Raw genomic sequence first — 115,343 nt, 5'->3', positions numbered from 1 at the left:
CTGCGGGCACGCGCCCTGAAGGGGTGCGTTATTTCTACTTTGCTGGCAACGGCCATCAAACCGTCACCCGCATCAATGTCAATCACACCTCCGGCCAGCCTGTTAATCATGCCAAGTCGATCATTACCAAAACCGATGATGCCGGCGACGGCACAGTGCCGCTGTACAGCGCGTTACCTACGACTGGCCAGCGCCAGATCGTGATCAACGAGCACGCCACCGTATTCAAAGGCGAAACGTTCCGCCGTGCGTTCTTCCGCTTGCTGGGCGGGAACGTTGGGCCTGCCATCGAGACAGTCGGCGAAGCCACATTGGCGGGCTCTCTTGATCGTCCGGTCTACGAGCAGGGCGAGCCAATCGAAGTGACCTTGGAAGTGCTGAACCTAAATGCACTCGATGGCAAAGGGCGCACCGCGAGCATCGAAGGGGAACTGGTCATTACCGACGCTCGCGCAGATGCACAATTGCCAGCGCATACATACCCAGTGAACTATTCAGGGCCACTTCTCGACCGCCTCAGCCTGGTCATCAAGTCCAATAATCTCGCGCCAGGCCTTTATGAATTGCGCTTCCAGGGCCAACCGACACTCAGTGAACCGTTGCACTTAGCAATCACCACAGTGTGAACATGGACGTCGCAAAGCGACTGCGCACTCGCCTGTGCAGCCAGGTAAACGTGAATGGCCGCGAAAGCCTTGGGGCGGATCCACTGACCGAGCAGGCACGTGAGCATTCGCTCGCGCGCCTGGCAGCGCAGGTCGATGAAAACGACCCTGCGGCCAGGCACCTGCTGGCCAGTGCTCGCGCAGGCCTTGATTACCTGCGCAGCGAGAGTGGTATCCTCACACAGGCCATGCGCGTCGGCATCGAGGCCATCATCCTCACCGACGGCTCGCGGCCGGCGCTACTGGTCAGTAACGACAGCATCGATTTTCAAGACCCACACATTGGGGGCTGGCTCAGCCGCCTGACCAAGAGCAAACCCCTGCTCAGGGAAACGTTAGGCAAAATTGCCCGCATTGCCCAGCAGCAGCCCAACGGCGACAGTAAAACGTTGGGCACGGGCTTTTTGGTCGACACGGGCCTGCTCGCGACAAATCGCCATGTGCTGCAGGAAATGGCCGCACTGGACGGCACGGGTACTTGGCGCTTCAAGGACGACCTGGTCATCGATTTCGGGGGTGAGCATCAGCGCAGCAACCCACCGGCTGCACTCGCTCGCCCCGTCGCCGTTGAGCGCTTTGGGCCCGAGCCGATCTTGCAACTCGGCGAACCACGGCGCCTGGACTTCGCCTTGATACAGATCCAGGCGCTGCCCAACAATCACCTGCCCACGCCACTGCAAGTGTGCGATGCAGACGATGCCCATGCCTTGAAGCCAGGCACGCCGCTGGTCACGATCGGCTTCCCGGCCGAGCCGTCGTTTGGCATGGAGAACGCCAAGGTTCTGTTCAAATTATTCAAGGGCGTTTTCGACGTCAAACGGCTCTCGCCGGGCCTGTTGGGAGATACGCTTGGTCAGGTGCCCGGCGATAGCCAGCCTCCGCGCTGCTTCAGCCACGACGCTTCGACCCTGGGCGGCAACTCGGGCAGTTGCCTGATCGGCCTGGATGATACCTGGCAAGTCATTGGCTTGCATTTTGGCGGGCGATCCGGGGAGTACAACTTGGCCCATGACATACGTGCGGTGATGGAGAGTGGTTCATGACGGCGGAGGATCTACGCCTAGCCAAGTGGGTGGTCGATGGTGAGTTGGCCTTTGCCGAACTTTTTCTCACCCTGCAACAAAGCGATGACACAAAGGTCCAGTACGATACCCTGAGCCAAGCCGGCGATACGCTCGAACAGCGCCTGGCCAGGGCCTTCGGCCACGCACGCTCGGGAGGCTGGCTGAGCGAGTTCTGCACCAACTGCGTGACCGCTCGGCTAGTGACTCGCGGCTTCATCGAGGAGGCGATCAAGCAGACCGCATCGCCCTGGATGGTCAAAGCCCAGGCCTTGATCGATGCCGATTCAGCATTCTTGAACAGTGCCTTGCATGCCAAGGGGCTACTGCACGTTGCCGACTATGTGTGCCGTATCGAGATCGATGGCCGGCATGCCGGCACAGGGTGGCTCGTGCCGCCTGACATGGTGGTCACTGCCGGCCATGTGCTGACCTCAGGCAGACCGAATGGCCCTTTGGTCGCTGTGGACAAATCCGAAGAAGCCGACCCTTTCAGAGTCGTCGTGTACTTTGACGACAAGCTCGACGTGTTCGGAGGCCGCCGGGTACGCCGCAAACCTCGTGAGTTCCTGCTTGCCGAACAGTGGTTGGTGGCACTGAATTCTCCGGAAATACAACCTGGCGGGATCGTCCAGCATGGTTTGGCCGGCCAAGACTACGCCATCATTCGCCTGGCCGAAGCCCCCTTGCCGATGGCCCGACCTATCGAGATGAGCGCTGCCCTGCCGTATCACCAGGATTACCTACTGGTGGTTCAACATCCCGAGGGGCAAGTGATGTGCCATCAGCAAGGCAAGGTTACTGGGCTGCATGTAAACCCAGGGCTGTTCCAGCATTCGGTCAATTCCGAGCCCGGCAGCTCGGGGGCGCCATGTTTCGACGTCAACTTCAAAGTAGTCGGCGTTCACACGGGCGAGTTGCTTGGGATGACACCGGCGAGCAACCTGGCAACGGCCATCGATCAAGTTGCTGCGGCCATTGCACAACAACCTGTAACGCTGCCATCAAACTGGCCCTACAGCTTCGATGATGCGGACGGGTTCTCGCGCCCCATCGTTGATCGCGAGCAGACCCTGGCATGGCTGCGTGAGGCCTGCACCAACGACAACCAGCGCGGGCTGATTATTCGCCCGAGCCTGCGCATGCCGGCTGGAATGACCTTTACCGCTGACTTGTTCAAAGCCCTGCTTCCGCCTGAGCAGCACCGTGTGGTGCGGATGTCGGCGCTGGATATCCATGCCCTTGGCGCAGAAGACTTCGCATTGCGGCTACTGACGGCCGCAGGCAAGAGCACCCCCTCGCCGTTCACCCCGCCGCAAGGTGAAAACACATCCGTAGCCTACCTGCGCAACACCTTGGTACCCGAGTTGCTGGCCAGGCTTGACCAAGCACGCATGGAACGCCATGTCTGGTTGCTGCTCGACGACCTGAAACGCCCGGACGCCTCCCATGTGCCGCTGGGCGACAGCAATAACCTTCGCGAATTGCTGGAGTTGCTCTACGAGGCACTGGCGGGCTACCACTGGCTACGCATCGTGTTGCTGGGCTATGAGGGCACGCCTCCCAGAGCCGCAGCCGCCTACTGGAGCGAGCAGATACTGCCCGACCTCACACCTGCAAGGTTCTCGCAGTACATGGATAAAGCCTTCTCTGGCGTGCCCGACATCAAGTACCGCACAGCATTGAGCAAGCGCTATAAAACTGTGGCTGCCGGCCAGCCCACAACTGCCAATCTGCACTGCATGGCCACGACGTGCGGGCTGTTCCTCGACAACATGAGATCCCTATGACGGCCTCAGACGACGAAGCACTGCGCAAGCGCCTCACCGCGCTGGAAGAAAGCCTGGCCGCCCAGCAAATACCGGCCACCGATACCTTTACCGAAAAGGCCCGCGAGTTGATTGCCAACGTCGCCTTGGCAGGTGCTTTCGACCTCGGCCAACTGGCCCGCAAAGCCCCCCCCAGCGAGCGCGAAGCCCTAGTTGCGCACCTCAGCGACATCTCCGAACTGGTGATCGACACCGGGGACCTGTACCGCCGCCTGTCCATCGGGATTCGACGCAAGGCGCTGACCGAATTGCTGGCCAATCCGGACTTCACGCGCAGGGTACTTGACCATTTCAAGCCAGCCCTCCAAGACCTCGAAGGCAAGTACACCGCACAGCTACTGCGTGGCTGGCAGCCGCAACTGCGACTGCTGAGCACGCCGCAGTTGCAATCCTTGGCGGTGGCCACCGGTTGGTTGCAAGGCTTGTCCGACACACGTAAAACCCTGAGCCTGCCAGATGCAGGGCAGGTGCAAAGCGAAATCGGTAAACGCACCCGTGATCAGGAGCTGCAGGCACTCGTGGGCGAAGGCCTGATCGGCCGCGAAGATGAACTGAGCGAGCTCCAGGTCTTCGCCACCGATGCGCAAAATAAAGGGCAAATTCGGGTCATCTCCGGCGAAGGTGGGATAGGCAAGTCGAGCCTGCTAGCGGCACTGACCCAATCATTGAATGCCCTCACGCCTCCCATGCCCATCGTGCATTTCGATTTTGACCGGCCCTCGCTAGACCCTGAAGGGCCTGGCCTGACCTTGGAGCTCACCCGCCAGTTGGCCCGCTACAACCCCAAGGCCAAAGACGATTTCAACGATATCAGAAAGAACTTCAAGCGCTCATTCTCCGATCGTTCGGCTAGCCGCTACGACATGAGCTCTAGCCGCGAGCAGACTTTGTCGTCCAGCATGGAAGGCAGCGCGTTCATCCGCTCAGTCATTCACCGGCACGGGCTGCACAAGCAACCCGTCTTGCTGGTGCTGGACACGTTCGAAATGCTCGCTGGCCGTGGCGATAGCGCCGTCGGCGCGTTGGCCGAGTGGCTGGACATAGTCTGGCAGGACTTCGACATGCACGGCATGCGCGTGCTGGTAGCAGGGCGTGCGGCGGAAAACATGGCGCTGCCGTTGGGCACCAGGATCGGTAAACCGTTCAAGCTGGCGCCACTGTCCCAATACCATGCCCGTGCCCTGCTGAGCCGCGAAGGCCTAAGCAGCCGCCATGCAAAAAAAGTGGCCGCCGCGCTGGACGGCAACCCGCTGGTACTGAGGCTTGTGGGCCGTTACTTGGCAAACCATCCCGACCATGTAGAAGAATTCCTGAAAGATGCTGCCGGGCTGGACAAGGCGCTCGGCCAGGGCGTGCTCTACACCCGCATTCTCAATCGCATCGGCATTGGCGAGAGCGACCCGCTGCGCAAGCTGGCGTATCCGGGGTTGGTACTGCGTGTGGTCACGCCAACACTGGTGCATGACGTGTTGGCCCCCCTGGTGCTGGGCGACGAGCTATCGCAGGACCAATCGCAGGCGCTGTTCGACCGCCTCAGGCAGCACGCCTGGTTAGTCGATGAGCACGCGCCGAATCAGGTACGCCACCGCAAGGACCTGCGTATCGTGACCTTAGGCCTGCTGCGCAAGGACCCGGTGGCCGGGCCGCTTGCGCAGCTGTTGCACCGAGAAGCCATTGAATATCATCGTGAGGAGTGCGACCCAGACCTGTCGAGCGAGCAGCACCTACTGGAAGTCGTCTATCACCGCCTGATGACGCTGCAAAGCCCGCAGCAGTTGGACCAGCAGGAGCAGACGCTGGTCAGGCAAGCCATGGCCGGTGACCTAAGTGAGCTCACCCCCTACCCGGCAGCGCTGGCACGCGCCTACTGCCAAATGCCGCCGTTGCGCGAAGACCTTGCATTGTTGCCGGGTGAGTTGCAGCGTGAGGCGACCGCTGAATACGCCTGGGCGCTGATCGATGCCGACCGGGCCGAAGAAGCCTTGGCACTTCCGATACCGGGCTTTCTGCCCGTGTGGTGGCTGACCGCGCAGCATGACTTGGCTATGTGGAATACCCCTGCCGTTGGTAATGAGCTTGACATGGGCTATGAGGCCTTTCGCGGTATCGCCTCCAGCAACCGCGAGCATCAACAGAACGCCCTCGCGATCAGCGCATTCCTCGACCTCTGGCGGCGCCGAACCCGCAATATCCCCAAACCTTCAGTGTTGCTGCGTTTGGTTGAAGCACGACGCACAAAACGCACGACCGGCTGGCTCAAGGCCATGGTAGCCTGGGGTATTGGCGCGCTGCAGCAACCTGCCAACGTCGATCAGGAATGGATGGTGATGTACTCGATCCTGACGCAGACCCTGGATGATTCACCGCTCGCCAGTTACGAGAAAGCACGCCTCTGGCTACTGTTGTGGGCGGCGGGCCACGTCAGTGAGGACGACCTCTTCGTGGTTCACGGTGATGCCTTGTCGCTGGACGACCGCTGCCTGACCAAGCTTCATAGGTTGTGTGATGTCGTGCCGGACAGTTACCAGCTTCGTGCTTGCCTAGCCAAGATCAGAAAGCAACGTGTCAAATTGGAGCAGGTCGGGCTCTACACCCGCCAGCTTGCCGAGGCCATCACCCAGTGCCAGGCCAATCGGATTGGCTTTTTCACGATCGCAGGATTCACCCCCAACGAAATGCTGCCTGGGATGGTCGTCGAGTTACGTGCTCCCACCCGACAACTGATCCGCTCTGCCCTCACCGATGCCACTCAGCGCCAAGCCGCCAATCGGTACTTCCTCGATCTGATTTCCAAGACACTAGGCACCCCGGCCGCACTCAAACAGGATGTATGGCTGAGCAAATTATGGAAAAGCAGTGGCAATAGGGTGTTGATACCCTTCGTTGAATGGCTCGCGCGCATGTGTTTGGGCAGTGAGGTGTGCCGCGAGTTCGAGCGGATCTGTACTGGCGACGCTTCGCGGCAGTTCCACCAACTGGCACAGGCCTGGCGCTTGGTCGAGGCGCTTGAGCCATCCTCACCAGCGCCCACGACTCGAAGGCCCGAAGGCCCCAGCCGCTGACAAATTGTCAAAGGTCCTAGCAGGCTCTGTCGCGTCTAGACTGAGCACAACAGATCAGATAACAGCAACCGGGGGCCACACATCGAGGTGTGCGATGAACCAGTTCAAGCGTCTGTTGGTAATGCTCAGCCCGCAAATGCGTCACACGCCAGCGCGGCGGGATATAGCGGGGCCTTGCTGGATATCCACGTATTTCGACGATGTCGCCACCTTCGCATTGATGAGCGATGGCAAGCGGCTGCTCGCCGACAATCGCCAGTGGCTGGCCGACGAGGCCGAGCAACTGGGCATAGACATCCGCCTGCCTCTGCCACGGCAGATCACCGCGGCAGTCGACCTCAACGCCCTCGGTGCCGGCAAGCACCTCGACGCCCCCTTTATCCACTGTGCCCTTGGAGCGCCGGCATTTCGTCGAGCATGCGGCTGATCGAATGATAAGCATCTTTGGCGTCGCGGGGCTGATTGAAGCGATCAGGACATGAGTCCAAGCGCTTTTGCGTCCGTATACGGCTCTCTGGGCCGCGGGTGGTGCCCGACTGGGGTAGATATCCACTCACACCTGCGAATTTAAAAGCTGCCCCAGCTTCTTTCGCTACTCGACGTACTTAGCTGCGTTTTCACACAGCCTGGGCCGAAAGCGGACGATCATGAGCGGCGGCTCTCGGCCAAGAGCGGACGTTCTATTTTACCTGCTAAAGAGCCGAAAAAGTTCTTTGAAAGTGCCTTTTATACAGAGTAAATCAGTTAACTAAATTTCGGCAATGAAAACGCACTAGGCAATCTTGACAGCGCTTCCTTTAGCACTTGCTTATTGTTTTTTAAAATTTTGTAGTCAATAATATTCTTATTTTCTCGAACACTTTCTAATTGCTGGCAGATGAACTTGCACACCTCTCTATCAGGGAACCCTTGCCCATGTATCCAGATTTTGAATTCGTCTGATAGGCCGAGTTTCAGCTGACTTTGAAGCAATCTGGCATGGTTAAGCAAGGTTTCATTCAAAGCCTTGCCTTCGACAATGTCACCGACAGCTCCAATTATTAACATTCCATCGTAAGAGAGAGCAGAGCAGAAATCTACAATGTGCTCTTGAGTAATAGAATAATAAGTGTTTTTTGCCCTGACTGAAAAGTTGTTTAGTTTTGCATAAGTCAGGATCTCTGCATAGCTTGTTTCATTGCACCATTGAGTGGCAATGTTTACCGATTGTTCCTGCGGATAGATATTAGAGGTAATCTTCTTTCTTGAAAATATCGTAATTAAGGGCCAACATACTTCAAGAAAATCCTGAGGAGAGTCACAAAATTCAAGTTCGAATAATTGAGATTCTATCCAGTCTTCGATGTAGATAAGCTGATCAAGTCCAAGCAAGGTTCGTCCATAATAGGAGAATTTTTCTACAGGTATCACGCTCAACCTTGAATGGATGGCAGAAAATATTGCCACCAACTGATCTTTAGCGACGTCGTTGGCAAGATGGTACGCAAGGGTTTCGTAAGCGAGATCTAGAAAGTATTCTGTCGACAATAAAGAGCTGTCATCCTTCAAAGTTGACATGAAATAGCTTTCAATGGAGTGCAGGACTTGCTCCTTTTTATCCAAATCTTGCATCAGTTCAGTAAAGCTTTCCTCAGGAATTTCGCTTTCCTCGCACCATTCACGCCACAATAGTCTCTCACTAAGAGGGTTTGAGATGAAGTTGAGAACGTCATTTTCACCTTTTATCAAAGGGAATGGCTGAACTATCTCCATCAAGCTACTCATGCACTCTTCAGCATTATTAAAATTTAAAAGCTTGAGAGTTCTTTCCCATTTGTCACGTCCTCTCCATTGAAAACGGTTGTCGTAAATTTTGGGGTCCGTGAAAATTATACTACCTTCAGTGTGATAACCTGCCCGTCCAGCGCGACCAATCAGGTTTTGGAACTCCCTAGTGGAAATCCTTTTACCACCCTGCATCAAGTTTGAGATCAGGAGGTATTTGATTGGAAGATTTACACCCTGGGCGAGAGTCGAGGTGCATATGACGAGGTGTCCGGCACCCTTGTCCATAGCCCATTCAACCGCGATCCTGAGACCATTTGGAATAGCTGAACTGTGAGGCAAGACCCCTAGCGGAATAGCTTCAGAAAAAATGTGTTGATCGGAAAAATGTAGATGTGATAGGAACGCTATTTTCTGAAGTTCATCGGTGTCTGAGACTGAGCTTGGCGCAGGAAGTGATAATCCTCGTTTGTACACATCTACAACGGTTGAACACAAGCTAATGACTGTTCTTTTATCCCCGCAAAATATAGCTGTTGGCCCCTGTTGGCACAGTCGAAGTCCCAAATAGCAGGAAATTGACTGAACTTCGGTCTTTATTGGAAACAACCTAGCCTTGCTTTCTCTTCCTCGCAGCGCAAGACTTGACTGTTGGATTATCTTGGGGACATATAAGCCACTGTCGCGTTTATTGTCTGGCCGGAGGTAACTCAGTTGGCCCATATCGTGAAACCAGCTCAGAAAAGCTACACTTTTGATAGATGGCAGCCAATTACTACCTTGGATGCTTAGGCCGGACTCTCCATTCAGCCAGTCGCCAATTGTTTCTGCATTAGACATAACCGCTGAAATCAACACCTTCTGTGCCTTCTCAGGTATTGTTTTTTTCAGCGAAGCAATCAAGAGCTCGTAGGTTACCCCCCTTTTTCCGCTATCAAATTGATGGCCTTCGTCAAATATCAGTAAGTCAATTTTTTTGGCAAGAGAAGGTTCATGCCTAAGCAGGTAAACTAACTTTTCCGGAGTTGAAACAATCACAGTATGATCGTGTTTGCCTTTGAAATCTTCACCAAGCAAAAATTTAAGAAATTCCTGCTCACCCTCATCCACATTTGTAACATCTCTAAGCTCGTTGATATTGACGGAGTCATGCTCAAACGATGCCATGAAGCCCTGAGTAATTTCCCGGCATAATGCACGAAAAGGGGCGACAATCACGGCTAGTTTTGCACGACCTGATAGAAATCCGCTTCGGATGATAAGCTCGATAGACTTAGTTTTACCCGCACTAGTGGGCATTTGCATAACTGCCGACTCACCCTTCAGCACGCCCAGGCTTCCCACTAAGCGCTGTGCAGGCCAAAACTCCTTCATAAACTTGTCGTTTGCGAGCGTATGGTGCCAGCGATTCTGTTCCAGACCGGTGTATTTAGGTAGGCAGATCAATGACGAATTATTGATTTTTCTTTTAATTAGAGCATTGATAGTGTCAGCCAGCAGCACCTCACGATCTGAGCCGCTCGCATAGATAGTAATTCTGAACTCATTTAGCTCGTCTTCTACGTCTGATAGATCTGCCTCCATATTCATAAAAGCGCGATAAGCCATTGCTGTTCCGCGAATTTGCTCGTTATAGCTCCCCGATGAAGCGAGAAAGAAGTTTTCATTCAGCTCGGATTTTAGCAACCACACTAATAAGCTTTCGAGCCTACTACCTGTTAACTCTGAGAGGGTTTTTGAAACCGCTTTGGCTAGAACCAATGAACTACCGGGCATGTCGGCAAGATAATAAGAGGCCGAGCTCAGAATCTTTAGATATTCATCTATTTCGGTTGTCAGGCGAGACAGACTTAATGATTCAAAAAATTGCCCAGCCAGTACTAATTGTTGCTTCAGTACTTGCTTATGCTCTTCGCGCTTATCTGATGGGCGGGATTCAAGTGCAGCCAACTCCCCGAGCACGCCAATCGTAAACACTAGCAATCGCTTAGGATCCTGAGGAAGCTCAACGTGAAATTCCTCTTCGATCCCAAACTCATACTGTTTTGCTTTAGAACGTGTGACATCAAGGATTTCACGACCCTTATTTTCAAGCTTCATCTGCCGATCTCCGATAAAGCTCGTGAATCAGTGACATCAGTTCAACCCCACTCACTATGAGCAGTTCCAAGCTGTCGGCATTAGGGTGATTGCCAGCATGTGACGTACATACCACGCTCTCGTGTAGCGATGACGATGTGTAAACCGCCGCCGCGCCATACTTGCGCTTGCAAGGATAATCAGGTTCGCGCTGGAAGCGCTCTATCAAGTCGACTCCATCAAAATCTTGTCGATCAAATAACCTCTGACGCATGGCGTTTAAAGACTCTGCAATCCGGATTTCATCTTTTATAGAATCATCAATTGCATTCTGAAGAACGTTAACTTTTGTCTTTTCAGTTGCTTTTGCTTTAACTTCGAATATTAACAATTCATCTTTTTCACTGATTACGTTCGGATTTTTTTTTGAACGCGATTACGTCTGATTCCTTGCTGGATTCATTCGCTATAATCTTCCGATCATAGCGCGTTCGAGGGACTGTGTAGTTTCTAATATATTGAAGGTAGTCAGCTATTAGAATCTCAGCAAAATCCCCGGCCCGAATGCTCGGGCCTGGCGCAATAGATTCGCTGGGGAATTTTTCGGTGATCAGGTATTCAGAGTTAGTCTTTGTGGGGTTTTTTAAGTATCGTAATTCTTGGTCGCTACAGTAGTGACTTCTAAAATGTCTCGCCCAATCGGACATTATAGAAATATCTAATGCGTTATGGTTGAATCGATAAACTGGGATTGAGCGCCCACACGCTGAGGTATAGGTGCCATTGTGCTCAAGCCAGGTGACATGGGCTGCCAGCAATGTCATTTCACGTCCTTTGTGTACGCCACCATGAGGCATTTCTCAACGACGCATGGAGTCATATTGCCATAACCCTTTCACCTTTACAGTGCTCGCTATCGCTTCTTGTACCTGCTAGCAATCAGCCTCCACTAGCGATCCCTTTCCCTAATCATGTACGGCAGCGGTCATAACGAATCCTGGGCTCATCTCTGCTGGTGAGCGTTGCTCCCTGCACTGACTATTTATTGGGGCATGAGCGGCAGCTAATGGCCGATTTCCGACGGTCAGGGTCAGCCAGCGCACTGGTCAAATCCGATGCAAACGACTGGTCAAGTCCATGCAATTACTCATGTGGACACCACTTCTAACCTTTTTAAGCTCGCGCCCATGCCACAAGAACGCTGTTCCTTTGCCGTAGGGACAACGCTAACAAATGAGACATCACTCGAACAGTTCCGACTCTTCGTGCATAACCACGAAGCCATCCTTTGGGACGTATTTAAGGTAGGTTCGAAAGTCGACTTGTGAGCCAGCGTCCCCTAGCTGGTCAATAAAGCCGCGATTCGCGAATCTCCTATAAAGCAGGCTTTTCCCTGTCTTTTCCAAGAATGTATCCAGAGCCTCTTTGCGTATAAACAACGCATTGTTGCGATAGGGACCGGAGGTGAAAGCGATGAGAGAACATGTCTCATCCAGCCACCCACGTTGCTGATCCCAAATGAGATCCAGTGTCTTAACAAGATCTTGGCACGGCACATCCAGGCTTGGTCGATCAGTCTCAGATGTAAACTCATACTCCCATTCGCCACCCCTACTCAATGTCACCATTGTGCGTACCATCTCGTCACAATGAGTATTGGTCGTGCCTTCCTCTACGAATTGATTGAAAGCAGCGCCGTCCGGGTACTCCCCTAAAAAGCTTCGGTAACAGCTCGCATGATCAGAAAAAGCACGGTCGATGCGATCGTAGGATCTCGTACCAAAACCCTCTTCATCAGCTAGTACTGACGTGTAGAAAACATCAAATGAAAGATACGGCGTTGTCCACGCATCATCCTCACCCAGATCATTGGCGGCTTCATTACGCTGCAGAGCAATCCACACGACACCATTGGCATCTGTGCAAGACAAGCGGGTTTCGTGCGTCGCGAAATCATCGGTCTTAACCCATGTTTTGACATCCCTTTCATGGGAAGGAAAAGCGTACTCGCGCCGACGTAGTATGCTGTCTGGATAGGATCTCTCAGAAATTACATCTCTCATATCGGTTAAATCACGCTTTCGTACATCCACTGACCAGTAATGCTCTGGCCCAGGCACAGTGCCTTGATATGACGTACACGGCGGAACGTGATCTGAAAGGACCCCGAGGAGTCGATGGAGTGAGATCCAGTAGTATTTTTTGCCAAGCCGTTCGGCGTAACCCGCTCGCGCCCGGCCGGAGCCAAACTCACTGTTCAAGGCTCGGTCGTAACTCAGTGCTCCTTTCTTGTAGCCAGGAAAACCGAGCTCCAAGGTCTCGACCATAATCCAGCTGGCAATGTTTTCCTTCGTTACGGAAGCAGCCTTCAGATCAAACCCTGAGACCTTGCCCTCCACCTGATACCGCCAAAAATCAGGCCCGATGTTTGAGCCCCATAGCTTCATATCCGAGGGAAGATGCTCCAGATCGAGAAGTGGCTTGGCATCCACGAGCGTCGGCCATGCTTGTATGACTGGACTTTTACTCGGAAAGCGCCCCAACCGATCTCTTAGTGACTCATCGATACCGTAATCTTTGAGTAACTCCGCGAGCATCCGAATCGAATCCCGAATGATCACATTGGCTCGGTCGTATCCGCGAGAGACCAGTACCCGAAGGGCTGGAATGAATGCGTGACGCTGCGCGCGTGCGATCAGACACGCGCTATATATGGCCTCCGCAACACTCTCAAGAATGTAATCATCATCGGACGCCAAGAAATTTCTTGCAAATCCAGCTGCGAGCTGAGAATCAGCCACCATCAAACGCACCAGTCCTTTCGATGTTTGATCGCGAACGCGACGGTCCGCACAAGACGTCAGCCACCCAAGAACAACGGTAGCTAATCGTCGGCTTTCACTTGGCCATCGCATAATGTCAGCGGTCAGAGAGGCATTCAGCAGGGACTTGACCGCGCCATTATTGTCGTATGACTTGAACGCTGCACGTGATAGGTAAACATCCCTATTTACCAAAGGCTGGCGAGTCAAGAAGTTGTCCAGCCATAGCTCTGCGTTAAGACGGTGGTTAGGCACCAAACTGACTTTTACAAAGACTTCGTATAAGTCCTCCCAAAGTCCCGGCACCTTCAGTGCAGCAAAGATTTCATCTTCTAGGCCGTTATTTTCGAAGCTCTTGCTAGAGCGCCAAGCTAATCCGTGGACGAACAGTCGGTTGGCAAGCTCCGTCTCTAATCCAATATTGGGATTTACGATTTCAACTCCCGTTTTCTCGGGAAGTACCGCCGCGAGTACTTCCAACAAACTTCTGTCCTCAGGCAGAAGCGAGGCCAAGCTCGCGCCTAATCTTTTCACATCGAGTTCACCAGACTCATGTGTGTGACCATCTACCAGTGCAATGGCTCGAAGGACGTCGCCATATCGCTCGTATCCAAGCCTAACCGTCCAAGTGTCATCGGTTCCTTCAGTGAGTATGACTAGACCTTCACGCTGAAGCTCTCGAATGAATACTTCAGGCGTGAGTTCCGGACCCACTACGTCACGAAGGCCTGCGGCGCAGGATTCCCAAAGCCGATCACTTGCTGATGCACTCGTGAGCCTTTGCGCCAGACTCAGCATCGATTGGCGGACCAAATTTTTCGGACTTGAATAGCCCAGTCGTTCTTTGACAGCGGCGTTGCTATATTTGAGGTGCCGCTCGAGTAAGGCAGAAAAACCTGGCAAGGATACATCGAGGGTTTTACTCCCCTCCTCCTGCAAAGTTTTGCATGCCAAATGAAGGAATAACGGATTACTCAACTCCTCCGAAAAAAGAGGAGTGATTTCTGAATCAAGCCCATAAAAATCAGCGAACGCTTGGAGTGCTTCGACTCCTTGTCCGTTAAAACCTCGGTGTTCAAATGCATAGCCTGGAAATCTGGAATCAGTAACCAAGTCTTTATAAGTATCACGAGCAGATACGCAAATTTTTACTCCGGGGTATGGTTTACACTGCTGGATCAGTTCGGGAAGCTTTGCCTTCCACCGGGCAGCAGCTCGACTTTCATTTAATGCATCAATGAATATTACGAACGGTAGGCCTGCGTGCTCGGCGGAAGTGCTCAAACACTGGAGCAGATCATCACGCCCAATTTGAGCACCAAAGCCAAGCTTGCTTCGAATGGTTTCCCAAGGCTCGCCACCATCAAAATCGTCTCCAAACACCACGAGAGATAGACCACCTTCTGCGAAACGCCGATAGGACGCACTGACTATTGCGTGGGTTTTTCCGACCCCCGCAGGTCCGACGAGAAGCAACGAGTTGCCCTCTGAAACGCTCATTTGGGGACAGGTCAGAATCTTTTCCATGGATTGATTAAGCTGGAAGAGCTCTCTCGCCGCGTCCATAGCTCCGGCGGGAAAAGCGCACATGTACTCGGCATTGAATTGCCGAAAACTCGGGGTATCACTTTCGAGACCATACTGCTGAGCAAACGCCGCCTCTTGACCCTCCTTTGCTGTGAGCAAAATGGGTTGTAGCTGAATAACAGTTTTCAACGCCTGGGTGACAGACTGCTGCGGTTTCTCGACCTGCTGAACCTCAGCTAGCTGTGACGACAATTGTCCAAGCAAGCGTTCTGCCTCTGCTTTTTTGTCCTTGTTGAACTGATCGAAAACATCGTTCGTGCGTCCCCGCAGTGATCGCAGCTCGCTTAGGATTGGGGAAAATGTCTGGCGTCGCCAGTTTGAAAAATCAGCAGTACCACCGAAGAAATCCAAGATGTCATGGGCATCGGTCACTACGTCTAATTGACCCATATACCGCGGACCAGCAAACTCACGAGCATGGTCAAGGCACTGCTGAACCTGAATCGGTGTAAGTACAGAATCGTCAAACCAGTAACGACGAACCCCTCCATGCGTATCCAAACGCTGGAGCTGTTCACGCATTACTGTAGCGCTACACAAAGTAATTTTGACGCGCTGACCTTCAGTTTCGGTAAGCTGTTCTAGCTCCTTTTTCCAACTCTCAAATCGCTCAACCTCACCCTGCCCGCGCGCGCCTCCCGCGACTCGCCCGGTTAGATCGAACGAGATATAGATCCAGTACTCAGAAAGAGCTGGATGGTTCAGGCGGGCCGCTGTGACCGATTTTGTTATTTGTCCCAGCTCTTTGGCGCCAAGCTGGAAAAAATACTTTGCCTGTACTCCCAACACCTCCCCATTTGGTGCACGGAAATACGCCTCAACACCACCGTCTCCGCCATCACCTCGAAGGCTGTAGAAGCTTGAACCCTCAGGAGCATCGCAACTGAAGCGAAAGAGCTGCACAGATAAGGCTTCAAAACTATCATTCTTGCTCTTTGGAGCGCTGCGAATATAGGTGAAGTCGATCGTTGGCATACGTGCTGCTCCATCTGATAATTTCGGATCCTAAAAATATTGTACTGGTATCTGACGAAATGGCTTCAGGCGATTGTGGCCAGATTCGTTGATGCGAGCCCTCGAAGGAGGCCTCGAAGAAAGGTCGCGTAGGCAGCAGCATTGTCAGTGAGCCAGTCCGCGTTGAAGGTCCAGTGCGGGTGCTGTATTTCAACGCAAATGTTCGATGATGATACTTGGGGTTTTGCCGTGGTCAGCGGCACGGGTAACGGAATAAATGCAGCTTGCAGCGCTGTGCTTTTCTGCGCTTGCAGGCGATTCAATTTGTGAACGAGAAGCGGGTAAAACCGGTACCTGATGATCTCGATAAACAGCTATCCATTTGCGAACCAGGTTGGCGTTGATGCCGTGCTGTAAGGCTACGCTGGCGATCGAGACGCCAAGTTGCAGGTATTCCTGAACGACCTGGATTTTAAAGATTTGGAATAAGAGCTTTGTCGGTGCATGGCGATCCTGATGATAAGGATGATGGTGTCCACGTTTTTTTAAAGTGGAGAACATCGCCCCTCATGGCTGGGATCAGGTAGGTGACTTCACCGGCTGGTTACAGCTCGAACTCTCATCCCGAATTAGGATTATTACTTCTCACAGACGAATAATATTACTGGGCTCCGCTCTTATCGTATCAGAATATTTATCAACTTAAATCTAGATAGGATGTCCAACATATTGATCTGATTGAAATTTGTATATTTTTCAAAATAAGTAGCATTACTTCTTGGTACTCCACTGATTCGAGGAGTTAGTATTTGACGTCTACTCTCTCGAGGTGGCTATCGATGAAACTGTTTCAGTGCAGGTTCTCTTCAGGTCAACTACTACCGCCCTTACCCCCCCGCTGTTGAATGCTAGCATCCGGCAATGTAAAAGGCCGCCCTAAAGGCGGCTATGTTGGAAAGCTGCATGTTCGTGCGGTGAGCCTATGTCGCTCCTGTTGCTACAACAAACCGCTTGGGCGCGGGACTTTTTTTGATGAGCCCGTCATCAACCATCGTGGTAACAAACTCCTCAGACAGCGTCCTCCGTTTTGGAGAGGTGTTTTTCCACCCCCAATACTTGGCTATCTCAGGGTAGATTGCAGCGGCCAACTCGGCCTTGGTGCCCGATGCGATTTCAGATTTCACGAGTTTTCGCAAGCACATTAGACTAAGGTGTTCGCGATCAAACAGTTTCGAGTCTAGATATTCGATCAGCTTGTTGGCCGTATGAGTGGATTGAGTCGCTGCATTCTTACAGCGCTTTATCATCTCTACCGCCAGTTCATCAATGCAGAATGAGCCGGACGACCGAATGGCGATTACTTTGCGAATGGCCGCGGGATTCAGCAAGTCTTCATGTGCTGGCAACTGTTTCGTCAGCAGTTCCGCAAATGTGATTGCCACTGCATAAAGATCAAAGCCTGGTCCAACGGACTGCATTTGAGGGGGGCGATAGGCCGGGGTATACCCACGCGGCACGCCGCCTTTATAAGTGCTCACCCCCAAATCTATAAGTTTTATCATGTCGACATAGGCCGGCATCGTAAACACAGAGTGCGGCCGCTGTTTTTTCTTATTAAAAAGAAACAGATTAGCTGGCTTGATATCCGCGTGAATTACACGAGTGCCCCGTTGGTAGGGTTTGCCATGCATGGAGCTCAGGCCATGTAGAATCGCGCGGAGCACTTCGAAGCACTCAAAATAAAACTGTATGTCTGATTTTTTATATCGACGCTTACTAATTAAACTTGAGAGCGTTGACCAAGGCGCCTCAAGGTGTTCCATGGTGTAAGCCTCCCAGCCATTTACACCCTTATAGAAATCAAATACCCGAGCGGTCTCCCCATCAATTTCACGGCAGAGTCGAACTTCATCCGAGAGATTATGTTCACTGAATTTAATGGCGACCGTCGAACCAATCCAGTTATCGTGCGCACGCCAAACAGCACCAAAGCCGCTAACTTCGCCGATTGCCTTGTCGCCTTCAAGCGTGTATCTGGCCTCAATACCAGGGAACTACGCTAATATATCTTCCTTGCAAAACTGTGCTGCGGCGTTCATGCGATTCCCTTCCTGATCATCCGAAAACTGAATAATAGCCTAGAGCCATCACTCTTGGGTATCCCTGACGCCCCCCCCCCCCGCGCGGCTTTGCGAGGCTGATCGGTTTTTCACTGAGCGGAAACATGTACTTTCACAAGTATTTTCCCCACCCCATAGGTATGCTCCGCGTTTATTGCCGATCACTGATACCGGGATGCCAGCCCAGTCTCTGCTGCCCACGCAGTGTATGGAGCCGTATCCTCTCAAGGACGTTTGAACACGATGAGTACCCCCGCGCTGGATATCAGCAGCCTGACGCCATTGCCTTACCACCAGCGTGTGGTCGATTACTTGAAAGCCCATGAACCTGCCGTGTGGGCATGGGCCTCGTCCTTGGGCGTTCAGCAGGAACACGCCCAGGATGTACGTGCGCAATTGCTGCGTGACACTTATCGCTTGAGTCCCGAGACCCATCCGCAGGCCTATCAGGCTTGTGATACCGCATTGCAGTGTTTGCAGATCAAGGCACCCGCCACCCTTTACCAGGCTGGCGACGGTGCGATGAACGCGAGCCTGTACTACCTGGCCGATGAAGTGCATGTGGTGTTTTATGGGCCGGTTCTTGAGCGCTTGGACGCTCAGGAACTGCTGGCATTGCTCGGGCATGAGCTGGCTCATTACCGGCTGTGGTCGGAGCACGGTGGCGACTTTCTCACCGCCGAGCGGATTCTCAATCACGCCATGGCCGACGTGAATACGCCGCCCAGCCTGGAACAGACTGCACGCTTATATAGCCTGTACACTGAAATCTATGCCGACCGCGGTGCGGCACTGGTGGCCAATGGGGCGGAGACGTCGATTACCTCACTGGTCAAGATTCACACCGGCATTGTGAGCGTCGATGCGGCCAGTTACTTGAAGCAGGCCCGCGAGCTGGATGGCAAGGATGCGCAGGTGTCCCAGGGTGTTTCCCATCCGGAGACGTTTTTGCGCTCCCAGGCGGTGGACAGCTGGTGGCAGCAATTCCCGGAGACGGATAGCTGGCTGGATCGCCGGTTGCGCGGGCCCTTGTCACTCAATCGCTTGGATGTGACTGACCAGGTCGAGTTGACCGCCCTCACCCGCGGCTTTATGGCCCATTTCATCGGCTCCCCGGTGTTGCAATCAGAGGTTGTGCTCAATCAGGTACGCGTTTTTTTCCCTGACTGGAAAGACAACGAAACGCCACTCGACTTGACGACGTTGAATGCCGAGCGCATCGACACCAGCATCCATGAATACCTGCACTTCATCATGCTCGACCTGAGCCTAGTGGACCGCGACTTGCGGGATGAGGCTCTGCTGCATGCTGCGCGCACCGCGAAGAAACTCGGCAGCGCCGATGACTTTATCAGCGTGCTCAAGCGCGATATCAAATTACCCAAACGTGAGCTCGACCCTCTCGTTCGCGCGCTCAAAGCGGAGGTCGACACATGGACCCAGTAACCCAACCCGTCACGTTCACTCAATTACTGCAGGGCCACGATGGCGCCGCCGTGCCCATCGACGATGTGTTGTTCCTGGCGCTGCCATTGCTACGTCAAGTGGCACAACTTCACGAAGTGGGACGTGTCGCCCAGCTCGGTTATCTCGATGTGCTGCAAGGGCCGGAACGCACGCTGCAACTGCGTAATCCTGAGGGTGTGCCGCCGCAGCTGGCGCTGGAAGCGATCAAGCAGGTGCAGCCCAATCCGGAATCGGCGCTGAACGTCGTCGGCAAAGTCCGCCTGACCCGGGATTCGGAAAGTGGCGTGGCCATTACCGACCTGCAGGTCCAGGAGGATCTGCATCAGGCTATCGACCACCCGGTGTTCCTTCCGGACCTGCATAGTTGGGAGCATCGCCTTGGGCACCACGATGAGATCACCGACATATTCCAGCTTGGTCAGTTGCTGGCGTGTCTGGCGTGCGGGTTGGATTTTGCCGATATCAATGACCTCAAGACGTTTGCACGGCACCGCCGCAACCTGTTCCAGCTCAACGGCCGGCTCAACCCGGTGCTGGCCAACCTGATCGTCGAGATGACGGAGCTCAACCGCCACGAACGTGCCACGGATGTGGGCTCGCTGGCGCGGCGCCTGGAGTCCTGGCGCGAACAGCCGGCCAGCCTGGATGTCGAGCGTGTGTTGGCCGAGGCTGAAGGCCCGGCGTCGCGGCGTACGGTGGTGCTGGAACATCTGCGCAACCGCTTGTTTGACCTTTCGCGGCGCAATCGCCTGCTGTATTTCCGGCCGACCCAGGCCAACGTCAACTTGACCGTGGCTAGCGTGCCGTTGGTGATGCGCATTGAAAGCATCCGGCCCGAAGCGCTGTGCACCTGGCAGCCGACCTTCGGCGGATTCTCCGATCAAGTGCTGAGCGGCAAACCCGTTGGCCTGCAACAGTGGCTGCGCTTTGAAGACCAGACTTGGTTGCAGGCGTCGCTGGAGCGCATCATCCAGGAAACCCGCCGCGACCGCGCCGAGTTCGGTTTCAGCAACCTGCGCCTGGTGGTGGCCTTCATGCGCTGGCACAACCTCAAGGACACGCCGGAAGAACGCATCGTCACCCCGCTGCTATGGCTTCCAGTGGAGTTGAGTCGCAAGAAAGGCGTGCGTGACCAGTTCGTGTTGCAGTGCGACGAAACCGAGGCCGAATTCAACCCGGTACTGCGCCATCAACTGCGTCAGCTCTACGATATCCAGTTGCCGGAAACCGTCGACTTGCAAAAGATTCCGCTGGAAGACATCCACGCCGATATTGCGCGCCAGATCAAACTGACCGAGCCCGGCGTCGAGCTACGCCTGCAAAGCAAACCGCAAATCGAACTGATCCACCAGAAGGCCGTGCAGCATCTGCACCACTTCCAGCGCCGTCGTGCCCGCCAGCGCCTGTCGACGCCTTTGGTGAAACCGGATTTCAGCTACGACCGCGAAGATTTCCGTCCGCTGGGCCTGCAATGGTTCCAGCAGAAGGTCCTGCCCAGCGAATTGCCGCTGCGCCTGGCCGTAGGCGCCAAACCTGTGCTGCGCAATCAACATCCTCAGATGGTTGCGAGCAGCGCCAAAAACAGCACCTTCGCCCTGCCCGAGAACCAGGGGCATCGCTACGCCTGGGACATAGACCTGACCCAGGTAACCCTGGCCAACTTCAACTATCGCAAGATGTCGCTGGTGCGTGACTATGCGCAATTGATCGACGAACCGGCGCAGAACGAAGCGTTTGACCGGATGTTCTCCATCGAGCCTCGGGACGTCGAGGTCCAGGCCCCCGACCCTATCCCACTGCCCGAGCAGTGGAACGTGGTGGCCGGCGATGCGACACAAAATGCTGCCGTCAGCCTGGCCCGTACCGGGCGTAACTTCATCATTCAGGGACCGCCAGGCACCGGTAAATCCCAGACCATCACTAACCTGATCGCGGACTACGCCGGTCGCGGCCTGCGAGTGCTGTTCGTCTGTGAAAAACGTGCAGCGCTGGACGTGGTGTTCCATCGCCTGCAACAAAGTGAACTGGGTGAGTTGTGCTGCCTGATCCACGATTCCCAGACCGACAAGAAGGCCTTCGTGGGCAACTTGCGCGAGTGCTATGAGCGCTGGATCGCCGGTGATGCGCAGTCGTCGCAGTTGCAATCACGGCGCGACACGTTACTGTCTGACCTGAGCCAACAGTTGGGCTTGATAGAGCGGTTTGAACAGGCAATGCGTGGGGTGTCGGAGCCTTTGGCATGCTCGGTACGCGAGCTGGTGCGTCATCTGATCGAGCTGCCGCCCGTGGTTGCCAAGCTGCCACCCGAAGCCTTGGAGCGTCTGCCCGAGTGGCGTCATTGGCAGGCCCAAAGCGAGCTGACCGGCCGCGTGTATCAGGCGATCAAAGAACGTTTCGGCCTCGACAGCTTCGCACGGCATCCTTTCAGTCGCTTGGCCTCAAGCCTGATTACCCATGAACATGCCTATGGTCAACTCAAGTCATTCCTGGATGAACCCAGTGGGTTGATGGACAGTGTCGAACTGTTTCTGGAGTCATCGTCGAGCCTACTGTCCGGGAACACTCGCTTGGCAGATGCGTGCATACTGACCCAGGCCGCCGAACAACTGACCAGCGCCAACCTGGCCGCGCACCTCGATCTGCTGGAGCCAGGCTCATCAGGCTCTCAAGCACTGCATGCCGAACAAGCGGCGTTGCAGGTACTGGCCGTGCAGCAACACAACGCCCGCGAATCCACCCACTACTGGCGTGAAAAACTTGCGCCACAGGACACCCAGTCGGCCCTCGAGCTGGTACAGCGGCTGGAAAGCTCGCCGCTGCGTTGGCTGCAACCCGCCTGGTGGCGGCTGCGCGGTGAATTGCAACGACGCTACGACTTCAACCAGCACGCGATTCGCCCGAGTTTGCGCAGTGTGCTCGACAACTTGGCGGGCGAGCACCGCGCCACGGCCCAATTGCACGCCGAGCAGCAACGCTTGCAAAGCCGTTATGGCATCCCGGACATCGACCTGTTCGTGCACAACCTGCAAGCCCTGCTCCTGCAACTCAGCGCATCACCGCTGTTGCGCCAGTGGGTCGAAAGCCTGCGGGGTAACCCGGATGCCCTGCCCGGCGTGCGCCAGGAAGCCAGCCTGCGTCAGCCGTTGGCGCGCTTGGCCGAGCTGGTCGCGCAACATTGTGTGTTCGACCCCGCGCCAAGCCTGGGCGAGTTGGCGGAATACCTGCGCGATCTACGTGAAGAACTCGACGAACTGCCCGATACCCTGCCCCTGCTCAATGAGCTGCACCAGGCCAATCCTGTCTGCCTCGCGGTCGTGCAACAGTACGCCTTGGCGCAACGTGCACTGGACGGTTTGATTGCCCAGGAAAACCTGACCCGCCTGTACCGCGCCAATCCTCAGTTGGCCCGCTTCGATGGCCCTGCCTTGAGTTTGGCTGCGCGCCAGGTCAGCCAGGCAGAAAGCAATCTGCTCAGAAGCAACGCTCACGTACTCAGCGCCACGCTGCACCAGCGTTTTCTGGAGCATGTGAAGCAATCGGCGATGTCGGTGACTCAACTCGACGCCCAGGCCCGTGAGTTCAAGAAAGCCTACGCCAAAGGCCGCCGTGAGCTGGAACATGAGCTGGGCAAGACCATGCGCTATCGCTCCATTCGCGAAATGGCGAGTGGCGACAGTGGCCGCGTGATCAACGACCTCAAGCCCATCTGGTTGATGAGCCCGCTGTCGGTGTCCGACACTTTGCCGTTGACACCGGACCTGTTTGACGTGGTGATTTTCGACGAAGCCAGTCAGATCCCCAGCGAAGAAGCCGTGCCTGCACTGAGCCGTGCACAGCAAGTGATTGTGGTCGGTGATGAGATGCAATTACCTCCGACCAACTTCTTCTCCAGCGCCGGCGACCAGGACGATAACGAACTGATTGCCATGGAGGATGGAGAACAGATTGCAATCAACCTTGATGCCGACAGCCTGCTGAGCCAGGCCGCACGAAACTTGCCGGCAACCCTCCTGGCCTGGCACTACCGCAGTCGTCACGAAGCCTTGATCAGCTTTTCCAACGCGGCGTTCTATGAAGGGCGGTTGATCACCATTCCCGACCGCCGTATCGAGCGCCCTGCCCCGGCCCAACCCCCGCTGGACTCCACGGACGCCCAGGCAGTCAACCGGGGCGCCGACACTCTGCTCGACAGCCCTATCAACTTCTTGAAGATGAGCGACGGTGTCTACCTAAGCCGCAGCAACCTGGCCGAAGCCGGTTATATCGCTAAACTGGTACGTGAGCTGCTGCAACGCGAGACGGGTTTGAGCCTAGGTATCGTGGCCTTTTCCGAGGCCCAGCAAGGCGCCATCGAGCAGGCTCTGGAAGACCTGGCCAGCGGCGACTCGGCCTTTGCTACAAGGCTTGAGCGCGAATACGTGCGTGAAGATGCCGGGCAATTCAATGGCCTGTTCGTCAAGAACCTGGAGAACGTCCAGGGGGATGAGCGTGATGTGATCATCTTGAGCATCTGCTACGCGCCAGGACCGCACGGCAAGATGCTGATGAACTTTGGCCCAATCAACCAGCGTGGTGGGGAAAAACGCCTTAATGTGATCTTCAGTCGCGCCCGCAAGCGCATGGCGATCGTCTCCAGCATTGAGTCCGAGGCTATCACCAACACCCACAACGATGGTGCCGCTGCACTGCGTGCGTTCCTGCAGTTTGCCCAGGCCAGTGCCACTGGGGATGCGCCGCGCTCCCAAGGTATCCTCGCCAACCTCAATCCAGGCGCCAAGCAATCCTTTGCCGTCAGCCTGCCCAAGGACCACCTGCGCAGCGCCCTAGCCGCTGCGTTGCGCAAACGCGGGCATTCGGTCCAGGAATATGTCGGGCGTTCGCAGTTCCGCTGTGACCTGGCGATCAGTGACGCCAGTGGCGGACACTTCAGCCTCGGCGTGCTGCTGGACGGCGACACCGCATCGGCCACTGACGTGCGTGAGCGCTACATCTTCCGCCCGACGGTACTGCGCAGTTTTGGCTGGAAGATCATCGACGTGCTTAGCCATGACTGGCTGCGCGATCCGGAGGACGTACTCAATCGCATCGAAACGCTCCTGCGGGGCGAGGAGGCCCCTGCGTTGCCAGAACCGGAACAGGTAGCGGACACCGTCGAGATCGAGGCCGAACGGCCAGTCACCACAGAGGTGTCACCTCTGATGCGTGAGTTCACCTTTGGTGAAGGCAACTCCAACAAGTTCTGGCGTATCGGCGTCGCGGAAGCGGAGGTGACGGTGAATTTCGGCCGTATCGGCACCAAGGGGCAGACCTTGATCAAGTCCCTCGACAGCCCTGAACGTGCTTTGCGTGAAGCGGAAAAGCTGATCGCGGAGAAACTGCGCAAAGGGTATCAAGAGCAGGCGGGTTCAATCACCTCGGGGTGAGCTGAGTCGGTCCAGCATGAATCTGAACGCGCTGCAGCGGTCCGAAAAAGGGGGCGGCCCCTAGAGAGCTGTCTCTCATGAACATCAATTTATGAACATTCGGCTCCACAATTTGAGCAAGGCGCCGGACATAGCGATTTAGGGACTCTTCGTGAACCACGGCGATGCCTTTCCTTCCTATTCGAGGTTGCCCATCTCCAAGCAGACGCTGCTGCCGTTGTACTGGACGAACAAGGTTCATGAACACATATAGATGAACAACCATTCCCATTCATAGATTGCTAACCAGCTATTACGGCGCTTTGACCGACACATGAACATCTGACATCGCCCACTTGTTCAATAGTGTGTCTGGTTATGGTTCGCTTTCCAAATCCCGACTTTGTGACGGTCGCGATTTGATGAGGCTTCCCCCCATCACCTATCTATCTGATTTCATTAGGTTTGCGTTCAAGCGGCGTTGTTCGGACTGCTAACACATCGAAAGTTTCCCGGTTGCACTGTGTTCACCTGCAGGCTACAGAGCCGTGCGCTCATTCTTGCGCGCATACGTAGGCAGCGAGCAGACTTTCAACAGATTAGTAGCTTAAACGCCCAAGCTGATGCTGTTCAGGTGTATGCGGCTTCCAAAGGAACGATGAATCAAATCTTTCTCCGTATGTAGCAGTTTTATGAGTTTCTTGCGAAGACAACTTGGTGAGCCTGAACCCGTTCAGACTCGTAAAAAATAAGCGGGATTTCATTGGGAATCTAACTGGCGAGGCCCAGAATCGGGCCTTAACGCCATTGCAATGGGACTATGTGCTTGAGAATCACGTGATCGAAAAGGCAACACAGGGACGAGTATGTTGATCGGTACCTCAGACGCTATCGCACTTTTCTCGGCTTGCCGAACTCACCGGCTGAAAAGAACGAACTCCTCTACACACGACGCTGGAAGGCCGAGCGGGCTTGTCTGGACGAAAAGTGCGCACCCTCCTCCAGTCCGTTTTCGACAACGCTTTATCTAAGATGAAGGCTGAGGGGCGCGAGGCGTACAAAATAAACAGTCTACGGTCAGCATCAGCTCACTGACTCAGACATACATCGGCAACGTTTGACGCGCCTTTTCGCAAGGCGTGCAGTTAGATCTTCGTCGGTGCGTTCTGTTGCCAGATTAGAGTGGCCTCTTTGGCGCAGATCATCTCGGGACGCTTGCGCCATAAAGCAGGTTCTGTAACGCTCGTCGCCGACGATCATTGACGTCCCGAAACCCTTGGCGTGTGGTTGAACGGACAGTAACAGCCCTCGAGACGGCTTTACCAAGGAGAAGTAATGAACAGGTTTTTTCTAGCAGGTGCGTTTCTGGCCCTGAGCTCCGGCATCGTTGCAGCTGAGGATCCTTTAGTCCGTGAAGGCACTTACTTCGGCTCGGGCGATGGAGGCGATGTAACGGTCAAACTGAAAGCGGTTGGCGGAGGAGACTACGATGCCTCGATCAGTACGATGGTGGAAGGCGGTTGTTCGGGGGGTGTCGATGGGCGGATGACGTTCCACGGCGACACCGGCGTTCTCTCGGTGCCCAACCCGGACTATGACCTCGTGACCAACAGCCCGTTGGCGCGGCATAAGGCGTGCAAGGTCATTCTCACGTTCAACGATGAAGGGTTTCTTCAGGTCGATGAGAAAGAGGGGTGCCTGACGTTTCATGGTAATGCCTGTACGTTTACAGGGGAGTTGGTGCATGAAAGTGCGGTCAATTAATAGGGGATCACCTGCCGATTGCCCTCATGCGTGGCTGTTTTTCGCAGATCAGGAGGCCAAATACTGATGCGGCAATAACCCTGGAACTTACTGGAATTGTGGGTGGGCGTGCACCAGCACTTCCGACACAAAGACATGCGATGCGACGTGTCATTACTCCTACGCCAATTCTTGGCAGGTAGCGCTCATTAACTGATTTAATTAATTTTCACCCTCGTGAGGGAAGAGAAGAAATTATTTCGGTGCGACAAGTTTCGAGTATTTCATCAGCGAGAGGTGAATCATCTGGACATGCTCGCGACAACATCACAGCACCGATTGCACACGCTAGCAATTCAATCGCTTTCGCGCGAGCATCTTGCTTCGGCACAGGCACATCCAGCCCCTTCTGATAGTTTTCCTCGATCGCAGCCAGTGTGCCCTCTATCCCAGTAGCAAAGGTCGCCTTCAACTCATCTGATTGACGGGCAGCGTCACCACAAAGTGCCGCCATTGTACAACCCTCGCCTCGACCGTCTCGGTGGTCTCTAGATACGTACAGGTTTACGAAAGTTGAGACATCGAGATCGCAGGTACGGGCGAGCGATTGCGAAAGGCTGTTTTCAGCGGCTTCGGCCATAAGATCAGCCTTGGAACCGAAGTGCTTGTAAAAGCCTCCCTGCGTGAACCCGGCTGTCGCCATCAGCTCCGCGACCCCGACGCCGTCATAACCCCGCTCACGAAATAGCTCGGAAGCTGTTTCAACAATGTGGGCCCGGTTGGCAATTGATTGCGCCTTAGTGATTTTCATTTCGGCTAAACCTCTCAAAACCATGGCCTGACTATACTCTGATGTCGATCATACTCAAAACTGTTGACATCTTTGAGTATGATCGACATCATAAATTCATCGCCGCATTTCTATGCCATCTGGTTGCGGCCAGCCTCACTCACCAGCTTCTATGGAACCCATATGAACGATAAGACCTTGTTTGAGCCATACACACTCGGCTCAATGACACTCTCCAACCGAGTTGTGATGGCGCCGCTTACGCGAAACCGTGCAGGGTCAGGCTTCGTCCCAAACGGGCTTGCGGCGATCTATTACGGCCAGAGAGCGTCAGCCGGCCTTGCAATTTTCGGGGCCACTCAAATTTCAGGACGGCGCGTCGTCACCGAAGCCGTTCACGCATAGTCGCCGAACGCTCTAAAAACCAAGGCTGGACTGCGATGCAGCAGGCGCTCACACATTGCTTAAAGGCAGAGCGTCTGTTGCGTACTCCTCTCCTCCCACCTATCTGTCCATCAATTCGGGCACGGTGCGCAAATGACCGCTGAATCCAAAAAAACTCGCCCAGGGTCGCAGGGGCTGTTCATCCACTCCGCTAACCAGTGGGTCAATGTCGAAGGAACGGCTTTTGCCTACCGGGACTTAGGGCCAAGAGAGGGATTGCCGCTCGTTCTTTTAAACCATTGGGGCGCCGTCCTGGATAACTTCGACCCTCGCATCGTTGATGGATTAGCTCTCACCCGACGAGTCATTGCCATTGACTATCGAGGAATCGGCGCCTCTGGTGGAACTGCCCCTTTGACCGTCAGTGAGATGGCAACTGACGCAATTGCCTTGATACGCACTCTAGGGTTCCAGAAAGTCGACCTCTTGGGATTTTCACTGGGTGGGTTTGTGGCACAGGACATCGTATTGAGAGCCCCTGAGCTTGTACGAAAACTCATTCTGACCGGCACCGGACCAGCCGGCGGTGAGGGTATCGACAAGGTTTGGACTGTGTCGTGGCCGTTGATGCTGAAAGGGCTTCTGACACTGCGCGACCCTAAGTTTTACCTGTTCTTCACTGCATCGGCTAATAGCCAGAAAGCAGCGCGCGCGTTTTTGAAGCGGCTGAAAGAGCGGAAGAATGATCGCGATAAAGGCCCAACCCCAACAGCGTTCTTGCGGCAACTAAAGGCGATCAAAGCGTGGGGTCGCCAGATGCCTCAGGGTCTAAGCCACATACGGATTCCAACCCTCATCGCCAACGGGGACAGCGACATCATGGTGCCCACTGTGAACTCGATTGATATGGCGCGTCGCATCCCTAACGCTCAGCTGATTATCTACAAGGACGCGGGACATGGCGGAATCTTTCAGTACCACGCGGACTTCGTCTGCGCAGCACTGGCCTTCCTGGAGACCTGAACAGGAATTTCAAAGTATTTGGATGCCACCCGCTTCCGCGCCTACCTTTGTCTACTAAGAGTTACATCATCATGAAAGCTTTTTTTATCGAACGATATGGTAAGGGCGGTGGACGTATTGCCGAGGTACCTGATCCACAGGTAGGCCCCACCGATGTTCTGGTTCAAATAAAGGCCGCAAGCATAAACATTCTGGATTCCAAGATCAGGTCAGGGGAATTCAAGCAAATTCTTCCGTACGCATTCCCTCTGATACTGGGGAATGATTTGGCTGGCGTTGTGGTTCGTGTCGGGCGTGATGTTCAGCAATTCAAACCTGGCGACGAAGTCTACGCGAGGCCTGAGCAAGATCGAATTGGGACATTTGCCGAGCTTATTTCGGTCAACCAGCACTCTTTAGCTCTGAAGCCTCGCAACGTCAGTATGGAGCAAGCAGCATCGTTGCCTTTAGTCGCGCTGACGGCATGGCAAGTTCTGGTTGAAACTGCCCAGGTTAAAAAAGGCCAAAAGGTGCTCATCCACGCAGGATCAGGAGGCGTGGGTAGCATTGCCATTCAGCTTGCCAAGCATCTGGGCGCTTTCGTTGCGACTACCACAAGCACGTCAAATGTTGAGTGGGTAAAAGCACTCGGGGCCGACATTGTCATTGACTACAAAAAACAGGATTTCGAGACCGTCCTCAATGACTATGACGTTGTCCTCAATAGCCTGGATTCGGTTGTTCTCAAGAAGTCGGTGAAGTGTCTCAAGCCGGGCGGTCTTCTCGTATCCATCTCAGGGCCACCAACGCCTGAGTTTGGCAACGCACAAGGGTTGTCTTGGGCGGTCAAGCAGATCCTGCGCTTGCTTAGTTTTGGTATCCGAAAAGCATCACACGCGGCCGGGATTAAATACTCTTTCGTTTTTATGCGCTCCGACGGCGCACAACTGCAAGAAATTACGACTCTGGTTGAGTCGGGCGCCATCAAACCGATTATCGACGAAGTCTACCCATTCGCGTCTATTGCTGACGCGCTCACGTACGTCGAACAAGGTAGAGCGAAGGGGAAAGTGGTGATTAACCTTGCGTAACGCCTATTTTGTGAGGAGCCAGAAATGGGCAGCACAAACGTTGAAGCAACGGGTTCAACCGTGGGATCGCTAGATGAAGCTCTACCTGTGGGAGGTGGCATCACCCAGGATCTACTCGCAGAAACTGCAGTAAGCGGTCTTTGCGATGAAGTCCCTCTCTTGTCTGGCGAAGATGCCAAAGTGCTAAGGCAAACCGCAAATCCTGTTGAGGAACGTTTGAGGACATTGAGCGGACATATGGCGAGCGCGCCGTTTGTACGAAATGGGGACACTCGGAAAAAGCCTAAGTCCACTACCCTCCCCAATCCTGCCCACATTGTGTGGCGTGGTTTGATGCTCGATCCGTAACAGCAAGGTTTTCCCCGGTAGCAGCAGCCGCAGCATTCGTTGGCTCAAGTAAATCAACATCCAAAGCGGAGATAGCTATGAACTACAAAGCGTTCGGCAATACCGGACTGCGTGTTTCAGAACTCGCACTCGGCACCGGCAACTTCGGCACTGGCTGGGGCTATGGCGCAGATTCCGACTCCAGTGCGGCGATCTTCAACGCCTACGCAGAGGCCGGTGGCAACTTCATCGATACCGCAGATATTTATCAATTCGGCCAGTCTGAGGAGTTGCTGGGAACTCTGCTTAAAGGACGACGCGACGATTTCGTGCTGGCCACGAAATTCACCAACGGTGCTGCAGCCAACGCGAACAGGCTTGCTACAGGCAACAGCCGTCGTGCTTTAGTGACTTCGGTAGAAGCGAGTCTAAAACGTCTTAAAACAGATCGGATCGACATATATTGGGCTCATCACCCGGACGGCGTAACTCCGGTGGAAGAAATCGTCAGAGGCTTCGAAGATTTGGCACGTGCAGGGAAAATCCTGTACGCGGGTCTATCCAACTTTCCGGCGTGGCGACTTTCCCGCGCGGTCACGTTAGCCGAACTCACCCATGCGTTGCCTATTGCAGCGGCTCAGTTCGAGCACAGCCTAGTGCACCGTGAACCCGAGGCTGATCTTTTCCAGGCCTCATATGCCTTGGGCCTAGGCATCGTGACATGGTCTCCGTTGGGCGGCGGCATGCTGACTGGTAAATATCGACAAGGCGAAAAAGGTCGTGCAGAAGGGTTCGGTGGCAAAGTATTTCAAGCTGAAAACTCCGCTCAGCGCACCTTAATTATGGATGCGGTTCTGGAGATGGCAGGTGAAATCGGCGTAAATGCTGGCCAGGTTGCAATTGCATGGGCTAGCACCCACGGGGCGATTCCAATCATAGGGCCACGCTCCAAGCAGCAACTTACCGACAACTTGGGTGCGTTGTCCGTAAACCTCACGCATGAACAAATCTGCAGGCTAGATGCGGTTAGCAGCGTGACTCCTTCAGAGCCTTTGAGGCTATCAGGGTATGAAGCGGATAACTCTCGCTCAAGGGTCGTCGCGTAGATAACAGGAACGTAAACGGGGGCCGGCAAGGCCTCCGTGTTTTGGTCGATCTCGAACTCTACTTCCATACATGGCTCGAACGGCGAGCGGAACACTTACCCGATTCGATATTCGTTTGGCGCCTCAAATCAAAACCCAGCGCGGCCAAAGATTTTATCTTGGCGATACATCGGTAGATGGTCGGCGAACCTGGCGACCATGATGTGGGCCAGCAGGCCCCGTGTCCGCTATGCACGCGTCAGGAAGGCGACCTCACTGGATGGCTGCATAAGCGCGGCGAAGATTCACTTCGGGGGTGGCGTCATATGTGGGCCACAACCGCCTTCGGAATCGGCTTTAAGGATGGTTTGATCCGGAGCGACATACAGCGTGATCTTGCACTCCACATTTCTGGTTTCATCGGCGTAATAATTCGTGATGTTTCGAACACCACCACTGACGTTCTCACTGCTGCCTTTGTAGACCGTATCGGTTTTGAAGTGTGATTCAAACCAGACGAGGGTAAATACACCGTCTGAATTCTGATTAATCTGTTGTGGCCCACCCCACACCTCGTACGCTTCACTGACATTACGCCCCTCCCAAGCTGATCGAGCCATCAACTCTGGAACAGAGGCGCAGGCACTGATCAGCGATATGCTCGCGAGCAATAAAGGCTTGAGCGCACGAATTACCATGTCGGATTCTCATCAAATTTGCGGGAGTGGTACTCACTCGCTGGCTTCAATGCCTTGCCGAAGTGGGCGTTTATACGCTTGACGGAGTTGCTGCACGCATCTGGATCCAGATTGTTTTGTACCCCCGCCTTGTCGAGCACGGGCTGCATCAAGTCGATTTCTTTCGACAGGTTTGCGCACGCGGTCTTCGTACTCATTTTACCTGGCTCTGCCAGTTGTTCTTCGCACTGTTTGCCGAGTGCATCGAGCTTCCTGAAGTCAACACGAGCGCACTGTTTCGGAATAAGTTCATCAAGTTGCGCAGCCTGGTACCTGTTCAACGTTTGCATGGCTTTGTCCATGTCGCCGCTGATCTGCTCCATCACGAGCTCGCGGCAACTATTGCCACCCTGTGCGGCCATTATGCGAGCGGGTTCCTGCTGCGCCTGATTGATCACCTTGGCAATCTCCTCGCGCAAAGAACCACAGGCTAGAGGCTGGGCACCGGATTGCAGTTGACTGTCGCAAGCCTTGGTCAGAAACGCCACCGTATCGGTTTTAACCCCTCCACACTGCGTAGGGGTATAGGGCGCAGAACCACTCGGGGGTTTTGGCGGTGCACCTGCGCATGCGCAGAGAAAAACAAACGCAGCGACGGGCGCTACAGTCTTGAGTATGTTCGCAGTCATTAATCAAATCCTGAAGGAATTAGGCCAATTGAATTGCGTAAATCCAATCCAAAAAAAATAATTGATTAGATGACGATTATCCATAGCACACGTGTGCTATTGACTGCTCATCCCAATAACGTGTCTTTTTCGTGTTCATTAAGGAAGTGGCAAGGCACACCAAAAGAAAAATTAAATTGCGTTACAAACATCGCGAGCCGACTCGCGCATGGCGTTTGCCGCTCCAAAGGAGGACTACATAGGCCGTGGGCAATTTTCTTCGTCAGTAAAACTTGCCCCGCTTACGATACAGCCAGAACCATCAAGTGCGACACACAGGCCTGTGTATCTTCCCTGTGTGCGTCAGCACTGACCAAAACCGTCACCACCGCATTTCCACGTTCGAAGTGCCATCTCGCAGGAGTCCCGCGACGCGGCGAGCCGACCCACTCTGCAGTGAACCCTCCGTCAACCAGCGACTGGTGATATAGCCCTATGGTCTGTGTACAGGCTGTCTGACCAGGTGCAACAGCACTCTGTGGAAATTTGAAGTCTAGGCGACTGACAGGTTGGCCTTTTGCGTCCGATATTGATTCCAGTGAGTAGCCCGTGCCGCCGACCCGTTCGTCTGAGATCCAGAATTCCTGCGGATCGGTGGCGTTGTATTTCAACTTCACGCCAAACTTTTTCTCGACCTGTATACGCGCCACGTCCTGCTTGCCATGGATCGAAAGCGTCAACCGCACGATGCGCTGCGCAAGTTCCTCAGAGGTCAACTCCGGCAAGGGCTGCGCAGGGGCATCTGTGGATACAGGAATGACTTGGGGCTGTGCACTCGCAAAAGAGGCCAGCAACACACCGGCCCATAACAAGTTCGCACAAAGATTGATGACGCTTCTGCGCGCTTGGCGATACGGCGCAAGTTGCTTTGTTAAATTCACGGGCCAATTTTTATGATTCAAATGCCCTACAGTCCTCAAATGAAAGCCAGTGCCGAGTATTTATAATAATCAGGAGAAGATCGCCCAAGACCTCCAGCATTTCAATAGCACACCTGTGCTATGGGCACGCATCAAGTATTCGATTATCGTTTTACCCGTCAGGCAATAGCTTCATGGATTCGCTAACAGAGCAATCTGTAAGTCTCGCTTTATGGTTGTTGTCGTTATCAAACCCCACGGCACCAGGCCTCGCGATTCATACCGATACCCGTTGGTATATCGCAAGCTGCAACGGCAATTAAACGACAGGTGTAGCTGGCACTGCGACCCAAGCAACATTGCCGAGTCAAGGCTGCGTCCTCTGACGCTTTGCAACGTGGAGGTTCAGGAAATGGAAACTCAAACGCAGTCCCCCTACGACGCCAGCGTGCGCGACCACCAGATGGAAGCCGAGCTTGAGGCTTACTTCTGCAAGCACCGCAAAACCGGAATCGTGCTGCAGAGGATTTATCCCCCGACATCGTTCCCCCGTGTGCGCAGTCGTTTGGGCGGTCTGCCCCAATTGCCACATGCTTTTGAATGGCCCATAGGCGTGAGTTACGGCAAGTCGGTGCCCATGCATTTTCTTGCGCAGGTCGACTGCGCGGAGTTGCCACGGGTCGAGTCGCTGATGCCAACGCAGGGCATGTTGTTTTTCTTCGCTGTAAACGACGAAGAACAGATATGGGATACAGGTGCTCCTCAGGAACGTGTCCGGGTGTTGTACGTGCGGAGCGTCCCGGAGGACCAGCCCGAGCGTCAGGCTCCGGAACATCTGCGTCCGATTCAGGACGTGAATAAAGCAGACAGCCCATATACGGAACAGGGATGGCTGCTACCTGGTGAGAGTGGCCCGCGCCTCCATGTACGATGGCCATTAGTTGCACGGCGGATGGAGACCTGGCCATACGACGTGCCAACGCCGGAGGGCCGCTCAATGCCAGACGTGGCGGCCTACCTCCAGCGATGGTCCGAACTTAGCCTGGGAGCAGCCGTGGCAGCGACCGGGCTAATGCCCAATGCCAACGCTGTTTTCCGTTGGGAGCAACCGCTCTCCCAATCCTGGACGTTCCCTGCCCAGTGGCTGCGCTATCAGTTGGACTTCCCGCAGGCGGGAATAATGATAGATCGGTTGGCGCGGATCGTAGGCAATGAGCGAAGCAAGAGAACACGCCGCTTTGTCGCTGATCAGGATGTACTGGACTGGGTGGAGCACGCCAGTCGCCTTGGCTGGGATAACGTTCCCGATGAAGCCACGAGGGAGGCCTTCCGAAACTGGATCATTGAACAGATTGGCGACAAGAATGAAGGCGCCACGCTCACCGACGTCACAATGGGAAAAGTTTTCACGAACGGCCTGCTCGCCTCCATTGCGTACCTCGCTGGTTCACCCGACGCCGCGACGTTGATTCCATCACGCCTATATTGTGACCTTGAAGGCGAACACTTGCCGTATGAGGAAAGTTATCGCAAGCATGCCGATGGACGAAGGTACTGTGCCAGAGCCAGAGTCCATCAGATGTTGGGGCATGTTCCGCTTTTGCAGGGCGCCATGCCTGACATCAAGGGGGAGCCGGTATGCCTGTTGCAGCTCGCCTGGGATCCCGCCATCAACCTAAAGTTTGGGGATTGCGGCCAAGCGACTTTCTGGATTTCCAGGGAGGATCTGGCGGTCCAGAACTTTGATCGTGTGGCGGCGGTGGTTGAGTCACATTGAGTTATATGTAATGCCCGTTAATCTATTCGCGCCTTGCCCTCCTCCTCATCAAACAACGTGCAAACTACTGGGTTTAAATGCATTTTCTGCAGGAGCTGCCGGCTCTATGTTTGATGCGCGACAGCGCGGCCGTTCAAGCGACTTATAAATCAATAGCACACTTGTGCTATGGGAAATCATCTGCAGGTCAATTACTGTTTTTCAGCTGAACCAGATTTGCAGGTTCATTGAATAGAGTGATTATCAGGCTACGCACCCCAGTTGTTTGCATTGCAGATGCTTACCGCGTTTGCTCTGGTAGTTGCGTAGCAACACGTAAAAACTGAGGCATCGCGCCACAATGAAAAATATATTTTATGCCCTGTGCCTCACCTGCCTGCTCATCGGGTTACAGGCGCAAGCCCAGACAAGGTGTCCGATGGGTGTTCAGGCAGGGAGTATGCAATGCCTGCCTGACGAGCCACAAGGTGGCGATAGCGCCCCTGCCCGTCCGACCGGCGAATGGATCAAAACCTGGGGCGCGATTGCTCACTCCAGCACCACGGGGGAAGCAGGCAGTGCTGTAGGTAAATTCTCTGAAGGCGAAGCCGAACAGGCTGCACTTCGGCAGTGTGCAATTGAGGGGGCCAGCGACTGTAAAGTGAGCCTGACTTATTACAATCAATGTGCTGCGCTTGTCGCTTCAGACTCACAAAGCTTTTTTCAGGCGTCCGTTTCTGAGCGGCGCTCCATTAAGTTGGCGAAGAAAAGTTGCGAGGAAAGCGACAGCGGGAAGTGTAAGGTTATCTATTCTGAATGCACGGACCCAGTATTCTGGAGGTATTGAAGGTCAGATATAGCCAACAGCCAGAGCAGCAGTAACAGGTAAAACTGAAATATCGGACGACAACATGAAAAATATATTTTATGCCGCGTGCGTCACCTGCCTGCTCATCGGGTTACAGGCGCAAGCCCAGACAAGGTGTCCGATGGGTGTTCAGGCAGGGAGTATGCAATGCCTGCCTGACGAGCCACAGGGTGAAGGTAACACCCCTGCCCGTCCGACCGGCGAATGGATCAAGACCTGGGGCGCGATTGCAATGTCTAGCACAGGCGAAGTAGGAACCGTTGTTGGCAAATTATCTGAGAGCGATGCGAAGAGCTCTGCCATTAAACAATGTGCCAAGGGCGGAGCGAATGATTGTGCCGTTCAACTGGTTTATCGAAATCAATGCGCAGCGCTGGCTGCGTCTCAAGTGAGCACTTTTTTCCAGTCGTCTCCGAGCGAAGAGCTTGCAGAGAGTGGCGTGAAAAAGGTGTGTGATGAGAGCGGTGGGGGGACATGCAAAGTCATGTACTCCGAATGCAGCGAACCGCTGTTCAGAAAATACTGAGATCCGAACAGGCTTATCGCGCGCCATATCCTTTGAGTGACCCGTTACTTCACGCAGAGCGCAATGTTCGTGCGCGCAGCATGGATCACGCTCAAGTAATCGTCGACGACGGCAGGTGACATGTCCTGAGTAATTGCATCATCTGCCCTTGCAGCGTCATGACGATATTTCGACAGCGTCGCCAGACATCCAGCCTTGTCATTCAACTTATACTGCGTCAGCGCATAATCATTGCGCAGACCGCCCTCATCAATCATCCCCACTGTGCTAAGGCACTCTCTATAAACGGGCGCTAACGTGGTCTCGGCCTGGGTATATTTTTTCTCGTCGTAAAGCTTTTTAAATTCTCGACGCGTCTCGCCCATCGCGGGCTGAGCGCAGATGGCAGGCACATAGTTGTAATCACCTTCGAAACTGCCATTGCTGCCGCAGTACTCCCGACACTGATCTTTGGTAGATGTACTCACCACTAATCCTTTGGGCGTACTAGTCAGATTCAGTGAACATTGGCTTGGGGCATCGCCCTCGTAAACTACCGCGCCTCCCCCAGGGTTCAGACGGCCGGAAAACGTACAACCACTGCCGGCGTTTTCGGTGTCCAGTGAGAAGGTCTGAATACCCTTTGCAACGGCGGTCCCAATGACTAATTGGCCCCAACCACCCTCGGTCGCATAAGTGCCTGCTTGCGGCGGTGATTGTTGCGCCATGGCTGATGCAGGCAACATCAACGAGCTGACGCAAAAAGCCGCACAGCAAATATTAATAGCTCGCTTCATCACTACACCTTATGGAGGATTGAGCCCATTTACTGCTGCCGCGTATCAGATGTATAGGGCCCTGAAACTGCGCCCCCGCGTAAATAAACAACATCGAATTTCGCGCTCCGCAACGTTCCGCCAGGCGCACAGGACGCTTCCTGGCTCTTGGTGAGCGCCGTTCTTCTGGTAACCAACTTACGGACTGCAGTCGACAAATCAATAGCACACCTGTGCTATCGAAAATCATCAGCAGGTCAACTACTGTTTCCCTCTGGACAGATATCTAAAGGTTCATTGAGGTCGAGTAATCAATATGCCTCGCGCCACGGTATTTTCACTGTTGGTACTCGCTGTCTCTACTCAAGCCTTTGCGCAGACGGCTTGCCCAAGTGGCGTCGCCCCTGGCAGCCCTCAGTGCGGACCTGACTCGGGGACCTCAAGAGCGGATTCCGCGCCTGCGCGGCCAACCGGGGAATGGATTAAAACCTGGGGGGCGATTGCTGGATCGGACAGTCGTGGGGAAGCATGGACTTCCATTGGGCGACTGTCGAAAACGGAAGCTGAAGAGCAAGCGCTTGACCAATGCAGGGCTGCTGGAGCGTCGGACTGCATTGTGACGTTAGCGTATCGAAATCAGTGTGTATCGATGGCCTCCCCTCCCGGTTCCGGGCGTAGCGCTACTAGCAGCGCGAAGAGTAAAGAGATTGCCAATCAGGACGCGCTGGCTTTGTGCAAGGAAGTAAACGGGCAAGCCTGTGAAGTTATCTATAGCGCATGCACAGATCCAATATTTAAAAAGTTCTGATGATCATGGCCGTCGTGATATTGCATAACAGCCCCAACGCAAACAAGTTCTACACGCTGATGCCCGACATCCGCAGCAACTGGGGGCGCTGCGGCGTTATCTTTGCGAATGAGCGCGAGCTGCTGACATCACCGCGCCGTATCTTGCGCCCGCCTGAAGGTGGTTTCCCGCCGCTGCGTCAGATAGCCCGGCTTGAATATGACCCAGAGAAGGGCAAAATGCCGCGCGACCTTGAAGGGATATTCAGCGGCTACTGGCTGGTTTCAGAGCGGCTAAAGAAGGTGTTCGAGGAAGTCGATCCATTGGCCTTTGAGTTTGCCGAATGCACATTCCATCTGCCTGATGGCTCGGTAGGACCCACTCACTTCTTGTGTGACATTGTGCGCGTCCTCGATGCGGTGGATGAAGAAGCTTCCAGGTTGAATGTCGAGATCAGCGATGAATTCGTGAATGGAAAGTTCTATAACCTCTGCGGCGGCGCGAGGCTCGTTTTTCATGAAAGCGTCGTCGGTTCGGCGCACATTTTCCGCGTCCCCTACTCCGGCCGTTTGGTTGTCTGCGATAAAGCATTTCGGGATGCGGTTCGACAGGCCGGGATTGGCGCCAAGAGTCACTCGGACGGGCTGTGGTTCGAAGATGCTGCCAATCTGTAGGCCGAGTCAAACACCTGAGGTCGGGGCAAATCTTGTGGCCCCGATTTCCATAGTCCTGCGCTGTCTACCCGCAAACATAGGACCCGTAGGAGCTGCCGAAGGCTGCGATCCCGGTATACCCGTAGAAATGCTTCGCAGCCTTCGGCAGCTCCTACAGAAAACGCGTTTCAATCCAGTATTTGGCTGTTGTTTTACGAGCGCGCTTGCCGGCGATTTGGTCTGTTAGTTGATGAAGATATCGTCTGTGCTGGCGCAATCGCGGGCAACCGCGCTCCTACAGGTAAAGTCACTGTTTCCCGGATGAATCCTCTCTGAGATACGCGCCATGATTAATTCACGCTGAGGAGTCGGCCATGCAATTGTCCCCTTCGTTGAAGTCCTTGATACCGGAATGCAGGGAATGGCTTGATCGGGCCCGAACCTCGGGCGATATCGACCGCTACGCAAGCGCCGTGGAAGATCATCTCGCAGTTGCTGGCCGCCTTAGCCCCAAGGTCGGGACACAACTTGGGCGAATCAGCCACTTTTGGAGCGTAGCCGCTTGCGATGCCTACTTTCGTGCGGACCTGGATGAGCTTGCCCGTTTCTTCAGGTGGACGATTGAAAGCCGAGCGCTGCTGCTTCGCTGGGATGGGGTACACAGTCAGCTGCGGCCACAGCTTGGCAATTGGCCCAGAGAGTACTCAGACAGCTTGCGCGCTGCAGGCCCCACCGTGCTGTGTCGCTGGGATACAGGCAAGGTCAGCGCGCAGCGCTTTCTGGAAATGGCGGAGAAGGATTCGCGGCTCAATCTGTTGCCTCAGTCTCGTCGAATCGCCCACGACACCCACGATGTGTTTTTAACGTTCCTGTTCTGCGACGCCTATGCACTGTCGACCCGGTTTGAGCCACGCAAGCCCTTGATTGCTACCTATCAGGGGCTTCTGGATAACTGGAGGACCGACGACCAGAACACCTTTGCGCAACACATGAGCCAGGCCGCTGAATTCCATATCAGTCGGAGCAAACACAGCACAGGCTGGAAAATTTACGAATTCGACTACGACTTTGATCGCGTCTTCCCGATCGAGTTACTGGCCGTCCTGGCACTACGACGACGGGATAACCTTGCAGACTTCCCGGCGGGTCACGTGCTGATCGATGGGCCGTGGTCGGTGCTCAGGGACTTGCCTTGTGCTGAGCAGCACCCTCTCATCGAGGCTGTTCTGGCGCGTGTGAAGAATGACTATCCGCAATTTCTTTGACTGAGCCCGGTCAGCGACTGGCGCCGCAACAGATCGCAACTAACGCCCGGAAAACTCACGCTCAGCGTTGAAAATAGAGGTAGGGATGAAGGACTGGAAACATGCCGAACTCAATCAGGCAACTATCCGGCTGATCCTGGCGGGTTGTGTGATCGCATACGTGGTGGTCGTTGGGCTCGTCCCTGACCTTGTCCTTGAGCATTACCGACTGATCATTGGTTATTACACCGGCGTTCTGGTGTTTTCCCTGATCTTGCGCATGCACATTGTCAGCTATCCGGGTGTTTATTTGACCCGACGCGTGTTGGCAATGGTGCATGACTACGTCGGGATCTCCGTCGGACTGATATTGGGCGCAGAAGCGACCCTGCCACTTTTCAGCCTTATGGTTTGGGTCACCCTGGGTTACGGCATGCGCTTCGGTTCGCGCTATCTGGCCACGGCGGCGATCATGGCACTGCTGTCTATATTAATTATTTATCAACTCACGCCCTACTGGCAGGCGCAGCCTTATATGGTCGTAATGTTGATAATGGTCATTATTCTGGTCCCGGCCTACGCCAATACGTTATTGATAAGGCTTCGTCAGGTCTCCGAGCAAGCAACGGTTGCGAACCAGGAAAAGGAACGCTTTTTAGCGCAGGCAAGTCATGATCTGCGGCAGCCTATTCACTCGATCGGTATGTTTACCGCATGCCTGCGTACGAGCCCTCTAGGCGAATATGAGCGCCAGTTGGTCGATAACATTGATCGCTCCCTGCAAAACGTCTCGCAACTTTTCCGCTCCATCCTCGATATTTACACGCTGGACAGTGGCAAGGTCTCAGTCAAATCAGACGTGGTGAATGTCGGCGAACTGCTTCATGACTTGGCTCAGCAAAATGCTGCCGCAGCACGCTGGGCTGGCGTGGAGTTAAGGATTCGCCCCTGCCAACGCTGGGTCAGGATAGACGCCACACTGTTGTCGACCATGGTTCAGAACATCATTTCCAACGCGCTCAAGTATGCCCCGGAGCACCCGGTACTGATCGGGGTTCGCAAAAACCGCAGTGGCCTTTCGATCCATGTACATGATCAGGGCAGAGGCATCTCGGCTGAACACTTGCCCAAGGTTTTTGATGAGTTCTATCGGGTTCGTCATACGCGGGAGAAAGATATTGAAGGTGTGGGGCTTGGATTATCAATTGTCAGGCGCCTCAGCCAGATTCTTGGGGTGCGGGTCAGCCTGGTTTCGCAGTTGAATCGCGGAACCAGCGTTGCCATTCACGGCCTTCAGGAGATTGCGCCGCCCGTGCAACAACCGGGGAAAAAGAAACTCGGCGAGAGTCTGCTCAAAGGCCTGAAAGTTTGCCTCGTTGAGGATGACGATAATGTGCTCACCGCCACCGCTACCTTGCTGCGCCGGTGGGGCTGCGAGGTTCAGACCGCCGCTTCGGCGCAGGGTTTGACTACCGAGTGTGACATCCTCATCGCCGATTATGATTTGGGCACGGCCGCCAATGGAGTGGACTGTATCGACCAGGTCAGAGCAGCACGTGGCAGGGATATTCCGGCCATGATCATCACCGGACGTGATGTCGGGTTTGTCGCTGAAGAGTTGCATAAACGCAATGTTGTGCTGCTGGCGAAGCCATTAAGGCCTTCAGAATTAAGACTTGGTCTGCTATCAATGCGCGAGAAAGCAGCCGCCTGCAATATGGATGCGTCGGACACTTAGCAGAGAGGCGTTAATGAACATCGGACAACTGCCGGAAAAAGATCAGTTTTATGTCCTGCAGAGTGATCCGCGCGGAGGCGGGCCTGGCACGGACGTTGAGATCGAAAATCTGGACGCCCTGTTGACGCCTCCGAGCCGCATTCTCAGGCCTGAAAACGGTGGGTTTCCTTCACTGCCAGAGGTGCCTCATTTGGTGCATGCCAAAAGGTCAAAGCGAATGCCCCGTGATCTTGAAGGTGGGTTCAGCGGCTACTGGCTGGTTTCCGAACGTCTGAAGCAGGTCTTCGAATCTATAGATTCGGCCGGGTTCGAGTTTCTGGCCTGTGACTACACGCTGCCGGATGGTTCAAATGGCCCGCTGCATTACCTATGTGACGTAGTCCGCATGCTCGCGGCGTTAGACGAACAAAAATCAACTTATCAAGTTCGCACAGGTCATGAATTCGAGACTGGCAAACCGTTCAGGATAATGACCTTTGCAGGTGGTGCACGTCTCAGCTTCAAAAAAGACCTTGTGGGTTCGGCCCATGTTTTCCGCATGGCCGAGAAGAAGTCGTCAGTCATTTGTGATCGCATGTTGTACACCGCGATCAGGAAAGCCGGTATTGGCGTCAAGCCAGGTTCTGGTGGTCTTTTATGGCGCGACGCTGCTGATGTGTAAAAGTCCCGCGCGCTGTGATCGCCCGATTAACACACCACTACAGCCGCACCTATAGTACGGGTGTGCTATAGGAAAAATGCCCTGCGCCTGTAACTTACAGATGATCATCGCTGGATTAATTTTCCGCAATTCTTTGATCAGGCACGAAAGCACAGGGGCTTTTCAATTGACGCTAGATACCGTTGCCACCCGTTTCCCCGTTGGCTGGAAAAATCCACTGCTGCGAGTAGCGTTCATCACCGTGGCGGCGACATGCAGCTGGCAGCCGCTGAGCGCACAGGCCGGATCTATGGCCCCCGCTAACGCCTCATCTACCCTTCCTGTCGATAACACCGAAGCCTCGCTGAACCTTGATGAGCGAAAGCTGATTCAGGAAGGTCTGATCTGGGGCGGTTTTTATCAGGGTGCTATTAACGGCAACTTTGGCAAAGATACGCGGGCAGCCATTGCCGCGATTCAGCAGCAGTACAAACAGCCCGGCACCGGTCTCCTGAACGCCGACCTGGCCATGCACCTGGGCGGTTCAGCGCTGAATAAACGAACAGCCTTCGGCTGGACCACCGGGACTGAACCAAAGACCGGGGTGAGACTGGGCTACCCGTCAAAATTACTCACGGTACTCACCAGCCCAAATGCCAATACCGTGAATCTGAATGCCGAGGACAGCAGTATTTCGTTGCGGGTTGAGCGACTGATCAATATGAAACCCGGCCAGATTGGTACGATCTACAACAACCTCGCCAGCGATACCCAGTCCACCTTTACGTACAACGTCAGACATGATGATTCATTCATCACTGCGGGCTCTCGCGGGTCGCTCAAGTTTCTCCGTCGCTATGAACAGCGAGGGAGTGAGATTCGTGCTTTAGACCTCGTATGGGTCAGCGAGCGCGATGCAGACATGAAAGCCCTCGCGATACTGGTTTCCAACAGCTTCGACCCGTTCAATACATCCGGGCCGCAAAAAGAGCCGGAATACCCTTACCTCTCCAGCCTCGCCCGATCAGCAAATAACGAATCAACTGGCGGCACACCCAATGCCGTGCCCGCTCAGTAACGCATTTCGGCAGAAGCCGGACTTGAGAACGGAAGCCTCATTTGCATGAGACTTACAATGGCCCTCGTTGCAGCTGCCTGCCTGGTCATGGACCACTCCATCGTGCGTGCGAGCGAAACCAGCGCCGTAACCAATGAGCAGGGATGCGTCAGGCAGCGCGGCGGTCCACAGGATCCCGGCATGGTGCCGCCGCCCGTCATGGATGCCTGCCTGGGCCCCTATTCTTTACGAATTCCCGCCAACTATTTCGATAACCAGATGGGCCCGAACTTCGATGGCAGTTTTGGGCTTTACCTTGAATACCCGGAAATGACGCCCTTCGCGCCTGGCGAGCGAACGCACCTGACACTGGATGTGGCGACTCGCACGGTGAATATTGGCTATGACTACCTTGACCGGGTAAGCGCCGAGGAATTCATGCACCGTCAAACCGTGCCAGACGGTTCTGGCGAAGATGCGCCCGAAATGGATATTCAGACGCGTATCAAAGGTGAGGAGATCGATGGGCTCACACCTTACTACGCCAATATTGCTGCGTATCGCGCGCACTACCTGGCGATGGGACTGAAGCCATCCAACTCCATCATGGACGCCAGCTATTACAAGGACTGGTACGTGAATCGCGATGCCCAGGGTCGCATCGAGACGATCATCAAGTGCACATCGCACGAAGTTAAAGAGACAGGCGTGGAATATCGTGACGGTAAGCTGGCGCGCAGCAACGAACGCCAATTGCCGGAATGTGAGCACACGTTTGTCATCCCCGAGATGAATGCGGCAGTAAAGATCAACTATGTGCGTTTCGCGTTCAAGGACTGGAAGAAGATTCAAGAACGCGCACGAAGCGCACTGCTGAAATTATCTCGTGATGCTGATTTACCCGCCGTTAATGAAGAAACGGAGGTTGTGCTGTTGCAAAGCATCATCCCCAAGCAACATAAGGAGAACGAATCGTGACCCAGACAACTACGTCTGCTCAACTATAAAAACAAGGTTTATACGCGCCATGAAGCATTCTTAAAGATCGAAACTCAATGATCAGCGCTGGAAGTCAGTCACTGCCATAGGGCCAAAAGATGGACATGAAAATTTACCTGGTGAGTCTTTCACTGCTGGTGATCAGCCTGCAAGCCGGCGCGCAGACAAGATGCCCCATGGGCGTCCAGGCAGGCAGCATTCAATGCATACCGGATGACCCGCAGACCGGTCAAAGTGCCCCTCCCCGGCCAACCGGCGAATGGATTAAAACCTGGGGGGCGATCGCGGGCTCAGATACTACTGGCGAGTCCGGAGCGGTGGTCGGCAAGTTAACCCAAGAGGAAGCGAAGTCGGCAGCCCTTTATCAATGCGCCTTAGGAGGAGCCACTGACTGCAAGGTTGACCTGGCGTATAAAAATCAGTGTGTTGCACTGGTGTCCAGTGAAATTAATAGCGTCTCTCAAGGTTCCGCAACGAAGCAACGAGCTATTGATCTGGCGATGAACAGGTGTGTCAAAAAAAGCGGTGGCCATGAGTGCAAGGTCATGTACACCGCATGCTCTGATCCGATTTTTCGCAAGTACTAAACCTTGCTCAAGGGCGCGAGGGTAACGAATCAGATTTCCGGTCAGCACACGCCGAGTTCTTCAAGGCAATGGCGGCGCTGACCTGGCGTTACCCGTTCACTGACGTGGGGCATTAGTCGTGGGCCCCCAAAACGCTCTATAGGTAAATTCCGGCAACGTATTCACGAGCTCCGGTCGACCTATTTTGATCATGCCGTTGGTTCTCCGAGAGCTTGCTTTACAGACGAAATCATAGGGCCGTTCCAGAACAGTGCTAGCAACCGGTTCCCACTGAGTACTTGTCGGTCCCTGGGTGACTTCGCCCGAACGCATTTTAGAACTCGCGGACTCGACACTGTACCGGCCACCCTTACACTGAAAGGCAATCCTGTATAGCGTGAAGAGAGGTTTGTCCTCTCCTTCGAATACATAAACAACATTCACTGAGCGTGCGGGCTCAGCACCAGATTTCGAAGGCGTATCTGCAACGGAAAGAGCATCGGCATAAATGACTTGCCGTTTCGGCTGATCCCCACTTCCGAAGATTAGCCACCAGTCAGGCATTGCGGCAACTGCGATGCCCGGAAAAATGAAAAGGGGGGAAAAGACCGCCAGAACCAAAGCGAGTTTATGCACCAACGTTTACTCCCGTAGTTGCTGATAATAGGAACCGAACAAACTTTATATCTGCCCTGATAATCTCATACCCTTTTTGGCATTCAATAGCACACCTGTACTAGTCAATACGAAGTTCTCCATCACACTCAGCCAATTGCCGTGCATGATCAGGCCAACAGCATCTCGAGCCACTGCCACGGGGTCAGCTTCGTCGTCATCATCAGCACCACGACGAACATGCCAAAAAAACCGCAAATGCCCATCCAGAACCATTTCTGATAGAGATTGTGGTATCGATTATCCAGCGACAATCCCTGTTCAACCGCGCTCAATGCCAACCCGTGCATCCGCTTTTGCAGTACGAGTACCGGGAGCCAGAGTGCACCGACGCCAATGAAGATCACCACCGAAGTCAACAACCAGGGAGAGTTCAACGGCAGCCCCGCAAGCGTCACCAGCAGGTAGCCCGTACCGAGCTGAAGAAAGCCGGCGGGCGTGGTAATCCAGGTGTCGAACCGCACCACCATTGCACAGACATGAGCGATGACCTGTGGGTTACGAGTGCGACTGGCCGCGATCAGATAGAGAAACGAGCCCATGCCGAACCCGAACAGAAAAATCGCCGCGATCACATGCAAGTACTTCAGCGCCAGATAAAGCATTGATCAACCCTGCTCATCTGAGAAGCGTACGGCCAGCTGTATATTCTGTGGATCATTGATAGCGGCAAGGTACTCGTCAACGCTGATCTCCCCCACACAGGGTCGGGCGCCTGGCTGCGGACGATACTGCCGAGCGACTTTCGCCATCAACGCGACCGCTGCGCAACTGGGAATCTCCGGACCTTTGTCATTGTGCGCGGTGAGCTGAACATTCATGGTCAGGACCTTACCCTCCACGCCGACACCCTCGACATCGATGTACATCGCACTGCGACCGTCACCGAAACGCTCAAATAGCGTGCCCCAGCGATGCAGTCGAGCGGCCCATCCCATGCGGTCTTTGACCAGCCCTGCGCGTAGGGAAGCTGCCAACAGGTAATTAGCTACGCCGCCCAGCTTGAGGCCCGAGCCTGCCTTGAAACGTAGCGTGTGCGCGCCATAGCGACGGCCGAAGATATCGATATCCGGCACGTCGACATTAGCCAGTACACGGGTCCCCAGATGCTGCATTTTGCGCAACGTCAGATCCTGCCAGCCCGACACTTCATGGACTTGCCCGTCTCGAAGCTGTTTGATCGGTTTGCCAGCGTAAGCGAGCACGCCTTCAACGGTGGACAATCCGGGCATTTTTGCCGAGGAGGAAATGCCGTGTTCAATGACATCGATACGGCTGAAGCGATGACGGTACTGATCGATGAGCGCAGACGATAGCGTGGGTACCGAGCTGCAGCCGCTTAGCAGGGCTACGCCCGCTTGCCTGGCTGCTGCGTCGAGAATGCCGATACCGTTGACGAAAGCGCGGCAGTCAGCAAGATCGCAGTAGTTGACCCCAGCGTCCACACACGCTTGGGCTACGGCATAGGATTGGCCCTGAAATGGCCCTCCCGTGTGGATGACCCACTGGATATCAAGGCTGCGTAATACCGAGCCAAACGCCGCCCCCATGGCATCACCGCACCAGCTCTCACATGGAACACCCGACTGGCTCTGCAGCGTGTTGACGCTATCAGCCAGCTTTTCAGTGTTGCGTCCCGCAATCACAAGAACAACGTTGGGCATGTTGATCAGGTGTCGGCAAACGATCCTGCCAAAATTTCCGTACCCGCCAACAACCATGACTCTCAGCGACATTCAATGCGTTCCTGTCTTCAATACCGTTCACGTTTACAAGATTGGGAGCGACGATCAGCACGTCGTGACAGGGATCAGACCCGCTCTGTGGGTTTCTCACACATCGACAACAGGGTCAGACGCAGTTCCGAAGGTCTCAGCGGTTTCGACAGCACAGACACATCCCGGGCCTGTGATGCCTCCTGAACCATATCCACTTCGCGCCCGGTCACAATCAGCGCCGGAACGTCCCAGCCCCGGGCCATGCGGATACTGTCGATGCAATCCAGGCCGTTGGCTTTCGTACCCAGATCGTAATCCGCCACGATAATGTCGCAGTCGGTGGTCAGCCCTTCCGCCGAACTGGCGGTCTGTACGTCGCAGCCCCAACGTTCAAGCAGGGCTGCGGTGGCCATAAGGACGTTATTGTCGTCCTCGACCAGGCAAATTTTGACGCCCTTGAGCAAGCTGTGCCCCAGTGTTTTTTTACGCGGTTGCTGCACGGGGGCAGCGACCTCTTCAAGCCCGTGAATGGTCACGCTCGTCCCACGGTTCACTCTGGATTCAATCTTGATCTGCACACCGATAATCTGGCTGAGTCGTTTAACAATGGACAGGCCTAGCCCGACGCCTTCTACATCCTTGTCGCGTGCGTGACGTATTCGGTAGAACTCGTCCCATACCTTGGGGAGATGCTCGGCGGCGATCCCTGGCCCCTGATCATGGACGCTGATCGAGAGACCGTCCTTGTGACTGCGGACGCCGATCAGGACTGGATGATTTGGGGCGTATTTGAGTGCGTTGGACAGTATGTTTTGAACCATTGTGGCAAGCAGCGTGGCGTCTACCCTCACCCACCGCTTGCAAGGCCGGATCCTGAGTTCAACGCCGGCCCAACGCGCGGCGGCGATATTCTGCTGCGCGATTTCACCCAGCATCTCGCCGAGATTGACCACGTCTGATTTGACCGAAACCTTGCCGCTGTCCAGCGTGTAGATGTCGAGAATCGAGCGGAACAATTGCGCCACGTTATGCAGTGACCGATCGATGTTGTCCACCAGCTTGCGCTCGTAATCCCCCAGCGGGCTTGATCGCAGGCAGGCGGTGAACATGCCGATAGAATGAATGGGCTGACGCAGATCGTGACTGGCCTGCGCGAGAAAGCGCTCTTTCTCCTGATTGGCAACGGTGGCCTGCTCGGACGCCTGCCGCGTCCTGACCAACAGAATGTGGGCGTAGCCAGGCACCAGAATAGTGACCGCGACCAGCATCAGTACCATGAAGGGCTGAGCCTGCCAGTAAGGGGTCAGCTGATAAATAATCAGGATCGCCAATAATGCCAATGATGCGGCGATCGCCAGGTAGCGCGAGCCGTAGCGCATACCGTTCCCCAGCGTGACCCAGACCATCACACTGAAGATCGGCAGCGTCGCCTCGCCGCCCACCACCAGCCCTACCGAGATTCCGGTGTAATCGTGCACCATCCCGAATACCCGACGTGCCGGGAATACGCCAGGGCGACTGATAACGTATTGCCGCAAGATAAACGAGACCACAAGAAAGCCGGCATAGTAAGCAATGATTGGCTCGTACTGCGCAACATCGTACCCCGGCAAAAAACCAATCAACGATACATAAATGATTGCCACCGTCGCCACCGTTAATCTCAGCGTGGCCTGATCCAGCTCAGCGTTTTTCCGGTCTGTCATGAGTAACCCTGCCGTTAGCCTGGCGGTGATGCGTGGTCTTGATTCGGATAAGTTTAAAGATGAGGCATGGAAGATTCACACAGCACGTCCCGCTGTACAAATTCGGTCTGCGCATCTGCTTTGTAATGGCTCGGCTGTCTTGCCGCGTCGTGTTTATTTTGCCTGATGAGCCTTGCCAAAGTGGATCTTGAGTGGGGCTGGAGGCGTATCGTCCAGGCTTCCTTCCCACTGCACGGTCACCTGATAATGACCAGTATCGAGCTTTCTCTTAACCAGGTCGGCACTCAGATAGTTGCCGGCCCAAGAGTCCAGTTTAGGGTGCATGACCTGCTGGTTCAGCATCTCTATACCACTTTCGATCTCTTCAATGCGGACTTTAAATACTAACGCAGAGCCTGGCTCGCTCCAGGTATCGCCATTCCGGACACCCCCACCCGCCAGGGCCCAGGCTTTCTCCCGCTCAACGTCGTCGCTGTATGGGTAATGAAGCGCCACGGCATAATTACCAGGTTCCGTCACCCACACTTCAAGGTGTGTTGTACTTGCCGGGCCCTGCATGTCCAACGCTACGCTGTACTTTGGCGTGTGGTCTGTCGGGAGCTTTGTAAAAAGAAACACGACGAAGAGCACGACCACTCCGCATCCGACTGCCAGAATCGCGAGAGCGCCGGCCAGCAATTTTCTAAGCAAGGAAAGCCTCCCGATGCAAACGCGCGTTGCAATATTCTGGAGTGAGAAAGTTGACGCATACATGCGTCTGCTGTTGATCTCTGTTGTTGTCCAGAGAATGCACCACAGGGTAGCCACCTGACGGGTCATTACTTCGTCAAAATAAAAACCTGATGGTAGACGCTTAAAGGTTATTGCTCGCTACCTCTTTCAGGCAATAGCACATCTGTACTATAGGCGATTTTCAAACACCCCCTTTAAGCTATCGCCATAGACGAAATCTACCTCACCGTTAAAAAGTATGCGTTGCAGGGTCACTCCATATAGCAAGTAACCTGCCATTTGCAGTCGCACCTGCGCGAAAAGAATTAATTCTAATCTCAGATCAGAGGTAACAGGCATGAGTACTTATTGCCAACTGGCAAAATTCAAAGGCTTGGCAAGTGCGGCGATGATAATGGTAGCCTTGACGGCTTGTTCAAGTGGTGTGGGTAGTTCAATCCCCGGGCTGGATTCTCTAACAGGCGATTCGAAGTATGCGCCTGAGTACATTAAGGCAAACATTATTGCCGGCAAATCGTCAAAACAACAGATCCGGGAAAAGTTTGGCGATCCCACCTCGGTGCGTGATAACTTGGGTAATGATTCGTCTGAGTGGGTCTACGACAGCAAAGATTCGAAATTAGGCAGACTCGCGGACATGGCCTATAAATACACCAGCCGATATGGAGCGGGCGATTCTGCAAGCGCCATTATTGGTGGTCAAAACAAAGTAGGCGACGCCCAGGAAATCGCGGACGACGCGGGCACGCTCTCAGGCAGCAACACCCCCGGGAAAAAGGTAAAGATCACCTCGATCCATGTTGATTTCAGAGGTGACGTCGTAAGCGCCTACAGGACCTATTGAGTAATGACCAATGCCTTTTAAAGATAAAAGGCATTGGTTCCATGGCACCCAGGCTCTATCAGAACCGGTAAGTTGCACCTACCCCGAATAAGTTAGCGTCACTTTGATAAGTCGCACTATAACTCGCCAGGGCGTTGGAGCGGCTGACGTCAACGCTTTCTTCCTTGAGGTAGGAATAGGCCAGATCAATTGTCAATTGCGGCGTCACGTTATAGCCGACACCGACGCTGAATATCTGCCGATCACCCGTCGGCGTTCGCGGCGAACGATTGGTGTTGCTGGTCGGCGATTGGTCGAGTGTCAGCCCCGCGCGCACGACCCATTGCGGATTCAGTTGGTAAGCGGTGCCAATGGCATAAGCCCAGGTGTCATGCCAGTTCAGCCCTTCCTGAATCGAGCCGGTCAACGCCGCAGCCAATACACCACCCTGCGCCGCCGAGATCGGTTGGTTGCGCAGACTCAGGTCCTGCATGCTGCTCCAGCCGGTCCAGGTCGCGCTCGCGAAAAGTTTCCAGGCATCAGTCACTTCCTGGGTGACCGAAAAATCGTACGACTCTGGAGTGGTCACTTTCAGGGTGCAGTCATAGCGGTTGCTGGCAAGCAATGCCGGAGGGGTGCCTGCGCCGGTCGCGACCTGGGTGTGGCAATCCAGCTTGTAATCGACTTTGGAGTGGTATGTCAGCCCGATCCGGGTGGTATCGGTGGCATTGAACAACACGCCCAGATTGAAGCCGACAGCGGTGTCGTCACCTTTGACCTTGACGTTGGTGTCGGGAATGGCCGGATTCAGTGTGACATCTGACTCAAGTGTGCCAGCAATACGGTTGAAGGTGGGCCCGAAGCCGATCGACAATCTGTCGTTGAAGGCGTAGCTGACGGTGGGCTGTAGCGTGACGACCTTGATGTCACTCTTGCTGGCAAACATGCGCCCTTGAAAGCCGTTCTCGTAATCAGTCGACAGCCCGAATGGCGCATAGACCCCAAAGCCAAAGGACCAATGCTCATCAAGCTTTTGCGTGTAGAAACCAAAGGGCACATTGCTGAAGGGCACCATATCGCCATCGTTGCTGCCACTGGAACGGCCGCTGACATTGCTGATATCCGTGGAGGCGTCGATAAACGTAGCGCCCGCGGTTATTTGCGTGCCTTCAAGGCGCGCCATGCCCGCCGGGTTTCCATACACAGTACCGGCGTCATTGGCAGCCGATGCGCGCCCTGCCTGACCACTGCCCATGGAGCTGATGCTTTGTTCGGTGCGGGCGAAGCCACCAGCGAAAACTTGAGTGGCTGCAAATGCAACGGCGAGGCCAAGGGTTGTCTTGAGCATGGTCATTTCTTTCTTCAGAACTCGTTATTGAAAAGTGCCGGGAAGTCCATCAAGGATGCCTGTCTTCCAGCATGAATCGGCGCGAGGCCGAGGCGAGTCCGTTCACACAAAAATCCGGTAAACCAAGCGCGCAGTGTCAAAACGCGTTATTGCGAAGTGACGATTTTTATCGTTTCGTTAGTCACGTCCGGCAATCCACTATGGGCCGGGACAAACGTTTTTATGAGACGCCCGCGATAAGGCCCGGCCGCCGCAAACCAGCTTTCAATGACAGCCAGATTTCGCCCATCCTTGCTGGAGGGAAGTCCCGAGGAAATCTCATTGGTGAACTTGCAGGCGTCGAAGGTACCCAGCCGCGTCGTTATCGTCTCTCGGCCGACGTAGGTGTGCTTTTCAGTAATCTCGTATTCGACACCCGGTCCGGCCGTGACGGTTTTGCTGCGATAGCTGACCGTGACTGCTTGTCCCGGCTGGAAATCGACAGGGACGGCTGGGGGCGGCTCGTTGTAAGTCGTGACCAGCGAAGCGCCGCTGCCGTGCTGGTTGCCGTACCTGATGATCTTGCCATCCACCAGGTCGACAAAGGCATACCCGGTGAAGACCGGGGCGTTATTGATCAGCGTTGTCTGTGCCTGGATCAGCGGATTGACACCGGCAAATGATTGGCGGCCGAGGGTCTCGGTTTTGTTGTGACCTTGCACGCCAGGCGAGCTGCTGATCCACGTCTGGGTTTCTACCGATGAGCCTTGGCGGAAGTCGACCTCGGCAATACAGGGGCTTGATGATTGATCACTCGCAGCCGCCGAGCCTGCAAATGCTCCGCCACACACAAGGACCACCAAAACCGCCAGACGCGTTACCTGTCTTGGGTAACGACTTTTCAAACTGAATTCACCCATGAACCGTCTCTTCGCCAGCAATAAACGCCCTCCGCCTGGCACTCGCTGCACAATCACTGGCTGCGTCGACGTAAAGACAAACCACGGACGATATCAGTCGCTGAAAACGTGCTCAATAGCACATATGTGCTATATGGCCATGCTGGAAGTATGGCCGTTTATTGCGTAGAAACGGCCCCGGTGTCCAGCCTGTAGGAGCGCACGAGCACCGCGAGGCCGCGATAGCGGTGTATCAGACAGATCGCCATCGCTGCCTCGCGGTGCTCGTGAGCTCCTACGGAAAAGTATTCCAAATTTAATAGTTGTACCGGGGTATCGATGACACCGCGCTGTCTCGCAAACATTGCGATCTGTAGGAGCTGCCGAAGGCTGCGATCGCGGTGGATCAGGCAGGACGCCATCGCGGCTCGCGGTGCTCGTGCGCTCCATCATGGTTGATACTCAATGAAATGGAGCTTATCAACTACCTGAAAATAAACCGGGCTGATCCGCGACGTAAGCAAAGTACATCAGCTGATCAACCCGAATTCAGATAAAGAGAGCGTGAAGCCTTAATAAGGCGACTGCTTGACGGGCTCACCTTTTTTCGAGCACGAAGGCGGATTGGTCATGCCCATGGTCAGGAGGTTGCCACCGTTAATGATGCAAACAAATTCTTTCTTGTCGTTGGTTTTAAAGTTGGCGTACGTGTTAGTGCCATCGGTACGACGATTGACGAGGGTCAAATCTTCAGGCGCATAACCTAAAGCGCCGGCTCCAATCGACTTGACCTTCTCATCATCCAGCACATTGGTTTTGCTGGCGATGACATTGCAGCCTGCCAGACTTGAAAGGATAAAAAACGATAACGCGATTTTTTTGAACATGCTGTTTAGTCTCCAGAGTGATTGCGATAAGACCAAACGATACCCGCTGCCATTTCGTTAAAAAATAGTACACATGTGCTATGGGGTAAAAGAATAAGGCGTACGAAGTAAAAAGCCGGGGCCGTATAATAGGCAATACGATCGCGCCCGGCGCACTATAGGTTGTTATTTATTTAAATCAGCTGGCGAGCCACGAGTCTACGACGTCTGCACCGTATTTGGCTTTCCATTCTTTAAGAGTACGATGATTGCCGCCTTTCGTTTCAACAACCTCCCCCGTTTCGGGATTCTTGAACACCTTGATCACTCGCGCCCGACGGGTTCTGCGCTCGGTGACAGGTTTGTCGACCGTGAACCGCGAAGCAGCAGCGTGTGGATCAAGCACGGCCACCACATTTTTCAGGCTGAAACCGTATTCAGCCAACAGGCTGCGCAACCTGGTTTCGAATTCGATCTCTTTCTTGAGCTCTGCATCGCCTTTCAGTGCATCCAGCTCTTTGAGCTGTTCAGCCAATTTTCTTTCCAGCAAACGAAACTCTGCAAGCTTGGACATTTATAACTCCATCACGTATTGGAGGTTGGATTGGGCGGGCAAACCCAGGAAGACCCGTTCGCTCGCGGAAAAGCATTGAGTGTTGTACTAACTGGCTGTTTGAACCCAGCCGGTTTTCTACTGGCTTTTCAAACGGACGGCCTGTACCTGACTAAGCGTGCTGTTCTTACTGAACGAGAACGTCATCACAACAGAACTGGCATCAAGGTCCACCAGAGCCCTTCCCCGATTATCCCGAACCACAAGCCTGTCGGGCAGATCCTCGACAATCACCCAGGTCCCGGACGGAGCGAACGCCTGGGTGAGAACTGTCTTACGAGTATTCAACGGAAAATATCGGGTGACCACATCACTGACATCGAGCTGTTCAAACCCGACGGGTTTACGCAAAGCGTAAATCTCGTCAAACATGGCACCAAGGTCAGCGGAAGTGCCCCATGGAAAGCCGGGCTCCTTCAGGCATTGTTCCAACCACTGCTCATCACCCTTTTCCGAATCATCGAGTTCGACGTCCAGTCGGGATAACGGTTTTTTATCAATCTGGTCATACATACGTTGCGTGTCTGCGTCCGGTACACCGGAGCTGGCACTCCAGCCAGAACTGCCTCCAGCGCAATCCTTGATACCAGGTTTGCACGTCGCAATCAGCTTCGGCTTGCCGTCAATGATCTCTGCGACAGCACGAGTCTGATACAGCTCCCCGCTGGCCCAATCCTGGGAAAGGCTGCAAACACGGTTGTTATTCTGGTGAAAGCGAGTCCCGAAACAACCGTAAGCATAGGCGTCCGCTTGTGGTACAAATTCGCACGCTACATCGCTTCCGGCGAATCGGCCACCTGTAAATCCTGAATCAAATGTTTGCTGGTCAATGGCTTGTTGAACCAGCTCGGGTTTCGCTGATGGCTGACCGGACATCCGGCCCAGTTGCCGGGTACGCTCCTGAATAGCGTTCAGCACGATAGTGCTCTGCGCCTGTCGGGTGTATGGCTCACCTGTTCTCCCATCAATGCTGTCACGCAGCTCCCCGAGATTCTGGTCTCTTGCGGCAATCCAGCGACGCTGGCTCGCAATCAGCATGCTTCGAATCCCGGCATCATCGGTGCTCTTCAGGATCGCTGCATAGGCTGTACCCATTGCCGCGTCAGCAGTCACCAGTCGGGAGTCGGCACATATCAGATGTTCTATTTCGGCTGATGCCTTACCACAATCCATGGAGCGCGCCAGAGCATACTGAGAAGTGAAAGCCAGCAATAGAACGGCAACAACGGGGTACTTCATTAAGAGGATCCTTTGTAATCCTTGAATGCAATCCTTGAACCTGATGTTTCCCGTTACCCTGTTGATCGTAATTACAGACAGCCCTCTTCTCGATAGTTACCGTCGATGTAAGCCAGCGTATCGCCCGGCCCGGGTTGCCAACGGACCCGGGCAGTCACCCTGCACGGTATCCATCCCTCACGGCGAACAGCACCGTAATAACCGGCACTTTCAAACCACGTGGGCTTGAAACCTTCCCTGTTGAGTTCGCGAATGAAATCGCTGGCGGGCATACCCAAGGGAAAACGGGCGCGTAAGCGACTGTCGAATTCCGCAGAGGCACCATTCCATGAGGTTGGTAATCCATCCGTCAAAAAAGATGGGGATCGCACTGTGTCCCACATCAGCACGATGCCGATTCCGATAGCGATGCCCGAACCGTACAGGACAGCATGTCGAAAAACCTTTCTAACATTCAGCGCAAGTGCTAACTCCATGGGCAACCCCTTCATGGATTCTGATAGTGCTCGCCTGTCATGACTGACGTTGAGTAGTCGGCCTCAAAAAGGTAGCCAGTGACGTCAATTAATTCATTCATGCCAGGCCGTTTTCAATAGCACATGTGTGCTATTTGTTCGTGCACGCCCTCGGTATAGCCTTTATCAATGCCCATCATGCGCATCGCTGATCTGCGCTGATCTGTTAGTTATCTAAAGGATGTTTTATGCACCATCGCTTGCTGACAACGCTGGCTCTTGCTGTAAGTGCAATCACTGCTTTCCAGGCTCAGGCGAGTGATGATGACTCCTGCGCACCGACCTGGTCGGTCAACACAAATCAATTCAGCGTTTGCAGCAACTTTCCTTTTCTCAGCCCCAGCAATGACAGCACCGTCAACTTGCGCCTGTTATTGGCCGATTCCGGAAAGTTGCCGCTGACACCTGCGCCCCTGAGCAAAGATGACATTGCGGAAGGTTATGGTGAGGTACCGTTTGCCTACTATCGTCTTCAGCCTGCGTCAGACGCTATGGAGCCGGATGTTCCCGAGAGCAAAAAAAACCAGAGCCTCGATGCCTTGCTCACCAGCCTGGGAATCAAGCGCGAGCAGGCGGAGGTTGCCAGCTCGAGTCTGATCGACGGTGAAGGCAGTCGCTGCCGGAGCAACAATGAACAGACCGCCGCAGGTTTTATTCAGGCGTTGGTCGACGCACCGGATTTATCCCCGGCTGAACGCTCGGCACTGGGCACCAGCCGGTTGCGTATGCTCGCGGCTTGCAGCTGGGAGCGAGAGCAATTTACCCGCATGTTGCCCGTTGATGTGCAGTCCGCTGCCGGCAAGTCCTTCACCACCTATCTGCAAGCGGCAGGGGATTTTTACAGCGGTCGCTTCCTTGAAGCCACCAATGGCTTCACGTCACTCGCGAATAATCCCAATACCTGGCTGAAAGACACGTCGCTGTACATGATCGGCCGCAGCGAGTTGAATCTGGCTCAGGAGAAAGCCTTTGAGTACGGCGAGCTGAAGCCTGACCGGGTGGATAAAGCGGCTGCACAACGCGCTGAAGAGGCTTTCGAAAAATATCTTGAAACGCTCCCGTCGGGCTTGTATTCCGCCACCGCCAACGGATTGCTGCGCCGGGTCCATTGGCTGTTACAGGACACTGACAAGCTTGCCTCGGAGTACGAGGCCCTGTTCGCCGACATCGACAAAGGCGCTCAACCCGACAGCGCTGCCTACAATGCGCTGATTCGTGAGCTGGATCTGAAGCTGATCACGCCTAATAAAGCGCCTGTCAGTTCGGCACTGATCACGGCGGTCAACGACCTGATGTGGATGCGCGTGGGGACATCGAACACGTTGACTGAACCCGCCCTGCTCCAGCAAAAGGTCATTTTTGCTAAACAGCCTGCACTGTTCAGCTACCTGCAAGCGGCAGTCGCCTTCTATACCGAAAAAAATCCGAACCGCGCGCTTCAGCTATTGCCTGCCGAGGTACCCGACACGCTTGGTTATGTCGCGTTCAGCCAGCAAATGTTGCGTGGTCTGGCGCTTGAGGCCATCAAGGATGACAAGACGGCACAGCAGCTCTGGCTGCAATTGTTGAGCAAGGCCCAATTGCCTTTGCAGCAAGAACAACTGCAACTGGTGCTGGCCATGAACTATGAGCGCAATGGCCAGGTAGCTGACGCATTCCGCGCAGACTCACCGATCAAGAACGAGAAAGTTCGGTATATCCTGCTCGGCAAATCGGCCAACGCAGATCTGTTGCGACAACAGGTTAGCCAAGGGATCAGCAAAACTGAACGTGACACCGCCCTCTTCCTGCTGCTCTACAAGCAATTGGTGCACGGTCAGTTTGCAGCGTTTGCCCAAGACCTGAAACAACTGCCTGATTCACCACCTGATACCAGACTCAGTTACAGCCTGGGCTATCGATACGATCAAGGACAGTCGCTGGCACTGTTCAAATGGAATGGTGAGAAAGCGGAGTCCGGTTACCGCTGTCCGAGTATTGCCGAGGTGGCAGCTGCGCTGGACAAGAACCCAGGCGACTCCCAAGGCCTGATTTGCATGGGTGAGTTCATGCTGCGTAACCACCTGGGCAACTCTCCATTAAATGAACAACTGACTGACGGTGTACTCGGGAGCGGGCCCTCTGGCTTCCCGGGGGCCGCGTTCGCAAGACATAACGCTTACATAACGGTCAAAAACAATCCAAATGCCAGCCACACTGACGTCGCTTATGCGCTTTACCGCGGGATCAATTGCTATGCCCCGGCGGGTATCAATAGCTGTGGCGGAGAGGATGTTGAACCCAGCGTTCGAAAATACTGGTTCCAGAACCTCAAGAAAGAATTTGCCGATACTCGTTGGGCTAAATCCCAGCAGTATTACTGGTAAATGCGGACGCTGTTCTGGCTGACGCTGGTCAGCGTGCTGCAGGTTGCTTCAGCATCTGCAGCCGTTGATGCCGAAGACTACGACGCGTTCTGGCTTTGGGGAGGCGTGTCATCGCAAGAGGTGCTCGCGAAGGCCAGGACGCTGTATGTGCTACAGGGACAAATCAGCAGTTCACGCAGCGAGCGCCACCGACGCGTAAATTTTGTCGCGCAGGGCATGGCAGTCTCCAGGCTGCCTCAAGAAGAGCTCTGGATTGTCTATCGTGCACATACCCTGCGCTGGCCGGACGCTGTCTACACGCAGTTGCTCGGGCAGCTCAATCGATGGCAGCAGGCTGGTAACAACGTTGTAGGCATACAGATCGATTTCGATGCCCGGACACGATACCTCGACGAGTACGTGGAGTTCCTGCGCGATCTGCGTCAGCGCCTTCCGGAAAATTATCGGCTGAGCATCACCGGCCTGATGGACTGGAGCAGTAACGCCGACGCTTCGGTCATCGGCGAGCTCAAAGGCGTGATTGACGAAGTGGTGGTTCAAACCTATCAGGGCAGGCACAGCATCCCGGATTACAAAGCCTATCTACCACGCCTGAGTCGCCTGGGGCTGCCTTTCAAAGTGGGACTGATTCAGGGCGGCGAATGGAGCGCACCGGCTTATCTGGAGCGCAGTGAGGGATTTTTGGGGTATGTGGTGTTTCTGCAAAACCCTCGGTAAGCGCATTCACATCATCAGACTCAGGAGCGCCACTTCGCATGCAAAGCAATATCCATCCATCCCTGAAGCCGCTCGCACTGGATTGTCGCGAGTGGATCGAGCGCGCCGAGCTTGATGGCAAATACGAGCGCTTCACGGCGGCTGTCCAGGACTACATAGATATCCCAGGGCCACTGCACGCCAAGACAGGACTGCATCTGGACAGCCTGGCTCATTACTACGATGTAGCAAGCTGTGACGCGTTTCTTCGCGGCGACAGGCCAATGCTCAGCCATGCGCTTCAACGCGCAGCCTCATTGAGGGCGCTGATGCTGCGTTGGGATGGTATGTACAGCCATATGCGTCAGGATCTGGGGAACTGGCCAAGAGAGTTCAAATACGGCATGAGAGCTGCCAGTCCTGCGATGTTTTCATGGTGGGACCGCGCCGAGATCTGTGCCCGTTTGTTCATCGAAATGGCCGAGAAAGACCAGCGCATTAACACGATGCGTGAGATGCGCAGAATAAAACGCGGTACCAGCGACGCCTTCCTGATTGGCCTGTTTTCCCAGGCATTCAACATCGAAACGGATTTCATTGCGCCAAAGCCGCTCGTCCCCAGTTATCAGGCGCTATTGGAGCACTGGCAAAGCGAAGATGAAGCCACCTTCACCACCGTCATGCAGGACGCGGCTGACTTTCATATCAGCCGGTGCAAGGAAAATACAGACCGGGAAAGGTATGAGTTTGACGCCACTCTGGATCGCTGCTTCCCTGCTGAGCTGCTTGCCGTCCAGGCTCTGCGCCGCCGCAATGGACTTCCTGAATTCAGCGTGGGCCACCTCCTGATCGACACGCCCTGGAGTTTGGTGCAGGAAATGAAATCGGTGGAGCGCTATGCATTGGCGGACACCGTGGAGGACAGATTGATTCAGGACTATCCGGAATTTCGTTGACGTCATGTGCCACGAACGACGGGCCCGATCGACAGGCACAGGCCATCTCAGAAGCAAAGGATCCAACCCATTGACGATACTGACTGTTGCAAACGGCGCATCGAAACGCTGGCGAAATCACGTGGTGCGTTTGGCGTTCATTACTACTGCGTCAGCATTTCTGTGGCAGCCACTGAACACGTTTGCCGAGCAGACAGCGCCCGTTCCGCCCTACCCCGTTCAGACTACGGATGATATTGAAAACCTGCTCAATCTTGATGAGCGCAAAATCATTCAGGAAGGCTTGATCTGGAGCACGGTTTATACCGGCCGGATCGATGGCAACTTTGAAAAGGACACGCGTGACGCTATTGCGTTACTTCAGCAACAGTACCAACAACCCGAAACGGGTCGGCTGGGCACCAAAATGGCCGCGCGTCTTTACCAGTTAGCCCAACACTCAAGAAACAAATTCGGCTGGGACAGTTTTACCGACTCTAAAACGGGCGTGATGCTGTCCTACCCGACCGCACTGCTTACGCCCTCTCCCGACCCGCGCACCGGAGCGATGGGGTTTGTATCGGACGACAAGAAAATATTGCTTCAGATGGTGAACCAGGTTGGCGTTAAATTGGGCGCTATTGACGCCCTTTATAAGCAAACGACTGAAAATTCAAAGTCGACCATCACCTACAGGTTAAAGAACGAGAATATGTTCGTCAGCGCCGGGGAGCGTGGTGATCTCAAACACTACAGCCGTTACGAACAACGAGGGACTGAAATTCGTGGCTATGACCTGGTGTGGTTCCGCGAGCGTGATACGGAGATGCAAATTCTCTCCCCCTTGATTGCCAACAGTTTCGACCCATTCAGCACGCCCTCGACATACGACCCTTTTCTTAAACCTCGCGGGATAAAGTTTCCTCATTACCCCTACCTGAGTGAGCTCTCCAGGGAAATAAAAAAACAATCCGTTAGCAACAAGGCTTCATCCCTTGAGCGGCAAGCGCCGGTAAACGCTACTGCCGATGGGCTTGGCCCGCGCTTTTCCTATTTTTACGAGGAGCTCACGAGTGGCAAAGCTGTAGACGCCTATCGCGTGGCACGCAAGTCTGACTTGCTGAGAAGCAACGTCGCAATCGCCGCGCTGGATGGGATGTTCATGACGCAACATCCTCTGCGTTATATCGCCAGACCTTGTCGCGTGGATGCGGACTACGAGCCCGAGGAAGCCGCAGTTTTCCTGTGTTATGAGATGGTCGACTACCTTATTCGCGAGGCTAAATCTCTCTACGTCGATAAGGATCCGGCATTCCAGCTTCAATACATTAAAGCCAGGCTGCAGCTTATTCTTCTGCATGCGACAGGCCATGCGCTCATGGACCTCTTGAAACTGCCACCGCCTATGAACGTAGAAGAAGCTGTCGATCAACTGGTCGCCACCCTGATTCTGCTGGGTATGAAAAATGAGGACGATCCTGAAGAACCCACGCACATGCTGGCAATGAACGCGGCCGGGTTCAAAGCCGATCCATCAGTGCAACCGGCTTACACCCGCGACTATTTTTCCGACAAACACGCCTGGAATGAGGAGCGGTATTCCAACGTGCTGTGCATGATTTATGGCAGCAACCCGAAGAAATACGCCTCGATTATCGATCAGCAGTTGCTTCCGGAATCCAGAGCAGCAAGTTGCAGAGAAGATGCGCCGAAAAAATACGAAGCATGGGTAGGCTTCCTGTCGCCATACCTGGCACCGCGGTATCAGAAGAACAGCAGTCCAACTGATCGCCATGATGCGCAGACGCCGCAATGAGGTGTTGTTCCGACTGAGCATCTGGGCATGTTCAGGGAACCGTTGACATAACGTTTGTTAATTTTAGTTGTTAGCACACTCACTCTCGCCGCACCTATAGTACGGATGTGCTATTGGAATTTTATAGTTTCCCCGTAAATTGCTAATAACCAACTTCTGCAATGTTTGCCGATAGTGTGACTCCGCAGCCGACATTAAAAGACGTCGACTGTGCAGCAATCAAGGATAACTACGGAGTATGGCTACTGCATCCGTCAGGACAACAACACCTCCTAAAGCGCTGGCAGGCTTGATGGTGTCACTTGTACTTCTGGCCCTGCCCGTTTGCGTGCATGCCAGCGGGCAACTGCCACCCAGTACGATCGAAGACCGCACGTTGCCCAGCGCTTCTGCCTGCCGTGCTTTCCTCGAGACGACCTGGCGAGCCGATCAGCAGAAAGCCGATCCGCAGCCTTTACCCGGTGACGACGGATCGAGGCAGACGTTGATCTACTCCGACGGCGTGATCGCCATTGATGACAAACACCTGACTTACGAAGTCGAGGAAGGCTGGCAATTCCGGCGGCTTATGCGCGATATCAATCAGATACGGACTTCCTACAGTTATGAAAGGCGGAGTTACAGGTGCGATGACGCCCACCTGACAGGCACGAGCATCAAGGGCTATGCAATCGAAGGCTATGAAGCACTACCTGACAACTGAAATAAATGATGACGAACTTACTTTATCTAGCGTGCGCACTTCAGGGGCTATTCCATTGACGATAGGGACTGTAGCAACCCGCTCCTCGACGAGCTGGAAAAATCGCATGGTGCACGTGGCGTTCATCACAGCTGTCGCAATCCTTGCCTGGCAGCCTGGAGGCGTGTTCGCGGGCGCTGCAGCCCCCGCAAACCCTTATGCCACCCAGAATGCCGACAACACAGAAAGCTCGCTCAACCTCGATGAACGAAAGCTGATTCAGGAAGGCTTGATCTGGGGCGGTTTTTACAACGGCTGGATCGATGGCCAGTTTGGCAAAGGTACACGGGACGCCATCGCCACTGTTCAGCAGCAATACAAGCAACCTGGCACCGGGATGCTCAATGCCGATCTCGCGGTGCATCTGGGTGGTATGGCGCTGAATAACCGTAAGAAGTACGGCTGGACGACGATCACCGAACCCAAATCCGGCGTGACGCTGGCCTACCCTTCACAGTTGCTCACAAGGACCACCAGCCCGGAACCGAACTTCGTCAATATTGATTCTGAAGATCGGAGTGTTTCGATCCAGCTGTTACGTATCGATAACGTCAAACCCGATGCCATCGACACGCTGTACAACGACCTGACCGGCAACGGTAAATCCACCGTCGCTTACTCGTTCAGAAAAGGCAGTTTGTTCATCATCTCGGGTGATCGCGGTACCGGAAAATATTACAGCCGCTATGAACAGCGTGGTGGCGAAGTCCGAGGTTATGATCTGGTCTGGAGCGGCACTCGGGACGCAGAAATGCAGCCGATCTCGGTATTGATTTCAAACACCTTTGAACCCTTCGATACACCTCGCCAGACAAGAGAACCTGACTACTCCTACCTTGTCGGGCTGGCCCAGGCTGCCAATAACCAAGCCGGCGGCAACCCGCCTGCAAATAACGCAAATACGCCACCACCCGCACAGCAACCTGCTCAGCAACAACCTGTGCAACAACAGCCCGCACAGCAGCAACCTGCCGCACAGAATGCGCAAAAAACCGATGTCTCGGACGGCAAGGGCACACGTTTTTCCTATACCTATCAGGCTCCGCGTGATGCTCGACTGGAAGATGCCTACCGTTTCACGCGCAAGGCTGACTTGCTGGTTGGTAACGTAGAAATTGACGCCATGGACGGCATGTTCATGATGCCTCGCCCTCTGCACTATGTGGCCATGGAGTGCGGGATGGTGAATGCGTTCTACAGCCCGAAAGACTCGGCAGTCTTCCTCTGCTATGAGATGGTCAACTACCTGCTGCGTCAGGCCGATGAACTGAATACGAGCAACGATCCTGATTTCCCCACTGATTACGTCAAATCCAACCTGCGTTTTATTCTGCTGCATGAAACCGGCCATGCATTTATCGACTTGCTGAACCTGCCCTCTACCGGCCGTGAAGAAGACGCAGTCGATCAAATGGCGGCGACCATGATTCTGTTCCACGTCAACCGTGATGAGACACCTGAACAGCTGACTCGCGTACTGGCAATGACGGCTACCTGGTTCAAAAACAATGCATCACTGCAAAACGGCAACACGCACAATGACGCGTTCTCGGATGAGCACTCCTTGAATGAACAGCGTTATTACAATCTGCTTTGCATGGTTTACGGCCGTAACCCTCAGGAGTACGCGTCAATTGTCGATCGGGGGCTGCTACCGAAATCGAGAGCTGCACGCTGCCCTCAGGAAACCAGCAAAATCGTCTCGTCTTGGGCGCGGTTACTGCTACCCCACTTTGCCCCGCGCTATCAGAAGGACGCCAACGATTCAATCAACCGCCAGGATTCGCAGAGCCGGCAGTGAGTCTTTTCAACTACAGATCCTGAGATCTCTTACCAGTGGGAGATTCTATGTTGGCCTGCAAACATAAATCCGTGGAGCGAATTCATTCGCGAAGGGGCCGGTACATTTGATGTACGTGTGCCGTCAGGAATACCGCCTTCCCGAATGAATTCGGTCCTGCCGGATTGGGGCGCTTCACAGCGAAATATCAACCGTGCGCTCTTCAAAATCCAGCGGCTGCCCGTGCTCAAGCAAATGCCTGATGCCGGGCCCGAGCAAGTCCTGCGGGCCGTCCAGCGGCATGACCGGATATTGCTGGAAGCGTCGCCTGTTGGCGCTGACCTGCTCCAGAATCTGTCGGTCCTGGCGCAAGATGACCTTGAACGCCTGCCGCAATACCGCACGCTTCAACACGGCGGGAATTTTGCCCCGCGCCGTCGCCACTCGCGCGAAAACCCGCAACTGCCCGTCCGCACAGGGCGTCATCCAGGCGCTGACCAGCAGATTAAGGCGATCGTTGCCATCGCGGTACTCGATTTCCGAGAGCCCTGGCAGGCGAAAACGTCCCATGCTTTTGCCACGCTGCCCCTCGAACAATCGCGAGATAAGCCCGGACTGTTTGCCCTCTTCACTGTAAATCGCCTCGATACCGTCATCGAGCGGGCGAACCCGGACCGTGATGCGTTGACGCTGCTTGTCATGACGGATCCAGCCCGCATGGACAAAATGGGTATGAAATCCGTCCAGAAAATTCTCCGCAGCGTCTTGCAATGAGCACTGCACTTGATCGGTCATCCAGAACGTATCGAGTTTCTGACCCTGCTCGGCCGGGGCAACGGGCAAATCAACCGGACGCTGGTCACTCAGGCAGACCCACACCAGACCATCGGCTTCACAGCAGGCCAGGCTGCTCAGCAATGCTTTGCTGGAGGGGACGTGTTCAGTGCCGGGGACTCGGGTGCATCGACCATCCCCTGCGAACCGCCAACCGTGATAAGGGCATTCAATGTGTCCATCGCGCACCTTGCCCTGACTCAATGGCGCAAAACGATGCGGGCAGCGATCGGGTAATGCGGCTGCACGTCCATCGTCGGCGCGGAACAGCACCAGAGGTATGTCGTGGACCTGACACGCCATCGGGGCATTTTTCAGTTCGTGGCTCAGTGCGACCGGCCACCATTGAGCAAGGTGATTCACAGTTTGAGTGTTCTCATGAGGGGCACACCGATTCCATGCAGCAGAACACTGAGCAATCGCCATATCCAGCGACGCCCCCAAGACAAATGGGCGACCTTGATCAGGCTGTATTCGATCTGCGGCTGCCCCCCGCGCAAGCGCTTGAAGCCTGCGGCGCCGGAGCTGAAATTCAGCACCGTACGGCGCTCGGCGGCTTCGAGCAGGCACAGACAGGTCAGTTGCCGGTACAAACCGGCCTTCTGTGGCAACGCGGTGTCGTATCCCACAATCGGAGTGCTGAGGGTCGAGTCATTGGCGAACCAGCCCAGCGCGCCATCGATACGGCCATCCGGGTTGCGCAGAACACGCATCTCCAGCCAGCCTTCTCGTTGACCACGCTGCATCCAGCGGGCGCTGTAGTGCGGATTGAGTCGGCAATACTTGTCCAGATACAGCAGGTTATAAAGCTGTTCCACCCGTAGAAAATCACTGTCGTTCAGGGCAGCACCCGGCACTACTTGATAGGGGCTGCGCCGCAACAATGTGCGGTCGAGCCGGGTGTTGTGATGCCGGAGAAACGGTGCATCCACCCCGCTCCGGCCGTCGAATACATACACCTGTCGACTGGGAATGCTCAGAAAGCCCAGCGCTCGCAAACGTTGTTTCAGCTCGCGGTTGCTGAACTCATTGATTGAGCGGAAACACAGCGCATGATCAGGAAATGTCCGCTGCAAAAAAGCACTGATCTGCGGCAGCTCACTCAGATCCCAGTCAGCGGGATACAGGTTGGTGGACAGCAGCCAGTTGTTGACCTGGACCAGCTTGTCGACTTTGGCCGAACTCAACAAAGCGTCGACGCCTTGGGTCAGCGCACTCAGCGGTCGGGTCAGCCACGGGCGGCCGAGGCGCTTCAGCTCTTCGCGGGCATACCCGCTGTAGGCGGTACGGGGCGACACCACATAACAGTTCTCTTCAGGGTCATTTCCGTCGTTGATGCTCACCGCAAGCTGCTGCGTCCCGGTGTCCAGCAGCGCCATCCGCGTGCTGACATTGGCGATCAATCCTGCCTCGGACCAACCACGGACGTATTGTCGGGCGGGACTGTCGTGGGGTGTCACCGGCTCGTGAAGGAGCTGCTCCTGGAAAAGTAATTTCATTGCGACGGGTCCGCTAATGACTGGCCGTTCCACTCGATGTCTGCGGTGGATGCGGCCAGCACCCCGCAGCGGCGAGAGGCAGCGCGATAGAGGATTTCCCCCAGGCTCAGCCATTGAGCCGCCAGCGGCAGCACATCACCTTGCTGAACGATCACGTCGCGGGCCACACGGTAATCACGCCAGAACGTCCTGCTCAACGACCGTGAAGGCGCAGCCAGCAAAAGCATCGCCAGCGCGATCATGCGTGGTTCCTGGGTGGGCTCAAGCACGCTGCCGGATGCTTCGCCAAGGCTGCTCACCAGCGCCTGACGCTGGTTGTCGAACAGGTGCACGCCGCTGGTGGCCCGAGGGTTGCACTCCAGTACATGGAAACGGCCAGCATGATCTTCGATAAAGTCAAAGCCGACTTGCCCTGTATAGCCAGTTTCACGGCCGAACTGTTCCAGGAATAACCGCACGGATTCCGGCCTCGCAGGAGCGAAATAGATTCCCGAACCCCGACCTACCCGATAGCGCGGCTGGTAGACGCTATGAGCGCGCAACTGGCCCTCCACCAGGACGCTGAAGCTGCAAAACTCCCGCCCCTGAATAAACCGCTGCGCAACCCAGGGCGCCTCGATACTGGGCTGAACCTTGCTAACCAGACTCGCGTCGGGCCGGATCAGGGTCTGTGAAGCGAAACGTGAGTAAGCCGGTTTGAACACCCACTGCGCAGTCTCTGCACTTAGCGCCAACACGGCCTGCTGATCCGTCAGCAGGCGGGTTTCCGGCGTCGACAATGTCCAGTCCTGAGTCATGGCCGCGAATTGCCCCTTGTGATGCAGTCGGTGCAACAGCGCAAAATCACTGGTCAGCACCCGACACAACGGCCTGAGGCGCTCCAGACCATGAGCCAGGTAGAACACTTCTTCGCAGGTTGGCAACAATAGGTCAATGCGTTGTGCCTTGATCACGCTGACCAGCGCTTCGATCCAGCCAGCCGGATCGAGTCGAGGCTCAGGTAAACGAACGAAGTGCTGCACTGAACGACTGAAACGGCTCAGCGGCTGCCCCAGCGAGTCCCCCACGCTCACGGTCCAGCCGGCCTCGTTGAAGGCCCTCGCCCACTCCAGACACGCCGGTGCACGAGCCCCTAAAATCAGTACGCGCATGGTAGCCCCTCAGGCAATTGCAGGAGTTTCAGGCGTCGACGTTTAACGTGTGGGGCCTGCGCTTGCCAGTGACCGAAGCTGAACGCCGGAGGACGTACGCCCTGCCCGGCACATAACTGTTGAAGGCTTTCGCGGATTGCCTGGCACAGAGCGTCATGATCGCAGCGGGCCTGAACGTTGATCTGCCAGTTCAGGTTCGTCTGATGGATTTCATACTCCTGCAGCGTAGCGCCGTGCATCAGCAAGGTTCGGCGCACGACATCCGGATACAGCGCGCACAACTGGCGCCCCGCCACATCAGGCAGCCAGAGGATATCGTCGGCACGCCCTTCGATAGCGGCGATTGCCCGCTCGACCCGCCCGCAAGCGCAAGGCGCCTCGCTAACCCGCAACACGTCGTTGAGGCGATACCGCACGATCATCTGGGTGCGACGGGAGAAGTCGGTAATGATGGGCTGGAAACGGGTGTGCCCGGCGTCGAGCCACTCCGGTTCAATGTGCAGATGGCTTTCATTGAGATGCAAAGTCCCTTGCTCGCAGGTGTAGCCAAGAAAGCCTTCGCTGGCCTGATAAATCTGCTGCGGCATTACCCCGAAAGCTTTGAGAACGGCATCTGCATCCGTGCTTTCAAGCACCTCGGCCACCGACAGAATATGCGTCGGACGAATCGACAAACGCCCGCTTAATGAGGCTTCAGCCAGCCCCCGCAACACCGTCGCCGGGGCTACAAGTACATCGGGATTCTGCGCCTGCAGACGTTCAAGTGACGCGTCGAGCCCGAGTGTCAGGTCGTGAAACGCGAAGTCGATACGGCGACTGCTCAACGTGGTGTACAAACGGCTATTGGCCCGCAGGAAGAAAGCGATCCGCAAGGGCGCTTGCCAGAAGCACAGCAAACGCGGAAGGAAGCGGCCCGGCAAGGTCCTCGCCAACAGAATCCCGGCCCAACGCTGTCGCTCCAGAGTGCTGACCAGAAACACACCTTGATTACCGGACGTGCCGCTTGAAAGCCCCACGGTTATATCGCCCAGCGTAGGGCTGAAATCGCGGGATTCTTCTGCTTGCCGCGCGACGGGCAAGACCTGATCCAGACCAAGACCGCGAGTGTTGAACGCCGCAAAGTCGCTCATCATTGTCGCTTTGTCCATCAGCGGAAAGTCCGCCAGACGAGTGAAGTGTTGGTCTTTGAAGCGCTCGGCTGTCGGCACCACGTTTTTCAGAAAAAACTTCAGCTGTTGAGCCTGCCACGCTTCCAGTTGCTCTCTGCGAGTGAAGCGCAAGCGATAGCGACTGTTGAGAAAACTCAGCGCGCTGCGCAGCTTGCCGATCAAGCGTTCATTGCTCATTGCTGAACGCCTCCCAGGCGTGCGTGCAGTGCGAAGGTAACACCGCCACGGCAGGTTCTCGACGGATCAGCGTGCCGAGGCTGGCATAGGTCTGTTTGTACTGTCTGGCATCGTGACCGGCAAACCACAATGCAGGCGCCGCAGGCAGTCGCTCTGCGCGGCAAGCGGGCACCGACCAGCAGGCATCGGCCACCAGAAATACCGGACGCCCTTGAGCATCAGGAATGAACAACCCCAGTTGACCATGGCTGTGTCCCGGTAGCGGCACGCCGATCAGACTGCCGTCGCCAAACAGGTCCAGGCCTTGGGTGAACGGGGCCATCCATTCAGGCAAGGTCGCCACCCTGCAATGATCAGCCAGGGTCAGCCGGCTGGCGAAATCGTCCGGCAGCAAGCCCGGCAAATGGCCGCCAAGGGTCGCCCGCCAACGCGAGTCCCGCAGGCTTTCAATGTGCTGACGGTCAGCATCAAGCGCAATGAATGAAGCCTGATTGAAATCCCGCAACCCGGCGATATGGTCGCCGTGAAAATGCGAAATGATCACTGTGCGGATATCCTCAGGCTGAATGCCGAAGTCATTCAGTTGAGCGATCAACTGCTCCTGTATCGGCAATTGCACCGGCACTGCGGTGCGGTACAAACGCTCTGGCAAGGTTTGGGTGGCCTTGAAGAAGTGTTCGGCGTAACCCGTGTCGTACAGGATCCAGCCGGCATCGGGATGGCGAATCAAACCGCACAGTGACGGAAAGCGCGTCGGCGCCCAGCGGGCGTTGCGATCAGCCATGCACGCCAGGTGTCGGCACCAACCGGCGCGCAATACGTTGAGGCTGACTGTGCGGCTCACGGTTTTACGCCCTGTTGCGCAAGCCACCACTGGGCGTGCTGGCGGATGCCCTGCTCCTGAGTGATCACCGTGCGGTAACCCAGCTCGTTACGTATCGCGTCCAGGTTCAGGGTCTGACTGAATGCAAGCACTCCGGCGCCATAGCGAGTCAGTAGAGGTTCGCCGCTGTGACGCAGTCGAGCGCTGGTTTCAAACGCCAGCGCCACGGCGTCCACCAACCGCCATGGCAGGCGTCGGGTGCGCAGAGTGAGGTGAAATTGCTCGGCGATTTGATGCAACAAATCCTCAAAAGCCAGCGGCGTACCGTTGCTCACGTTGTAGGTGCAGACGGGGCGCGGCAACGGTTGATTAAGGCTCAGCTCCACGGCGTGGACCAGGTTGTCGATGCAGGTCAGGTCCAGTCGGGCCCTGCCACCGCGCATCAGGGGTATGCGCCCGCGCTGCATGACACGCAACAGCCGTGGCAACAACGTACCGTCCCACGGGCCGAATACCGCACGCGGACGCAAAATCACGGCCTCGGCAAGACCGGCCTCCTGAACCTTCATTTCGGCCAGCGCTTTGGTGCGTGCGTACTCGTTGACGGGCATTGGCAAAGGTTCGCTTTCATGGATATCGAGTCGATCACGAAAGGCAAAGTACAGGCTGGGTGTCGAAAGGTGCACAAGGCGCTTGACCTGATTGATGCGACAGGCGTTCAGCACTTCTTCGGTGGCCGTCAGATTGGCCTGGGCAAACGCCTCTGTCGTTCCCCAGGGCGAGGACAACGCTGCGCAATGGACAACCGCCGTGCAGCCTCGCGTCGCCTCGATCAGCTTGTTCGCCCCGGCTGAAGAACCATGCTCAAGGGCAAGCCACTTGATGGCACCCGGGCTGTGCCGAATGACATCGGCCGCTGCTGTCGCATTGCGTCCGCTGAACAGCACTTCACAGCCTTGGGAGGCAAGTCGCCAGACGATATGGCGACCAATGAAACCAGTGCCGCCGGTCACCAGAACTTTCATCAATACTCCAGGATCATGCCGCCGATCGATAACCCTGCACCGGTACCGATCAACATCAGGATCTGCCCGCGCTGAACGCGCTGGTCACGAATCGCTATATCCAGCGCTGTCGGCAGCGAGGCAGCCACCTGATTGCCGTGATGAGCAAAAACGTCGATGACTTTCTCCGGGGCAAAGCCCAGGCGCCTGGCCGCATGCTGCATCGCTTGCTGACTGGCTTGATGAGGGATTACCCAGTCGATCTGGTCTTGAGTCAGCCCGGCCTGATCCAGCAGATCATTCATCAACGTGGGCAGGTGCTTCGCGGCAAGACGGAACACACCTTTGCCCTGCATGGAAAAACTGGTCAAAGGTTCGAACGGGATATCGATACGCCGAGGATGAAAGCGCGATCCACCGGCCGGGATCTGGCATAAATGAGCGCCCTCGGCAAACGTCTTCAGGTTCGAAGCGATAATCTTCGCCCCGCCTTCGCTCGCGCACAGAACGACAGCCGCTGCGCCGTCGCCGAATATGCCGCTGACTTCCACATGCTGCCAATCCAGCCCACAGGACGCGATGTCGGAACAGACCAGAAGAATACGCCGGTAGCGACCGGCAACAAGGGGCCATGACAAGGTGTCAATGGCGGCAATAAACCCCAGGCAACTGGCATTGATGTCCATGGCCGGGATGCCGGAGTGACCCATGCCCAATTCACGTTGCAACAACGCGGCGTTGCACGGCATGCCCTGATCCATAGTGCCACTGGCACAGGCGATCAAGTCGATCTGGTCCAGCTCGAGACCGGCCGCCGCCAAGGCATTTCGCGCGGCGGTCGCGCCCAGGCTCGCGGCTGTTTCGATGCTGGACGCGACATGCCGCTGAACAACCCCACTGATCTGCTCGACGCTCCCCGCCGCCAGGCCCAGCTCACGATCAAGGGCGATACTGGTGACTATTCTGTCCGGCAGCGCATGCCCGGAACCGATGATGGTCACAGGCCGTGGAGGCAAAGCCAGCGGTGAAGTCTGCATTCAAATTCCGTTTAGAGAAAAACATTGTACTGACGTACTGACACTTTATACGGGCTGGTTACCGCAGGACGGTATAGTACATGTGTACTATTTTTTAAGCGCCTGAAACACTTTAAGTTATTGAAAATAAGTGCAGATTTCAAACTTCGGGCTTATTGATATCTTTCAGGCGACGCTGGCAGATTTGTTGACGGTTCCACCCCGCACTGACGCTCAATAGTGAGCGATCAAGGCGTCCCTGCTCCTTACTAAAAAGGAAGTTATTGAGTGTTATCTCTTCTTCTGGAAATAGGTCTGGGGATAGCCGATGTTCTCATTGATAATCCGGTATATATCTGGGTCATTGGCGCCCCCCTTCTATTGCTTGCCTTCGGCGTCTGGCTCAATCGGCGTGTAACAACCCTGCGCCTGGAGTCGGCACGGCAAAGCCAGCAGCTGGCGCAAGCGCAGCAGCAGATAGGAAGTCTGCAAGCGCGTATCTCGCTGCTGGAATCGATGCCGGCACAGTCAACAGACTCGGCGGCACAAACTGCCGCGTCCGCACCGCTTCCTGACAATACGTCCACCTCTGTCAGCTCAATGCCCGAGACGGAACTTGTCTGGGAGCTTCCGGCGCAAACTTCGGACGAACTCGCCAAACCCGCCGCATCGTCCGCTACCGGCCAACCGACTGTCCGACCCGCGCCGTCAAAACCTGCCATGCCGAACGCTGTAAACGCCGCGCTTCAAGCTGCGCAGAACTGGCTACTGGGTGGTAACACTGTGCTTCGCATGGGGGCTGTGGTGCTGTTTTTGGGCCTCGCGTTTCTGTTGCGATATGCCACCGAAGGCGTCGTGGTCCCGATTGAAACCCGTTACGCAGGCGTTGCTGGCAGCGCAATCGCGTTACTCGGGCTGGGCTGGTGGTTGCGCCGCCGCAAACCAGCCTTCGCGCTGATGATGCAAGGCACCGGCGTCGGCGTGCTGTACCTGACAGTGAGCGGCGCCATTCGCGTGCACGAGTTGCTGGACCCAACGTTGGGCTTCGCACTATTGATTGTCGTCATGCTGTTCTCCGCCACGCTCGCCATCACCCAGAACTCGCTGGCACTGGCCTGTGCGGCAACACTGGGCGGTTTTGCCGCACCGATTCTGTCCTCCACAGGCCAGGGCAGTCATATCACGCTGTTCAGCTACTTCGCTTTGCTCAATGTCGGGGTTTTTGCCATCGCCTGGTTCAAGACCTGGCGTCTGCTGAACCTGATCGGTTTTTTCGGCACGTTCGGGATTGGCATCGCATGGGGGCTGCGCTCGTACACACCGGATCTGTTCTGGAGCGTTGAACCGTTCCTGATTCTGTTCTTCCTGATGTATCTGGCCATCGGCCTGCTGTTTGCCCGACGCAAGTTGCAGGAACTCAGCGACGCCCCCACGGACGCCAGCCGCGAAGCGATGCTGCAATGGTCTCGACGCCAGGGTGACTACGTTGATGGCACGCTGCTGTTTGGCACCCCGCTCGTGGGCTTCGGTTTGCAATATTCACTGACAGCCGATCTCGAATTCGGCGCGGCGTTCAGCGCTTTGGCATTGGGCATGCTTTACATGGGGATAGCCCGCCTGCTTTCGGGCCGGGCACCAGGGCGTGCCTTGTTGCTGGTAGAAACCTGCCTCGCACTCGGCATTGTGTTTGCGACCTTCGCTATTCCGCTAGGGCTGGGCGCGAAATGGACCACCAGCGCGTGGGCCATCGAAGGTGCAGCGATTTTCTGGCTGGGCATGCGCCAGCAACGGCTGCTGGCCCGCGGCTTTGGTGTGTTGTTGCAAATAGCTGCCGGTCTTGCATTCATCGGCGAGATGACTACCTGGTACTTCCCCTCTACAAAAGGAGGGGATTTCTGGACGCCAATGATCATTGCCCTTGCCGGTTTGTTCAGCGCCCTGCAGATCCACCGCATCAAAACCTTGCGATACATGAACGAGAAAGCACTTTCAGCGATATTGCTGGGCTGGGGTGGTGCATGGTGGGGGATGTCGTTACTCATCGCACACATGCATCTGTTGCCTCACTTCCTGCTGGCGTCATTGTTACTGCTGTCGATCGCGATCAGCGTTGGTCTGTGGACGTGGCTGGCGACACATTGGCGTTGGCCAGGTCTGGCTGCGCTATGCCTGGCGCTGATACCGGCTGGCTGGTTCATGTTGCTCATATGCATGGGCGACTATCGGCACCTGTTCGCCAACTGGGCATGGGTAGGTTGGACCGCAATGCTGATCGTCCACATGTTCTCACTGCATCGCCTGGCTGACTTGCTGCCACGCAGAATACTGGCGGGAGCCCACATTCTGGGTGTCTGGTTATACATTGTGCTGTTCAGCCTGGAGCTGTCTTACGGCGCATACATTCTGGTCAACTCCAATGCCGCTTACAGTGCTTGGAGTTCTCTCGCAGGCTCACTGATACCCAGCTTTTACCTGATTGCCATGGCCGCGAACCGACGCTGGCCATGGCCGGTTGACGCGTACCCCAAGGCTTATCGCGTTTGGGCCGCCGTACCTGTCGTTCTGTGGTTGCTAGGGTGGTTCTGGTTGATGAACTACTACAGCTACGTCGACGCCGACCCTCTGCCCTATGTGCCAGTGCTCAACCCTTTGGAACTGGGCCTGTTGTTCGCCCTGCTGGGAATCGTGAACTGGATCCGCAATAACCTGCCGCATTTCGGCATTGAGGCTCTGCAAGCCAAGCGGCTGGCGATCATCGTAGGTGGCGCCTCGTTGTTCGCGCTGATCACTGGCATGGTGTTCCGCAGCCCCATCGATCCCTCGCTGCTGCAGGCGGCACTTTCGATCGTCTGGACCCTGACGGCACTGGCCTTGATGATCGGCGGCCATCTTCGCAGGCAACGTGAAGTATGGATTACCGGTGCAGTGCTGATCGGGGTCGTGGTTGCCAAGCTGTTCCTGGTAGAGCTGAGCGACCGGGGCGGCATGGCCCGTGTCATCTCCTTCATCGGGGTCGGCATCCTGCTATTGGTGGTGGGTTACTTCGCGCCTCTTCCGCCCAAAAAAAACACGACGCAAAAAGCTGATCCATTTGCCGGCAAGCCGGACCCATCGCTATGAGGAGCACACTATTGAGTTATAAGCAGCTGTTCCGGCTGGCCCTGTGCGGTGTCGCATTGCTGGGTTCTACACTTGCCAGCGCCGATGACACCCAGGCGGATTTCGCGAGCCAGACGCCCTTGAAACTAAGCGGTAACGGCCCTTGGTATCGCATTGAACTGCCCATGAATGTGCAGCTCAATTCGCGCCAGCGGGATCTTGGCGATTTGCGCATTTTCAACGCCCAGGGTCAGGCTCAGGCATATGCCATCGCCCACAATCCGGTTCAGGCGGAGCAATCGCAAACGCCGACGAACGTGAAATGGTTCCCTCTTTACAACAGAGCCAACGAACTCGACAGAGCGCCCAGGATCAAGGTTGAGCGCAGCGCCAGCGGTACACTTGTGGAGGTTGAGCCTCAGGATGGCGCTGCCGCCGATGAGCAAGTCTTGCGTGGCTGGCTTTTGGACATGAGCGCAATCAACCAGCCGCTGCAAAAACTGATTCTCGACTGGGACAGTGCTCAAGACGGCTTTCAGCGTTTCAGCATCGAAGCCAGCGATGATTTGCAGAATTGGAACTCATGGGGCGTGAGCCAGGTAGCGCGTCTGTCATTCGACGATCAAACGGTCGAACAGCGCGAAGTCACCCTGCCCGGTCGCACCGCACGTTATCTGCGGCTGCTATGGAGCTCGACCCCCAACGCGCCGATGCTGACCTCAGCACAAATTCTGACAGTCAACAATGATACCCCCGCGTTGCCGCTTGCCTGGTCGGAGCCAGTGACTGGAAGCGTCGAAAAACCAGGCAGCTATATCTGGCAACTGCCGACTGGCCTGCCCGTCGAGCGCGTGAAAGTCGACATGGCCCAGGCCAACAGCATCGCCCCCGGCCGCGTGTACGGTCGAACGGACAGCAAGGCACCCTGGCAAGCGATCGGCAATGGTCTGCTTTACCGGCTGACGCAAGACGGCAAGGAAGTAGTCCAGAATGAAGTCGAGACCCACGGCACCATCGTGCGTCAGGTGAAACTTGAACTCGATGAGCGCGGTGGCGGATTAGGCGCTTCGTCGCCGACCTTGCGCTTCGCACTGCGTGCGCCTCAGGTGGTCTTCCTCGCCCGTGGCGACGGCCCGTTTACCTTGGCCATTGGGAACCCCGCAGCAAAACCCGCCAACCTGCCCCCTGCAACGCTGATCCCGGACTACAGCGCGCAGAAGATGAGCAGCCTGGGCACCGCCGTGGCCGAGAACACACAGATCAAGCTGATACCCATGTCGCCGGACGACGCATCAGGCCTGAACTGGAAACGTATCGGACTCTTGTCGGTACTGGCTCTGGGCGTGATGTTACTTGGCTGGATGGCGTTGAGTACGCTGCGTGCCTCGCCTTCAACGTCGAGCGCAAGCGCAGCAAGCGACAAGCCTCCAGAACCTCCTCTGGTATTCCGCAAAGGACCACCAGGGAAGAGGGAGTGGGAAGCGCTAGACGGATTCTATCGAGCGCGTTTTGAGGGCGCGCGCGTCGGCCAATGCGTATACCTCGACGTCGATGGCAAACCAGAGGAATCGGTTTTTGTCTGGTCAGAAAGGATTCATGAAAACGGGGTCCCAGTCTGCATATGGAAACTCGACGCAACTCCAGCGTTTGGTGAAGTAAAGGTCGGCCAACACACATATGGCTCTATATTTCTCGCTTTGGCCGAGGCCACAGAGGCGCCGCAAAGTGTATCGATCATTTATGAGCCAGGCATAAGAAACACTGTGCTGGATCGCTATGGGCCGTAATTCGTAACCCGGTCTACCCGGCAAATCAATGCAATCATTTGCTCGTGATATTCAGTATGGCGAGCAAACGAACCCAACCCGATAAACATTGCGAATGCCGTTAATCAATGGACTGAAGTTCCTGACAACTTCGTTTCGCCAGCTGTTTCATAACGCTGGAAATCCAAATGTATCAGAATCTTCACGGCCTTGTGGTGTTTCGCTTTTATACCGTGGTCGTCGAACGGCCTGGCACTGAGGAGTCATCACTATGGCACCGTTGGACATTATAAAATCGTCGTTTGGCCTGTTATGGAAAAATGCGGGGAGCATCGCCGTTTTATGCCTGCCATTGCTGGTATTGGAGATGTGCGTAAAAAATATCATCAGAAGCCAATTGGGGATCGAAAGTCCATGGGTCTGGGACGCTCTGGTCAACCCGATCATTACCCCGTTCTACGCCGCGGTGGTGATCCTCACGCTCGAAGCACGCAGCCGGGAGGAGCGATTGACCAAAGCAGAGGTGCTGTCCATCGCCCTGCGCCGCTGGCCTCATCTGGTGGTACTTTCAGTGCTTGCCGAGTTGCTCTACCTACTCCGCGACCTTCCGTTCATGGGGAAGGAAGAATGGCAACGACTTATGTTCCATACCGTCGACTACGTGCCCGCACAATTCTGGGAAACAGTTGAATTTTTGATGTTCCCCTTCGTATTCTGGCTCACGATCAAACTGATACTCAGCCAGTGTCTGGTTATGTTAAGAGGCCTTAACAGCGTCGGCGCTATACGTGAAAGTTTCCGCATGACGAAAGGGCAAGGCTGGAAAATTTTGGGTTGCATCTTGTGGATCCACATTCCGTACATGCTGATCACCCACAGTATCGCGTTGATGTCACCCGACCTCTATATCCGTTTTATGCAGGACATTCTCGTCGCTCCCGAGCATGGAGTTACGACAAGTATGATTATCTTATGGAGTCAGGCCTTTATCTGGAAAATTCTGATGGTGGTCGTGTCATATCGCCTGTTTACTGTCATCGCGGGCACTCAAACAAGAATGCCTTATCGGTAGACTGAAACATTGGCCGGATTACCCGTTCACGGGGCAATGTCCGCCACGCTGGCGCTAACTTTTCGCCCTCTTTATAAAATGGACGACAGCTCAATGCATAAACTTGCCGTTTTGCCACTGCTATTCTTCCCGTTGTTTGCATCGGCCGACTGCACCGATGAAATCCAGGGCTGGGCCAAGACGCTGCGTCCGGATTTGAAGCTCGACACCGAACATGCGGTGTGCAAAATCAATCCCGGCGACTCCAGCCAGATTCTGGCCGCCCTGCCTTTTGCCGAGAATGTTGCCGAGGATGGCCAGGGCGACTATGGCTTGGGGGTGATAGTCGCAAGCGCAACCACCGGCAAAATCATCGCCAGGCACTATCAAGCGAGGGCGATCAGTTCAGACGCCATCTATTTTTACGGGCTGGAGCTGGATACTGCTCGCTATCAGTTATCACCGAAGCTGCGAGCATTTGGTGTGCGAGTGAACTATGGGGGTTCATCGCGCCCCAACCCGTTCGAAAGTAAAGTCCTGACGCTGTACGCCGCGCTGCCGGGCGATCAATTACGCCCGCTGATGAGCGGGCTGGAAGTCAGCAGAAGCAACGGGGAATGGGACACTCGATGCGCGGGCGAGTTTTCCGATACACAGCGCACAATCTCCATCTCGGACCAGAGTAACAAAGGCCTGGCGGTCCTGAGGGTGGAGCAGAAAGTCATCGACACCCAAACCCGGCCCAAGGGCGAAGAGTGCGAAAGAATTCCGGCCAAGCCTGTGGTTACCCGCTTTACGCTGGAATATGACGGTAGCCAGTATCCAGTGCCGAAAGAGCTGTCTTCTCTTTGATGAATAGCGGCCCCAGATATGGGGCCCCTAGGGCCGGTTGAGCCGCCACCAAGGCGTTCAGATCACTCGCCTGTCTCGGCAAACCATTTGAGTTCCTCTGTCCTGTCAACGGTCATGGTCAACATGCAACCCGCGCCGTTGATCTGATCCATGGTGCCGCCTGAAAAGTGGTAATACATAAAGCAATTAGCGTCTCTGTATTTTACCCATAACCGTTGAGCATCACGCAGTTGCGTTTTTTGCGCGTCTTCAAGGGCGCCCATAGCAGCTTTGTAAGATTCATTCAGGCGGGCGTTCTGCAACGCCAGTTCCTTGTTGTTGCATTCGTTCATGTTGACGGTAATACCTTCAGCCTTCTCTATGCAGGCATCATATTGCGCAGAATATTTGTCCTGCGCAGAGGCCTGCAGGGAGAGTACAACCGCGCACAATACCGCCAGGCATCTCATCATGATTTGAATCCGGTTCAATAATGGGGTTCAGAGATCAAGCATTCCCGAGCTGCCAGGGCTTTTCAATAGTACAGGTGTAGTATTCATCTTTCGTCGGAGCCCACTCTATTGTGTCGATCACTATTGAAAGAGGCTGACAGATGAAAAAAATGATTGGCCTGATCGTCACCAGCGCCCTTCTCCTTGCCGTGACCTGTCACTCGAATGCTGGAGCCGAAGATATTCCGCCCGGCTATTCCGACTTCGGGTTTGCCGAGCGTTGCGACGATGAGAGTGCAAAGTTGACCACGCTTGAAGATATCGCGTGTTCAAGCGAAAGCCTTCGGGCGCAGGACAACAAAATGTTGTCGCTGGTTGAAGATGTAAGGGCAGAAACCAAAGGGGTCGATGGTGAGACCGGCAAGGCACTGGACCCCATGGGCGCACAACAGAAAGAGTGGCGTAATGCCCTGGCCCGCGCGTGTAACGATGCCGCCTGCCTCTCGGTGGCTTACGCTGCACGCATCGCGGCTATCCACAAAGAATGGTCGGAGGCACTGTGATGAATATGCTTACTTACCGGCACACCCGTGGAGCAGTTCTGCTGGCCATGTCGATGATCTCGGCCGCTACGCTGTACAGCGCGCCCTCACTCGCCGCCAATACTCAACTGCCCGCGCAGACAAGCGTGGCGGCGTGTCCGGCTCAGGATTTCGATGGCTTCCTGAAGCGCTTCGCCAATGACATGGAGGTGCAGAAAGCGTTTGTCAGTACACCGTTGCAGAGCGAGTACATCGATACTGAGGCACAACCGGAACCTCGTCCTGTCTCTGAACTACTGGACAAATCCCAACTGCAGTTTCCGCTGATGCCCAGTGATCAGCAGCAGCGTGATCAAGGGTTGACGCTTGCAAAGCGTCTCAAGGGCCCGGATCAGGCGGTGATCAAACTGACCAAAGCCGACACGGGCTATCAGCTCTCATTGTTCTTCAAGCGAGAAGCATGCTGGATGCTATATCGCATTCAGGACGAGTCGCTGTAATCCATATTCTCTGCCGGGCTGTAGAAAATTATCCCTATCGCCCTATTCAAGTTTGCATTAGTGTAAAAGCGCATAGTACATCCGTACTATTGCGCAACTGACGAGATGAAACTTAACTTGACAGTCATAAACAAACGAATTGTTTCGTTTGATCAGCGGTGCATTGATACAAACATAATGGCGTCCTCTATGCAGATATTGACCGTGGAGTTAAGTACCGACCACACGTGACGTTCACCTAGAGGAAATGGCCAACCGTATGAATTCAGTAAACGCGTGCGACTCACCTTCAATATACGGTAGGCCCTGATGACCATACCTTATCTCCCTCTTCAGGCATGGAACAAGCACTGGAAGCTCAGGGGCGAGTCGGTGTACTGCCAGCATTGTGGTTATTCACAACATCTGATCGATCCTCACCCGTTCAAACATGCCCCCCACTGCCCGCACTCTTCATTGCTTTATCAATCACCCGGGCGTGAGTTAGGTCAAATCATTGAGCAGAAGATAAAAGCAGGGTTGTTCTGAATAACGGCTGGCCTGAAGATCACGGTGTCCATCGCAGCAAAACATAACGCGTTGAGGCTAGCCCGCGAAGAGCGAGAATGCGGTACGTCTGACCAACCGAATCGATAGGATCGCGTGCAAGCCTCGCACCTACAGCACGTATTCCATATCAGATAAAAGTGGAACGTTACCCCGGTCGCTCCAACAGGACATATCCTTATGCGCCCAGCCGTCTCTCAGGGCAACGTTCTGGGACTTGCGCGAACGCCCGGACTCGCCTCCTGCGGTTTGTCTGTCCACGTCAGAAGTTTTGACAGGGTTCCATAAGGCGCAGCAAAGCGTTGGCAAGACGCCTCATCGGTCGCATCAGAGAGTCTCGCTGACTGGGTTGCGCCCGTACGCAGCGCTCTCAACCATTCCTTGGCACGGCGCTTGTCCTGATCAGCCAAAGCGTACCGGCTATAGTTCAGTTGCGCGTGAGCATTGCGAGTAATGGTGTCAGCGTCAGCCTGATCCAACACCCGACATAACTGACCGATCATGACCAATCGCTCGAGCCGTACGGTGTTCATGGCCTCGCCCTGCCACTTTTTCCACGAGAGCAATCGCGGTATATCGGCCGGCATTGTTCCGCCTGAGGCGACTGCACTCTGGATGTACCTCATTTCCGGATCTGTTGCGTGCCAGGCAAACCACTCGCTTTCAGTACGGGGCAGCCATTTGTCCCAGTGGGTAAACAACTTGTCAGCCTCGGCACTGTCACCACCCACAGGCGTGCACACAACGGTGCCCGGTTGCGAAGGACGACACTTCCAGGAGGCATCGTTGAGCGCCCGCTCGCTCACAACACTGACAATGCGGGCGGTATTCGCGTCTTTGCCGACAATGCCTACCAATAATCGTGGCGGCTTTGACTGATCAGCCTGGTTGTCTGGTTTATATTCGCAGACAGTCGTGATGGGCGATAACTTCATGTCGGCGGGCCCGCAAGGCGGCTCATCCAGCTCGGTCACATCGAACCAGAGCTCCATAAAATCGCGCATTTTGGACGATGTCCAAGCGAGATCCTCTGAGCGGAAATCCTCCAGCGCTGCCATGGGATCAATAGGCTGCTCTACAGGCGTCAGCGCCATGGCCGGAGCAAGTGCGCCGCTTAGCCATAGAGTCAAGACACACGCTGTTCTGCGTCGTGCAGTACCGGGGACGCCCGCAAACATAGTTGATCTCACCCTTTATCGCTCAAAGGTTTTTCATTTTTGGCGTGGTTGTAGCAGCTGAAAACGCGGATCTTTCGGGTAAGTAGCTACATCATTATCATGCCGACGACTACTCATTGAATAATGAGCAAATAGACGCACCCATATCCGATACTGTTGGGTTTGGTTTCCCGAAAGAACAGGTCTTTTGAGACATCGCGCTATTCATCAAAAGTTTACGCACGCCCCTTTGCAAAGCAATAGCACAATTGTGCTATCGAAAATCTTCGGCAAGTCGACTACGGTTTACGGGCAGCACGAATGGTTTGAGATTAGCGAACAGGATATCTACATGCTTCGTTTCGGATTGCTTTCAGCACTGCTGCTCATACCCGCGCTCCCGGTGCTGGCACAAACAGCCTGCCCCAGTGGCGTTGCACCCGGCAGCCCCCAGTGTGGGCCGGATTCTGGCACGTCAAGAGGTGAAGCCCCTCCCCCTCGCCCTACAGGTGAATGGTTAAAAACATGGGGCGCGGTTGCTGTTGCAGGTAATGGTGATGCAGGCGTCAGTTCCGGGCGCATGACGAAGAAGCTTGCAGAGCAAGCCGCCGTCGACAGTTGTGAAGGGCTTGATTCAGGAAAGTGCACCGTCAGCATGGCTTTTTTTAATCAGTGCGTGGCCGCAGCTGACTCTGGAAAAGGGCAAGGCTCAATCTTTAGCGCCGCGACCATTGAAGAGGCATCACGATTAGCCACAGACCAGTGTGAAAAAAACTCTGGAACCTCTTGCAGAATCACGCTTTCAAAGTGCACCGATCCGATCTTTAAAAGATATTAAATTTTGTCGTTTACGGCGTTCAGGTTGTGTGAAACGAGCCTTACAAGTTAATACTTGTGGAATATAGGGTCCGAGCACCCGGAATACCGGACCTTGCACTCACTCTCGCTATTCTTGTCGCAATTGCTCTTCGCTAATTTAATAGCTATTTTTTCCGTCTCAGCGGCTTGGAAATAAGTACCTGCCGACTGCGAGGAGGCAAATGCGGCACATTGGTTGCGATAGGTCAGATGAACCTCACAATCTGTAGCACCGCCCAAAGCGCACTGATAAATTGCCGCAGCGCGGGCATCGTCTTCAGATAATTTATTGGCTGAAGTACCTGCTTCTCCCAGGGCGCGAGAAGTAGCAATCGCCCCCCAGGTTTTTATCCACTCGCCCGTCCATCTCGGCGCTGAACTGTTCTGACCGCCGCCCTGCGGATCATCCGGAATACATTGCATGCTGCCCGCCTGTACGCCCATCGGGCAGCGGGTCTGTGCATGGGTGAGAGTGCCGAAAAGTGAGACTGTTAAAAAAATCAGAGAGAGATGGTTTTTCATCGCAGACCTATTTGGAGGTTTTCAAAACACTGCACGTTAATCGCGCTGACGCCTGGCGTGACACTCTATGTTTTCAAGTCTTGAGCCAACGGCAATCCCTTTTCGCTCGAGCTGCCCCTGCATGACTTCTAAAGCATATTTGGCAGGCTGCCCGGACAAGTGATAATCAGAAGAATCCGGTTCCATATCCTCCATCTTGAACACCCTCCCATTCTCCCCGATGTAAGCAATGGACAAAGGCACCCACGTGTTGCGCATCCAGAACGAAAGCGTTCCAGCTGACTCATAGGCAAACAGCATTCCGGGCCCCACATCGTCCAGATAGGACAGCCCTTTTGATTGCTGCGGCCAGGTACGCGCGACCGGTACGTTCAGGAGTTTGATGCTTCCTGTGAATGTCAGGTCGCATAACTCTGTTACTTCAGCGGCGGCCAGCGGTATGTTTAGGACCCATACAAGCAGCAAACCAGTGACGCCTCTGAGAGCCAAGGTTTTCAAAGCGTTCACAGTCATCAAAGGTCACGGCTTCGGCAGATATATTATCTGGACCGGTGTGTTGTATTTTGTGTAAGACCCTGAGGGTTCCACGTTCGGTTTCAGCCCCGGATACCACGCTCTGAACTGTGTGTCCGACAGCCATTCAAGTTGCAACTGTTCGACTGGCAATCCGGGCGGTCTCGCCTTGAACCCTGTAAAGGACTTCACATCCGAATGGCATTCTTCCGATACGCCCGCATCAAGGATGTTGACCTCCAGTTGCTCGCCCCAGGTAATGGATCCAGTTTCAGGACAGCTTCGAACCTGAGCGTGGTATTTGCCACTGGGTGAAGGAAGGTCGTAAACGATTTTGTCGGGCCCGCAGGCTGTCAGCAGGACAGATGATGCGAGTAGAAGCAGAGCAAACTTCTTCACAGCAATATTCCAGATTGAATCACTTTCACCTGCCTCCGCCAGTAAATGTCCCGACGCATTATCGTGTGTCGACCGAGCTCGCTTGCCGAAAGTGAGTTTTTCGTTGATCAATCAACCGCTTCCCCACCTTTGGCCAGACGCGCCACGCCACATGCAATATTTGCGATGATTACTCAGCCAGCTTACACAGAAGACAGTTTTTCTTAAGTTCACCACTTCCAAAAAAAGCGTCCATAAAACCACAGTTCTCCACCTCGTAATCCACTACGATGTCCTGAGGGTCAGCGATGACCTTGACATAGCAATATTCCGTCCACGTATTCTGTTGGTATTGATCGGTAATTTGAAGATACCCTGCGCTCCGGTCATGAGTAGACCCCATGTATTTATTTTCCGAAAAAGTACCCTTATATCGGCTCCAGAAATAAGAAGTGTTCTCCGGATTTTTACGGTCAGGTTCTACAGTTTTAGGCTCGCCCATCAGAGGCGCAAGTTTTGCGATGGCTTCATTGACATCTTTTCCCTTGACATCTTTTACACTACTCAGCTCTTGGCTCGGAACCGAAGTACACCCCACCAATGAAGACAGCAAAACGGCGACAAGTGCATGTTTTATTGCCGTGCCTCTCACCGCTTTGCCAGCGGCTGTCCGTTCGGATAACGCTATCCGCTGCTCAGCTTTTTCATTCATCAAACTCGTCATAAACCGTCTCGCTCAAAACTGCTGACATGGGTCGGATTGTGAAAAATCATATTCGACGCTCTGAAGTTTTTCGATAGTACAGGTGTACTACCCAGCGCCCTATGTGACGACGCAGTCGTATGGCAATTGCCAAGTGATGAGCAACCCTATTCATCAAAACGTGTTGAAGAACGGCTCGGTACATTCCGTGAACGTCACCTTGCAGGATGCGCCTTGACGTCGCTCACAACTTTCAAGTGCGCGAGCGCCCGCGGTTTTTTCATCTTTGCCAGTGTAGATACTGCTTTTGCCGACACCTGCTGATGGAATTGCCATTGCCACGCACTGGTTGAAATACGTCATATCAACGGTACAGTCCGTAGCGCCCGACGCATTGCATTTGCCCAGCACTTCCTGTCTGGCGTCTTCTTCACTGAATTTGCCGGTGGTGCTCCACCCCTCGTCGCGCTGAGCAGAACCCGCAATCGCCCCCCATGTCTTGATCCACTCCCCGGTTAGCCTCGGCGGCGCTTCTGATCTTGATGTACCCGAGTCAGGCCCGCACTGAGGGCTGCCTGGCGCTACACCACTTGGGCACGCCGTTTGAGCAAATGCAGACTGCGCTATCAGCAGCAGGCCAGCTGTAAATAAGGGGGCGCGTAGCATCTTGGTGGTCCTTCGGAATCTATTCTTCATCGTTAAGTTCACAAGCTCTACTCCAGCAAAAGACGCCGGGCGAGCCCTTCGATATATGCTTCATCCTGACCGTTGGGATGCGCCTCGAACGCCAGGTGCAGGTACTCGTGCGTCAGGTCGAGACGGTCTTGAAGCGACAGCACGCCACGTACGTAGATCCGGTTGCGTTCGCGATCGACATGGGGATTACCGAAGGCAACACGACATACGGCAAACGCTCTGACTTCGTTGTAGCCAACCTCCCCTTCGAGCCGTTGACGCCACACCCGGCGCTGTTTTTGCAGCCACTCCTGAGCGTCGGGCAATGCGGTACAGGACGCGACCGGATTGTCCCAGCGACCAAGACTCGCGCGAGGATAGGCGTGCGACAGGATGGCGTCGTAACGCTGACCTGCATTGGCTTGCTCCACCGCTTGCTGCCAGGACAATTTATCGGCATCCGGTTGCGTCAAGTGATAGGTGACATTCGTGCCCACCAGGATCAGGTCGCTAGTCCATGCGGTTATGCCGCGTGATTCGGCATTCGCCGGGCGTGGCGCCACTCGCTGTCGGTTGCTGCTGTCATCGATGCTCAGACATTCACCCGTGCGGCTGGCGTTTTGCAGCAGATAAGTGCGAATCGCGACGGCCAGCGCCTTGGCTGCTTCGGCGGGTTCTGCTTTGGCCTCGCGTTGCAGCACGCGCGCGACGTACTCCTCGCGGTCGAGCCGGGCGACCAGCTTGTCCTTCATCAGAAAGAGTTCGCCGTCGCTGTGGATGTCCAGTTGATTGCCATTCAAAAACTCGACGCGGTAGTCGCCCAGCAAGGGGCCTGACTCAACGGCGCGGCCCGCCTTGAGTACATGCACGATCGGGTAACGTGAAAACAGGTCGACTTCCACGCAACGTCCCGGCTCGGCGGGCCAGCCTGCGGGCAGGACTGACGCCAGGGCTTCGCTGTAATTGCGCAAGACTGTCTGACTGGTGCCGCGCCCCTGCGCCCAGATCGGTGTGCCATCCACGGTCCAGCCGGCAAAACCACCCTCCCGTTGCGCAGCGGCTTCGTCGGCGAACCAGCTCCAGGTTTTGATCCGTAGAAGACCACCCAGCGCGCCAACGACATTGCTGTCCGCCGCGCCCAGCACTACGTCAAGCAGCACCCGTCGTGCCTGATCCTGTGCCGGAAGGGTGCCGAGCGTTTCAAGCAATTGCACCACGGGGACTTGGGTCTGCGGCTGCAGCGTGGAAGTGCTGAGCAGCCATTGCGGTGCTTTGCGCGCTTGCCAATAGGCCCGCCATTCAGGCTCGGAGATGCCGAGTCGCTGAGGCTCAAAATACAAGCCACAGGACTTCACCAATGCCTGATCGCGGCCGATACTGCCACCGGCCGTGCAGCAATAAACTTCTTCTTTGGACTGCCCTCGGCACTCATAGGCGGACTCGGTGGCGTCGGTGTCCACCAACCAGGCGTAGACAAACAACTTCCACAGACTGCCCAGTGGTGCCTGTAAATCCGCAGGCAGCGGAGCCCGCGAAACAAGCCCGGTACGGTTGAGGGACAACAGCTCGCCCTTCAACGCGACCTGAACCTGATCCTCCTGCGCTGAGGCCAGCGCAGGAAGTAACAACAGCACCAGCCAGAGCCAGCGTGAACGCATGTCAGTTGACCTTGATCTGGCCGAATGCAGGTTTCTGCTCAAGGGCCTGATGCTGCGGTGCGTAGACTTGCGTGAAGCGCACCGGCGGCAGGTTGAACTGGCCTTTTTGCGAGAAGCGCACCAAATGCCGCATACGCAGTTCACCGCTCAATGCATCCACCGGAATCGCGTAGCCAAGCTGGCCCGGCTCGAAGCGCGCCTTCTCAAGCGCCGTCGCTTGCGTACCCGCCTTGCCTTGGAGCTTGATGCCCCAAGTCGTTTGTTCGACATCGGCACCGGGTGGCAGCGGTACCTCAATCATGCCGTAGCGCATTGGCTTGGCAGCCTTGCTGGTGATGATCACTTCGTCCAGATAGAGGCTGTCACTGGACAGTGGTTTACCGTCGACCGCTTCGAGAGTGAACGTGAACGCTTCAGTGCCCGGTACAAGACGGGAAAGACGGCGAGTGACGGTCACTGGCATTGACTCCGCTACAGGCTGTCGGGTCTGGTAGCTGAGCAACGCACGCAGCGGGCGCTCCTGGGCTCCGGCCAATGACAACGATGCAGGTACTGGATTGGCTCCCTCCCATGTCCAGTACATTTCACCGCTGACACCGTAGCGCTTCTTCCAGCCTTCGCCTGGCGCCAGCGCGATGGTCGGCGACGCCTGCTCGATACTGCGCTGCAGCCAGCTCAGCGCCAAGGCACGCTCAAGGGTTGATTGCTGCGGCAGTAGACGCTCCAGCAACGCACGCGCACGTCCTTGATCAAAACCTTTCAGCGACAGATTCAAGGCTTCGGCGAATGGCTCGGAGCTGACATCCAGTCGCTGCTGGGCACCCGGCAACTGACGACTAAACGCCTCCGGCATGACCACCTTGTTCTGTCTGGCCAGCGAAGCCGTGATGACCCGCGCGGCTGCGAGGCCTAAAGCAGAGTCCGGGGCGTTCATGACGATACTCCCCTCATCCATGTCCATCACATTGGCCTGCACGCCCTCGCCGGCTTTCGCCAGGTCATCCATCAAGCCACCGAGCAACGTATTGACCGGCAATTGCATTTGTCTGGCAAAGGAGAGGATCAGTGCACGTTGCAACAGCGGTGTTTTCCCGGCCTGCTTCGCATAGACAGCCAGCACACGCTGCCAATGGTCTGGCGGCAGCGATAACTCCAGCGCCTTGCTCGCGTGCCAGTCAGCGTAGTAGGCGTAAGCCGTGAGGAACGCGTCCGGCTCACCGCCATATCCCCACCAGGTGAAACTCGCCGAAGGCCCCGCCAGATGCACCAGCCGTAAACGGCTGTTCTGCATGATCAGGCGCAAGCGGTCCCTGATTTGCGGATCAGATGACAGCATCGGATACGCTATGCCCAGTGGCAGCAAACGGCTGGCTGTCTGCTCGACACCGCCATAGGGGTAGCTCAGCAGATCATCCAGTGCCGAGCGAAACAATGCTTGCGGGCTGTCATCCAAACGCAGCCGAATGGCGGTCGCGTCGGCTGGCAAGGTCAGCGGCGTATCGCCACTGACCGCGTCCAGACTCTGGCTCTGCGTGACCTGCCAGCCCTCACCGGTGGAAGCCAGGCTCACAGCCAGTGCGTCAGCGACTTTACCGTCCTGGACCAGCTCGGCCTTCCACTCGCCACTCGCCAGCGGGAATGCAGGCAATGCGATGTAGTTGATGCCTTTGTTCAGGGTCACCGGTATACGCTGCTCGGCACCGCCGTAATGGGTCACGAGTTCTGATTTGACAGGCTGGTCGGCCTGGCTGAACGCGAACACGCCGAGGTCCGGTTTATCGCCAGCGCGGAATCGGGTTGGCCCGCTCCATTTCAGGTACAACGGTTTTTCCGAGCGTACGAACTGCTTTTTCTGACCAACTTGTCCTGTTTGATCGATGGCACGGGCAGTGATTCGCCAGCGAGTCAGCGAGTCCGGCATTTTGAAGGTGAAGCGCACTTTACCGTTGGCATCGGTCAGCAGTTCAGGCTCCCACGCGGCGGTATCAACGTCTTCACGACGTGGCCGCTCCAGCACTTTTACGCTGCGATCACTGCGATTGGCTTTGCCCGGAGCTGTCGGGCTGCCAGGCAACGCGACGTCGTAGCTGATGAAGGACAAACTGGCACTGGTGCGCACGTTGTTGCGGCGCGGGTGGTGGAAGAACTGGTCGATGGCAGGCGCAATTTCCGGCTGCAGCGCATAGATCATTTCGTCCACCACGCTGACCGTCAGGTGCGCGGGGATCGGTTTGCCTGCGAACTGAGTCGTCAGGTCCACCGACACGGTGTCGCCCGGTCGATAAGCATCTTTGTCGGTGGCAATCGCCACGTCGATCTGCGGTGCAACGACCTTGATCCCGGCGTTCTGGAAGCTGTACTGCCCGCCTTTGGTGTACAGCACCGAAAAGGTCAGGTTCGGTGCAAAATTGTCCTTCACGGCAATGCGTGCGCGGTACTGGGTATCGTTGAGTTTTTCCAGCTTCAACCAGTCGCCACCCTTGGACAGCAACGCCGTGGCTTCGACCTTGTCCCGCTCCAGAGACAGCAATGCATCGCTGACGGGCTCAGGGAAGGTGATCAGCGCCGAGGCTTCGTCGCCGACTGTGTACTCGGATTTGTCGAAAATGACTTCGACGGTACCCGCTACCGCCTTGACGCCGGCCCCCGTTACCGAGTGCCCCGTGGCCCCCAGCAAATGACCGTTTTCATCCATCAACGTCAGGTTGTAAGTGCCCGGTTGCTGAAAGGTCACACCGAAACCCTGGTCCGCCGCGACAAGCTTGTCGCCGCCACTGGTCTGGTCCTCCAGACGCACCCATTTATAGCTGGCAGGCGTGGAGGCTTTTCTTTGCTCGCTGCCGCCTTCACTGGAATAGCTGAAGGCAACTTTCTCACCGACGGCACTGAAACGTTGCGGGGCTTTAATGCGGTAGCTGGCGGCGCCTCGGTCAATCAGGATTTCTTTCGTGGTCCGGACACGATATGCAGCACCGTCACTGGCAAACACAGTGAGCATGTAACGACTGGGTCTGAAGGCAGGTGGCAGGTCGATTGTCGCGTTGCCTTTCGCGTCAGTGGTGAGTTCGGCGCTTTTCAATTCCACCGGGAATTGCCCGAGGTATTGCAGCTCATTATCGACAGTCGACAGCTGTTGAGCGCGCAAGCTCAAGGTCAGTTTTGCATTCGCCACCGGCTTGCCGTCCGGATAGAGCAAGGTCAGATTGCCTTTCACCGGCTCGTTGATGCTGTAGTCCTGCTTGGCCAGGTTCAGGGAAATCTCAAAGTGCGGCTTGATGTACTCCGCCACGCGAAATGCGCTGCTGTAGGCCTGATCCCTGTAGCTGAAACGCACTTCATAGCCACCCGCGACTGCATTATCCGGAAGCTGGAAACGGCCTTGAGCGCCCGCCTTCGAATCGAGCTTCAGGGCCAGTGACTGCAGCGCCGTACCGGTTGCATCCAAGATGGTCACATCAACGTCGGCAGCGACGGGTGCAACGGAATCGCGAGCATTTTTGAACTCACGGCCAACGATCTTCAGAGATACCCAATCGCCGGGGCGATATAGCGGCCGGTCAGTGAATGCGAAGAGTTTGGTGTCGTAGATCTCGCTGTCGTAGTAGAAATTCTCCGCGACGAAAACACCGCCTTCCTGGTCTTCGCCTATCACGAATGAACGTTCGGGGCTGACGTGTTTCAGTCTGAGCAAACCCTGCGCGTCAGTCGCGCCGCTGCTCATGACGCCCAGGCCGTCGGTCCAGAGCACGTTGACCTTATCGGCCGGGCTGCCTTCGTTTTTGCGGGCGGCCCACACGAGAAGCTCATCACCGGCAACCTTGCTCACTGCAACGGTATTGGAAACGAACACCATGGTCGTGGCGCGGTACTTGCCGATCAGCGCCTCCACGAGATATAGGCCGGGCTTCAACTTGCCCAGAGGGATGTAGACGTTACCGGGCACGACTTTGATGAACTTGCTTGACGAGCCGTTCAGGTCAACCCCAGCCGGCGGCTGGATTGGTTTTGCCTCCCAGATCGGATAACGGAACTGACTGACCACCGGCAAACCGGGTATCAGTGCAAACTGCGCTTGCGCCTCATAAGGTGTAGGCGCAGACATCGCGTTACCCATCTTCAGTTCAGGCACTTCTTCTGTGACCTGCTTGCGGGACTCATAGGAAAACGCCCGCTGCATGACGCGTCGGGACTGGCGATACCAGCTGTCCCAGAGGTACGAGAGGGTGTTGGACAGCCCCTCTCCCCTGAACTGCCCCTCACTGACTACGCGATGCAGATTTTTCTGACGTTTGAGGAAGTCCATGGGTTTGTCGATGCGATACACACGGATATCCGCGCCCCCGTAAGGCTGCATGCGGAACCGGCGATAATCACGGCCCGGGGCCTCAAGACGTACCGCGGCCTGCTCATCGCTGGAAAAGCTGCTGTCCGCCAGCAGGAAAAAGCTTTCTCCCGGCACTGCGCTATAGCCGCTGGGCTCGACGCTGTCATCGGCGTTGACGCTGGAAAGAGGCAGCAAAAGAGCCAGCGACAATGAAATCAGAGAGCAAATACGCGGCATGCGGGCACCGATCATTGGGAGAGAAAGTTGAGTCGATAGACGCCGATAAAATTCGGGTTGGCAGCGTCGGGTATCCATCGGGTGTCCTTCCATGTCATGAGTTGCTGCAGGCTTGCCGAGCGCATGCCGTTGTCAGTGGATGTCGTGGTGCCGGTGTGATAGGCGATGTAGCGGCCCATCCAGATCATCAGGTGCTGGTCGTCGCCCTGATCGAAAAACATCAGGTCGCCCGGTCGGGCCTGAGCCATGTCGCGTCCGACCAGATGACTGTTGAACTGAATCAGTTTGATCGCATTCACGTAGGGCCCGGTTTTCCCGTCGCCCTGCTGCCACTGCTGTGCGAGTCCTCGCTGAGCGTCGCTCAGTTGCATCTCGGGCGGCAGGTATCGGTTGGACAAACCATTGCTGCGCAGCCACTTATCGTCATGAACCTTCAGCGCTTCATTACTGGCAAAGCGCACCAGGCCAGCGCAATCCTGCTGATACCAGCGCGGGCTGGGGCCCTGGGCCAATTGCTCTTGAGCAATCCTTACAAACCAGGCACGGAATACCTGAGATTGCTGGGCGTCGAGCGCTGGCACCGCACTGGCAAACGCAGGGCTGCCGAGCAGTATCGCCAACAGCGCAAGGCCCCGACCCAGAGCAATCACAGCGGCTTCCACTCCAGTGGCATCCACTGCCACAGGCCATCGGGTTCAGCGCCTTTTGGCAATGTCAGCGCGTACTTGCCGTAACCACCGAGCTTCTTCAGTTTCGGGATCAGATGAGTCTGCGCGGCGTTGTAAAAAACCGGCTCCATGTCCTTGGGCAAACTGCCCAGGGTTTCCTGCTGCAGGAGTTGCGCAATGGCGCCAGGGTTGAAATAGACCGGAACCAGTTGATCGCCTGGAAGCACGTCAGCCAGCGGCGGGAAACGTTTGTCGAGGGTGCCGACAGCTTTGTCAACGAGCTGATCATCAAGGGAAAACAGCAATGTCGAACCGTGACGCGCCAGGCTGACCTTCATGAACGCATTGCCGCTGACAGCGTCAGGATTTTCCGCGTCTCTGGCCCGGTACGGACCAAAACGGGTGCTGACTTGTCGCTGCCATTGATGGCTGTCGCCCTGCTGCTTCTCGACCACCGGAAACACATGACCCTCGGCATTTGCTTCGTAGGCGCCGACCATGGAACCGAACAGCTTGCCCAGATCGCCGTCAAGGCTGGCGCTGTTTTTGTCGGTCAGATGGGCGACCAGCAACGGCGTGTACAACCGTGAATCGGCGTACCAGCAAAGACCCGCTGCATCAGAGATGTGCGCAGTGAGCGCCTGGGCAACCGGCTCCTCTGCGCCGAGCTTCACCAGCAATGGCTTTTGTTGCGCGGCCGCAAGGGGCAAGGCCACACACGCGCTGGCCCCTATGGGCATCGCTTGCCAGATCGGTTTGAAATCCAAACCTGGCTGATTTTCGGTTTCGTTCATCGCCAGAAAGCTGTGCCAGCCCTTCTCGTCCATTTCAAAACGCAGACCGGCGAAGTTCGGAATGAAGCGCTGATACCCCATGGCCAGAACACTGGCATTGACCGACAGACGTTGCTTCACCTGCGGCGCGCGCGGCTGCAAACCGAATGCTTCGGTAAACAGTTTTTCGCCACTGAGTAATGCAGCGAGGGCTTCGGGTGAAATACTGCCTGCTTCCGGGGCAGATTTTCCGTATTCCTCTCCCAGAGGCTGACTCAGGCTGGAAGGCTCCCGTTCATAGGTAGCCGAATCACGCCCTGCGATTTTGTTCGGGTTCGACACCACCACGAGCTTGTCGCCATAGGAGGCGAACGCCAGCGACTTGCTGGCGTTGTAATTCAGAAGATAAAGCGGCACTTCATCGGAGCCGATCTTCACGACACCAATTTCGCTTAACTGCGGGTCATAGAGCACTTTGAGTAGTTGCTCCAGCATCTTGGCCATGCCGCCACGATCCATGACCATGAGAAAGTCTTTGAGTCGCCCGTCCTTGCCACGCCACAGTGCGATGTCCGCAGGCTGATCAAGGAGTTGCTCAATCAGGGTGTCCTGTAATGTCAGGTCGTACTCGTAGATGATTCTGCGCAGGCTGCCGATCAATCCGAGGCGGTCAGCATGGGTTTCGTAATAGAAAACGAAATCTTCGGTCAGTGTGTCCTTGAGGAACGGCACCGCCAGCAGATCCCTGGGCAACTGGCTCAAGGATGTGGTTTCCAGCAGGCCATCCGGACGGCTCAAACGCAGTTTGTCGCTGGCAATTTCGGCCATTGGCGCCTTGGGTTTGTGCATGAACCAGCCCATTGCACCGGCCACACCGGCGACCAGACACAGCCCGCCCAACAGCATCGGCCAACGCCGGGCAGGTTTGACGGCGGGCGTGCCGGTTGGCTCGGAAGTCGCTGAAGTCGAGTTATCGCTCATGTTCACAAAACCCAATTCATCCGTGGGAAGGGATGATCAATAGTTGAATGTCTTGACCAAGAGCAGGTCACCAATGCCCCGCAAAGGCACGATGAATGTCTCGCGTTTTTCATTGACAGTGTTTTCGTTGAGCACCAGGTTTATCTGCGAAGTAATCACTTCTTTTTCGTTACTGGCTTCGTCGAAGTTGTAACCGCCGCCACTGCTGTAGTTACCCCAGTAATTCACGTAAATCAGATAGGTGCCCTGCAGCGGCGCAGTCATGGTGAACATTTCGGGGCCCGGTCCATCCACGCTGTCGGTATCCAGACCGCCGCCGTTAGTCAGCACTGGATGGGCGAAGAACGCGTGTTGGCCGTCGGGTGTGACGATGTGCAGATCGAGCTCCGCTTTTGGATCATCCCACCCCAGCACGACACGAATACGTGCTGGCGTGCGCTGGTTGTTGGCTTCGTAAAACTGCACGCGTTTGAGGGATTTGCCTTCGGCGCTGCGCACCTCGACACTGTTGGAGCCCGCACCAAAGGCGTATGGCCGGGCAAAGCGCCCCTGCTCATCCGTATAAAGGTTCAAAGGGTTGCCGTTGACCGCGAGAACATTGGGACCGCGTTGTTTGCCAAGGGCCTTGATCTGGCCCTCGATCATGGTGCGACTGCGCTGTCCGCCGCGGTCGATGGGAGGTGTGGGATACGCGACTCGTGGGGCTTCACTTCGATCCAGAAGGCCGTTGTAACGCCAGCCGCCCACAGGTTCTGAAAGTGCTGACGAAGGCTCGGCCAGAACCGCCGTTGCCGAGCTAAACGTGATTGCCAGCGCCATCAAACAACACGTTGGCGCGCCTCCAAACAGCTTGTCACTGGTCCAGCGCATGAAGGCACCCTGTTTATTATGGGAATTAAACGCTAAGTCCGTACCGCGCAACGTCAGCTCTCCAGAGCAGTGGGGCACGGGAATGTCGAATAGAATCTTGTTGATGCTCGCACGTCCATGAGAGAAGCCGCAGGAGCAATTGCCAGGCATTATTCTTGGAGGCCAGCCCGGCTTTCAATAGCACACATGTACTATGTTTTATCGGTCTGAGTCACTTCACGATATGCCCGTGCACCTGACTCAATAGAGCAATGACCATTAGCGCTATTAGCAAGGCGGCTTTGATTGCCAGACCCACGTTATCGCGCTGTCGACTGCGTGATTGCACAGATAAGTACCCGACTCAGGAAAACCTGACGACCTGCGCGATTTCGTTAACAGAGTGCTCGCCCTCGTATTCGGGAAGTTCTAAGTGCCAGCAACCTGGGCTGACTGCTTCCAATACATAGCCACTCGAGGTTTGTTAAATGCTCCGCTCTTTCTCGTATCTATTTCTACTTGGCTCGATTATTTCTGCCACCGCCGTGGGCCAAACGCGATGCCCAATCGGAGTCCAGGCGGGAAACATCCAATGCATACCGGATGATCCTCAGGCAGAAGTGAACGCCGCTCCCAGGCCAACAGGTGAATGGATCAAAACCTGGGGGGCGATCGCCAGTTCGGAGAACGGTGATATCGGCAGCAGTACCGGGAAATTTTCAAAAAAAGACGCCGAAGCTGAAGCAATAAAAATCTGTGCGGACTTTGGGAATTCGGACTGCAAGGTCAACATGACTTATAAAAATCAATGTGTGGCCGTGGTTCAGGCGGCCAAAGGTCGTACGGGCGGCAAGATCATCACTGCTGAAACCGCGGACATTGCAAAACGAACCGCACTGCAAGAATGCCAAGAGGACTCCGGGGCGCAATGTTTCGTCAGGGGCACCGATTGCACCGAGCCGTTCTTCAGGAAGTTCTGACGCGCCCCTTATTTTCAACTACCGAAATACCAACTCTTCGACAGACGGGTGCACCCCGAACCCACTGCTTTCGCTTCTCTAATGATATTTCGGGTATCAACCTGGAGATTGACCGTGCAGTAGTGATTCACGCGTTTATAGGAGTAGGTGTGCACAATGACGGGCCGACCTGAGTCAACATCCTGGTACGAACCTGTTTGCTCCGGCACATCTTCGTAATAAGCCAGCGCTTCCCATTGGTATAACCCCCCGCCACTGCCCGGAATGGAGTCGGCAATGATGCTGGGCACAGGTGTAGGCTCATACACGGGATTGCCCATGGTAGAGAACAAAAAACCTTTTGCTTCATTGACGTCTTTGCCTTTGAGCTGGTTTATCATTTCGTGTTCGGGATGAAGGCTAACGCAACCCGAAACGAACAAAAATATCAAAGCCGCCACTGTCATCTTGAACATTATTTCAATCCAGGCCTTAGAAAAAATTCAGCACACAGAGACTAGTCAGTGATTCGCTCAATCATCGGGAGTCATGCAGGATGCATACAACTTAATGCGGCAGCCTGATGTTCTTTTGAGCATGGTCACCCACAAGACCAGAGCCCCTCAATAGCACATGTGTACTATTGCCCACGTCACTGAGCCGACGTTAACGTCAACGCCAGTCAGTCGCCACCAATGCGGCCGCTGACTCAACTATTTCTGAACAGGCCTCGCAATGCGTCCCACACAAGCGGTGTTGGTTAATTGCACATTTAGCAAAATATTTACCTGCCGAGCACGATGCCTTGCATAAACTTTCTCACTAATAAACAGGCGTAATATCATGATCTCCAATGGAACTCTGGCTCGGGCGCTCAGCACAGTTACCGCGGTACTTTTATTACAAGGCTGCGGAATGATCGCGTCGAAAACGGTCAGCGATAGCGGCCTGCAGGAAAAGGCAGCCGTCACACTTAATACCACGCCTGAGAAAGTGCGAATTTTTGACAAGCGCGCCGAGATCGATTCTGTGAAGTTTAAAGCACAGACAAACAAGGGGGTTTACAACTGCTACTACACAACTTTCGTCGCCCTTGATTCGGACACGCTGTGTTCTGGCCCTGTCGAGGGTTCTGCACAGCAGACCGGCAACCAAGCTCCGGCACCGGCCTCCGCACCCGCAAACTGTAATGCATTGTTGAAAGCTGCCGGACGTTGCTGAAATGAGTACGCTATCGACTCACGCCCTCCTGCTTTTTAGCGCCAGTGTATGTGGCGTAGCGCTGAGCGGCTGCGTACCGGCGACATCGTCGCCCTACGCTGCTTACTCGCCGTACGGCAATACTCAGGCAGTTCCAGCACAGCCTGCCTCCCGATTTGCCCAAAATAACGCAACAGATGAAATGCTTGCGCAGTTCAAAAGTGCAGGCAAAGCGATCGTTGTCGTACCCAGCCCAAGCCTGGATAGCCTGCACACTGACTTTCAGAACAGTGACTCGATCGCCAATTTCCTGAGGATGCGCTCGGGCACCACCGAGTGGACGAATACTTCTCGTCCCTCTTCTATATTCAAGGTCGGGTACGACACCAAAAATCGCGGCGACGAGAACGACCCTAAACACGCTTACTTCCAAGTGGTTTTCGGGCGGACGATGTACATGATTTATCTGGTCGATCCTGGCCATTACTCAATTAGCGGTGTGAGCTACAACTTGCCACGAACACGTGGTTTCGAAACTCCCGGTGGACGTAATATCAGCCCATCGTCCCTAGGCCATGCGATGCTCAAATCCTTCACCATCGATGAGTTCGAGCATGGCAAAAAATGGCAGGACGCAACCTACCGCAATGAGACAGTTCAGGAGGATTACTGCACCTCAAGGCGCGTGGTCAACAATGAATGCACCAGTTGGGGGAAGTCATCCTATGACGTCAAGCAACAGACCTCCGAAGCTGGCTGGGTACCCAGCATTCAGCAGAACACCCTTGAAGCCCGCTCGGTAAAGGTCGAGCTGAACAAGGAGTTTGCCGCCTTTGATATCGCCGCTGGCGAAGTCATCCTGATCGACGGCTTCTTCGCAGAACCACCCGCCGCAACGTTCAAGGACAAAAGCTGCAAGCAGGCGGATCAGGAGCAGATGCGTTGCGAGCTTAAACAAGTCTCCCTGGTACAAATGCTTGGGGAACTAGAAGAGGTCAGGAAAGCCGACAACCCTGCGGATTGGGGCATGCCTAAACTGGCGCAAACGCTGAAAGCGCTTACTTATCGTCCAATCCAGATCAAGGCACGTGAAGTCCAGGGCGATTCGGCGTGGGGCCCGACGTACGCTTTGAAGGCCGAGTAGAGATACGACGCCGAACGCCGTCAGGTGAGTTTTGACGGCGTTCTTCCAAACAACGCAGTGCTTCTAGCGCTACCTGTCTATCAATGATCGGTCTCATAATGAAAATAGCCCCTGTCACTTGTTGGACGCTCATGATGTTGGGCATGCAGGTCGTAGCACAAACCCGTTGCCCCATGGGCGCTCAGGCGGGCAGCATGCAATGCCTGCCGGACGACCCTCAGTACAACCAGAGTGCCCCTCCCCGGCCTACAGGTGAATGGATCAAAACCTGGGGCGCTATTGCCGGTTCAAATGCAACGGGCGAGTCGGGCGCCGTAGTCGGGAAGTTTTCTGAAAGCGAAGCCAGAGAAGCTGCGCTGCGACTGTGTGCCGAAGGCGCCGCGAAAGATTGCAAAGTCAATCTGGTCTACAGGAATCAGTGCGCCGCAGTGGTCTCATCGAAAACCGACAGTTTTTTCCAGGGGGCAGAAAGCGAGGAAATCGCGCTTGATCTCGCAATGACGAACTGCGAGAAACTCGGCTCGCCATGCAGCGTTATCTATTCAGCGTGTACCGACCCGGTTTTCAGAAAATATTAGTCGGCACCCGGGCAAGCTGTTCTATGCTCCAAGACTGTTGTACTCGGACCTTAAGTGCCCGACCTTGTCGCATATTCCCCGCGCCACAGCCTCCCAGGCAACTGAGTCCCCCGTCGCCCTCCCAAGGAAACCGCACACAAATTTTCGTCTGAAAAGTTCCCTTACCCGTGCAACTTTGCGACGAAACCATACTCTGACTGCGTATCACTTTTGATACAGATCATGTCCTCGTATGTATGATGCCCCCTTGAATTACGGAGACAGACGAATGTCGTGCAGAATTATTGTGGCTGACGACCACCCGCTGTTTCGTGAAGGTATGTTTCGGACCATCGAGCGACTGCTGCCCGGGTCGATCATTGAGCAAGCCAGCAATCTCGATGAAGTGCTGGCACTGGCTCGGTCCGGCGCGGAAGTTGATACGTTGTTTCTGGATCTGCATTTCCCCGGTTTGAGTTCGATGCAGGCCATCGCCGAACTCCGCGCGGAATTCAAACGCACGTCAATCATCGTGGTGTCCATGGTCGATGATCTGGAGACCATCTCCCTCGTCATGGCGCATGGCGCGGACGGGTTTATCGGCAAGAACATCGATCCCCAGGAAATTGCCGAATCCATCCTTGCTATTCGTGAAGGTGAGATTGTCGTCAAATACAAACCCGGCGGCTCGATCCTTAACGATGCAGACGTGAAGATTCTCAGTCACCTAACAGCTCGCCAGAAGCAGGTACTGAGTCTGGTGGCCTCTGGAAAAACCAACAAGGAAATCGCCAAGGAACTGGGTGTCTCACCCTTTACCGTGCGCATCCATGTATCCAGTCTGCTCAAGGTACTGGGTGTTCCCACACGCTCAGCCGCAGCAGCTCAGTTTTCCAGCCTGGTCGTCAAGTAACGCAGGGCTGACGCCATGTCGGTCTTAACGTTTCGGACGACCAATACCCCGCCTTGTTTATGCAAGGGCAATTAAAAAACATACGGCCCCCCCTTCAACGAAGGACAGAAGAGTCCGGTGTTATAACCGCATTATTTGATCCAGCCTGGCAATCTTTCGGCTAATTCCAGGATAAGGCGCAACGATGTCAATGATATCGATACTCACCAAATGCAAAGACCTGGAGATGATTCAGGCTCTATTGCGCATGGCGGTGATTGCCACCTCCGCGTTATACACGCTCATCGCCTATGCCATGGACGATATGACGGCTACGCGGATGTGGGTGATTCTCGCTTATTGCTTCGCCTTCGGTATCGTTAACACGGGGCTGATCATACGCATCGCGCAAAAACCTGGCGCTTCAACTCCGCGGAGGATGTTTGCTCTGGTGGTCGACAATATGGCCGGGATTGTCACGATTACCGTCGGGGGCGAAGCGATGCTGCCTGTTTACTCGGTGATGTTGAGCATGACGGTAGGCTACGGCATGCGCTACGGGCGTACGTACCTGCTGCTGGCCACCGGATTTGCCCTGGCCTCTCTGGCGCTGATCATCCAGTTCACACCTTTCCTGCAGCAGCACCCCGCCGTCGCGGTGATGATGATTCTGACGATGCTGGTGCTGCCGTTATTCGTTTATTTCCTGCTCTCGCGTCTGCATATCGCGCTTGAGGAAACCCAGGCCGCGAATGAAGCCAAATCGCGCTTCCTGGCACAGGCCAGTCATGACCTGCGTCAGCCGATTCACTCCATCAGCTTGTTCACCGCTTGCCTGCGCGACGGGCAATTGGGCAATGATGAGCGGCGACTGGTTGACAATATTGACCGGGCCTTGAGCGCCGTTGAGCAACTCTTCCGCTCGTTGCTGGATATCTACACCCTCAATCAGGGCGATATGAAGCCACATCTGGAAACCATTGATGTCGATGCGCTACTGAGCAATCTGGTGAGTCAGAACAGTGAAGGCGCCAACTGGGCAGGGGTTGAAGTCCGGCTGCGGCCGTGCCGCCAACATGTACGATGTGACGCCGCGCTATTGCGCACTCTGGTGCAAAATCTGCTTTCAAACGCTTTCAAATATGCGCCAGACAAACCTGTGCTTATTGGCTGCCGACAGCGTAACGGCAAGCTGAGCATTGGCGTTTATGACCTGGGCCGCGGGATATCGGAGGAACACCTGCCGCACTTGTGCAATGAGTTTTATCGGGTTCGCGAGAAACGCGATCAAGACATCGAGGGCGTTGGCCTGGGATTGAGCATTGTCAGCCGTATAGCCCGGCTACTGAAACTTCAGCTCAGCATCAAGTCACGCCCGGACCGCGGCACAGCGGTTATCATCAATGGCCTGCCCATTGCGTCCGCCAATGTAGTGGCTCCAGCGCCTGATATCGACTGGAACAAACGCTTGCTCGGGGGCTTGCGTGTGCTGCTGATCGAAGATAACCACAACGTTCTGCAGGCGACCGCGATGTTGCTGCGAAAATGGGGCTGCGATGTGCAGACAGCCTCAGCAATCCCTCAAACCCGTGTGGATTGCGACCTTGTCGTCACCGACTTCGATCTCGATCGCACCGCGACCGGCGCCGACAGCATCGCCTATCTGCGCGAACTGCACGGCCGCCGGATACCCGCCATCGTGATTACCGGTCATGAGTTACAGCATGTCCAGCAGTCACTCAATGATCCGGATATCCCGATACTGTCCAAGCCGGTGCGTCCCGCTGAACTTCGCTCTTTACTGCTGAGCTTCAAAATGAACCAGATACAAGACGTGGGTTTCGCGACGCCTGCATTGAGTTAATGCATCGCGGTGTGACGCCGCAAATATCCGCTCGGTAACGCGCAGTGGCGGGTATGGGTATGACTCATGGAGCCCACGGGTAAAACCGATCAGCACTTTCGTGAGACGTCATAATTACCAGCGCCATACGCTGAATTCATCACACCGTTCAACATGACTTCAAGTTCGGCGGCATTCCGTTGCGAGGAGTTATTGTCTGACTTGTTCTGAGCCGCCGCGCCTGCGGCCATGCGGGGCAGCGTCATGCACGCTGCTGACACATTCAAAAGCAGTCGCCGAGACTTTCAGTTTCCCGCCCAAGAAAGAACGCCCCCTTCCAGTAGTGTTTACTGTGAACTTCACACCTGTTGTCAATCAAGATTCCTAAGACGTTGCAAACTTGTAACGGCGATGACTGCCACCGACTAATGGGATGAACCTAACACTTCCCGCAAAAGGCAAACATAGTACAGGTGTACTATTTCAAATATCGGCCATTGAATTACTTTATGCATTCAGAGAACTTCCAAGTGAAAGAGCATGGCAACGTTCCCTTTAACTGCGGGACACCGCAGCACTGTGATTGCCATAAGCACAGTTTGCACGAGCCTGGGCCGAGCAGACTTCCGTATTCTCAAGACATGGATATCCAATGCTTATTGATCCCACCCGCGAACGGGCACCTGTCGCGACAGTAAAGCCGTCGCATCCGCACAGCATCTTTCATTACGTCAGTGAGGTGTATGCCGCTGGCAATCATCAACCTGATCTCGTCCAGGAGTGCGCAGCATGATCAGGTTGTTGAGCCTTCGTCTTCTGCAGGCCTTGATGGTCGTATTACTGGTCGCGGCACTGACTTTTTTGTCGATAATTGCTCAGAGCAATGCAAGTTTGCCGCCTGATCAGTCAGTCATGTTGCTTTATTTCGGCCGGATAGGTGAACTGCTGACCTTTGAGCTCGGCAATTCGTTGGTCTCGGGTAAACCCGTCCTGGATACGGTTATCCATGGCTTGGGTCGTTCAATCCCCCTGGCCGTCGGCGCATTGATACTTTCCTTGTTGATCGGGATACCGCTAGGGATCATTGCGGGCTTGCGTGCGGATGGATGGGTGGATCGCGTACTGCTGATCATGTCCACAGCGATACGCGCAATTCCGCAATTTGTCCTTGGCGCCATTCTTATATTGATCTTCGCAGTAGCGCTGGCTGTACTTCCACCTCACGGGCACACCACATTCGCTCACTCGATCCTTCCAACTGTCACCCTCGCTTTAGGTTTGGCAGCGGTGTCTTCAAGCGTCGTGCGAGATGCCACATTAGCCGTTACTTCAGCGCCCCATTACGCGTCCGGACGACTTGAAGGACTCAGCGCCTTCTCAGTATTCAGGCAGCACGGCTGGAGCGACATAAGGGGCCCCTTGATGACCGGGCTCAGCGCCCAACTCGTGTATCTGATGGAGGGCATCATTGTCGTCGAGACGGTTTTTGCCTGGCCTGGCATCGGCCTGGAACTGGTGCGCGCAATTGTCGATCGCGACTCACGAATGATGCAGGGCACCGCATTGGCTATCGGGCTGATGTTCGTGCTCCTCAAAACGATTGTTGACCTGGCAAACCACTCCATCGATTCTCGCCGGAGAAACTCATGAACCACGAAGCCACTATTCAGAGCCACTCTCCAGCGATGCATGCCCTGCCCCGCATCATCGGATTCGCCATTCTCGCATCGCTGATACTGTTTGCCGTGCTGGTGCCCTTGATCTGGGGCGTGGACAGTGGGGAACAGGACCGCGCAGCGCTTCTGTCAGGTCCCACCCATGGACATCCTCTGGGCACAGACGAACTGGGGCGCGACATGCTTGCGCGGTTGGCCGCCGCTGTAGGCCTTTCACTCGGGTTTGCGGCATTTAGTGTCATCACCGCTGCAATACCCGGAATACTGCTGGGCATGCTTGCCGGCTGGACAGGTGGTGTTATTGATAAATGTTTCAGCCTGTTATCCGAGGTGTTTCTCGTCCTGCCCGGATTACTGTTGGTGTTACTGATTGTCGCGATATCGCCGGGAAATCTTCTGGCGATATACGGTGCTGTCGTACTGGTGTTATGGACTGAATACTTCCGCATGACACGCGCGCTTACACGCACAGTGCTGGCTTCGCCTGATGTTTCAGACAGCCGCCTGCAGGGGCGCGGTCCACTCTACGTGATTCGCCGACATGTATGGCCTGAACTTTCATCAAGACTCCTGACCACCTCCGCGCTTGGTGCTGCCTCAGCCATCCTGGTTTTAGCAACACTGGCCTATCTGGGCGCAGGAGTGAATCCTCCGACCGCTGAGCCTGGACTCATGATCACGCAGCTGATGCCGTATTACTCCGCCGCACCTTTGAGCTTCGCACTGCCAATAGTCGTGATCTTCCTGACTGTATTTTCACTGTTGATGATTGGCAGCAGACGCAGGCCATGACCTTCTTTTGAAAAGACATGCTTTTGAAACCAGTACGCGTTCTTAAGCCAAGGACATCCAATATTCACCAAAACCATTTCACTGATTCTCGCTCTGGCAGCGCTTGCGGCAGGGCCGGCGGCATTGGCACATAACGACAGCGCCGCACCCGCCGGGCCTGCGCCTATCGCGAGGGATCCTGCCACGGGAGCGGCGCTAACGTTAAAACCGCCGCGCCCGGACAGCATTATGTATTACATCAGCACGGTCGACGGCAACGGCGACTTGTCATACCCGACGATCAACGGCAGCCATTCCATGTGCCGAATCTCCATACTACAGGCCTCCTGTCAGCGTGAGATCAGACGTTCATACCTCCACTTTTGATATCCCGTCAGTTCCATTCGCGGTATTTACGTGTCACCTGTACCGGCTAATACGAATCCCGTTTAGGTTGAACCTCTGTTGCTTAGAGGACTCCCAAACCTAAATCCAGGAGAATCATATGACCCAGACAGCTTTGGTTGTGGGCGCCAGCGGCATCGTTGGCAGCGCCATCACGCAGTTACTGATCGACAACAACTGGCAGGTCGCCGCGTTGTCGAGGCACCCCTCGCAAGCGCAAGGCGTCATCCCTGTCGCGGCAGACCTTCAGGACCCTGCTTCGCTGGGGCATGCGCTGGCGGATTTGAAACCTACTCACGTGTTCATTACCACATGGTCACGGCAAGCCACGGAAGCCGAGAACATTCGCGTTAATGCCGCCATGGTACGCAACGTACTCGCCGCCATTCGCCCGGCCGGGAGTGTTGAGCACGTAGCACTGGTTACCGGGCTGAAACACTACCTCGGCCCATTCGAAGCGTATGGTAAAGGTAGCCTCCCGCAAACACCGTTCCGCGAGGAACAGGGTCGGCTGGATGTGGAAAATTTCTATTATGCCCAAGAAGACGAACTCTTCGCCGCTGCTGAGAAGGACGGCTTCACCTGGAGCGTCCATCGTCCGCACACCGTCACCGGGGTTGCCGTAGGCAACGCGATGAACATGGCAACCACCCTCGCCGTCTATGCCTCGATTTGCAAAAAAACCAATCGCCCTTTTGTGTTTCCCGGATCAAGGGTGCAGTGGGACAGCCTCACTGATATGACGGATGCGCGACAGTTGGCGAAACAACAACTGTGGGCGACCACCACGCCAGCTGCAGCCAACCAGGCATTCAACATCACTAATGGCGATGTGTTTCGCTGGAAATGGATGTGGAGCCGGATCGCCGAGTACTTCGACTTGTCCGCTGCCGACTATCCCGCTTCACTTTCTCCCCTTGAGGAGCAAATGGCTGACGACCAGGCCGTATGGACGCAAATAGTCGCGGAGCACGGCCTGAAAGAATCCGATATTGGTCGCCTGATATCCCCGTGGCATACCGATGCAGACCTCGGTCGACCCATCGAAGTCGTAACGGATATGTCGAAAAGCCGTGCAATGGGCTTCACTGCGTACCAAGCAAGTGATCAAGCATTTTTCGATGTATTCGACAAATTACGCGAGATGCGCTTGATACCTTAGATCATTTCAAATGCTTACTCATCACGGCCACGCAAGCGGATTGCCGGTAGGCAGCAATCCGCTACGACTCGATGCAGTTGCTTTGCTACAGGCTACCCGACCCAACTGACGGCGGTTTTGGGAATCACTTCTGACTCGTCGAGCTTGGAGGCGAACATACTCACCGCCTCTACGGCGTCGCTGGTTCCGCTGCGAATCTGCAGGATCACTGAGCCAGCCTGATCCGCCAGGCTAACGCCGCGTTTTGCTCCTTCCTGAGTGGCGTTCATGCTGGCGACTGCATCACGGGTTTCAGAAAGGATCTTGCCGATCATTTCGGCGATTTCCGCAGTCGAGCGGCTGGTACGTCCCGCCAGTTGCCGTACTTCGTCGGCCACTACCGCAAAGCCTCGGCCCTGATCGCCCGCTCGTGCCGCTTCGATAGCGGCGTTAAGGGCCAGCAGGTTGGTCTGGTCAGCGATCCCGCGAATAGTATTGACGATGGCTGTGATCTGTTCGGAACGTTCACCCAGTTGACCGACAAGCCGAGCGGACGCGCCAATGTTATCGGCAATCTGGCGCATCTCCAGAGCGGTTTCCTGAATGACTTGGGCACCCTGCTCGGCGACTTTTTCGGTCTCCGCAGAAATATGGTACGCCCGGGAAGCACCGCGTGAGTCCTCTTCGAAGCGCTCGATGCGTTCGGTAATATCACTGGCGAATTTGATGACCTTGACCAATTTACCGTCAGCGTCATAGACCGGGTTATAGGTCGCTTCCAGCCAGACTATCCGTCCGTTCTTTCCGATACGTTTGAACTGACCACCAAAAAACTCACCTGCGTTCAATCGACGCCAGAAGTCGCTGTATTCGCTGCTATTGACCAGACTTGGCTCGCAAAACAGGCGGTGGTGCTTACCCTTGAGGTCGTTCAGGGTGTAGCCCATGGTGTGCAGAAAATTATCGTTGGCCGAGACAATGTTGCCGGCGAGGTCGAACTCAATAACCGCCATTGCGCGATCCAGTGCGGCCAGTTTGCCCTGCGTCAGCGCTTCCTGGGTGACTTTTGCAGTCACGTCCAGCGCATATTTGACGATCCTCAGCACTTGGCCACGCTCGTCGATCACCGGGTTGTAACTGGCTTCAAGCCAGACATTCTGCCCCGACGCATTGATTCGCTGGAATGTGCCCGAGACGAACTTGCCGGCCCGCAGTTGCGCCCAGAACTGGCCGTAATCGGCGCTGCGAGTCAACGCAGGTGTGCAAAAGTCCCGATGCGATTTGCCGAGTAATTGCTCGGCGCGATAGCCCATTGCGGTGAGAAAGTTGTCGTTGGCCCGAAGTACTTTACCGTCCAGGCTAAACTCGACGACCGCCATGGAGCGGCCCAGTGCTTCAATCAATCCCTTATAACCCACGACTTCGGCCGTCCTGGCCGTCAGTTCATCTTTAAGCGATTTATTGAACATGGACCGACCCTCAGTGCTACCGCAAACGGATACATCTTTATCAGGTATCGGCGGACAATCCGGCAACTGAATTGCGCCCACATAATTATGTTTTGACGTCAATAAACGGATTGCTGGGGAGCAGAGAAGCCTACGCCGCTTCGGGTGACCAGCGTGACTTCATTCCTTTGAGCCAGCGGGGCCTGACCGCAGAACCCTGCATATCTCAGCAACCACCTGCATCGTTGCGTCTTCGATGGTTCCTTCATTACGGCACAAGAACCAGCCGTTGTCTGAAACTGCTTGTTCGAACGCCTTGGTGCAAGTGACCTGTTCTTCCAGCGTGTGGATCACAGTACTGCTCAGCCCGCGCCGTCTTGATGCTGCCCTCGCCCAGGAAATATCCGGAGCGGTGACAACCCCTACATGCAGGTCCGGCACTCGCACGTTTCGATCAATGTTCAACTGCAGAATGTCTGCAAACGGGATTTGCCGGCGAAACGCGGCATCGGACGGGTACCACCGATCGATCAGGATGATGCTGTCTGGTGGCTGTTTAGCCAGCACGTACCGGGATATCCAGGTACGGCTATCGGCAAGGCGCTCACAAACCTCCAGCTCCAGATCCCGGCTGGGATTTCTGACGAGCCTGTTAACGAGCGTCATGGTTTCACGCCTGAAGGGATCGCTTTTTTTCTCGCAAATCCGGATCACCTTTTTGTTGTCTGCCCTCAGTACTTTCGTCACGGCTTCCAACAGTGTGGTTTTACCGGCTCCTTTGGGGCCATCCAGAGAAACAAACAGCGGACGATTCCTTCTTTCACACAACGATTGATAGTGTGAACACTTTAACCTTGTTCGGGTAATCATCGCGACTGAGGCCCGATGACCACTGCCCCGCTCCACTCAGCCGCAGCTAAAGGCAAACCAGGCTAAAGCCCCGTTTGTACGGGGCTTCATGAGCATCACTACCTTAAAGGCGGAAACGATCCACTGATTGAGAAAGCTGACCTGCAAGCGCTGACAGTTGATCAGTGGTACTGGCTGTCTCACCAATCACGCGGCTATTGCCTGCCGACATGCTGGCGATCATCTCCACCTGATGGGCGATTTCGTTGCTGGCCAGACTTTGTTCGCCAATGGTCCGGGTGATGTCGTTGACCAGTTGAGTGGTGCTTAGCGTCGCTTCAAGAATCTCGCTAATGGCCTGCTCAACCTCGGCGGTGACGGCCATGCCTTTGTCGACCTGAGCAACGCCCGCCTCCATGCTGGTCACTGCTTCGCGAGTGCTTTGCTGGATGCGTGCAACCATACTGGCAATTTCCTGCGTGGATGCGCTGGTACGTCCGGCGAGGCTGCGCACTTCATCGGCAACCACCGCAAAACCTCGGCCCTGCTCACCGGCACGGGCCGCTTCAATGGCGGCGTTGAGCGCCAACAGGTTGGTCTGGTCGGCGATGCCCTTGATCACCTGAATGATGGTGAAAATCCCTTCGGACTCTTTATCCAGCGTGCGGATTACCTTTGCCGACTCTTGCGAGGAGCGCGCAATGCCATCCATGTCGCTCACGACCTGATGAATCACACGTCCGCCATTCTTGGCCAGCGCTTCAGCCTGATTGGCCATCGCCAGTGCATGCTCGGCATGGCGAGTAATTTCTTCGATGCTTGCGGTCATTTCGCTGGTCGCTGCCGACATCGTGCCTGCCGCGGAACTTTGCTGCTGGCTGCTTCCGGCGACTTCGTGACAGCCACTGCTCAATTGCTGGCTGATATGACTCACGCCCTGGGCATTGTTGCGTACCACCTCGATCATGCCGCGCAAGTCACGCTGCATCACGGCGAGACTGCGGATCAACATGCTGGCTTCATCCCGGTTGCCTGGTTCAGCGATAGCTTCGCTCAGGTTGCCATGGGCAATGCTGTCGGCAATTCGTCTGGCAACTTGCAAAGGAGTCATGATGCTTCGGGTCACCCAGATGCCTTGGGCGATCAGCAGTATCAGGCTGATCCCCAGCACAACAGCAAGGGTGATATTGGCAGTGTGGATCGCATCGCGTGTGGCCTCGCCACTGGCCCGGGAGTTATTCTCGATCAGCTCGCTTACGCTGGACATCTGATCTTCCAGTTGGGTGAAAGCGCTGCTGAACGTGGCCAACTCCTGCTGTGCCTGTTCCGGGCTGTTGATCGCCACGCCAACAATCCGCTCCCCCGCAGCAATATAGGCATCCAGACTAGGCTTGATCTTGTCCAGCGCCAACTTGAGGGTTTCGTCGAGGGGCAGCATCAGGTTATCGCCAAGCACTTTGCGAAAATGCGCAGCATGCTCTTTAAGGCCATCTACGACGTCTTCTCGACGAGTATCGCTTTTCCCCAGCCCGACCAGCATCGCCAACAGTACGTCAGCACGCAGCGCATCGTGCATCATGTCGGCTTCCAGATGATTGCTCAGTGCAGTCATGCTGACTTCACTGCCGATCATCGCGGCCTCCGTGCGCGCGTTACCCAGATAATTGACCAGACTGATAATCAGAACAGTGAGCACACTGGTCCCGATCAACAGCAACAGACGTAGTTTTATTGACATCTTTAAGCCCCTTGCGATCAATGGACAAATTGCTGTTGTGCAAGTCTTATCGGCGCTTGCTGACCGTTATTTAAGGCTAATTTCGGGAGCGTCCTGAATTTTTCTCCGATTTTGCCGACTCCCAATGGGGTTTTCTGACCTGGCGGCTTTTTGTGTGACAAACTTTGTAGCTGAATGGGTTGAGCTTGGTGGGCCTGTACAGTTGCGACACGCAACTCAATCGATCGTAAGGGAACGCGTTTAATGTTTCACGTTATGTTCAGCCTGCCATGCCTGTACGTCATCACACGTTTCATCCTGCCAATGCCATGGAAGCTGAAGGCCAAAATTATCGCAGCGCTGCTGCTGATGTTTGCCTCGCAGTATCACCTGTACTCTCGATTTTCTTCCGGAAGCGTTTTTTCCCCGGAATTTCCACGAATGGTAGTGATGCTTTTCAATTGGGCATTTGGCGCGATTCTGCTGATCGCTGTGGGGCAGATCATCGTCGACATTGTCACGCTGCTGAGGATGCTGATTCGCCGGCAACGGCTCTCCATTCCGGCCGGCCTGCGTTATGGGCTTGGCATCGCGGCGCTATTGCTGGCCGCACTGGGTGTCCACCAAGCGGTGCGCGTCCCGCCAGTCAAGGATATAGAGATCGCGATCAAAGACCTGCCACCGCAGTTTGAAGGCTACAAAATCCTGCAACTGACCGATCTGCATATCAGCCGCCTGTTTGATGAGCCGTGGACCCGAGCGGTGGTGAAGGACTCCAATAATCTGGGTGTCGACCTGATCGTCGTCACGGGCGATTTAATCGACGGTTCTATCCATGACCGGGCGCTAGACATCGATGCCTTGCGCGACCTTCGTGCTCCCGACGGCGTTTATGTCATTCCTGGCAACCATGAGTACTTCTTCGACAATGAAGCCTGGATGCAGCACTTCGTCTCGCTCGGCATGATCCCTCTTGCCAACAGTCACACGTTGATCAAGCGTGACGGAGCACAGATTGTATTGGCGGGCGTCACGGATGTGACGGCTCCGAAAACAGGCTTTCCCGCGCCAGACGTGAAGCAGGCGCTGAAAGGCTCGCCAAGAGACACACCGATCATTCTGCTCGACCACCAACCCCGCAATGCAGAGTTTTCCGCAAGCCAAGGTGTCGCTGTTCAGTTATCCGGTCACACTCACGGCGGGATGATTCTGGGGCTTGAACGCGTGATTGCCTTGGCGAATGAGGGCTTCGTCTCCGGTTTTTATGACGTTGATGGCATGCAACTTTACGTTAACAACGGCACAGCACTCTGGCCGGGATTTGCCCTGCGATTGGGTATACCGTCAGAGCTGACACGCATCACGCTTCGAAAAGCGGCGCAGCAGACCCAATGATCAGGGAAGTGAAGCCTCCTGCCCCGTACGTTAATCCGGAGGACACTGTCGTGCTCTTCGACGGCACCTGCAAGCTGTGTAACGGTTGGGCAAGGTTTGTTATCCAGCATGATCGGGCACATCGCATCCAGCTTGCTGCAGTGCAGTCACCGGAAGGTCAGGCATTGTTGCGCTGGGCCGGTTTGCCTCAGGACAAATTCAATACCATCGTTCTTGTCTCTAACAACAAGGTGTACATACGTTCTGAGGCAATGTTTGAGATTCTCGGCCGCCTCGGCGCCCCGTGGCGATGGCTAGTCTTTGCACAGGTTGTTCCGAAAGCCCTGCGGGACTGGATGTACGACAAAATCGCCTTGAATCGCTATCGGCTGTTTGGCCGGTATGACGCTATTCGGCTACCGACCGCAGACCATGACCGCCGCTTTTTGAAAGCAGCGCCCTCTCGGCCTTAAAAGACTGAAACCGCCTGCTGCGCGGTTATTGATGGTTTACTGATAAAAACAAAAGAGAGAAGGATCATTCATGAAAATGAAACTGGCTTGTTTATCGGTCGCCCTGATCACCACACTTTTTGCGGCATTGGCTCAAGCTCAACCCGACAATAAATGGGCTGCGGCGTGGGTAGGTGCCATTCAGGGGCCCTACCCTGTTGGCAACCCCTCGGCGCAGCCGGACCTGAGTCTCGCGTTCCCGGCGCCGGATCAAGGGGCGCAAGATCAAACCTTTCGCCTGGTGGTGCGGCCGGACATCTGGGCGGGGCAAACACGGATTCGCCTGTCCAACGAATTGGGTACCCGGCCCATTACATTTGACGGTGTCTATGTAGGCCTGCAGCAAGGTAGCTCGGCAGTCATGAAAGGCACTAACCAGGCTGTCTCTTTTGCAGGCAAGCCAAGCATTGAAATTCCAGCCGGTACTTCGGTGTGGAGCGATCCTGTCACACTGCCGTTTGCCCAAGGTAAGGACTTGTCACTCCTTCAAGGTCGCAGGCTGGCCGTCAGTTTTCATGTCAAAGGCCAGAGCGGGCCGATGACGTGGCACGCCAAAGCACTTAACACCTCTTATGTGAGCCGCCCTGGCGCGGGATCTGTGGGCCAGTCCGAGGAGGAAAATGCCTTCCCGTTCAGTACCACTTCGACGTACTTTCTGGACGCGGTCGACATGATGGCGCCGAAAGACACCAAAGTTGTTGTGGCCTTCGGGGACTCCATCACAGACGGCACCGGTACAACCTTGAACGGTGATGATCGCTGGCCAGATGTACTGGCCAGGAAGCTACATGCTGTTTATGGCGACCGGGTATCTGTAGTGAACGCGGGTATCGGTGGCAATCAAATCGCTGGTCCTGCCAGCTACTCGCCACAAGCGCCTTTCGCTGGCGGCCCTTCGGCGAGAATGCGCGTGGAACGAGATGTCATCGGCGTATCCGGGGTGACGACCGTGATCTGGCTCGAAGGTATCAATGACCTCAGCAAAAACGGCAATGCCTCGGTTGACAGTGTTAAAACTGCAATGACGGAGGTTCTGGGCAAAATAAGATCACAGCGGCCAGAGGTCAGAGTCATCGGCGCAACGGTGACCACCGCTCTGGGCAGCACCAGCGCTGCACATGGTCATGCCGAGCAGAATACAAAACGCGAAGAACTGAATGCGTTCATACGTACATCCGGTCTTTTTGACGATGTCGTCGACTTTGCGGCCGCGACGATCGACCCGGCAACAGGCGGTATGCGCCGTGAATTTGTGGCCGATAGCACCGTGGGCGGCCCCGGCGACAAATTGCATCCCAACAGAGCGGGCTATCAGGCAATGGCCGAGAAGATAGATATCTCACGCCTGTTCAAGCCTGAATCGAAATGAGTATGGCGATGGTTGAGTGCTTAGCTGCGAGACAAACCATCGCCCTCCGATCAAAACATGAATCACTGAATTGAACGGCACTCCCTGTAGAAGCAACCGGGACGCGAAGTCTTGTTGGCGGAGCGGCAAGGCTTCTCAGCCTACATCACCTGTCGACAGTGCCGGTTCGCATTAAACGATGTCATCGACCACGCCGCCATCAACCCTGAGCGCCGCGCCCGTGGTGGCTGACGCCTGAGTCGAGCACACATACACAATCATGTTCGCGACTTCTTCGACGGTAGCGGCACGCTGGATAATCGAGCTGGGACGATGCTGCGCGATGAACGCCTTGGCGACTTCATCAAGGGATTTGCCCGTACGTTCCACTTCGCTATGCAACATGCCTGCAACGCCGTCGGACAACGTCGGTCCCGGCAGGACGCTGTTGACCGTCACGCCGCTACCGGCGACGCGCTTGGCCAGGCCGCGAGCCAGTGCCAGCTGGGCAGTTTTGGAAACGCCGTAGTGAATCATGTCCGCCGGGATATTGCGTGCAGACTCAGAAGACACGAACACCACCCTGCCCCAGCTTTTCTCAACCATTGCAGGCAGCAATGCACGGCTCAGACGCACACCGGACATAACGTTGGTCTGCCAGTAGCTGTCCCAGACCTCGTCGTCAGTTTCAAAGAAATCCTGAGGGCCATAGATCCCGGCATTGTTCACCAGGATGTCGATATGCCCAGCGCCTTGCACCAGCGTTTTAACACCATTTGAAGAGCTCAGGTCTGCGGCAACGCCAGTGATTTTCGCACCCGGAACTTCGCTGGATAACTTGGCCACTGCGTTCTTTACAGAGCCTTCACTGCGGCCATTGATCACCACCTCTGCGCCAGTCTCGGCAAGTCCTTTGGCGATCGCAAAACCTATCCCGCCGGTCGAAGCGGTGACCAGCGCACGCTTGGTATTCAACTGAATGTTCATCTTCACTCCATCATGATTGGGTGGGCTTAACCCACCCTATTGGAGCTTCCACAGCTTGTATAGAAGCAATCGACGACTGTAGAGCGTTCAGAACGCTGGAAAAAAGTCGATCTCAATACTGTTGGCTGCACCCGTTCGCCTGTTGAAACACACAAGCGAACGGTACCTGCACATTTATTAGCTGACCTTGATAACTACTTTGCCAAACGGCCCTCGCGCCAGATGCTCGTAGGCTTCACGCGCTTGCTCGAAGTTGTAGACATGGTCTATCACGGGACGAATGTGGTGCGTATCAAGAAACTCGTTCATACGGTCGAACGAAGAGCGCGGAGCTACGGCAATACCGCGAATAGTCGTTTGCCGGAATATCAGGGGCATCAGGTTCAGCGCAGTGGCCTGCCCCGTCAGGAAACCAATCTGGGCAATACGACCACCCACTTTGGTTGCCTGCACGGAGTCGTTCACACCATCGCCGCCAGCCACTTCCAATAGCAGGTCAACGCCTTTTCCGTCAGTGAGTTTCAGTACTTCGCCAGCCCAATCCGGTGTCTTGCGATAGTTGATGCCCGCTATCGCGCCGAGTTTGATGACAGCGTCGAGGTTTTCATCACGGCTCGACGTGATAATGACCTTCGCACCCAGGGCCATAGCGATTTGAGCGGCGAAGATCGATACACCGCCCGTACCTTGTACCAGCACAGTCTGACCCGCTTCGATCTGGCCGTAATCAACCAATGAGTACCACGCAGTCAGCGCTGCAATTGGCAGGGTCGAAGCCTCTTCGTCGCTCATGTCGTCGGGCGCACGGACAGCACTGTCTTCATGAATGATCATGAATTCAGCCAGGCCGCCTGGCAACGGTGACCCGAAGCAATAGTCAGGTTCATCGTGGGCTGGCATTCCGTCGATCCAGCGAGAGTACAGGTGGGAGTTGACGCGATCACCGACTGCAAAGCGACTTACGCCCTCTCCCACTGCCACGACAGTACCGGCCGCATCGCTGACAGGAATCAATGGTTTGGGCACCATGTGCGGCTCATAGATACCGTCAACGATTGCCTTGTCACGGAAGTTGAGCGACACCGCTCCGATCTTTACCAGCAGCTCCCCGACTTTCGGCGTAGGCGTTTGCACCTCGCCTTGCTGCAGGTTATCGAGTCCAAAATCTTTCAACAGCCACGCTTTCATGCTTTTGCTCCAGACCAGGTGCGAGACAGACTGTCGGGTT

The 115,343-nt window shown here is 55.2% G+C and carries 91 protein-coding genes and 6 pseudogenes (1 of these 97 only partly in view); 49 read left to right on the top strand and 48 right to left on the bottom strand.

Going from position 1 to position 115,343, the window contains the following annotated elements; translation table 11 throughout:
• From ABRP31_RS13920 to ABRP31_RS13900, 5 genes are all read left to right on the top strand, one after another.
• On the top strand, positions 1-626 hold the 3' portion of the coding sequence (locus ABRP31_RS13920; protein ID WP_349970016.1) for an alpha/beta hydrolase. Its footprint begins 742 nt before the window's first position; 626 of the gene's 1,368 nt are visible here — the last part of the coding sequence; the start codon falls outside the window, past its left edge; it ends in the stop codon at positions 624-626.
• A gap of 2 nt (positions 627-628) precedes the next feature.
• On the top strand, positions 629-1,708 hold the full coding sequence (locus ABRP31_RS13915) for a serine protease (protein ID WP_349970015.1): 1,080 nt from the start codon (positions 629-631) through the stop codon (positions 1,706-1,708).
• Positions 1,705-3,516 (top strand): serine protease, encoded by a 1,812-nt coding sequence (locus ABRP31_RS13910; protein ID WP_349970014.1) that lies wholly within the window; start codon positions 1,705-1,707, stop codon positions 3,514-3,516. The genes ABRP31_RS13915 and ABRP31_RS13910 overlap by 4 nt, the downstream gene beginning before the upstream one ends.
• Positions 3,513-6,617, top strand: coding sequence for an ATP-binding protein (locus ABRP31_RS13905; protein WP_349970013.1), 3,105 nt, complete (start codon positions 3,513-3,515; stop codon positions 6,615-6,617). Before ABRP31_RS13910 ends, ABRP31_RS13905 begins: the two co-directional genes overlap by 4 nt.
• Positions 6,618-6,711: 94 nt before the next feature.
• On the top strand, positions 6,712-7,044 hold the full coding sequence (locus ABRP31_RS13900; RefSeq protein ID WP_372489404.1) for a hypothetical protein: 333 nt from the start codon (positions 6,712-6,714) through the stop codon (positions 7,042-7,044).
• 317 nt (positions 7,045-7,361) lie between these two features.
• Here the strand turns inward: ABRP31_RS13900 and ABRP31_RS13895 are convergent, their stop codons facing one another.
• From ABRP31_RS13895 to ABRP31_RS13875, 5 genes are all read right to left on the bottom strand, one after another.
• Positions 7,362-10,481: a DEAD/DEAH box helicase gene (locus tag ABRP31_RS13895; RefSeq protein ID WP_349970012.1), complete on the bottom strand. Its 3,120-nt coding sequence runs from the start codon at positions 10,479-10,481 to the stop codon at positions 7,362-7,364.
• Positions 10,471-10,851, bottom strand: coding sequence for a hypothetical protein (locus ABRP31_RS13890; RefSeq protein ID WP_349970011.1), 381 nt, complete (start codon positions 10,849-10,851; stop codon positions 10,471-10,473). Before ABRP31_RS13890 ends, ABRP31_RS13895 begins: the two co-directional genes overlap by 11 nt.
• 850 nt (positions 10,852-11,701) lie before the next feature.
• Positions 11,702-15,844, bottom strand: a complete 4,143-nt coding sequence (locus tag ABRP31_RS13885; RefSeq protein WP_349970010.1) for an ATP-binding protein — start codon at positions 15,842-15,844, stop codon at positions 11,702-11,704.
• 189 nt (positions 15,845-16,033) lie between these two features.
• Positions 16,034-16,384, bottom strand: coding sequence for a transposase (locus ABRP31_RS13880; RefSeq protein WP_349970009.1), 351 nt, complete (start codon positions 16,382-16,384; stop codon positions 16,034-16,036).
• 419 nt (positions 16,385-16,803) lie between these two features.
• Positions 16,804-17,832 carry a hypothetical protein gene (locus ABRP31_RS13875; RefSeq protein WP_349970171.1) on the bottom strand — a complete coding sequence of 343 codons (1,029 nt, stop codon included), beginning with the start codon at positions 17,830-17,832 and terminating at the stop codon, positions 16,804-16,806.
• Between the two features lie 354 nt (positions 17,833-18,186).
• Here ABRP31_RS13875 and ABRP31_RS13870 point away from each other — a divergent pair, with 354 nt between their 5' ends.
• From ABRP31_RS13870 to ABRP31_RS13860, 3 genes are all read left to right on the top strand, one after another.
• Positions 18,187-19,389 (top strand): M48 family metalloprotease, encoded by a 1,203-nt coding sequence (locus ABRP31_RS13870; RefSeq protein WP_349970008.1) that lies wholly within the window; start codon positions 18,187-18,189, stop codon positions 19,387-19,389.
• Positions 19,377-24,833 (top strand): WGR domain-containing protein, encoded by a 5,457-nt coding sequence (locus tag ABRP31_RS13865; protein WP_349970007.1) that lies wholly within the window; start codon positions 19,377-19,379, stop codon positions 24,831-24,833. Before ABRP31_RS13870 ends, ABRP31_RS13865 begins: the two co-directional genes overlap by 13 nt.
• 1,314 nt (positions 24,834-26,147) lie before the next feature.
• Positions 26,148-26,576 (top strand): hypothetical protein, encoded by a 429-nt coding sequence (locus tag ABRP31_RS13860; RefSeq protein WP_349970006.1) that lies wholly within the window; start codon positions 26,148-26,150, stop codon positions 26,574-26,576.
• Positions 26,577-26,784: 208 nt separating this feature from the next.
• On the opposite strand, the gene ABRP31_RS13855 is transcribed toward ABRP31_RS13860, so the two are convergent.
• On the bottom strand, positions 26,785-27,366 hold the full coding sequence (locus ABRP31_RS13855; protein WP_349970005.1) for a TetR/AcrR family transcriptional regulator: 582 nt from the start codon (positions 27,364-27,366) through the stop codon (positions 26,785-26,787).
• A gap of 162 nt (positions 27,367-27,528) precedes the next feature.
• Here ABRP31_RS13855 and ABRP31_RS13850 point away from each other — a divergent pair.
• The 4 genes and pseudogenes from ABRP31_RS13850 to ABRP31_RS13835 form a co-directional block, all read left to right on the top strand.
• Positions 27,529-27,747: pseudogene (locus tag ABRP31_RS13850) on the top strand (alkene reductase); the annotation flags it as partial.
• A 135-nt stretch (positions 27,748-27,882) separates the two neighbouring features.
• On the top strand, positions 27,883-28,752 hold the full coding sequence (locus ABRP31_RS13845; protein WP_349970004.1) for an alpha/beta hydrolase: 870 nt from the start codon (positions 27,883-27,885) through the stop codon (positions 28,750-28,752).
• A 71-nt stretch (positions 28,753-28,823) separates the two neighbouring features.
• Positions 28,824-29,822, top strand: coding sequence for an NADP-dependent oxidoreductase (locus ABRP31_RS13840; protein WP_349970003.1), 999 nt, complete (start codon positions 28,824-28,826; stop codon positions 29,820-29,822).
• Positions 29,823-30,247: 425 nt separating this feature from the next.
• Positions 30,248-31,255 (top strand): aldo/keto reductase, encoded by a 1,008-nt coding sequence (locus tag ABRP31_RS13835; protein ID WP_349970002.1) that lies wholly within the window; start codon positions 30,248-30,250, stop codon positions 31,253-31,255.
• A 134-nt stretch (positions 31,256-31,389) separates the two neighbouring features.
• Here the strand turns inward: ABRP31_RS13835 and ABRP31_RS13830 are convergent.
• The 4 genes and pseudogenes from ABRP31_RS13830 to ABRP31_RS13815 form a co-directional block, all read right to left on the bottom strand.
• Positions 31,390-31,479 (bottom strand): annotated as a pseudogene (locus tag ABRP31_RS13830) (transposase); the annotation flags it as partial.
• Positions 31,480-31,539: 60 nt separating this feature from the next.
• Entirely contained in the window at positions 31,540-31,932 is a 393-nt protein-coding gene (locus tag ABRP31_RS13825; RefSeq protein WP_349970001.1) for a hypothetical protein, read from the bottom strand.
• A complete protein-coding gene (locus ABRP31_RS13820) occupies positions 31,926-32,459 on the bottom strand; it encodes a hypothetical protein (protein WP_349970000.1) in 534 nt (177 codons plus the stop codon). The genes ABRP31_RS13825 and ABRP31_RS13820 overlap by 7 nt, the downstream gene beginning before the upstream one ends.
• 422 nt (positions 32,460-32,881) lie before the next feature.
• The gene (locus ABRP31_RS13815; RefSeq protein WP_349969999.1) at positions 32,882-33,520 is read right to left on the bottom strand and encodes a hypothetical protein; all 639 of its coding nucleotides are present in this window, start codon (positions 33,518-33,520) and stop codon (positions 32,882-32,884) included.
• 391 nt (positions 33,521-33,911) lie between these two features.
• On the opposite strand from ABRP31_RS13815, the gene ABRP31_RS13810 reads away from it, so the two are divergent.
• The 3 genes from ABRP31_RS13810 (at position 33,912) to ABRP31_RS13800 (ending at position 36,649) form a co-directional block, all read left to right on the top strand.
• Positions 33,912-35,276, top strand: a complete 1,365-nt coding sequence (locus ABRP31_RS13810) for a DUF1963 domain-containing protein (protein WP_349969998.1) — start codon at positions 33,912-33,914, stop codon at positions 35,274-35,276.
• A gap of 340 nt (positions 35,277-35,616) precedes the next feature.
• Positions 35,617-36,102: a DUF4189 domain-containing protein gene (locus tag ABRP31_RS13805; protein WP_349969997.1), complete on the top strand. Its 486-nt coding sequence runs from the start codon at positions 35,617-35,619 to the stop codon at positions 36,100-36,102.
• A 64-nt stretch (positions 36,103-36,166) separates the two neighbouring features.
• A complete protein-coding gene (locus ABRP31_RS13800; RefSeq protein ID WP_349969996.1) occupies positions 36,167-36,649 on the top strand; it encodes a DUF4189 domain-containing protein in 483 nt (160 codons plus the stop codon).
• A gap of 44 nt (positions 36,650-36,693) precedes the next feature.
• Here the strand turns inward: ABRP31_RS13800 and ABRP31_RS13795 are convergent, their stop codons facing one another.
• Entirely contained in the window at positions 36,694-37,425 is a 732-nt protein-coding gene (locus ABRP31_RS13795; protein ID WP_349969995.1) for a hypothetical protein, read from the bottom strand.
• Between the two features lie 295 nt (positions 37,426-37,720).
• Here ABRP31_RS13795 and ABRP31_RS13790 point away from each other — a divergent pair, with 295 nt between their 5' ends.
• The 8 genes from ABRP31_RS13790 (at position 37,721) to ABRP31_RS13755 (ending at position 45,109) form a co-directional block, all read left to right on the top strand.
• Positions 37,721-38,212, top strand: a complete 492-nt coding sequence (locus ABRP31_RS13790; RefSeq protein WP_349969994.1) for a DUF4189 domain-containing protein — start codon at positions 37,721-37,723, stop codon at positions 38,210-38,212.
• Positions 38,212-38,865: a DUF1629 domain-containing protein gene (locus ABRP31_RS13785; protein ID WP_349969993.1), complete on the top strand. Its 654-nt coding sequence runs from the start codon at positions 38,212-38,214 to the stop codon at positions 38,863-38,865. Before ABRP31_RS13790 ends, ABRP31_RS13785 begins: the two co-directional genes overlap by 1 nt.
• A gap of 353 nt (positions 38,866-39,218) precedes the next feature.
• On the top strand, positions 39,219-40,109 hold the full coding sequence (locus ABRP31_RS13780) for a hypothetical protein (protein WP_349969992.1): 891 nt from the start codon (positions 39,219-39,221) through the stop codon (positions 40,107-40,109).
• 85 nt (positions 40,110-40,194) lie between these two features.
• On the top strand, positions 40,195-41,826 hold the full coding sequence (locus ABRP31_RS13775; RefSeq protein ID WP_349969991.1) for a hybrid sensor histidine kinase/response regulator: 1,632 nt from the start codon (positions 40,195-40,197) through the stop codon (positions 41,824-41,826).
• A 13-nt stretch (positions 41,827-41,839) separates the two neighbouring features.
• On the top strand, positions 41,840-42,487 hold the full coding sequence (locus ABRP31_RS13770) for an imm11 family protein (protein WP_349969990.1): 648 nt from the start codon (positions 41,840-41,842) through the stop codon (positions 42,485-42,487).
• A 166-nt stretch (positions 42,488-42,653) separates the two neighbouring features.
• The gene (locus ABRP31_RS13765; protein ID WP_349969989.1) at positions 42,654-43,544 is read left to right on the top strand and encodes a peptidoglycan-binding domain-containing protein; all 891 of its coding nucleotides are present in this window, start codon (positions 42,654-42,656) and stop codon (positions 43,542-43,544) included.
• Positions 43,545-43,601: 57 nt separating this feature from the next.
• On the top strand, positions 43,602-44,501 hold the full coding sequence (locus ABRP31_RS13760; protein WP_349969988.1) for a hypothetical protein: 900 nt from the start codon (positions 43,602-43,604) through the stop codon (positions 44,499-44,501).
• Positions 44,502-44,626: 125 nt separating this feature from the next.
• A complete protein-coding gene (locus tag ABRP31_RS13755; RefSeq protein ID WP_349969987.1) occupies positions 44,627-45,109 on the top strand; it encodes a DUF4189 domain-containing protein in 483 nt (160 codons plus the stop codon).
• Between the two features lie 764 nt (positions 45,110-45,873).
• Here ABRP31_RS13755 and ABRP31_RS13750 read toward each other — a convergent pair.
• The 4 genes from ABRP31_RS13750 to ABRP31_RS13735 form a co-directional block, all read right to left on the bottom strand.
• The gene (locus tag ABRP31_RS13750) at positions 45,874-46,368 is read right to left on the bottom strand and encodes a DUF2269 domain-containing protein (RefSeq protein ID WP_349969986.1); all 495 of its coding nucleotides are present in this window, start codon (positions 46,366-46,368) and stop codon (positions 45,874-45,876) included.
• Between the two features lie 3 nt (positions 46,369-46,371).
• Entirely contained in the window at positions 46,372-47,499 is a 1,128-nt protein-coding gene (locus ABRP31_RS13745; protein ID WP_349969985.1) for a saccharopine dehydrogenase NADP-binding domain-containing protein, read from the bottom strand.
• Positions 47,500-47,573: 74 nt separating this feature from the next.
• Positions 47,574-49,187 carry a hybrid sensor histidine kinase/response regulator gene (locus tag ABRP31_RS13740; protein ID WP_349969984.1) on the bottom strand — a complete coding sequence of 538 codons (1,614 nt, stop codon included), beginning with the start codon at positions 49,185-49,187 and terminating at the stop codon, positions 47,574-47,576.
• Positions 49,188-49,340: 153 nt separating this feature from the next.
• A complete protein-coding gene (locus ABRP31_RS13735; RefSeq protein WP_349969983.1) occupies positions 49,341-50,006 on the bottom strand; it encodes a DUF5625 family protein in 666 nt (221 codons plus the stop codon).
• Between the two features lie 250 nt (positions 50,007-50,256).
• On the opposite strand from ABRP31_RS13735, the gene ABRP31_RS13730 reads away from it, so the two are divergent.
• The gene (locus tag ABRP31_RS13730) at positions 50,257-50,763 is read left to right on the top strand and encodes a hypothetical protein (RefSeq protein WP_349969982.1); all 507 of its coding nucleotides are present in this window, start codon (positions 50,257-50,259) and stop codon (positions 50,761-50,763) included.
• Positions 50,764-50,821: 58 nt separating this feature from the next.
• On the opposite strand, the gene ABRP31_RS13725 is transcribed toward ABRP31_RS13730, so the two are convergent.
• From ABRP31_RS13725 to ABRP31_RS13700, 6 genes are all read right to left on the bottom strand, one after another.
• Entirely contained in the window at positions 50,822-52,090 is a 1,269-nt protein-coding gene (locus tag ABRP31_RS13725; protein ID WP_349969981.1) for an outer membrane protein transport protein, read from the bottom strand.
• Between the two features lie 146 nt (positions 52,091-52,236).
• Positions 52,237-52,989 (bottom strand): hypothetical protein, encoded by a 753-nt coding sequence (locus ABRP31_RS13720; RefSeq protein ID WP_349969980.1) that lies wholly within the window; start codon positions 52,987-52,989, stop codon positions 52,237-52,239.
• Positions 52,990-53,540: 551 nt separating this feature from the next.
• Positions 53,541-53,855 carry a hypothetical protein gene (locus tag ABRP31_RS13715; RefSeq protein WP_349969978.1) on the bottom strand — a complete coding sequence of 105 codons (315 nt, stop codon included), beginning with the start codon at positions 53,853-53,855 and terminating at the stop codon, positions 53,541-53,543.
• Positions 53,856-54,033: 178 nt separating this feature from the next.
• The gene (locus tag ABRP31_RS13710; protein ID WP_349969976.1) at positions 54,034-54,408 is read right to left on the bottom strand and encodes a histone-like nucleoid-structuring protein, MvaT/MvaU family; all 375 of its coding nucleotides are present in this window, start codon (positions 54,406-54,408) and stop codon (positions 54,034-54,036) included.
• A 117-nt stretch (positions 54,409-54,525) separates the two neighbouring features.
• Entirely contained in the window at positions 54,526-55,686 is a 1,161-nt protein-coding gene (locus ABRP31_RS13705; RefSeq protein ID WP_349969973.1) for a DUF6393 family protein, read from the bottom strand.
• A gap of 71 nt (positions 55,687-55,757) precedes the next feature.
• The gene (locus tag ABRP31_RS13700; RefSeq protein ID WP_349969971.1) at positions 55,758-56,162 is read right to left on the bottom strand and encodes a hypothetical protein; all 405 of its coding nucleotides are present in this window, start codon (positions 56,160-56,162) and stop codon (positions 55,758-55,760) included.
• Between the two features lie 227 nt (positions 56,163-56,389).
• On the opposite strand from ABRP31_RS13700, the gene ABRP31_RS13695 reads away from it, so the two are divergent.
• The 6 genes from ABRP31_RS13695 to ABRP31_RS13670 all read left to right on the top strand — a co-directional run bounded on the left by ABRP31_RS13695 (position 56,390) and on the right by ABRP31_RS13670 (position 64,557).
• A complete protein-coding gene (locus ABRP31_RS13695; RefSeq protein ID WP_349969969.1) occupies positions 56,390-58,567 on the top strand; it encodes an outer membrane assembly lipoprotein YfiO in 2,178 nt (725 codons plus the stop codon).
• On the top strand, positions 58,568-59,284 hold the full coding sequence (locus ABRP31_RS13690; RefSeq protein ID WP_349969968.1) for a DUF3142 domain-containing protein: 717 nt from the start codon (positions 58,568-58,570) through the stop codon (positions 59,282-59,284).
• A 38-nt stretch (positions 59,285-59,322) separates the two neighbouring features.
• Positions 59,323-60,219: a hypothetical protein gene (locus tag ABRP31_RS13685; protein WP_349969966.1), complete on the top strand. Its 897-nt coding sequence runs from the start codon at positions 59,323-59,325 to the stop codon at positions 60,217-60,219.
• A 70-nt stretch (positions 60,220-60,289) separates the two neighbouring features.
• The gene (locus tag ABRP31_RS13680; RefSeq protein ID WP_349969964.1) at positions 60,290-62,014 is read left to right on the top strand and encodes a DUF4344 domain-containing metallopeptidase; all 1,725 of its coding nucleotides are present in this window, start codon (positions 60,290-60,292) and stop codon (positions 62,012-62,014) included.
• A gap of 238 nt (positions 62,015-62,252) precedes the next feature.
• Positions 62,253-62,717: a hypothetical protein gene (locus tag ABRP31_RS13675; RefSeq protein WP_349969963.1), complete on the top strand. Its 465-nt coding sequence runs from the start codon at positions 62,253-62,255 to the stop codon at positions 62,715-62,717.
• A 106-nt stretch (positions 62,718-62,823) separates the two neighbouring features.
• Positions 62,824-64,557 (top strand): DUF4344 domain-containing metallopeptidase, encoded by a 1,734-nt coding sequence (locus tag ABRP31_RS13670; protein ID WP_349969961.1) that lies wholly within the window; start codon positions 62,824-62,826, stop codon positions 64,555-64,557.
• Between the two features lie 174 nt (positions 64,558-64,731).
• Here the strand turns inward: ABRP31_RS13670 and ABRP31_RS13665 are convergent, their stop codons facing one another.
• The 7 genes from ABRP31_RS13665 to ABRP31_RS13635 are packed head-to-tail and all read right to left on the bottom strand — an operon-like array spanning position 64,732 to position 72,230.
• Positions 64,732-65,733: an aromatic ring-hydroxylating dioxygenase subunit alpha gene (locus ABRP31_RS13665; protein WP_349969959.1), complete on the bottom strand. Its 1,002-nt coding sequence runs from the start codon at positions 65,731-65,733 to the stop codon at positions 64,732-64,734.
• Positions 65,730-66,869, bottom strand: coding sequence for a hypothetical protein (locus ABRP31_RS13660; RefSeq protein ID WP_349969957.1), 1,140 nt, complete (start codon positions 66,867-66,869; stop codon positions 65,730-65,732). The genes ABRP31_RS13665 and ABRP31_RS13660 overlap by 4 nt, the downstream gene beginning before the upstream one ends.
• A complete protein-coding gene (locus ABRP31_RS13655) occupies positions 66,866-68,020 on the bottom strand; it encodes an ATP-grasp domain-containing protein (RefSeq protein ID WP_349969955.1) in 1,155 nt (384 codons plus the stop codon). The genes ABRP31_RS13660 and ABRP31_RS13655 overlap by 4 nt, the downstream gene beginning before the upstream one ends.
• A complete protein-coding gene (locus tag ABRP31_RS13650) occupies positions 68,008-69,366 on the bottom strand; it encodes a F390 synthetase-related protein (RefSeq protein WP_349969954.1) in 1,359 nt (452 codons plus the stop codon). Before ABRP31_RS13650 ends, ABRP31_RS13655 begins: the two co-directional genes overlap by 13 nt.
• Positions 69,356-70,210 (bottom strand): MBL fold metallo-hydrolase, encoded by an 855-nt coding sequence (locus tag ABRP31_RS13645; protein WP_349969952.1) that lies wholly within the window; start codon positions 70,208-70,210, stop codon positions 69,356-69,358. Before ABRP31_RS13645 ends, ABRP31_RS13650 begins: the two co-directional genes overlap by 11 nt.
• The gene (locus tag ABRP31_RS13640; protein ID WP_349969950.1) at positions 70,207-71,214 is read right to left on the bottom strand and encodes an NAD(P)-dependent oxidoreductase; all 1,008 of its coding nucleotides are present in this window, start codon (positions 71,212-71,214) and stop codon (positions 70,207-70,209) included. Before ABRP31_RS13640 ends, ABRP31_RS13645 begins: the two co-directional genes overlap by 4 nt.
• Positions 71,214-72,230 carry a 3-oxoacyl-[acyl-carrier-protein] synthase III C-terminal domain-containing protein gene (locus ABRP31_RS13635; protein ID WP_349969948.1) on the bottom strand — a complete coding sequence of 339 codons (1,017 nt, stop codon included), beginning with the start codon at positions 72,228-72,230 and terminating at the stop codon, positions 71,214-71,216. Before ABRP31_RS13635 ends, ABRP31_RS13640 begins: the two co-directional genes overlap by 1 nt.
• A gap of 267 nt (positions 72,231-72,497) precedes the next feature.
• Here ABRP31_RS13635 and ABRP31_RS13630 point away from each other — a divergent pair, with 267 nt between their 5' ends.
• The 4 genes and pseudogenes from ABRP31_RS13630 (at position 72,498) to ABRP31_RS13615 (ending at position 78,977) form a co-directional block, all read left to right on the top strand.
• Entirely contained in the window at positions 72,498-75,329 is a 2,832-nt protein-coding gene (locus ABRP31_RS13630) for a DUF2339 domain-containing protein (protein WP_349969946.1), read from the top strand.
• Positions 75,326-76,696: pseudogene (locus ABRP31_RS13625) on the top strand (DUF3999 domain-containing protein); the annotation flags it as partial. The gene ABRP31_RS13630 and the pseudogene ABRP31_RS13625, both read left to right, overlap by 4 nt.
• A gap of 649 nt (positions 76,697-77,345) precedes the next feature.
• Positions 77,346-78,146 (top strand): hypothetical protein, encoded by an 801-nt coding sequence (locus tag ABRP31_RS13620; protein ID WP_087264417.1) that lies wholly within the window; start codon positions 77,346-77,348, stop codon positions 78,144-78,146.
• 93 nt (positions 78,147-78,239) lie between these two features.
• Entirely contained in the window at positions 78,240-78,977 is a 738-nt protein-coding gene (locus tag ABRP31_RS13615) for a hypothetical protein (protein ID WP_349969944.1), read from the top strand.
• Between the two features lie 62 nt (positions 78,978-79,039).
• Here the strand turns inward: ABRP31_RS13615 and ABRP31_RS13610 are convergent, their stop codons facing one another.
• On the bottom strand, positions 79,040-79,429 hold the full coding sequence (locus ABRP31_RS13610) for a lysozyme inhibitor LprI family protein (protein ID WP_349969942.1): 390 nt from the start codon (positions 79,427-79,429) through the stop codon (positions 79,040-79,042).
• 140 nt (positions 79,430-79,569) lie between these two features.
• Here ABRP31_RS13610 and ABRP31_RS13605 point away from each other — a divergent pair, with 140 nt between their 5' ends.
• Both ABRP31_RS13605 and ABRP31_RS13600 read left to right on the top strand, forming a co-directional pair.
• A complete protein-coding gene (locus tag ABRP31_RS13605) occupies positions 79,570-79,971 on the top strand; it encodes a hypothetical protein (protein WP_349969940.1) in 402 nt (133 codons plus the stop codon).
• Positions 79,971-80,450: a hypothetical protein gene (locus ABRP31_RS13600; RefSeq protein WP_349969938.1), complete on the top strand. Its 480-nt coding sequence runs from the start codon at positions 79,971-79,973 to the stop codon at positions 80,448-80,450. The genes ABRP31_RS13605 and ABRP31_RS13600 overlap by 1 nt, the downstream gene beginning before the upstream one ends.
• 743 nt (positions 80,451-81,193) lie before the next feature.
• Here the strand turns inward: ABRP31_RS13600 and ABRP31_RS13595 are convergent.
• Positions 81,194-82,126 (bottom strand): hypothetical protein, encoded by a 933-nt coding sequence (locus ABRP31_RS13595; protein WP_349969936.1) that lies wholly within the window; start codon positions 82,124-82,126, stop codon positions 81,194-81,196.
• Between the two features lie 235 nt (positions 82,127-82,361).
• Between ABRP31_RS13595 and ABRP31_RS13590 the strand changes: the two genes are divergently transcribed.
• Positions 82,362-82,991: a DUF4189 domain-containing protein gene (locus ABRP31_RS13590; RefSeq protein ID WP_349969935.1), complete on the top strand. Its 630-nt coding sequence runs from the start codon at positions 82,362-82,364 to the stop codon at positions 82,989-82,991.
• A 47-nt stretch (positions 82,992-83,038) separates the two neighbouring features.
• On the opposite strand, the gene ABRP31_RS13585 is transcribed toward ABRP31_RS13590, so the two are convergent.
• The 10 genes from ABRP31_RS13585 to ABRP31_RS13540 all read right to left on the bottom strand — a co-directional run bounded on the left by ABRP31_RS13585 (position 83,039) and on the right by ABRP31_RS13540 (position 95,262).
• Entirely contained in the window at positions 83,039-83,533 is a 495-nt protein-coding gene (locus ABRP31_RS13585) for a DUF4189 domain-containing protein (RefSeq protein ID WP_349969934.1), read from the bottom strand.
• A gap of 36 nt (positions 83,534-83,569) precedes the next feature.
• Positions 83,570-84,046, bottom strand: a complete 477-nt coding sequence (locus tag ABRP31_RS13580) for a DUF192 domain-containing protein (RefSeq protein WP_349969932.1) — start codon at positions 84,044-84,046, stop codon at positions 83,570-83,572.
• Positions 84,047-84,052: 6 nt separating this feature from the next.
• Entirely contained in the window at positions 84,053-84,556 is a 504-nt protein-coding gene (locus tag ABRP31_RS13575) for a hypothetical protein (protein WP_349969930.1), read from the bottom strand.
• A gap of 58 nt (positions 84,557-84,614) precedes the next feature.
• Entirely contained in the window at positions 84,615-85,148 is a 534-nt protein-coding gene (locus ABRP31_RS13570; protein ID WP_349969928.1) for a hypothetical protein, read from the bottom strand.
• Between the two features lie 153 nt (positions 85,149-85,301).
• Complete coding sequence (locus tag ABRP31_RS13565) at positions 85,302-85,793, bottom strand: DUF4189 domain-containing protein (protein WP_349969927.1); 492 nt, start codon at positions 85,791-85,793, stop codon at positions 85,302-85,304.
• Positions 85,794-85,840: 47 nt separating this feature from the next.
• On the bottom strand, positions 85,841-87,460 hold the full coding sequence (locus ABRP31_RS13560; protein WP_349969925.1) for a DUF2300 domain-containing protein: 1,620 nt from the start codon (positions 87,458-87,460) through the stop codon (positions 85,841-85,843).
• A 1-nt stretch (position 87,461) separates the two neighbouring features.
• On the bottom strand, positions 87,462-92,036 hold the full coding sequence (locus ABRP31_RS13555) for an alpha-2-macroglobulin (RefSeq protein ID WP_349970170.1): 4,575 nt from the start codon (positions 92,034-92,036) through the stop codon (positions 87,462-87,464).
• A complete protein-coding gene (locus tag ABRP31_RS13550) occupies positions 92,033-92,671 on the bottom strand; it encodes a DUF1175 domain-containing protein (RefSeq protein WP_372489439.1) in 639 nt (212 codons plus the stop codon). Before ABRP31_RS13550 ends, ABRP31_RS13555 begins: the two co-directional genes overlap by 4 nt.
• Positions 92,668-94,443, bottom strand: a complete 1,776-nt coding sequence (locus ABRP31_RS13545; RefSeq protein ID WP_349969924.1) for a DUF2138 domain-containing protein — start codon at positions 94,441-94,443, stop codon at positions 92,668-92,670. The genes ABRP31_RS13550 and ABRP31_RS13545 overlap by 4 nt, the downstream gene beginning before the upstream one ends.
• Before the next feature lie 36 nt (positions 94,444-94,479).
• Positions 94,480-95,262 carry a DUF2135 domain-containing protein gene (locus ABRP31_RS13540; RefSeq protein WP_349970167.1) on the bottom strand — a complete coding sequence of 261 codons (783 nt, stop codon included), beginning with the start codon at positions 95,260-95,262 and terminating at the stop codon, positions 94,480-94,482.
• 518 nt (positions 95,263-95,780) lie between these two features.
• Here ABRP31_RS13540 and ABRP31_RS13535 point away from each other — a divergent pair.
• Complete coding sequence (locus tag ABRP31_RS13535; RefSeq protein ID WP_349969922.1) at positions 95,781-96,272, top strand: DUF4189 domain-containing protein; 492 nt, start codon at positions 95,781-95,783, stop codon at positions 96,270-96,272.
• Positions 96,273-96,286: 14 nt separating this feature from the next.
• Here the strand turns inward: ABRP31_RS13535 and ABRP31_RS13530 are convergent, their stop codons facing one another.
• The gene (locus ABRP31_RS13530) at positions 96,287-96,727 is read right to left on the bottom strand and encodes a hypothetical protein (RefSeq protein WP_349969920.1); all 441 of its coding nucleotides are present in this window, start codon (positions 96,725-96,727) and stop codon (positions 96,287-96,289) included.
• Between the two features lie 367 nt (positions 96,728-97,094).
• Here ABRP31_RS13530 and ABRP31_RS13525 point away from each other — a divergent pair, with 367 nt between their 5' ends.
• From ABRP31_RS13525 to ABRP31_RS13490, 8 genes are all read left to right on the top strand, one after another.
• Positions 97,095-97,472, top strand: a complete 378-nt coding sequence (locus ABRP31_RS13525) for a hypothetical protein (protein WP_349969918.1) — start codon at positions 97,095-97,097, stop codon at positions 97,470-97,472.
• Position 97,473: 1 nt separating this feature from the next.
• Positions 97,474-98,595, top strand: coding sequence for a hypothetical protein (locus ABRP31_RS13520; protein ID WP_349969916.1), 1,122 nt, complete (start codon positions 97,474-97,476; stop codon positions 98,593-98,595).
• Positions 98,596-98,789: 194 nt separating this feature from the next.
• Positions 98,790-99,173, top strand: coding sequence for a DUF4189 domain-containing protein (locus tag ABRP31_RS13515; RefSeq protein WP_349969915.1), 384 nt, complete (start codon positions 98,790-98,792; stop codon positions 99,171-99,173).
• A gap of 268 nt (positions 99,174-99,441) precedes the next feature.
• On the top strand, positions 99,442-100,065 hold the full coding sequence (locus ABRP31_RS13510; protein WP_087264435.1) for a response regulator transcription factor: 624 nt from the start codon (positions 99,442-99,444) through the stop codon (positions 100,063-100,065).
• Between the two features lie 226 nt (positions 100,066-100,291).
• On the top strand, positions 100,292-101,908 hold the full coding sequence (locus ABRP31_RS13505) for a hybrid sensor histidine kinase/response regulator (protein ID WP_349970166.1): 1,617 nt from the start codon (positions 100,292-100,294) through the stop codon (positions 101,906-101,908).
• 768 nt (positions 101,909-102,676) lie between these two features.
• The gene (locus tag ABRP31_RS13500; protein WP_349969913.1) at positions 102,677-103,537 is read left to right on the top strand and encodes an ABC transporter permease; all 861 of its coding nucleotides are present in this window, start codon (positions 102,677-102,679) and stop codon (positions 103,535-103,537) included.
• The gene (locus tag ABRP31_RS13495; protein ID WP_349969912.1) at positions 103,534-104,355 is read left to right on the top strand and encodes an ABC transporter permease; all 822 of its coding nucleotides are present in this window, start codon (positions 103,534-103,536) and stop codon (positions 104,353-104,355) included. Before ABRP31_RS13500 ends, ABRP31_RS13495 begins: the two co-directional genes overlap by 4 nt.
• A gap of 484 nt (positions 104,356-104,839) precedes the next feature.
• Complete coding sequence (locus ABRP31_RS13490; protein WP_349969910.1) at positions 104,840-105,901, top strand: SDR family oxidoreductase; 1,062 nt, start codon at positions 104,840-104,842, stop codon at positions 105,899-105,901.
• A gap of 92 nt (positions 105,902-105,993) precedes the next feature.
• On the opposite strand, the pseudogene ABRP31_RS13485 reads toward ABRP31_RS13490, so the two are convergent.
• The 5 genes and pseudogenes from ABRP31_RS13485 to ABRP31_RS13465 form a co-directional block, all read right to left on the bottom strand.
• A pseudogene (locus ABRP31_RS13485) lies at positions 105,994-106,470 on the bottom strand (methyl-accepting chemotaxis protein); the annotation flags it as partial.
• 111 nt (positions 106,471-106,581) lie between these two features.
• Positions 106,582-107,349 (bottom strand): annotated as a pseudogene (locus ABRP31_RS13480) (PAS domain-containing protein); the annotation flags it as partial.
• A gap of 159 nt (positions 107,350-107,508) precedes the next feature.
• The gene (locus ABRP31_RS13475) at positions 107,509-108,198 is read right to left on the bottom strand and encodes a dTMP kinase (protein WP_349969907.1); all 690 of its coding nucleotides are present in this window, start codon (positions 108,196-108,198) and stop codon (positions 107,509-107,511) included.
• 103 nt (positions 108,199-108,301) lie between these two features.
• Positions 108,302-109,027, bottom strand: a complete 726-nt coding sequence (locus ABRP31_RS13470) for a methyl-accepting chemotaxis protein (protein ID WP_372489437.1) — start codon at positions 109,025-109,027, stop codon at positions 108,302-108,304.
• Between the two features lie 132 nt (positions 109,028-109,159).
• Positions 109,160-109,444: pseudogene (locus ABRP31_RS13465) on the bottom strand (HAMP domain-containing protein); the annotation flags it as partial.
• Between the two features lie 714 nt (positions 109,445-110,158).
• Between ABRP31_RS13465 and ABRP31_RS13460 the strand changes: the two are divergent.
• The 3 genes from ABRP31_RS13460 (at position 110,159) to ABRP31_RS13450 (ending at position 113,149) form a co-directional block, all read left to right on the top strand.
• Positions 110,159-111,289: a metallophosphoesterase gene (locus ABRP31_RS13460; protein ID WP_349969905.1), complete on the top strand. Its 1,131-nt coding sequence runs from the start codon at positions 110,159-110,161 to the stop codon at positions 111,287-111,289.
• Complete coding sequence (locus tag ABRP31_RS13455) at positions 111,286-111,741, top strand: thiol-disulfide oxidoreductase DCC family protein (protein ID WP_349969903.1); 456 nt, start codon at positions 111,286-111,288, stop codon at positions 111,739-111,741. The genes ABRP31_RS13460 and ABRP31_RS13455 overlap by 4 nt, the downstream gene beginning before the upstream one ends.
• Before the next feature lie 70 nt (positions 111,742-111,811).
• On the top strand, positions 111,812-113,149 hold the full coding sequence (locus ABRP31_RS13450) for a GDSL-type esterase/lipase family protein (protein WP_349969901.1): 1,338 nt from the start codon (positions 111,812-111,814) through the stop codon (positions 113,147-113,149).
• 171 nt (positions 113,150-113,320) lie between these two features.
• On the opposite strand, the gene ABRP31_RS13445 is transcribed toward ABRP31_RS13450, so the two are convergent.
• Positions 113,321-114,115 carry an SDR family oxidoreductase gene (locus ABRP31_RS13445; RefSeq protein ID WP_349969899.1) on the bottom strand — a complete coding sequence of 265 codons (795 nt, stop codon included), beginning with the start codon at positions 114,113-114,115 and terminating at the stop codon, positions 113,321-113,323.
• 177 nt (positions 114,116-114,292) lie between these two features.
• Positions 114,293-115,303, bottom strand: coding sequence for an NAD(P)-dependent alcohol dehydrogenase (locus ABRP31_RS13440; RefSeq protein ID WP_349969897.1), 1,011 nt, complete (start codon positions 115,301-115,303; stop codon positions 114,293-114,295).
• Positions 115,304-115,343 lie beyond the last annotated feature (40 nt).

Origin of the sequence: Pseudomonas caspiana (assembly GCF_040224095.2) — a bacterium.
Lineage (GTDB): Bacteria > Pseudomonadota > Gammaproteobacteria > Pseudomonadales > Pseudomonadaceae > Aquipseudomonas > Aquipseudomonas caspiana.
The sequence above is the reverse complement of the archived record's forward strand: the minus strand, read 5'-3'. Positions and strand labels throughout refer to the sequence as shown.

What these genes read in the sequence shown, in the direction of transcription:
- ABRP31_RS13825 (WP_349970001.1), bottom strand. Translation starts at nt 31,932, where the DNA reads ATGGTAATTCGTGCGCTCAAGCCTTTATTGCTCGCGAGCATATCGCTG.
- ABRP31_RS13560 (WP_349969925.1), bottom strand. Translation starts at nt 87,460, where the DNA reads ATGCGTTCACGCTGGCTCTGGCTGGTGCTGTTGTTACTTCCTGCGCTG.
- ABRP31_RS13460 (WP_349969905.1), top strand. Translation starts at nt 110,159, where the DNA reads ATGTTTCACGTTATGTTCAGCCTGCCATGCCTGTACGTCATCACACGT.
- ABRP31_RS13440 (WP_349969897.1), bottom strand. Translation starts at nt 115,303, where the DNA reads ATGAAAGCGTGGCTGTTGAAAGATTTTGGACTCGATAACCTGCAGCAA.
- ABRP31_RS13640 (WP_349969950.1), bottom strand. Translation starts at nt 71,214, where the DNA reads ATGAAAGTTCTGGTGACCGGCGGCACTGGTTTCATTGGTCGCCATATC.
- ABRP31_RS13470 (WP_372489437.1), bottom strand. Translation starts at nt 109,027, where the DNA reads ATGTCGGCAGCGACCAGCGAAATGACCGCAAGCATCGAAGAAATTACT.
- ABRP31_RS13660 (WP_349969957.1), bottom strand. Translation starts at nt 66,869, where the DNA reads ATGAAATTACTTTTCCAGGAGCAGCTCCTTCACGAGCCGGTGACACCC.
- ABRP31_RS13545 (WP_349969924.1), bottom strand. Translation starts at nt 94,443, where the DNA reads ATGAGCGATAACTCGACTTCAGCGACTTCCGAGCCAACCGGCACGCCC.
- ABRP31_RS13860 (WP_349970006.1), top strand. Translation starts at nt 26,148, where the DNA reads ATGAACAGGTTTTTTCTAGCAGGTGCGTTTCTGGCCCTGAGCTCCGGC.
- ABRP31_RS13450 (WP_349969901.1), top strand. Translation starts at nt 111,812, where the DNA reads ATGAAAATGAAACTGGCTTGTTTATCGGTCGCCCTGATCACCACACTT.
- ABRP31_RS13715 (WP_349969978.1), bottom strand. Translation starts at nt 53,855, where the DNA reads ATGTTCAAAAAAATCGCGTTATCGTTTTTTATCCTTTCAAGTCTGGCA.
- ABRP31_RS13605 (WP_349969940.1), top strand. Translation starts at nt 79,570, where the DNA reads ATGAAAAAAATGATTGGCCTGATCGTCACCAGCGCCCTTCTCCTTGCC.
- ABRP31_RS13580 (WP_349969932.1), bottom strand. Translation starts at nt 84,046, where the DNA reads ATGACTGTGAACGCTTTGAAAACCTTGGCTCTCAGAGGCGTCACTGGT.
- ABRP31_RS13880 (WP_349970009.1), bottom strand. Translation starts at nt 16,384, where the DNA reads ATGTTCTCCACTTTAAAAAAACGTGGACACCATCATCCTTATCATCAG.
- ABRP31_RS13475 (WP_349969907.1), bottom strand. Translation starts at nt 108,198, where the DNA reads ATGATTACCCGAACAAGGTTAAAGTGTTCACACTATCAATCGTTGTGT.
- ABRP31_RS13855 (WP_349970005.1), bottom strand. Translation starts at nt 27,366, where the DNA reads ATGAAAATCACTAAGGCGCAATCAATTGCCAACCGGGCCCACATTGTT.
- ABRP31_RS13515 (WP_349969915.1), top strand. Translation starts at nt 98,790, where the DNA reads ATGCAATGCCTGCCGGACGACCCTCAGTACAACCAGAGTGCCCCTCCC.
- ABRP31_RS13835 (WP_349970002.1), top strand. Translation starts at nt 30,248, where the DNA reads ATGAACTACAAAGCGTTCGGCAATACCGGACTGCGTGTTTCAGAACTC.
- ABRP31_RS13510 (WP_087264435.1), top strand. Translation starts at nt 99,442, where the DNA reads ATGTCGTGCAGAATTATTGTGGCTGACGACCACCCGCTGTTTCGTGAA.
- ABRP31_RS13525 (WP_349969918.1), top strand. Translation starts at nt 97,095, where the DNA reads ATGATCTCCAATGGAACTCTGGCTCGGGCGCTCAGCACAGTTACCGCG.
- ABRP31_RS13700 (WP_349969971.1), bottom strand. Translation starts at nt 56,162, where the DNA reads ATGGAGTTAGCACTTGCGCTGAATGTTAGAAAGGTTTTTCGACATGCT.
- ABRP31_RS13900 (WP_372489404.1), top strand. Translation starts at nt 6,712, where the DNA reads ATGAACCAGTTCAAGCGTCTGTTGGTAATGCTCAGCCCGCAAATGCGT.
- ABRP31_RS13535 (WP_349969922.1), top strand. Translation starts at nt 95,781, where the DNA reads ATGCTCCGCTCTTTCTCGTATCTATTTCTACTTGGCTCGATTATTTCT.
- ABRP31_RS13790 (WP_349969994.1), top strand. Translation starts at nt 37,721, where the DNA reads ATGCCTCGCGCCACGGTATTTTCACTGTTGGTACTCGCTGTCTCTACT.
- ABRP31_RS13895 (WP_349970012.1), bottom strand. Translation starts at nt 10,481, where the DNA reads ATGAAGCTTGAAAATAAGGGTCGTGAAATCCTTGATGTCACACGTTCT.
- ABRP31_RS13910 (WP_349970014.1), top strand. Translation starts at nt 1,705, where the DNA reads ATGACGGCGGAGGATCTACGCCTAGCCAAGTGGGTGGTCGATGGTGAG.
- ABRP31_RS13905 (WP_349970013.1), top strand. Translation starts at nt 3,513, where the DNA reads ATGACGGCCTCAGACGACGAAGCACTGCGCAAGCGCCTCACCGCGCTG.
- ABRP31_RS13675 (WP_349969963.1), top strand. Translation starts at nt 62,253, where the DNA reads ATGGCTACTGCATCCGTCAGGACAACAACACCTCCTAAAGCGCTGGCA.
- ABRP31_RS13685 (WP_349969966.1), top strand. Translation starts at nt 59,323, where the DNA reads ATGCAAAGCAATATCCATCCATCCCTGAAGCCGCTCGCACTGGATTGT.
- ABRP31_RS13745 (WP_349969985.1), bottom strand. Translation starts at nt 47,499, where the DNA reads ATGTCGCTGAGAGTCATGGTTGTTGGCGGGTACGGAAATTTTGGCAGG.
- ABRP31_RS13705 (WP_349969973.1), bottom strand. Translation starts at nt 55,686, where the DNA reads ATGAAGTACCCCGTTGTTGCCGTTCTATTGCTGGCTTTCACTTCTCAG.
- ABRP31_RS13565 (WP_349969927.1), bottom strand. Translation starts at nt 85,793, where the DNA reads ATGCTACGCGCCCCCTTATTTACAGCTGGCCTGCTGCTGATAGCGCAG.
- ABRP31_RS13635 (WP_349969948.1), bottom strand. Translation starts at nt 72,230, where the DNA reads ATGCAGACTTCACCGCTGGCTTTGCCTCCACGGCCTGTGACCATCATC.
- ABRP31_RS13755 (WP_349969987.1), top strand. Translation starts at nt 44,627, where the DNA reads ATGAAAATTTACCTGGTGAGTCTTTCACTGCTGGTGATCAGCCTGCAA.
- ABRP31_RS13785 (WP_349969993.1), top strand. Translation starts at nt 38,212, where the DNA reads ATGATCATGGCCGTCGTGATATTGCATAACAGCCCCAACGCAAACAAG.
- ABRP31_RS13585 (WP_349969934.1), bottom strand. Translation starts at nt 83,533, where the DNA reads ATGAAAAACCATCTCTCTCTGATTTTTTTAACAGTCTCACTTTTCGGC.
- ABRP31_RS13620 (WP_087264417.1), top strand. Translation starts at nt 77,346, where the DNA reads ATGGCACCGTTGGACATTATAAAATCGTCGTTTGGCCTGTTATGGAAA.
- ABRP31_RS13800 (WP_349969996.1), top strand. Translation starts at nt 36,167, where the DNA reads ATGAAAAATATATTTTATGCCGCGTGCGTCACCTGCCTGCTCATCGGG.
- ABRP31_RS13495 (WP_349969912.1), top strand. Translation starts at nt 103,534, where the DNA reads ATGAACCACGAAGCCACTATTCAGAGCCACTCTCCAGCGATGCATGCC.
- ABRP31_RS13615 (WP_349969944.1), top strand. Translation starts at nt 78,240, where the DNA reads ATGCATAAACTTGCCGTTTTGCCACTGCTATTCTTCCCGTTGTTTGCA.
- ABRP31_RS13760 (WP_349969988.1), top strand. Translation starts at nt 43,602, where the DNA reads ATGGCCCTCGTTGCAGCTGCCTGCCTGGTCATGGACCACTCCATCGTG.
- ABRP31_RS13650 (WP_349969954.1), bottom strand. Translation starts at nt 69,366, where the DNA reads ATGAGCAATGAACGCTTGATCGGCAAGCTGCGCAGCGCGCTGAGTTTT.
- ABRP31_RS13750 (WP_349969986.1), bottom strand. Translation starts at nt 46,368, where the DNA reads ATGCTTTATCTGGCGCTGAAGTACTTGCATGTGATCGCGGCGATTTTT.
- ABRP31_RS13870 (WP_349970008.1), top strand. Translation starts at nt 18,187, where the DNA reads ATGAGTACCCCCGCGCTGGATATCAGCAGCCTGACGCCATTGCCTTAC.
- ABRP31_RS13865 (WP_349970007.1), top strand. Translation starts at nt 19,377, where the DNA reads ATGGACCCAGTAACCCAACCCGTCACGTTCACTCAATTACTGCAGGGC.
- ABRP31_RS13915 (WP_349970015.1), top strand. Translation starts at nt 629, where the DNA reads ATGGACGTCGCAAAGCGACTGCGCACTCGCCTGTGCAGCCAGGTAAAC.
- ABRP31_RS13520 (WP_349969916.1), top strand. Translation starts at nt 97,474, where the DNA reads ATGAGTACGCTATCGACTCACGCCCTCCTGCTTTTTAGCGCCAGTGTA.
- ABRP31_RS13505 (WP_349970166.1), top strand. Translation starts at nt 100,292, where the DNA reads ATGATTCAGGCTCTATTGCGCATGGCGGTGATTGCCACCTCCGCGTTA.
- ABRP31_RS13600 (WP_349969938.1), top strand. Translation starts at nt 79,971, where the DNA reads ATGAATATGCTTACTTACCGGCACACCCGTGGAGCAGTTCTGCTGGCC.
- ABRP31_RS13500 (WP_349969913.1), top strand. Translation starts at nt 102,677, where the DNA reads ATGATCAGGTTGTTGAGCCTTCGTCTTCTGCAGGCCTTGATGGTCGTA.
- ABRP31_RS13805 (WP_349969997.1), top strand. Translation starts at nt 35,617, where the DNA reads ATGAAAAATATATTTTATGCCCTGTGCCTCACCTGCCTGCTCATCGGG.
- ABRP31_RS13845 (WP_349970004.1), top strand. Translation starts at nt 27,883, where the DNA reads ATGACCGCTGAATCCAAAAAAACTCGCCCAGGGTCGCAGGGGCTGTTC.
- ABRP31_RS13445 (WP_349969899.1), bottom strand. Translation starts at nt 114,115, where the DNA reads ATGAACATTCAGTTGAATACCAAGCGTGCGCTGGTCACCGCTTCGACC.
- ABRP31_RS13570 (WP_349969928.1), bottom strand. Translation starts at nt 85,148, where the DNA reads ATGACGAGTTTGATGAATGAAAAAGCTGAGCAGCGGATAGCGTTATCC.
- ABRP31_RS13655 (WP_349969955.1), bottom strand. Translation starts at nt 68,020, where the DNA reads ATGCGCGTACTGATTTTAGGGGCTCGTGCACCGGCGTGTCTGGAGTGG.
- ABRP31_RS13720 (WP_349969980.1), bottom strand. Translation starts at nt 52,989, where the DNA reads ATGGGTGAATTCAGTTTGAAAAGTCGTTACCCAAGACAGGTAACGCGT.
- ABRP31_RS13885 (WP_349970010.1), bottom strand. Translation starts at nt 15,844, where the DNA reads ATGCCAACGATCGACTTCACCTATATTCGCAGCGCTCCAAAGAGCAAG.
- ABRP31_RS13555 (WP_349970170.1), bottom strand. Translation starts at nt 92,036, where the DNA reads ATGATCGGTGCCCGCATGCCGCGTATTTGCTCTCTGATTTCATTGTCG.
- ABRP31_RS13455 (WP_349969903.1), top strand. Translation starts at nt 111,286, where the DNA reads ATGATCAGGGAAGTGAAGCCTCCTGCCCCGTACGTTAATCCGGAGGAC.
- ABRP31_RS13795 (WP_349969995.1), bottom strand. Translation starts at nt 37,425, where the DNA reads ATGAAGCGAGCTATTAATATTTGCTGTGCGGCTTTTTGCGTCAGCTCG.
- ABRP31_RS13725 (WP_349969981.1), bottom strand. Translation starts at nt 52,090, where the DNA reads ATGCTCAAGACAACCCTTGGCCTCGCCGTTGCATTTGCAGCCACTCAA.
- ABRP31_RS13710 (WP_349969976.1), bottom strand. Translation starts at nt 54,408, where the DNA reads ATGTCCAAGCTTGCAGAGTTTCGTTTGCTGGAAAGAAAATTGGCTGAA.
- ABRP31_RS13670 (WP_349969961.1), top strand. Translation starts at nt 62,824, where the DNA reads ATGGTGCACGTGGCGTTCATCACAGCTGTCGCAATCCTTGCCTGGCAG.
- ABRP31_RS13775 (WP_349969991.1), top strand. Translation starts at nt 40,195, where the DNA reads ATGAAGGACTGGAAACATGCCGAACTCAATCAGGCAACTATCCGGCTG.
- ABRP31_RS13610 (WP_349969942.1), bottom strand. Translation starts at nt 79,429, where the DNA reads ATGATGAGATGCCTGGCGGTATTGTGCGCGGTTGTACTCTCCCTGCAG.
- ABRP31_RS13490 (WP_349969910.1), top strand. Translation starts at nt 104,840, where the DNA reads ATGACCCAGACAGCTTTGGTTGTGGGCGCCAGCGGCATCGTTGGCAGC.
- ABRP31_RS13735 (WP_349969983.1), bottom strand. Translation starts at nt 50,006, where the DNA reads ATGACCCGTCAGGTGGCTACCCTGTGGTGCATTCTCTGGACAACAACA.
- ABRP31_RS13540 (WP_349970167.1), bottom strand. Translation starts at nt 95,262, where the DNA reads ATGGCGCTGGCAATCACGTTTAGCTCGGCAACGGCGGTTCTGGCCGAG.
- ABRP31_RS13770 (WP_349969990.1), top strand. Translation starts at nt 41,840, where the DNA reads ATGAACATCGGACAACTGCCGGAAAAAGATCAGTTTTATGTCCTGCAG.
- ABRP31_RS13730 (WP_349969982.1), top strand. Translation starts at nt 50,257, where the DNA reads ATGAGTACTTATTGCCAACTGGCAAAATTCAAAGGCTTGGCAAGTGCG.
- ABRP31_RS13530 (WP_349969920.1), bottom strand. Translation starts at nt 96,727, where the DNA reads ATGTTCAAGATGACAGTGGCGGCTTTGATATTTTTGTTCGTTTCGGGT.
- ABRP31_RS13810 (WP_349969998.1), top strand. Translation starts at nt 33,912, where the DNA reads ATGGAAACTCAAACGCAGTCCCCCTACGACGCCAGCGTGCGCGACCAC.
- ABRP31_RS13690 (WP_349969968.1), top strand. Translation starts at nt 58,568, where the DNA reads ATGCGGACGCTGTTCTGGCTGACGCTGGTCAGCGTGCTGCAGGTTGCT.
- ABRP31_RS13780 (WP_349969992.1), top strand. Translation starts at nt 39,219, where the DNA reads ATGCAATTGTCCCCTTCGTTGAAGTCCTTGATACCGGAATGCAGGGAA.
- ABRP31_RS13840 (WP_349970003.1), top strand. Translation starts at nt 28,824, where the DNA reads ATGAAAGCTTTTTTTATCGAACGATATGGTAAGGGCGGTGGACGTATT.
- ABRP31_RS13740 (WP_349969984.1), bottom strand. Translation starts at nt 49,187, where the DNA reads ATGACAGACCGGAAAAACGCTGAGCTGGATCAGGCCACGCTGAGATTA.
- ABRP31_RS13695 (WP_349969969.1), top strand. Translation starts at nt 56,390, where the DNA reads ATGCACCATCGCTTGCTGACAACGCTGGCTCTTGCTGTAAGTGCAATC.